This is a genomic window from Bradyrhizobium sp. Pha-3, from assembly GCF_042258325.1.
Classification (GTDB): Bacteria; Pseudomonadota; Alphaproteobacteria; order Rhizobiales; family Xanthobacteraceae; genus Bradyrhizobium; species Bradyrhizobium elkanii.
The window spans coordinates 8,290,001-8,404,919 of sequence record NZ_CP170151.1; the positions used below are offsets into that span (position 1 = coordinate 8,290,001).

A 114,919-nucleotide genomic window follows, 5' to 3' on the forward strand; every position below is an offset into this window, starting at 1 on the left:
TAACCACAAGTCATCGGAGTCTTTTTCAACAGACACCCGTTCGGTCCTCCAGTGAGTGTTACCTCACCTTCAACCTGCTCATGGCTAGATCACTAGGTTTCGGGTCTAATACAACGAACTTGACGCCCTATTCAGACTCGCTTTCGCTACGCCTTCGCCTATCGGCTTAAGCTTGCTCGTTAAATTAAGTCGCTGGCCCATAATACAAAAGGTACGACGTCACCCAGAACGTATCTTGGGCTCCGTCTGTTTGTAGGTGTCCGGTTTCAGGTCTATTTCACTCCCCTCGTCGGGGTGCTTTTCACCTTTCCCTCACGGTACTGGTTCACTATCGGTCGCTGAGGAGTACTTAGGCTTGGAGGGTGGTCCCCCCGTGTTCAGACAGGATTACACGTGTCCCGCCTTACTCGTGGATACATCATCGCATTACTCGTACGGGGCTATCACCCTCTGAGGCCCTGCTTTCCTGACAGGTTCCGATTGTCTTTGATGTATCACTGGCCTGGTCCGCGTTCGCTCGCCACTACTAACGGAGTCTCGATTGATGTCCTTTCCTCCAGGTACTTAGATGTTTCAGTTCCCTGGGTTTGCTTAAAACCTCCTATTTTATTCGGAGGTCTCATACCTTCTCTTGATAACCGGAAATCCAAAACCTCGCGGTTTGATTTCTCGCATTTCTGGTCGAACCCCAACACACAAGGTCTTGGAGTTCCGGCTATCGAAGGTGGGTTTCCCCATTCGGAAATCCGCGGATCAAAGCTTCTTCGCAGCTCCCCACGGCTTATCGCAGCGTAGCACGTCCTTCATCGCCTCTCAGCGCCAAGGCATCCACCGAACACCCTTAAGGCACTTGATTGCTCTCATTATCAATGTCCACACACTCGGCAGAATGTTGTCTGCACAACTGCCCGAAGACCGAAGTCCCAGGCGCGCATCCTCGATGAATGCGATTGCGCAGCCGGACATTGACTAGAAAGACCAGCTTGCTTCGTAAGATCGGCCCGATAGCGAGGCGGTCAAGCTTCGCTAAAAGAGATCATTTACAACTCGCATCCAATCTCACGATTGAAAGCGAGCGCCGAAATGATCCCGGAGATAATGAATGGCTCAGGCGAATTGCTTCGCTTGATCCAAACTCGGATCGATCTCCTCTTTACGATGTCAGAAAACACGCACGTCACCGTCCATCCGGACCAATGAGTGCGAAGTGATGTTTCGCGGACGATTGAACGAGGCATTATCGAGCTTCAATTCCATCTGGTGGAGCCAGACGGGATCGAACCGACGACCTCATGCTTGCAAAGCACGCGCTCTCCCAGCTGAGCTATGGCCCCGTACCAGAAGACGAATGCTCCGCACTCGATCAAAATGGTGGGCCTGGGAAGACTTGAACTTCCGACCTCACGCTTATCAAGCGCGCGCTCTAACCAACTGAGCTACAAGCCCCTAACACGAGAGACATGCCGGCGCGCACTCGACCTGAAGTCGGTGCACCGCACAGCGCTCAGCCCCTGGCGCGTGTTCGTCCGCGAAGAAAGAGAAACGAAGACGGCGAAATCCCGCCAATGGAGCTCAACAATCCTGAAACTGTTGGCCCCTGAATGTTTCTAAAACGATCCGATAGATAGCGTGAGCTGATCTGAAGGATCATCCTTAGAAAGGAGGTGATCCAGCCGCAGGTTCCCCTACGGCTACCTTGTTACGACTTCACCCCAGTCGCTGACCCTACCGTGGCCGGCTGCCCCCTTTCGGTTAGCGCACCGTCTTCAGGTAAAACCAACTCCCATGGTGTGACGGGCGGTGTGTACAAGGCCCGGGAACGTATTCACCGTGGCGTGCTGATCCACGATTACTAGCGATTCCAACTTCATGGGCTCGAGTTGCAGAGCCCAATCCGAACTGAGACGGCTTTTTGAGATTTGCGAAGGGTCGCCCCTTAGCATCCCATTGTCACCGCCATTGTAGCACGTGTGTAGCCCAGCCCGTAAGGGCCATGAGGACTTGACGTCATCCCCACCTTCCTCGCGGCTTATCACCGGCAGTCTCCTTAGAGTGCTCAACTAAATGGTAGCAACTAAGGACGGGGGTTGCGCTCGTTGCGGGACTTAACCCAACATCTCACGACACGAGCTGACGACAGCCATGCAGCACCTGTCTCCGGTCCAGCCGAACTGAAGAACTCCGTCTCTGGAGTCCGCGACCGGGATGTCAAGGGCTGGTAAGGTTCTGCGCGTTGCGTCGAATTAAACCACATGCTCCACCGCTTGTGCGGGCCCCCGTCAATTCCTTTGAGTTTTAATCTTGCGACCGTACTCCCCAGGCGGAATGCTTAAAGCGTTAGCTGCGCCACTAGTGAGTAAACCCACTAACGGCTGGCATTCATCGTTTACGGCGTGGACTACCAGGGTATCTAATCCTGTTTGCTCCCCACGCTTTCGTGCCTCAGCGTCAGTATCGGGCCAGTGAGCCGCCTTCGCCACTGGTGTTCTTGCGAATATCTACGAATTTCACCTCTACACTCGCAGTTCCACTCACCTCTCCCGAACTCAAGATCTTCAGTATCAAAGGCAGTTCTGGAGTTGAGCTCCAGGATTTCACCCCTGACTTAAAGACCCGCCTACGCACCCTTTACGCCCAGTGATTCCGAGCAACGCTAGCCCCCTTCGTATTACCGCGGCTGCTGGCACGAAGTTAGCCGGGGCTTATTCTTGCGGTACCGTCATTATCTTCCCGCACAAAAGAGCTTTACAACCCTAGGGCCTTCATCACTCACGCGGCATGGCTGGATCAGGCTTGCGCCCATTGTCCAATATTCCCCACTGCTGCCTCCCGTAGGAGTTTGGGCCGTGTCTCAGTCCCAATGTGGCTGATCATCCTCTCAGACCAGCTACTGATCGTCGCCTTGGTGAGCCATTACCTCACCAACTAGCTAATCAGACGCGGGCCGATCTTTCGGCGATAAATCTTTCCCCGTAAGGGCTTATCCGGTATTAGCTGAAGTTTCCCTCAGTTGTTCCGAACCAAAAGGTACGTTCCCACGCGTTACTCACCCGTCTGCCGCTGACATATTGCTATGCCCGCTCGACTTGCATGTGTTAAGCCTGCCGCCAGCGTTCGCTCTGAGCCAGGATCAAACTCTCAAGTTGGACTTGAAACCTTGAACCGGCTGATCACAACGTTTGACGAGGTCCCACCATTCTTCACCGGCCGAAACCGGCAAGCTGCTGACGATTCACATCGTGTGCAGCGATGGTGTAACCTTTAAAACGTGTACCGCCGAAGTCTTTCGTCCACTCTCAGAAGTCAAAAGCCGAAGCTTTCAAGTATTCCGAGAGACGCAAGGACTCCGCCGTCCACGTTTCTCTTTCTTCATCTTTACTTGTCAAACAGCCCGGGATCTGGCGACCCCACACCCTTAGAGGGTGGTTCTACCCTTCACCGGCCGACGATGAACTTCAACCGATTGATGTCGGTTGTTGTGTCACTCATCGAAGTGAGGAGCATCAGTGGCGCGTTCGCTCGCCTTGGTCAGTGACCCGGCGGCGCCGCGCTCAGTGGTTGGTTTATAGTCCGCCCCCCTCGGGATTGTCAACGGCCATTGTCAACAAATCGTCGCACGCCCAAATCGCTTGTGCAGTGCGAAGAAATTCTCGTGCTTTCCGTGGCTTAGGTCGGAGGTAAAAATTCGTCATCCAACCCTCGCGGCAAAAAACTTCAAAAAAAGTTTGTCACCGGGGAGCCCGCGAGGCCCTCCAAAATGGGTTCCAACCGCCCCCGGGCCGGGCGGCGGGCATCGACCTGCTTTCAGGCAGCTTTTCCACCTCAAATGCCGCACTTGAGCCACAATCCTGCGACGTTCTGGCTATAACGAATGCATTGAACCGCTCGTAACCTGTGGGGGCACGGGTGGTTTTTCTGGGGGACCAGGCGATTTTCTCCAAGAACCCGTCGCCTCTTCTCCTTCGCGGTCGAGCAACATCGAGAGATCTGCACACCATTGACGTTCGAGATCGCGGCTAGCTAATGGCCATCGGCTTCTCGAATTCGATGCGTGTGGCTCGCCACACTGCCGAGATCCCTCGTCACGGGATCAAGGTGGGGACAAGGACGAGCTGAGGTCGATCGCAGTTGCTGGAATTTGGGGGGATATCGGGTTGAGCCAACGGGCGTCACGCGGAAGCGGCATTGGGCGCGAGACCGGGATGATCGATCTCGGTCACGAACCGCCGCTTTCGGTCGACGGCACCGAGGCCGCGGTGATTGACCGCCGCCGCGTCTCCGTTCAATGGTTCAGCGGCACCATTCTGACTGGTCTATGTGGCGCGGCCCTGATCGGCGGCGCCGTTTTTGCGTCGCTCGACGGCGAGATGACCTTCGCCAAGGTGCCGGAGCGCGTCGAAGGCGCGCTGCGCGGCGCGTTCACCGGCAATGATCGCGTCGTCAGCCTGCACAAGGGCGACCGCCTGCCGCCGCCCAGCGAATCCTCCGCCTCCCGCAGCCTGGTGCGCGTGTCGACCGTGACCCGCGTCGGCAATCGCGACGTGATGCGGGTGCGGCCCTTCATCCGCATTTCCGGCAATCTCTCGATGACCACGAGCGATCTGTCGGCAAAAATCCCTGCGTTCAACGCGCAGCGTCTGCTGACCGATGTCGGCTCCGACACGCCGGCGGCGGCCGAGGATCCGAATGCCGCGGCCGAGCCCGACGCCGAGGTCTCGTTCGTCACCAAGGATCTCGGCTCCGTGCTGCCGAAGGCCAAGCTCGCCGCCGTCGTCGCGCTCGACGACGTGCTGATGCGGGTCCGCGACGCCGCCAACTGGCGCGGCTCCGGCGGCTCGGTGCGCTACGCTTCCCTCGCCAATGCCGCAGCTGACGCGGGTGGCGCCGGCCCCGACATGAGGATGGCCTACGCCACCGAGGGCAACACCTCCGATCCCTATGCCGGCTTCGAGACCCGCGTGGTGCCGGAGAACGTCACCCTGCTGCCGAAGACCAAAGAGCAGGTCACCGGTGGCAATCCGGTCGGTGAACGGGTTCACCTCGTCAAGAAGGGCGACAGCATCACCTCGATCCTGCGCGATCAGGGCGCAACGCCCGACGAGGCGAAGGCGATCGCCGCAACGCTCGGTCCGCGCGGCCGCGAGGGCGGCCTGAAGGAAGGCCAGAAGGTACGAATCCTGATGGCGCCGGCCGCTCCCGGACCGAATGTCAGGCTGCAGCCCTATCGCGTGATCGTCGCCAACGAATCCGTCATCGAGGCCGTCGCCGCGCTGTCCGATCTCGGCAAATACGTTGCCGTCGACGTGCAGAGCATGAACACCGTCACCGAGACCGCCGACAATTCCAGCGACGAAGACGAGGATGATGGCAGCGGCGTGCGGCTCTATCAGAGCATTTACGAGACCGCGCTGCGCAACAAGGTGCCGCCGACCGTCATCGAAGACATGGTCAAGATTTACTCCTACGACGTCGATTTCCAGCGCAAGGTACAGCCCGGCGACTCGTTCGACGTGTTCTTTGCCGGCGAGGACGAGGGCGTCACCAGCACCGAAAAGACCGAAGTGCTCTACGCCGCGCTGACCGTGGGCGGCGAAACCAAGAAATACTACCGATTCCAGAGCTCGGACGATGGCCTCGTCGACTACTATGACGAGACCGGCAAGAGCGCGAAGAAGTTCCTGGTGCGCAAGCCGGTCAACAACGCGATCATGCGTTCGGGCTTCGGCGGCCGCCGCCATCCGATCCTCGGCTATGTGAAGATGCACACCGGCGTCGACTGGGCCACCGCCTACGGCACGCCGATCTTCGCTTCCGGCAACGGCGTGCTCGAGAAGGTCGGATACGAGGGCGGTTACGGCAAATATATCCGCATGAAGCATGCCAACGGCTACGAGACGGCCTACGGCCACATGTCGGCCTTCGCCAAGGGCATGGAGATCGGCAAAAAGGTGCGGCAAGGCCAGGTGATCGGATTCGTCGGCTCGACCGGCCAGTCGACCGGCCCGCACGTCCACTACGAAATCCTGGTCAACGGCCGATTCGTCGACCCGATGCGCGTGAAGCTGCCGCGCGGCCGTTCGCTCGAAGGCCCGATGCTGGCGAACTTCGAGAAGGAGCGCGACCGGATCGAGGCCCAGATGTCCAGCCGCGGCAGCTCGCGAATCGTCTCGGACGCCACCAGTTCCACGTCGCAGACCCGCTCCATCACCAACCGCTGATGATGCGATAGGGCGCCAGTTCCATCAGATTTCGCCCGTGAGATGGGAACCGGAACGGCGACCATCCAGTTGATTCGTCTGTGAAACCTCCAATGGAGGGTGTCATGGAGAACTGGATGAACGCAAAACTGTGCGATGTCGCTAACCTGATCCTCGGCGCGATTCTCTTCCTATCGCCGTGGCTGTTCAAGTTCGACGCCGGAACGGTTTCCACCAACGCCTACATCGTCGGCCTCGCGATGGCGGTCCTTGCGATCGCCGCGCTCGCGGCATTCGCGGTCTGGGAGGAGTGGCTGAACCTCATCGTCGGGCTTTGGGCGCTGGTCTCGCCCTGGGTCCTGGGTTTCCAGGGAATGACCACCGCGACGACCGTGCACGTGGTGATCGGCATCGCCGTCGCGGTCCTTGCGGCGATCGAGCTCTGGGCGATGTCCCACCATCCGCCTCGGCTCACGACGCACAGCTGAGGCCTTGAACTGATCCATCCCTACCCGCTGGCGCGGATCGCCGGCGGGGAGGGTTTGGTTGCGCTCAACGAAGATATGCACAAGGATTTGCACCATGACCCAGCTCACCCGCGACGATGTGCTGAAGGCCGTCGGCCACACCGACGACGTCACGATTGCCAGGATCATTGCGTCGGGAGCAACCATCACCGAGCTTGCCGAGGCGCAGGCCTGGCTCGCCAACGACGAACCGCTGATCAATGCCGGCAGGCCGCTGGCCACCGGCCGTGCCCGCGAACTGGTCGATATCCTTTCCGAGCTCGAGTCCGCCGAGGACGACGAGCCCGCCAGCCCTTCGCCGCCGATCGTCCCGCAGGAGTGATTCGCAAATGAATATCCTCCCCGCGACCTGCGGGGAGGATTCTGGTGTTGCGCCGTCAGTTCAGCTTGCGCCTCGAGACCGGGGCCTCGAACTGCACGATCTCGGCCGTCTTGGGCACCTGACCGTTGAAGGTCAGCACGTTGCCCTTCTCCGAGATCACCACGTGATCGCCGTCCTTGACCTCGCCGCCGAGGATCATCTCGGCCAGCGGATCCTGCACGCTGCGCTGGATCACCCGCTTCAGCGGGCGGGCGCCGTAAGCCGGATCCCAACCCTTCTCGGCGAGCCAGTCCCGCGCCTTGGCGTCCAGCGTGAGCTCGATCTTGCGATCCTCGAGCAGCTTGGTCAGCCGCGCGAACTGGATCTCGACGATACGGCCCATCTCGCTCTTCTGCAGGCGGTGGAACAGGATGATCTCGTCGATGCGGTTCAGGAATTCCGGCCTGAAATGCGCCCGCACGACGCCCATCACCTGATCGCGGACCGCCGCAGTGTCCTCGCCTTCCGGCTGATTCACCAGGAATTCCGAACCGAGGTTCGAGGTCATGATGATCAGCGTGTTGCGGAAGTCGACGGTGCGGCCCTGACCATCGGTCAGGCGGCCGTCATCGAGCACCTGCAACAGCACGTTGAAGACGTCGGGATGCGCCTTCTCGATCTCGTCGAACAGCACGACCTGGTAGGGCCGGCGCCGCACGGCTTCGGTCAGTGCACCACCCTCGTCGTAGCCGACATAGCCGGGAGGCGCGCCGATCAGTCGCGAGACCGAGTGCTTCTCCATGAACTCGGACATGTCGAGGCGGACCATCGCGGTCTCGTCGTTGAACAGGTCAGCGGCGAGCGCCTTGGTCAGCTCGGTCTTGCCGACGCCGGTGGGGCCTAAGAACATGAACGAGCCGGTCGGCCGGTTCGGATCCTGCAGGCCCGCGCGGGCACGGCGCACGGCGGTTGCCACCGCACGCACGGCTTCGGCCTGGCCGACGACGCGCCTGGCGAGACTGTCCTCCATTTTCAGGAGCTTGTCCTTTTCGCCCTCGAGCATCTTGTCGACCGGCACGCCGGTCCAGCGCGAGACGACCTGCGCGATGTGGTTGGCGGTGACCGCCTCCTCCATCATCTCGCCGCCGTTCGGCTTGCTGTTCGCTTGCGCCTCGATCTCGACGAGCTTCTTTTCCAGCTCGGGAATCCGGCCATAGGCCAGCTCGCCCGCCTTCTGGAATTCGCCGCGACGCTGCGCATTGGCCAGCTCGACGCGGAGCGCATCGAGTTCGCTCTTCAGCTTCTGGGCATTGGAGAGCTTGTTCTTCTCCGCGCTCCAGCGCGCCGTCAGCGCCGTCGACCGCTCCTCGAGCCCTGCGAGCTCCTTCTCCAGGGTCTGCAAGCGGCTCTTGGAGCCGGCATCGTTCTCCTTCTTCAGCGCCTCCTGCTCGATCTTCAGCCGGATGATGTCGCGATCCAGCGAATCGAGCTCTTCCGGCTTGGAATCGACCTGCATCTTCAGCCGCGCTGCCGCCTCATCCATCAGGTCGATGGCCTTGTCGGGCAGGAAGCGGTCGGTGATGTAGCGGTTCGACAGCGTGGTCGCGGCCACCAGCGCGGAGTCGGTGATGCGCACGCCGTGATGCTGCTCGTATTTGTCCTTCAGGCCGCGCAGGATCGAGATGGTGTCCTCGACCGTCGGCTCGCTGACATAGATCGGCTGGAACCGGCGGGCCAGCGCCGCATCCTTCTCGACATGCTTGCGGTACTCGTCGAGCGTGGTCGCACCGATACAGTGCAGCTCGCCGCGCGCGAGCGCCGGCTTCAACAGGTTGGACGCGTCCATCGCGCCATCGGTCTTGCCGGCGCCGATCAGCGTGTGCATCTCGTCGATGAACAGGATGATGCCGCCCTCGGCGGTCGAGACCTCCTGCAGGACGGACTTCAGCCGCTCCTCGAACTCGCCGCGATATTTCGCGCCGGCGATCAGGGCGCCCATGTCGAGCGACAGCAGCTTCTTGTCCTTCAGGCTCTCCGGCACGTCGCCGTTGAGGATGCGCAGCGCCAGGCCCTCGACGATCGCGGTCTTGCCGACGCCGGGCTCGCCGATCAGGACGGGATTGTTCTTGGTCCGCCGCGACAGCACCTGGATGGTACGGCGGATCTCCTCGTCGCGGCCGATCACCGGGTCGAGCTTGCCGTCGCGCGCAGCCTGGGTCAGATCGCGGGCATATTTCTTCAGCGCGTCGTAGGCGTTCTCGGCAGTCGCACTGTCGGCGGTGCGGCCCTTGCGCAGCGCTTCGATGGCCGCGTTCAGCTTCTGCGCCGTGACGCCGCCCTTGCTCAGGATCGAGGCGGCCTCGCTGCCCTTCTCGAGCGTGAGCCCGAGCAGCAGCCGCTCGACGGTGACGAAACTGTCGCCGGCCTTGTCGGCAGCCTTTTCCGCCGCATCGAAGGCACGCGCCAGCTCCGGCGACAGGTAGACCTGCCCGGCACCATTGCCAGAGACCTTCGGCAGCTTGTTCAGCGCCTCTTCGGTCGCTTTCAGGATTGCTCTGGAATTGCCGCCAGCGCGGTCGATCAGACCGCCGGCGAGCCCCTCATTGTCGTCCAGCAGCACCTTCAACAGATGCAACGGCGAGAACTGCTGGTGACCGTCGCGCATTGCGAGCGATTGGGCAGACTGGATGAATCCGCGCGCGCGCTCGGTGTACTTCTCAATGTTCATTCGTTTTCCCTCGGCCTGCCGTCACCACCCATTCAGGCATGGTTCCGGCATCTTCATTGGGTTTCCGCGGGCCGCGTTGACGTCCTCAACCAGCCTCTGGTCGTCGCCATCATTTTTCAGGCTTGCCGCAGATGTGGGCACTTGGTTCCAAAACGGAAGAGCCGCAGTCTGCGATTTCGCCCGATGAAGCTCAGCGCCGCACGATGGCGACAAGGTAGCGGCAAGGCTGAGCCGTTTCGTTACGGAAGACGATGTCCGACGGCGGACCAAGCTCGACGCGGTCACCCGCAGCGAGCTCGTGGCGTTCCGCCCCTTCCATCAAAGTGAGGCGGCCGCTGATGACCCACACCACCTCGCGGACCAAGTGATAGGCGCTGGCGGGGAAGCCGGCTTCCTGTCTCGCGGGCAGCTCGATCTCCACCAGCTCCAGCGGATTGGCCGGATGCAGGAACACCTGCCGCCGCAGATAGGCCGCCTTCGGATCGCGCCATACCGGCTGATCCTTGGCCCGCTGCAGGCGGGAATTGTGTGAGGCAATCTCGAACAGCGCGGCCATGGTCAGGCCATAGGCGGTGGCGATCCGCGACAGCGTCGCCGCCGTCGGGCTTGCCTCCGCCCGCTCGATCTTGCTCAGCATGGCCTTGGACACGCCGGCCCGCCCGGCGAGGTCCGCCAGCGACCAGCCGCGGCCCTCCCGTTCGGCGCGAACCCGCCGCCCGAGAGCCTCATCGGCCTTGTCCTCTATAATTGACATATCGTCTTATATAGTAGACGATATGGTCCATTCAAGAGGCCCGTCAAGGAACCACCGATGATTATCCGCCCCGCCACCGAGCAGGACATCCCTGCGATTACCGCGATCTTCAATGAGGCGGTCGCCAATTCGAACGCGATCTGGACGGAGAAGCAGGATTCCGACGCCGAGCGGCTGGCCTGGATGAAGGCCCGGCTGGCGCTCGGCTATCCGGTGCTGGTGGCCGTCGAGGGGACGACGGTGCTCGGCTACGGCACATTCGGCGACTTCCGGGCCTTCCCAGGCTACCGCTACAGCGTCGAGCACAGCGTCTATGTCCATGCCGATCATCGCGGCCGCGGCCTCGGCCGGATCATCGTCGACGAACTGATCGCCGCGGCCACCGCGCTCGGCAAGCACGTCATGATCGCCGGCATCGACGGCGGCAATCCCGCATCGCTCCGGCTGCACGCGCAGGCCGGCTTCGTCGAGGTCGCCCGGATGCCGGAGGTCGGACGCAAGTTCGGCCGCTGGCTCGATCTCGTGTTCATGCAGCGCCTGCTGGACGCTCCTGGAGCGGCGCGCGCCGACTAGTACCTTCCCGCGGCCGGCAGTTCTCCTCGCCCGCCAAACAGGCTAGAGCGAGCGGATGGACAACGCACAGCCCTCCTCCGCCAGGATCACCGGCATCTACCGCTATCCCGTCAAGGGCCTCACGCCCGAGCCGCTGCCGCACGCAGAGCTCAAGGCCGGCGAGACGCTCCGCTCCGATCGCCGCTATGCGATCGAGAACGGCCCGAGCGGCTTCGATCCCTCGGCGCCGAAGTGGCTGCCGAAGCCGCATTTCCTGATGCTGCAGCGGGACGAGTGGCTGGCGCCGCTGCGCGCCCAGTTCGACGATGACAGCCACGTGCTGACGCTGCGCCGGGATGGCGCGATGGTGGCCCAGGGCGACCTGGAGACCGCGGAAGGCCGCGCGGCAATCGAGCGTTATTTCGCGGACCGTCATACCGGCCAGATCAAGGGACCGCCCAAGGTGCTGGTCAGCCCGGGCCACAGTTTCTCCGACGTGCCGCGCAAGGTGGTCTCGATCATCAATCTGGCCAGCCTGCGGGCGATCGAGGAGATGGTGCAGGCGCGGGTCCATCCGCTGCGCTTCCGCGCCAATCTCTATGTCGAGGGCTGGCCGGCCTGGCATGAAGCCAGCCTGCTCGACCAGACCATTGCGATCGGCAGCGCGCGGGCCAGGGTGGTGAAGCGCATCACCCGCTGCGCCGCGGTCAATGTCGATCCCGATACCGGCGCGCGCGACCTCTCGGTGCCGAACATGCTGATGCAGCGCTTCGGCAACAATGAATGCGGCATCTATGCCGAGATCATCAGCGATGGCGGCGCCGCCGTCGGCGACACGATTGCCGCCGAAGGACCCGTCGCGTCGTAGGCGGGGCAAGGCGCGTGCGCGCCCTGCCCCGCTTTCGACCGGTCAGTTCGTCGGCATCACATAAGCGTAGATCCGGCCGCGCGAGACCGGCGCCTCGCGGACGCGGTGGCCGCTGTTGCCGGAGATCATGATCGGATTGCCCTTGGCATCGACGCCGGTGATGATGCCGACATGCCCCCCGCCGCGGCGGCTCATCACGGCGATGGCGCCGACCTGCGGTCCCGAAACGCGCGTGCCGTATTTGGCGAACGAGCTCGCCATGTCGGAGCCGGTGCCGCGATGGCCGGTGTGCTGCAGCACCATGTTCATGAAGCGTGCGCACCACAGGCTGGAGCGGTCGGTCGGATTGCCGCCGAGATAGCGGCGCGCCTCGGCGACGATGCCGGACGAGCCGAAGCCGCCTGCCGCGCTGACGCCGCCGGTGTTGGGCACGGGGTCAGCGCTGCCGGGCAACGGCGCTGCGTTGGTTTCGACGATCCCGCCCGGCTGCGCGAGTGCGCGGCGCTCGGCGCGCGACAGCCGCGCTGTGTGCCGATAGTGATGGCGGGCGTAGTGACGCGCGTGATGGCCGGCATGGGCCGAATGCGCGTGACGTAAATGATGCGGACGGGCGGATGCCGGAGCGGCGGAGATCACGGCGAGAGTGAGCGAACACAGAGCCAGCGCCAAAACACGAAGCGACCGGCGACACGCAAGCAACTGAACCATACTTCACTAGATCCTCTGTAACGCCCCCCAATTCCCCGTCGCGTTCCTAGGGGAACACGGCGGTGGTTTTGAAAATCGGGATGGCGCGAGGAAGATTTCATGCGGCGTTGCGGGAACGATTTCTGGGTCATTCCGCGATGATTCGATGACGAGAAAGGAACCGGAACTGCCGCATTGCAGCCTCGAAAATTAACTGCAAATCTGGAGGCGGCCAACGAGAGGAGAATTTCAATGCCCTACGCCACGACGAAAGATCATGTCCGCCTCCATTTCGAAGAGGCCGGCAGCGGCAGCCCGATCATCTTCCTGCACGAGTTCGCCGCTGATCACACCAATTGGGAGCCGCAGATGCGCTACTTCGCGCGCGGCCACCGCTGCATCGCCTATTCGGCGCGCGGCTACACGCCGTCCGACGTGCCGCCGAGCGCCGACGTCTACACCTACCAGCACTTCTATACCGACGCGCTCGCGGTGCTCGACCATCTCGACATCGCCAAAGCGCATTTCGTCGGGCTCTCGATGGGCTCCTATTCGTCGCTGCAGGTCGCCCTCAACGCGCCGGAGCGCGCGCTGTCGATGACGCTGGCCGCCGTCGGCTCCGGCTCCAGCCTCGAGCATCTCGATGCCTTCCGCGCGCAGTGCCGCGCCAATGCCGAGCAATATGAGAGCATCGGCTCGGTCGAGGTCGCCAAGGTGACGCGCGAGGCGCCGAGCCGGATCCCGTTCCTGGTCAAGGACCCGCGCGGCCACGCCGACTTCTACGCCGCGCTCGCCCGCCACGACGCCAGGGGCTCGGCCAACACGATGCGCAGCTTTCAGGGCGGCCGGCCCTCGATCTACACCATGACCGACGCGATCAAGCGCGCCGCGACGCCGGCGCTGATCCTGTGCGGCGACGAGGACGACAATTGCATCGCGCCCAGCATGTTCCTGAAGCAGCATCTGCCGGCCGCCGGGCTTTCCTTCTTCCCGAAGTCGGGTCACGTGCTCAACCTCGAGGAGCCGACGCTGTTCAACGCGATGGTGGAGCGCTTCATCGCGCTGGTCGAGGCCGGCCGCTGGCCGGTACGCGATCCGCGGTCGCTGGTGGCGGCGCCGGTTTGACGCCACCCACCGATTACTTGCCCCCACCGCGGCTGAGCAGGAACACGCCCTGCTCGCCGAACATGTTCCACACCCACCACGGCAGGTTGAGCGGCACCGGACGGCCGTAGAGATCGAGCGCCACCGCGCGCTCCATCTTGACGTTGATCTCCTCGCAGAGCTGCACGAAGTCCTTGATGGTGCAGAAATGGATGTTGGAGGTGTCGTACCAGCTCGCCGGCAGATTCTCGGTCCGCGGCATGTGGCCGCCGATCAGAAGCTGCAGCCGCATCTTCCAGAACCCGAAATTCGGGAACGAGACGATGGCGCGCTGGCCGATCCGCAGCAGATTTTCCAGCACCACCTTGGGCTGCCGCGTCGCCTGCAAGGTCTGCGACAGGATCACGTAGTCGAACGCATCGTCGGGATAGTTGACGAGGTCGGTGTCGGCATCGCCCTGCACCACGGCGAGCCCCTTGGCGACGCAGCCATTGACGCCCTCGCGCGACAGCTCGATGCCGCGGCCGTCGATGCCGCGGCTCTCCAACAGCTGCAGCAATTCGCCATCGCCGCAGCCGACGTCGAGCACGCGCGAGCCCGGCCGCACCATGTCGGCGACCAGCAGATGATCGGTGCGATAGCCGCCGGTCCGCTCCGGCGCGATGCCCGGCAAGGGCAATGTCTGCTGCATGCTCATGACTGGCCGCCGTCCTTCAGTCCGCGCGCCTTGCCTGCGGCCAGCAGGAAGGCGCGGGAGATCTCGAGGAATTCCGGCACGTCGAGCAGGAAGGCGTCGTGCCCCCTGTCGGTCTCGATCTCGGCGAACGACACCCGCGCGCTCGACGCGTTCAGCGCATGCACCAGCGCGCGCGATTCCGAGGTCGGAAACAGCCAGTCGCTGGTGAACGACACCACGCAGAACCGCGTCTGGATGCCGGTGAACGCCTTCGCCAGCACGCCGTTGTGGTCGGCGGCGATGTCGAAATAGTCCATCGCGCGGGTCAGATAGAGATAGGAGTTGGCATCGAAGCGCTCGACAAAGGACGAGCCCTGGTAGCGCAGATAGCTCTCGACCTGGAAATCCGCATCGAACGAGAAGGTCGGCAGCTCGCGGTCCTGCATCCGCCGTCCGAACTTGCGATGCAGCGCGGCGTCCGAGAGATAGGTGATGTGCGCGGCCATCCGCGCCACGGCCAATCCGCGGTGCGGATGGGTGTCCTCGTCGACATAGCGGCCGCCGCGCCAGTCCGGATCGGCCATCACGGCCTGGCGGCCGAGCTCGTGGAACGCGATGTTCTGCGCCGAGTGGCGCGTCGAGCAGGCGATCGCGAGCGTCGAGAACACGCGCTCCGGATAGGCCGCGGTCCATTGCAGCACCTGCATGCCGCCCATCGAGCCGCCGACCACGCAGAACAGCGTCGTGATGCCGAGACGATCGATCAGCATCGCCTGCGCGCGCACCATGTCGGGGATGGTGATGATCGGGAAATCGAGTCCCCACACCTTGGCGGTCGCTGGGTTCAGCGACGCAGGGCCGGTCGAGCCCATGCAGCCGCCGATCACATTGGAGCAGATGATGAAGTATTTATCGGGATCGATCGGCCGGCCGATGCCGACCATGGTCTCCCACCAGCCGGGCTTGCCGGTGACGGGATGGATGTTGTTGACGTGCTGATCGCCGGTCAGCGCGTGGCAGACCAGGATCGCGTTGGAGCGGTCGGCATTGAGCTCGCCATAGGTCTGATAGGCGATCTGGAACGGTGCGAGATCAACGCCGCAATCGAGCTTGAGCGGCTGGTCCATCCCGAATTTCGCCACCAGTGATGACGGATGGTCGGCCTCATGGGCGCGATCATCGCTCGGGGTTTGTGGGCTCGGTATCGGACGCACGTTGCTCATCTAGGCGACCCTGCCTCCGCGCGGGAGGGCTCGACGGACCTCAGGCCAATAAAAAACCCGGCCTGAACAAAGGTTCGGCCGGGAGCTGATAAGGTCCCCGGCCTGTTTAGCGAGTTGTTTAACGTGGCTGCAAGCCGGCCGGCTCAAATGACCACGGGACGCAGGGAACGTAGTCCCCACGCCCCCCGGCGTCAAGACAGCCCTGCCCACGGCCAATTGGTTAACCGAATGCGCAAGGCACGCCTGCGACGTTTCTCTTTGCTTTCGCTGCCCGTCTTTCCTAATCAGGGACCCTGTCCGACGCGGCAACGGGCCGCCCCGACGACAAGGTTTGAGAGCATGTCCAACCCACCCCCGTCGCCGCCTTCGCTGCAGGATCTGCGCAAGGAGATCGATGCGATCGACGAGCAGGTTCACCGCCTGCTGATGGCGCGCGGCGACATCATCGACCGCCTGATCCAGGTCAAGAAGACCCAGGAGGTCGGCTCCGCATTCCGCCCGGCGCGCGAGGCCAGCATGATGCGCGAACTGGTGCGGCGTCATCGCGGCATCCTGCCGCTCGACACCATCGAGAGCATCTGGCGCGTCATCATCTCGACCTTCACCTACGTGCAAGCGCCATTCGCGGTGCATGCCGATGTTTCCGTCGGCGAGTCGGCCATGCGCGACTCGGCGCGGTTTCACTTCGGCTTCGTGGTGCCCTACGTCTCGCATTTCAGCGCGCAGGCCGCGGTCGAGGCGGTGGCGAAGTCGAAGGGCGACCTCGCGCTGGTCTCCGCGATCGCGAGCCGTACGCCGTGGTGGAATGCGCTCGAGGCCAGTGGCGCGCCGAAGATCATCGCGCGGTTGCCGTTCCTCGAACGCGCCGACCATCCGGCCGCGCTGCCGGTGTTCGTGATCTCGCGGGTCGCCGACGACGCCATGGTCACCGAGGTGCAGACCTGGAGCGTGCGGGTCTCCGGCTGGAACGCCGATGTCGCCCGCGCGCTGGCGCCGCTCGCCGAGATCGTCGCGGTCCCCGACACCGCCTTCGACGGCGCGGCGCTCCTGGTCTCGGTCACCGGCCACGATTTCGAGGCCATCAAGCTCGCCCTGATCAAGGCCGGCGCCTCGGTGCGCTCGTCGGCCCTCGTCGGCAGCCACGCAACGCGCTATACGGTGCCCTCTAACGGATCGGCCAGGACCTGAAGTAAGAGCCAGCCGCCCGTCCAGGTTTTTGTTTTGACGCGTTTTCTTCACGCGAACCGGTATCCACTTCGCTCGAAAACGCTCTGTTCGGAGTTGATGATGTCCCGCCCCGTGCCGAACCCCGGCATCCTCGATATTGCGCCCTACACGCCCGGCAAGAGCCCGGTGCCGGAACCGGGCCGCAAGGTGTTCAAGCTGTCCGCCAACGAGACGCCATTCGGTCCGTCTCCGAAGGCGATCGCGGCTTACAAGGCCGCGGCTGACCATCTCGAGGACTATCCGGAGGGCACCTCGCGCGTGCTGCGCGAGGCGATCGGCCGCGCCTACGGGCTAGATCCCGACCGCATCATCTGCGGCGCCGGCTCCGACGAGATCCTCAATCTGCTGGCGCACACCTATCTCGCGCCCGGCGACGAGGCGATCTCGACCACCCACGGTTTCCTGGTCTACCCGATCGCCACCATGGCGAACGGCGCCAGGAACGTGATCGCGGCCGAGAGCAATTTCACCGCCGACGTCGACGCCATTCTCAAGGTGGTGACGCCGCGCACGAAACTGGTCTGGCTCGCCAACCCGAACAATCCGACCGGCACCTACATCCCGTTCGACGAGGTCAAGCGGCTGCGCGCCGCGCTGCCGTCGCATGTGCTGCTGGTGCTCGATGCCGCCTATGCCGACTACGTCTCGCGCAACGACTACGAGCTCGGCATCGAGTTGGTCGCGACCACGGACAACACGGTGGTGACGCACACCTTCTCGAAGATCCACGGCCTTGCCGCGCTGCGGATCGGCTGGATGTTCGGGCCGGCGCATATCGTCGATGCCTGCAACCGCATCCGCGGTCCGTTCAACGTCACGACGCCGGCGATGCTGGCGGCGGTGGCGGCGATCGAGGACACGGCGCATGTGCAGATGTCGCGGACCCACACCGAACAATGGCGCAACTGGCTGACCGAGGAGATCGGCAAGCTCGGGCTGAAGGTGACGCCGAGCGTCGCCAATTTCGTGCTGATCCATTTCCCGACCGACAAGGGCAAGACCGCGGCGGAAGCCGACGCCTATCTCACACGGCGCGGCCTCGTGCTGCGCGCACTCAACAATTACAAGCTGCCGCATGCGCTGCGCATGACCATTGGCACCGAGGAGGCCAACCGCCTCGTGGTCGAGGGGCTGCGCGACTTCCTGGCCGGAAAGTGACATCGTGACCACCGCCCCGCTCTTCAAACGCATCGCGCTGATCGGCTTCGGCCTGATCGGCGGCTCGATCGCGCGCGGCGCGCGCGCGCAAGGGCTGGTCGGCGAGATCGTGACCACCGCGCGCTCGGAGCAGACGCGTGCGCGCGTCGCCGAGCTCGGCATCGTCGATCGCGTCGTCGAGACCAATATCGAGGCGGTGAAGGATGCCGACCTCGTCATCCTCTGCATCCCGGTCGGCGCCTGCGGCCCGGTCGCCGCCGAGATCGCCGGACATCTCAAGCCCGGCGCCATCATCTCCGACGTCGGCTCGGTGAAGGGCGCCGTCGTCAAGGACATGGCGCCGCATCTGCCTGACGGCGTCCACTTCGTCCCGGCGCATCCCGTGGCCGGCACCGAGCATTCGGGGCCGGATTCCGGCTTCGCCGAGCTGTTCATCAACCGCTGGTGCATCCTCACCCCGCCCGAAGGCACCGATCCCGCGGCGACCGACCGGCTGCGCGCGTTCTGGGCCGCGCTCGGCGCCAAGGTCGAGGTCATGACGCCGGATCATCATGACCTCGTGCTCGCGATCACCAGCCATCTGCCGCATCTGATCGCCTACACCATCGTCGGCACCGCCGACGAGCTGGCGCAGGTGACGGAATCCGAGGTCATCAAATTCTCCGCCGGCGGCTTCCGCGACTTCACCCGCATCGCGGCCTCGGACCCGACGATGTGGCGCGACGTATTCCTCGCCAACAAGGACGCTGTGCTCGAGATGCTCGGCACCTTCAACGAGGATCTGTCGAAGCTGACCCGCGCGATCCGGCGCGGCGACGGCGAAGCGCTGTTCGACCACTTCACGCGCACCCGCGCCATCCGCCGCGGCATCGTCGAGACCGGCCAGGACTCCGCCGCGCCCGACTTCGGCCGCCCGCATGCGAATTTGAAGACGTAGGCGGGGCTCGGTCCGCCTACCGGCGGACGGAGCGAGCTGGTACGTCGCTGATGACAGGGAGCGATGAGATGATACTCAGTCCGGATCATGTGACGATCGCAGTGGCAGATGCCGGCCCGGCGATCGCGTTCTTCGCACTGCTTGGCTTCAAGAAGACCCACGTCGCGACCATCGACGGCGGCGTTCCCGCCCGGTACATGGGCATGCCGGCCATGAAAGCGCAGCACATCACGCTCGCGCTCGAAGGAGCGGATTTTGAGATCCAGCTGCTTCAGTTCGACCCGCCCCCAGGGACCGATCCGGGGGTGCATCCGACCAATCTGCGAAAGCTGGGCTTCAATCACCTCGCCTTCCGCGTCGACGACATCGAGGCGGCCACCGCGCATCTGTTGGCCAACGGTGTCACCATGCTGAGCGACGAGATGGACTACATCAGCCGGAAGCTCCGGCTGTTCGAGGGTCCCGAGGGCATCACCTTCGAGTTGGTGGAGCGGGACGCCTCAGACCCTGCTGGCTAGGGCCTTTTGCATTGCCCCAGGGACAACTCCCAAGGCTGCCCCGGCTTGTGGTCGAAAGCGCACATCCCGGCGGCGCGGAATGATGTCGGCTGTTGACCCGAGCGGACCTGACCTCCGGCTAGCCCGGGCCGGTACCTCGCCCCATTATCACGAGACCTCAGGCGCGCTATCATCCGGCCATTCTTTGGACAAGACTGAAGCGAGTGCTGGGGGCTGATCGCCCCTGACGGATAGCCGAGTCGGTACTCTTGGGTGACATTGGACGGAAAGGGATACGTCAATGAACTCCACACCCACTCCGAATCCAGCTGGATCGAACGATAGCCTGAGCGCGCGGGCCGACGAAAGACTCGCAGAAGCCCAAAAGCAGATTGCGCGCGCCGATGAAGAACTCACGCGCTTGAGTGAACAGCTCGCAAGAATGGAGCGCGATGCCGCGTCCCGCCCTTCGGTGCAGCCAAACCCGCCCTCGGTCGAACCTAGCCCTGCTTCTTCCGGGCCCAGCCCTGCTGCTTCTTCCGGGCCAAGCCCTGCTTCTTCCGGACTTACCTCGCAATCGCCGCGCGGAAGACCGATATTCCGAGCCCTCACCGCCTTGTCGGTGGCAGCATGTATCGTTGTCGCTGCCCTGGCTTTGCAGTCGTCATATGGTGGGGAAGCCAAGCTGCTTGTCGCCCGTTGGGCGCCGCAGCTCGTCTCAACTCCAGCATTGCCGCCGGATGATCCGCAGCCCGCTCTACCTACCGTTCAGGTTGCCGCTGCAGACGCGGCTCCGCCCCAAGCGCCGCCAGTGGCTCAGACCGCACCACCGCAGGACGCCGCGCCGACGGCCAACCCAGCCCTTTCCGATCAGACGCAGCTGCTGCAAACGATCGCACGCGACCTCGCAAATGTTGAGCGAAATATCGAACAACTAAAGGCGAACCAGCAACAGATGGCCCGCGAGAACTCCAAAGCCATTGAGGAACTCAAGGCGAGCCAGGAAGAAATGAAACGGGCGCTCGCGAAGGTTTCCGAGCCGAAGGCCTCACCGCCTCCGACGCAGCCGGCTCCGGCCGTGCGCAAGCCCGAGCGGACGTCTATCCCGCCATACGCAAGAGCGCGGCCTCGAATCCCAAGGGAGTGGTTCTACGACGAATGGTGACCGTCGATGCAGCCATCCTTCAGTTCCGGATCGCTTTAAGCCGGCGGCAGGCCGAGTGACTGCGCGGCCTCCATCCAGACCGGCAATTCGCGCTGATACAGCGCATTGCTGTCCTTGAAGCCGATCGCGGGCTCCAGCACGAAGGTCGCGAGCACCTCCTTCACCTTCGGATCGCTATTGGCGGCGACGCAAATCTCCGACAGCCGGTCGACGATCGGCTGCGGCGTCGCCTTCGGCAGCGCCCAGCCCGAGAAGCCGCTCACGGTGAAGAACTTCGACGTCGCGCCCTGCTCGGGCAGCGTCCTGATCTCGGGGATCGCGTCGACCTTCTTCGAGTGAACTCCGAAGACGACGCCCCGGTTGCTCTGCAGCACGGTTTGCGCGGCGGTGTAGCTGCCCATCGCGACGTCGAGCGTGCCTTCCGCAAGCCCGGTCCACATCGGCGCCTCGCCGCGATAATGGATCGGCTCGATAGTGAGGCCATACTGCTTGTTGAGCTCGTTGATCGTCATGTGCGGCGCGGAGCCCGCGCTGTAGGTGCCGAAATTCACCTTGCCGCTGCTGCGCGCATAGGCGACGAATTCCGCCAGTGTCTTGACGCCCAATTTCGGGCTCGCGACCAGCAGCAGCCCGGCGCCCGGGATCACGCTGACCAGCGTCAGATCCTTGTCCATGTCGTAGCCGGGGTTCTTCATCATCGCGCGGTTCATCACGTAAGTGGTCGAGATCGAGCACAGGATGGTGTGACCGTCAGGTGCGGCGCGCGCCACCTCGGCGGCGCCGATCGAGCCCGAGGCGCCCGCCTTGTTTTCGATGACGACGGTTTGCCCGACTTGCCTTGCGATGAATTCGCCGAAGGCCCGCGCCAGGAGATCAGTCTGCCCGCCGGCGGGGTAGCTGCAGATCATGCGGATTTGCCGCGAGGGCCACGCGGCTTGCGCCGAGGCTCCGCGTGACAGGAAGGGCGTCGCGGCGGCCGCTGATCCGGCAGCGATGACGTGACGGCGGGTGAATTTCGCTGGCATTGAAGTCCCTCCCCGATTTTTTGGTGAGGGTATCGCATCGGCCGGTCGCAGCTACGGGACAGATTGGCGCAGCAGGGTCGCAGGTCTGCGACCGTGCTCACCGCCGCAACCGTTGATCCCGGATCGGCCCCGCCGATATCGCGGCGGCCTTCTGCGCCGGCCGCTGACGGCCGACGAGGCCGGCGGTCGCCAGCATGATGCCGCCACCGAACCACCAGGAGCCGATCACGAACTCCCAGGCACGCGGCGGAATCTCGTCGAACACGATGCCGTAGACCGACACCAGCGCAGCCAGCGCGGCAAGGAAGATGCCACCCGCGCTCATAAGCTCGACGGCATCAATGCGCCCCGTGCCGCGCATCGCGGGCTTGGGAATATCGATGCCGAGATAGAAGCCGGCGGCGCCGATCACGATCGTCGTCGCGATGAAGATCAGCGTGCCGAAGACAGCGACATGGCCCTTGGCGAGCTGGGCGGCGACGAAGGTGCCGGCCATGGCACCGGCCATCGCTAGGCCGGTTCGCTGCAGCACATGCGCGGCGCGGCTGACCATCATCAATTCGCGCGCGATCACGGCCCTCTGCTTCGGTCTGGTCACGATCCTCATCTGTAGCCTCCCTTTCCAGAAGCGGCATCGGTTCCGGCCGCATCGGATTCAATGTCCACCGCGCGCGAAGCCATCCTGGTCACTACCGACTTCCCCTCATCCTGAGCAGCCCGCGCTTGCGGGCGTCTCCAAGGATGCAGGCCATGGACCGGGCCTCATGGTTCGAGACGCGCTTCGCGCTCCTCACCATGAGGGTCTTGCGACACGGAGGACTAGAACGGGTAGTAGCGGATCTGGGTCATGACGATGTGGTCGTCGGTCTTCGGCGCGCCGCCGACACCCTGGAAGGCGAAGCGCTGGGTGTAGGAATATTGCGCGCCGGCCTTGATGGTGCCGTAGGAGCCCTTGAAGATCGTGTCGTAGAAGCCCGCGGTGTACTGCCTCACCTCCGAAGTGTTGCCGTTACAGGTCGCGGCCGGCGAGTTCTCGATGTTGCAGCCGAGGTTGTTGTAGAGCGGATTGCCGTAGCCGAACGGCACCGTGCCGACATTGGAGAAGGTCGCCTTGGTCTTTTCGAGCCCGGCATAGGCGTAGAGATCGAGCGACGGCGTCGTGTGCCAGACCGAGCCGACCAGGAAGGCCGTGATCGGCAGCGGCTGGATCGAGCCGTCTTGGCGCACGGTCGCATCCGGGAATGGCGTCGCCGTGAAGCGGCCGAGCGCACCGTAAGAGGCGGAGGCCTGCACCTCGAGCAGCTTCGGCACGATCTCGGCCGAGAGATGGCCGCCGAAGCTCACCGTGTTGACGTCGTGGTTGGCGAAGTTGAAGCGATCATAGAAGTCGCGGTAGAGCGCCCACGCCTCGACATGCAGCTTGTAGGGCCCGAGCCGCGGATCCCAGGCGCCCTTCACGGTGAAATCCGGAACGTGGTTGAGGCTGACATTGTTCAGGCTGTTGAAGAAGCTGCCGCCCGGACCGATGAGGTTGACCAGGAGGTTCGGATTGAGCACGCCCTGCGGGCCAACCGCCGGCGTGCCGACCAGCGGGTTGTTGCCGCCGAAAAAGGATGTCTGGGGGTTCTCCGCCGAGACCGCGAGCTTGAACTCGGGCCCGATATCCTGCCAGACCCGGACGCCCGGTTGACGCGCGCCGAGGAAGCCCGGCACCAGTTCGAAATCGATCACGCCCGGCGTATCGGCGCCTCGCGGATCGATGCCCGCCTTGCTCGGCGTGTTCAGCGACCATGATTGGCCGGCGAGCACGTGCAGGCCGAGATCGCTGCGGTCGATCTCGATGCTGGCCTGCCGCAGCCGCGGATTGAACGAGTTGGTCGCGACCGAATTGGCGGTCTGCGCCGCGCCCTCGAAATCGAGCTCGCCATAGCCGGCGACGCGGATGTTCTCCGTGGCGTTGGCTTCCGCGAGCACCGAGAAGCGGGTCTGACGCGCGGTGAAGCGCGACTCGCCGGTGTTGTAGTTCTTGCTCTGCGGGAACGGGATGAAATTGTAGACCGAGCCCGAATCGGAGGCGAGGTTGCGGCTGCGATAGATGCCGGTGAGATCGACCCAGCCGCCGAAGGTGAAGGTGACGCCCTTGTAGCAGAGCTTGCCCGAAGCGCAGGGATCGAACGGCACCGGCGCCTTCGCCGTCATCTGCGCGTTCTGTATTGCGCTCTGTCTTGCGGCCAGCGCCTCCTCCTTGCGCGCCTGCGTCTCCATTTTCTGCTCGAGCTGCTTGAGCCGTGCCTTCAACGCACGCAGCTCGGACGCATCGTCCTCCGCCAATACCGGACCTGCCGACAGCAGCACGCTGCCGAGCAGAATTCCCCCGAGAATTCGCATCGCTTCCTCCACACGAGGTTGTTTCCTCAGGCGAGAGAGAGCGGTATTCGGGGAGTGATATTCGCGCCGGGGCGCATTATTCCGGTCACGTTTTTCTCATCGCGGCGGCGGGAATAGATCGCGGTGATCGACGATAGCGCGCGAGGAACGCTCGGATTGGAAGCGTAACAACACCGGTCGCGATTTCGAATTGTGTTGGGGCGATTGTTTTCAACCTGCCACGGACCTTGGATCGACGGAGGACTGCAGCATGATCGGTGAAGTCATTGTCGTTGGTGACTTGAAGTTACGGAAGAACGTCCCGCTCGACGAATACAACCGGCTGGGCGAGCGCATGTACGACATTGTCAGCCGCCTTCCGGGATTCCTTTCGGTCAAATCGTTCAAGGCGGCGGACGGCGAGGAGCTCACCTTGTTTCGCTTTGCTTCCGAGGAGGCGCTCGAAGCCTGGCGCAATCACCCCGACCATGTCGAAACCATGAGGCGAGGACATGCCGAGTTCTACGCCAGCGGCTTCCTGCAGATCTGCAAGGTGATCCGCGAGGTCGGCCCGTTTGAGCACGCCTGACAGGGGCGTGGGCGAGTTCGCGTCAGCGCAATCCGCCGCGGTTCAGAACAGCGGCGGGATCTGCGCGACCTTCAGCGGCCCCAGGAACACCGCGCCGTCGGCGAAGCGCAGCGGGAAGCTGCGCGCCTTCTTGCCTTCGAGCGTGGCCTCGGTGCCGAGCGAATTGATGCCGGCGGAAATGCCGGCATTGGCGTTCTGCTTGATCACCTTGCCGAGGCCGGGAATGGCGCGATCCAGCGCGCCGAAGAGATTGCTGAGGTCCTGGCTCTTCACGCCCGGTGCGACGCGATCGAGCGTCGACTGCGGCACCCCTTCCTCCAGCATCTTGTCGATGCCGAGCGCGGGGATGACGCGCTCGAGGCCGGCGACCGTCATCTGCAATTCGCCCTCGATGCGACCCTGCGCGTTGAGGCGGAGCGTGCCGGCCGCGACCGACAGCACATCGCCCTGCTCGATCCGCGACTGCTGGATCTCGACGCTGCCGCCGGCGGCCTGGATCTCGCGGAAGCGATCCGGCCACGGCTTCGGCGAGAAATCCTTCAGACCGTTGAGCCGCGCATGGATGTCGGCGTTGAACGGCTGGGCCAGCAGCGGATGCACGACCTGCAAGGTGCCGCCGGCAATCTGCAGCACGGTCTCGATCGCGGGACTGTCCGGCGCCGAGCCGTCGACCTGCCTGCCGTGCAGCTCGATGTGATTGACCCGCGCCAGCGGCGCCGGCGCGGCACCGCCGGTGCGGTCGATGGCGAGATCGTCGAACACCAGCGAGGCGCGCTGCGGCACCGCCGGCAGCCCGACGACGCTGCTGCGTCCCTTGCTCCAGCTCACCGACAGCGTCGGCTGCGCGCCGCGTTCGGCGATCGTGGCCGGACCCTTGAATTCGGCGATCACGAGCTTGGGATCGTAGACCTGCGCCACGACCAGGATCTCGGCGAGCCGCGCCACGAACGCCATCTGCGGCGAGGCGGTCTGCGAGACCAGCATCACGCTCGGATCGGTGCAGCGGACCTCGAACCGGAACGGGTAACCCGCCACCGAACGGTCGCCGCAATCGTAGACCCGGCCGGCCTTCGCCTCCTGTGCACGCCAGGCATCGGCCTGCACGCCGACCTGCGAGGCGGCGAAGAACCAGAAGGCACTCCATAGCACCGCGGCGATCAGGACCGCGACGGGGACGGCATAGAGGCCGAAGCGCGAGCGGCGGCGGGGGGCGGAGGTCTGATCCGACATGCAGGTCCTTTGGCGGGCGAATTTGTCAAAATCTAAGCGGCCGCGAGCCTTGAACAAGCCCCGAGCAACCCTTGAGCGAGCCTCCAGCAAGCCTTGGAAACATCACGGAATCTGCTTCGCTTCAGCGGCCCGTTCTGCTAGCCCATCAGCGCGATGTCAGCAAATCCTCCCCATTCCGAAACCGACGGCGACCTCTGGGTGTTCGGCTATGGCTCGCTGATGTGGAAGCCGGGCTTCGAGTTCCTGGAACAGGTGCCGGCGCGGCTGATCGGCGAGCATCGCGCGCTCTGCGTCTATTCGTTCGACCACCGCGGCACGCCGGAGAAGCCGGGCCTGGTGCTCGGGCTCGACCGCGGCGGCGCCTGCCGCGGCATCGCATTCCGCGTCGCCGCCCGCCTGCGCCACGACACCATCGGCTATTTGCGCGGACGCGAGCAGACCACCAACGTCTATCGCGAGGTGATGCGCTCGGTGTGGCTGGAGAATGCGGCGCGCGAGCGCGTCAGCGCGCTGGCCTATGTGGTCGATCGCGGCCATGTGCAATATGCCGGGCGGCTGTCGCTCGCCGAGCAGCAGCGCTTGGTGCTGCAGGGCCATGGCCGCTCCGGCAACAACCGCGATTATGTGCTCTCGACGGTGGCCTCGATCGAGAAGCAGGGCTTTCGCGACACGCAGCTGCACCAGCTGGCGACGATGCTGCACGATGCGGGCACGCTGCATCGCGATGCGCGCGCGACTGACAGGCTCGATCCGGGCTGAGGCGCGGAACCTCGCTCGCGCATTTTTTCGCCACGGCGCGAACAACATTCTGGTCTCAATTTCCGGTCGTTGGAATGGAATGACCGGAATGCGCCTCTCATTGCCCAAGCTCGCCGCAATCGGCCTGCTGTTGCTGCTGAATTCCCCATCTTATGCTGGTCTCAGAGAAGATGGCACGGCGTGCGACGCCAGGGATCCGCACCCCGAGCTCGCGATCCCCGCCTGCACCCGCCTGATCGCAGCCAATCCCAGGGAACGCGACCTTTCGATCACCTATTACAACCGGGCGCTCGCCTGGCATAACAAGGGCGATCTGGAGAAAGCCAAGGCGGACTACGATCAGTCGATCGCGATCAATCCGTCGTTCGCGCCCTCCTATGGCCAGCGGGCCAAGGTCTTCCTGCAGAACCAGGACTATGACCGCGCGCTGAGCGACTTCGATCAGGCGATCCGGCTGAAGCCTGCCGGCCCGTTCAGCGCCGGCTGGTTCAACAATCGCGCCGAGCTGTTCGTCGCCACCGGGGACTACGATCGCGCGCTCGCCGACTACGGCAGATCCATCGAACTCGATCCGAGCTCGTGGTACGCCTATGTCAATCGCGCCTTGGTCTACGATTTTCGCGGCAAGGACCGGCTCGCGGCGCTGCATTGCCAGGATGCGATCAAGGTCGCGCCGCGCGCCGGCGGCCCCTATTATTGCCGGGCGGTGGTCGAGATCAGCGCCGGCGACATCGACAATGCGTCGCGGGATATCGAACGCGCGATCGCCATCCAGGACGGGCAATCCGAGTTCTACTCGCTGCGCGGCCTGACGCTGGCCAGCAAAGGCGAGCTCGATCAGGCCATGCGCGACTACGACCGCGCCACGCAACTCAATGCGCAGGGCGCGCTGAATTACGCACGCCGAGGCCTCGCCGACGAGAAGAAAGGCGATATCGAGGGTGCGCGCGACGACTTCCGCCACGCGCTCGAGGTCATAGGCCTCGATCAGCTCGACCGGACGCAGGGCCAGCGCGTCGCCAGGGAAGGCCTGCAACGGCTGGACAAAGTCGCCACTACGGACAAGAGCGTCATTGCGGATCACGATGCGGCGAAGCCAACCCCCGCGGTCGCCGCGGCTGTGCCGATCGCGCCGGTCGGCGCGGGTCAGAAGGCAGCAAATTCGGAGCGGCGCGTCGCCCTGGTCGTGGGCAATTCCAGATACCGCTCCGTGCCGGTGCTGCCGAACCCCGGCCAGGACGCAGCGGCGATTGCCGATACGCTGCGCGCCGTCGGCTTTCAGGATGTCCGCCTCGTCAACGATGCCACGCGGGACAGCCTGGTCGAGGCGCTTAAGTCATTCGCCAACGCGGCCGATGGCGCGGACTGGGCGGTGATCTACTATGCCGGGCACGGCATGGAGATGACCGGAGAGAACTATCTGGTGCCGGTCGATGCGAAACTCGCCACCGACCGCGACGTGCCGTTCGAGGCGCTTGCCCTGACCCAGGTGCTGGGCGCGACCGAAGGTGCACGCAAGCTGCATCTCGTCATTCTCGATGCCTGTCGCGACAATCCCTTCGCCAACCAGATCAAGCGCACCGTCGCGTCGCGCTCTATCGGCAGGGGACTGGCCCAGGTCGAGCCCGACAGCGGCACGCTGGTCGTCTACGCCGCCAAGCACGGCCAGGTCGCGCTCGACGGCGACGGCGGTCACAGCCCGTTCGTGACCGCCCTGATCAAGCGCATGCAGACGCCGCGGATCGAAATCCGCAAGCTGTTCGATCTCGTGCGCGACGACGTCATGGCGGCGACGGATCGCCGGCAGCAGCCCTTCAGCTATGGTTCGGTGCCGGGAAGCGAGGATTTCTACTTCGTCGGCGCGAGCCAGAATGCGGCGAAATAGCCCGCATGCGGCGCCCGCGGCCCGACGCGCCTATCTGCCCAGCAGCGCAAACGCCTCGTCGACGCAGGCCTCAAGGCTGCGATGCGCCGTGTCGACGATGAGCCGATCGCGATCCCAGGCATCGTAAGCGCGGCGCGCGACGGCATCCCAATCCGGCAGAGCGAGCCCCGCGATGTCGCTCGTTCTCGTCTCGACCCGCCGACGATGCTCGGCCGGATCGCTGCACGCGATCTCCAGCCATTTCACCTCGGCGCCGGCCCGTTGCGCCGCCATCTCCCATCCTTCGCGCGACGCCTGGCAATCGTTGACGCAGTCCGCGAGCACGTCGAAGCCGAGCGCGAGATTGTCGGTGGCGACGGCCTGCGCGGCGCGGTAGGTCCAGTCGGCGAGATCGCGCGGCGCGGAGGGCGATGCCCAGATCGCCTGGTCCATCGAATCGATCCGCAGCCACATCGCGCCGATGCGCGGCGCCAACTGCCGCGCAATGCCGGATTTGCCGGTGCCGGGCAGGCCGGCCAGTGCGATCAGTCGTGCCATTGCAACCTCGCCCCCTTGCGATCATCAGGGCCGAAACCTAGCTCAGTTCCACCCGCGTTCCCACGCGCCGTGACGCGCACCGCACCGGATTCGAGCGCATTGATCGAGCCACACGATCGAGACTACGGCCGCCGTCTGGCGCTGTGTTGCGGTCAGACACATCGCGGCGGCGGTATGGCGCCGCCCTGTGACATTTAGGCTTTTGCATCCCGGCGCGGACGGATAGAAGCTCATCCGCAAACAGCGCTCGCAAATTCGATGAACCTCTCCGCCCCCTTTGTCCGACGGCCGGTCGGCACCACGCTGCTGTCGCTTGGCCTCCTGGTGGCGGGCATCATTGCGTTCTTCAAGCTGCCGGTGTCGCCGCTGCCCGACGTCGACATCCCGACCATCATGGTGCAGGCGACGCTGCCCGGCGCAAGCTCTGCCGACGTCGCCTCCACCGTGGCAAGCCCGCTCGAGCGCCATCTCGGCCAGATCGCCAGCGTCACCGAAATGACCTCGGTGTCTTCGCTCGGCTCCGCCCGCATCACGCTGCAGTTCGACATCGACCGCGACATCAACGGCGCCGCGGGCGACGTGCAGGCGGCGATCAACGCGGCGCGGGCGGACCTGCCGACCAACCTGCGCGCCAACCCCACCTACCGCAAGTTCAACCCGGCCTCCGCGCCGATCCTGATCTACACCTTGACCTCGGACACGCTGACGCCGGCCGAGCTCTATGACGCCGCCTCGACCGTGCTGGCGCAGAAGCTGTCGCAGGTCGAGGGCGTCGGCGAAGTCTCGGTCGGCGGCGGCTCGCTGCCGGCGGTGCGCGTCGAGCTGATCCCGCCGGCGCTGTACAAATACGGCATCGGACTCGAGGACGTCCGCGCCGCGCTCTCGAGCGCCAATGCGCACAGCCCGAAGGGCGGCATCGACGTCGGCAACCAGCGCTACCAGATCTACGCCAACGACCAGGCCCGCAAGGCGGCCGACTACAGGCCGCTGGTCGTCGCCTACCGCAACGGCGCGGCGGTGCGCCTGACCGACGTCGGCGACGTGATCGATTCCGTCGAGAATGTGCGCACGCTCGGCCTCTCCAACGGCAAGCCGGCCGTCGTGATGATCGTGTACCGCCAGCCGGGCGCCAACATCATCAAGATGGTCGACAGCGTCAAAGGGCTGATGCCGCAGCTGAAGGCCTCGGTCGCGCCCGCGGTCGACATCACGCTGGCGATGGACCGCTCGAAGACGATCCGGGCCTCGCTGCACGACGTCGAGATCACGCTGTTGATCGCGGTGGCGCTGGTGATCCTGGTGGTGTTCGCCTTTCTGCGCAATGCGCGGGCGACGCTGGTCCCAGTGGTGGCGGTCGGCGTGTCGCTGATCGCGACCTTCGCCGTGATGTATCTGCTCGGCTACACGCTCGACATCTTCTCGCTGATGGCGCTGACGGTGGCGACCGGCTTCGTGGTCGACGACGCCATCGTGGTGCTGGAGAACATCACCCGCCACATGGATGCCGGGCTGTCGCGGCTCGAGGCCACGCTGGTCGGCACCCGCGAGGTCGGCTTCACGGTGCTGTCGATGAGCGTGTCGCTGATCGCGGTGTTCGTGCCGATCCTGCTGATGGGCGGCCTGGTCGGCCGCCTGTTCCGCGAATTCGCCATGACCATCACGATCGCGATTGTGATCTCGCTGGTGGTCTCGCTGACCACGACGCCGATGATGTGCGCGGTGCTGCTGCGCAAGGAGGAGGGCCAGCCGCACGGCCGGATTTACCGGATCAGCGAGCGCATCTTCGAGCTGATGCTGAACGGCTATCGCGCGACGCTCGGCCTCGCGCTGCGCCATCCGCTCCTGGTGATGCTGATCCTCGGCTCGACGCTCTATTTGAACTTCCATCTCTACAAGGTGGTGCCCAAGGGCTTCGTGCCGCAACAGGACACCGGATTGCTGATCGGCTCGATCCAGGCCGACCAGAGCACCTCGTTCCAGCTGATGCAGCAGAAGCTGACCCAGTTCATCGACATCGTGAAGTCGGATCCGGCGGTCGACACCGCGGTCGGCTTCACCGGCGGCGGCGGCGTGGGTCCCGGCGGCACCAACACCGGCACCGTGTTCGCCTCGCTGAAGCCGATGGACGAGCGCCGGCTGCGCGCCGACAAGGTGATCGAGCGGCTGCGCGAACCGTTGGCGAGCGTCGCGGGCGCCACCCTGTTCCTGCAGTCGATCGGCGACCTCGGCGCCGGCGGGCGCTCGGGCAACGCGGCATATCAGTACACGCTGAAGGGTTCGACCTTCGAGGAGCTGAACGAGTGGACGCCAAAGCTCGTCGCGGCATTGCAGAAGGAGCCGACGCTCGCCGACGTCAACAGCGACCAGCAGAACAAGGCGCTGCAGGCCAATCTGATCATCGATCGCGACGCCGCCTCCCGGCTCGGCATCACGGTCAGCCAGCTCGACAACACCCTCTATGACGCGTTCGGGCAGCGCCAGGTCTCGACCATCTTCGTCGCGCGCAACCAGTATCACGTGATCATGGAGGTCGCGCCGCGCTTCTCGCAAGATCCGCAGACCCTGAAGGAGGTCTATATCTCGACCTCGGGCGGCTCGGCGAGCGGCACGCAGAGCACCAATGCGGTGGCCGGCACGGTGGCCTCGTCCTCGCAAAAAAGCTCGGTCAGCGCGGTCGCCGCCAATGTGGTGCGCAACCAGGCCACCAATTCGATCGGCGCCACCGGCAAAGGCGTCGCATCGACCGGAACCGCGGTCTCCACCAGCGCGGAGACCATGATCCCGCTGTCGAGCGTCGCGCGCTTCGAGCACGGCGAGACGCCGCTCTCGGTCAACCACCAGGATCTCCTGGTCTCCAGCACCATCTCGTTCAACCTGCCGCCGGGCGTCTCGCTGAGCACGGCGACCACCACGATCGAGAACGCGATGCACGCGCTCGGCATGCCGGCGGGCATTTCCGGCGGCTTTGCGGGCTCCGCGAAAATCTTCCAGCAGGCGCTGGCGAACGAGCTGTTCCTGATCCTCGCCGCGCTGGCGACGATCTACATCTCGCTCGGCATGCTCTACGAGAGCTACATCCACCCGCTGACCATCCTCTCCACTTTGCCCTCTGCCGGCGTCGGCGCGGTGGCGGCCCTGATGCTGTCGCACACCGATTTCGACATCATCGGCATGATCGGGGTAATCCTCTTGGTCGGCATCGTGAAGAAGAACGCCATCATGATGATCGACTTCGCGCTCGATGCCGAACGCCAGCGCGGACTGTCGTCGCGCGATGCGATCTACGAAGCCTGCCTGATGCGGTTCCGCCCGATCATGATGACGACCCTCGCCGCCTTGTTCGGCGCGGTGCCGCTGATGATCGGCCTCGGCGAAGGCAGCGAGCTGCGTCAGCCGCTTGGCATCGCGATCTTCGGCGGTTTGATCCTGAGCCAGATCCTGACGCTCTACACGACGCCGGTGGTCTATCTCTATCTCGACCGCGCGAGACTCTGGACCCAGCGCCGCCGCGCCGCGCGCCGCGCACGCCGGGCCGCAGCATCAAGCGCCGCCGGTCGTTGCCAGACCCGTGCCGATCTTGCCACCCTGCCGCAAGGTGGCAGACGCAAGGAACCCAGCTGTGACTCTCGCACCTGATATCGCCGCGTCGCGCTGGTTCAACACCAGCGCCCCCCTGACCCTGGCCGCGCTGCGCGGCCGCCCGGTCCTGCTGCACGCGTTCCAGATGCTGTGCCCCGGCTGCGTCGCGCACGGCACGCCGCAGACCCAGCGCGCGTTCGAGCTGTTCAAGCATTCGGACCTGCAGGTGATCGGGCTGCACACCGTATTCGAGCACCATGCGGCGATGACGGAGGTGTCACTGGAAGCCTTCATCCACGAGTACCGGCTGACCTTCCCGATCGGCGTCGACGAGGCCGGCGAAGGCACGCCGATCCCGGTCACCATGCAGCGCTACGGCATGCAGGGAACGCCGACCAGCATCCTGATCGGCCGCGACGGCAACATCGTGCATCATGGCTTCGGACAGCAGAGCGACATGGCACTCGGCGCGATCATCGCGGCCGAGCTTGCCGCGCCGCATGGTCGATAGCGGCCCCGGCTGCAACCCGGCTCACGCGACTGCGTTATGACGGCGTCGCGCAATGCGTGATAGCGTTCCGCCAACCAGAACCATCGCCTTGCGGGAGGATGTCATGAAGACCTATCAGCTCTACATCAACGGCCAGTATGTCGACCCCGCCAATGGCGAATGGTTCGACAGTATCGATCCCTATCGCGGCGAGGCCTGGGCGAAGATTCCGCGCGGCGCGGCCGCCGACGCCGACAAGGCGGTGAAGGCCGCCAATGAGGCGATGTGGCGCGGCCCCTGGGCGAAGATGACGCCTTCCGCACGCGGCAAGGTGATGCGCAAGCTCGGCGACCTCGTCGCGGCCAATGCCGAGCGCCTTGCCGAGATCGAGGTGCGCGACAACGGCAAGCTGATGGCCGAGATGCTCGGCCAGCTGCGCTACCATCCGGAGTGGTGGTGGTATTTCGGCGGGCTCGTCGACAAGCTCGAGGGCGGCCTGGTGCCGATCGACAAGGCGGATACCTTCGCCTACACGACCCATGAGCCGGTCGGCGTGGTCGCGGCGCTGACCGCCTGGAATTCGCCGCTGCTGTTCGTCGCCTGGAAATGCGCCGCCGCGCTCGCCGCCGGTTGCGCCGTGGTCGTCAAGCCGTCGGAATTCACCTCGGCCAGCACGCTGGAATTCGCCGCGCTGACCAAGGAGGCCGGAATTCCCGACGGCATCTTCAACGTGGTGACCGGCTTCGGTCCCGAGGCGGGCTCCGCGCTGATCGCCCATCCCGGCGTCGCCAAGATCACCTTCACCGGATCGGACACGACCGGCGCAAAGGTCTACGAGACCGCGGCCAAGAGCCTAAAGCGCGTCTCGCTCGAGCTCGGCGGCAAGTCGCCCAACATCGTGTTCGAGGACGCCGACCTCACCGCCGCCGCGGCCGGCACGATCTCCGGCATCTTCGCTGCCACGGGACAGACCTGCATCGCGGGATCCCGCCTTCTGGTGCAGAGCTCGATCAAGGAGGAATTCGTCGCGCGGGTGCTGGAGCTGGCAAAGTCCGCCAAGATCGGCGATCCCATGCAGTCAGACACCAATGTCGGCCCGATCACGACGCCGGCGCAATACAAGAAAGTGCTCGACTATATCGACATCGCGAAAGCCGAGGGCGCGCGCTGCCTGCTCGGCGGCAAGCCAGCCACTGGCGACGGCATCAAGGGCGGCCAGTTCGTCGAGCCGACCATCTTCACCGACGTCGACAACACCATGCGGATCGCGCGCGAGGAAGTGTTCGGCCCGGTGCTGTCGATCATCTCCTTCGACACCGAGGAAGACGCCATCCGGATCGCCAACGACACGATCTACGGCCTTGCCGCCGGCATCTGGACCAAGGATCTCGCCCGCGCCATCCGCGTGCCGAAGCAACTGCGCGCCGGCACCGTGTGGGTGAACACCTACCGGGCCATCAGCTACATGATGCCGTTCGGCGGCATGAAGCACTCCGGCGTCGGCCGCGAAAGCGGCATCGACGCGGTCCGCGAATATCAGGAGACCAAGAGCGTCTGGATCTCGACCGCGACGGACGTACCGGCCAATCCGTTCGTGATGCGCTGAGCTTTCCGCACTGACATCGCTTGCTTCCTCTTTCGGACGGACAGAGGTACGACGGCACCCGCGCGCCAAGTGGCCGCACTTGACGTGCAGCGCGGAGCAGCGATCATGAGTGCCTGCGGCACACACCGAAGAGTGTGGCCGATATTTGGGGAGATTCGCCATGACGCTTCGTTACTCAGGCGCATTGTTCTGCGCGCTCACACTTGCTGCCGCCCAACCGGCGTTCGCCGACAAGAAATACGGCCCCGGCGTCACCGACACTGAAGTGAAGATCGGCCAGACCATGCCCTACAGCGGTCCAGCGTCCGCTTATGGCACCCAGGGGCGCATGGAAGAGGCCTACTACGCGATGATCAACGCGAAGGGCGGCGTCAATGGCCGAAAGATCAAGCTGATTTCACTGGACGACGCCTATTCGCCGCCGAAGACCGTGGAGCAGACGCGACGTCTCGTGGAACAGGACGAGGTCCTGGCAATCATCGGCACCATCGGCACGCCGACCAATTCAGCGATCCAGAAGTATCTCAACCAGAAGAAGGTCCCGCAGATCTTCATTTCGACCGGCGCGGCCAAATGGGACGACCCGAAGAACTTCCCGTGGACCACCCAGCTTTATCCGCCCTACCAGATGGAGGGCATGATCTTTGCCAAATACCTGTTGAAGAACAAGCCCGACGCGAGGCTCGGCGTGTTCTCCCAGAACGATGATGCCGGAAAGGATTACGTCAAGGGGCTGAAGGATGGCCTCGGCGACAAGGCGAAGACGATGATCGTCAAGGAGGTGACCTACGAGGTCTCCGATCCCACGGTCGACTCGCAGATCGTCTCCCTGAAAGCATCCGGCGCCGACACGCTGTTCACGATGGCGACGCCCAAGTTCGGCGCGCAGGCGATCCGCAAGGTCTACGAGCTCGGATGGAAACCGCTGAACTACGTGGTCAGCGTCTCCTCATCGATCAAGGGCGTTATGGAGCCGGCCGGCATCGAAGCCTCGAAGGGATTATTGACCGCGCTGGCGTTCAAGACGCCCACTGATCCGAGCTGGGAGAACGCGGCCGATGTGAAGGAGTTCAAGGATTTCCTGGCGAAGTGGTATCCGCAAGGCGACATCGCCGACGGCAGCAACGTCACCGGCTACATCTCGGCCTACATGACGGTGAAAATCATCGAGATGTGCGGCGACGATCTGACGCGTGAGAACCTGCTGAAGCAGGCGACTAACCTCAACAAGGTCGTCGCGCCACTGCTCCTGCCCGGCATCGCCATCTCAACGCGGCCGGACCGCTATGCGCCGTTCACGCAGATGCAGATCGCGACGTTCGACGGGAAGAGCTGGGTGCCGCAAGGCGAGACCTTCAACACCGACGCGGCGGCCGGTCAGTGATGGCGACGCCATTCGCGATACGGTAACTCACCGCATCGCGGCCTACTCTTTCGCTGCGTTCGGCACACCGCCGAACAATTTCGCCTGCTCGGCGCGGCCGGCCTCGACGATGCGGGTGGTGGCGGTTTCGATCTGGTCGCGCAGGCGGGTCATGAACTCATCGCGCGACAATCCCGGCGGCAGCGGATCGAGGAATTCGACCACCAGCGTGCCGGGATAGCGCATGAAGGTGCGGCGCGGCCAGAACAGCCCGGAATTGAGCGCGATCGGCAGGCACGGCACGCCGCTCTCGGCATAGATCTGCGCGACGCCGGCCTTGTAGTTCGGCGCCGCACCGGGCGCGGTGCGGGTGCCCTCGGGGAAGATCACAAGCTGGCGGCCGAGCTTCACCTCGGCCGCCGCGCGCTTCAGCGTCTTAATCAGCGAGCGCGGACCACCGCCGCGCTCGACCGAGATCATGCCGACTTTCTTGAGGTACCAGCCGAACACCGGGATCATCATCAGCTCGCGCTTCAGGATGAACAGCGGATGCTCGAAGAAACGCACCAGCGCGAACGTCTCCCAGAACGACTGGTGCTTCGAGGCGACCACCAGCGGCCCGCTCGGAATCTTCTCGACGCCGCGGAACTCGACCCTGATGTTGCAGATCACGCGCATCAGGAACAGGCTGGCGTTGGCCCACGCGGCCTCGATCGCCATCAGCGCGCCGCGCGGCAGCAGCAGCGCCGGCAGCGCGATGATGCAGAGCGCCACCAGCACCAGATAGAACACCACGTTGAAGATCAGCGAACGCAGGAAGATCATCTAAGTCCCAGTACTAATTCGCCAGCGCCGTAGCCGGGCGGGGTGGCGGCGTTGCCGGCTGCTCGGCGAGATCGGAGGTCAGGTCGAGGCCGAGATCGGCCAGCCGCACCCGCATCTCCGCGGCGACATATTTGGCGTACTCCGATAGCAAGAGACGGAACGTTCCGCCACTCGTCCACCACGGCTCGTCGCGCCATTTGTCGCCGACCACCGCGAACGGGATCAGTGTGACATCGGGCATCGCATGTGACAGTTCCACGAGCGCCCGCGGCATATGGTAGTTCGAGGTCACCACGATCAGCGACTTGAAGCCGCGCTCGCGCGCCCAGCGCCGCGTCTCCGCCGCATTGCTGCGGGTGTTCACCGCCGAGCGGTCGAGATCGACGCAGCAGCGCATCAGCCCCTGACTGTCCGGAACCGAGCGGGAAATGTCGTGGGCGTCGTTGGTCGGATGCACGCCCGAGATCAACAGGCGCTTGCCGTAGCCGGCGGCGAGCAGCTCCATCGCGTCGGACACCCGCGACGAGCCGCCGGTCAGCACCACGATGCCGTCGGCATTGTGCGGCGGATCGGTCTCGACGCCGCGCAATTGCGAGAGGAAGCCGACAAAACCGACCGCCGCGGCGACGAAGGCAAGCGCCAGCGGCGCGACGATGGCGGCGCGCAGCCAGCCGCGCGGGCGCGCGGCAAGGCCATTCGGCGACGTATCGTCGGACTGCAAACTCATGTGATGCGGTTATCCTTCCCCCGGGGGATTTTAGAGCATGATCCGGAAAAGTGGAAATCGGTTTTCCCCTCCGCCAGGGCCGCGTGCATGCGCGCGAAATCACACCTGGGCGACGAAATGCGGGCGACGAAATGCGATCACGAGGCGGCGCCATGCTTTCGAGTTTTCGCGGCGCCGTCAGTCGATGTCGTCAAGCGTGGCGAACAGGGTGCGCCGCGATGCCCACGCGGTGATCGCCGCGATCAGCACCGCCTGCATCGCCAGCACCAGATAGCCCGACGGACGCAGCGAGAACGTGCCGAGCAGGGCCGCGAACTGGTCGCCCACCGGCGTGCCGGAGAACCAGTTGGCGATCGATTCGGAGAAGCCGAACGCCAGCATCGCCGCACCGCCGCCGATCAGCCCGCCTTGGAGGCCGAGCCGAAGGAAATGCCGCAGGAAGCGGTTGGCGATGAAGCTGTCGCCGGCGCCGACGAAATGCAGCACCTCGACGATCGGGCGGTTGGCGGCCATCGCGCCGCGGGTCGCGAACGACACCGAGATGATGGTGGCGATGATCACGAGGATGAGGATGCCGACGCCGGCGAACATCGTGGCGCCGGTCATCGAGCGCATGCGCTCGATCCAGGCACGGTGATCGTCGACGCTTGCGGTCGGCGCCGCCTGCGTCACCCGCGCGCGCAAGCCGGCGAGATCGAGCGTGGTGCCGGGCTGCACCCGCGCCACGATGACGCGCGGCACCGGCAGTTCTTCGATCGAGAGCCCGCTGCCGAGCCACGGCTCCAGCAGCTTGGCGGATTCCTCCTTGCTGAACGGACGGACCTCGAGAATGCCGGGCTGCGCCCGCATCGCCTCCACCGCCGCCTGCGCGTCGCGATCGAGGTCGCGGCCCGGCGAGGGGCGCACCTGGATGGTGATCTCGCTCGACACTTCCGACTGCCATTCGGCGGCCGACGCGCTGACCAGCAGCACGGTGCCTGTCGTCAGCGAGGCGAGAAAGGTCATGATCGCGACGACCGCGACCAGCGCGCGGCCCGAGATCGAGGCGCGCGGCACGATCGGCGACATGTTGCGCGCGGTGGCCGGGACCTGCGGGCGTTCGCGCCCGAGATCGACCAACGACACTTTCTCGTCGCCGCTCCTATTCATAGATGTGCAGCCGTCCCTGATGCAGCACCAGCCGCCGCGCCTCGTATTGATCCATCAGCGTGATGTCGTGGGTCGCGATGATGACCGCGGTGCCGGATTTGTTGAGCTCGATGAACAGCCGCAGCAGGCGGCGCCCGAGCGTCGGATCGACGCTGCCGGTCGGCTCGTCCGCCAACAGCAGTTGCGGCCGCGAGATCACCGCGCGCGCGATCGCGGCGCGCTGCTTCTCGCCGCCCGACAGGATCGGCGGCAGCGCATCCATGCGCTCGCCGAGGCCGACCCATTTCAAAAGATCGATCACCTCTCGGCGATAGCTCGATTCCTCGCGGCCCATCACGCGGAACGGCAGCGCGACGTTCTCATAGGTGGTCATGTGATCGAGCAGGCGAAAATCCTGCAGCACGATGCCGATCCGCTTGCGCAGGTCGGCGACCTGGTCCTTGCTCAGCAGCGAGACATCCTTGCCGAACAGATTGACCAGCCCGCGGGTCGGCCGCAACGACAGGAACAGGAGTCGCAGCAGCGAGGTCTTGCCCGCGCCCGACGGCCCGGTGAGGAACTGGAACGAGTGCGCCGGGATCATGAACGAGAGGTCGCGCAAAATCTCCGGGCCGAGCCCGTAGCGCAGACCGACATTTTCGAACCGAACCAATGCGCTAGCTCCGTTCGACAGGGCCGATGGCCCAATACCCCACACCGACGGCGAAGACGGCCCGAACTTCGGCCGAGCGTCCGCGAACCGCACAGAAAGCTTGTGCTTCGGTTATGGTTTCCGATTCGTTAACGGTCGCTAAGTAGCATCCGGGCATCCACACGGTGGAGATTCGGCCTCCATGCATATTGTTTGCCCGCATTGTACAACATCCTACGCCATCAATCCGGCCACCTTGGGCGAGGCCGGACGTACCGTCCGTTGTTCCCGCTGCCGGGAGGTCTGGCTGGCCCGGCCGGAGGACGCCATCGGGGCGACCGCGCCCACCCTGGCCTATCAGTCCGCCGGTTCCGATCTCGCCGCCGAATGGGAGGCCATGGGCCGGGAGGAGGCTGACGCGACCCCGGTGGTCGAGAGCCCCTCGATTTCGGCCGATTTGCCCACCGAGGGCAGCGACGCAGCCTTGGAATGGCCGGCGCTGGCCGAGGCGGATGCCGCAGCCCATGCCGACGCCGGGGACGCCGGAACCAGGGGGCGCTTCCGCCTGCCCCGGCTCCCCCGCCTGTTCCGCCTGCCCGCCCTGCCCCGAATTCCGTTCATGCCCGTGATCGGCACCCTGCCGACCACCTGCGGCGCCATGGCCGCGCTGGTCATCGCGCTGTTCGTCTGGCGCAACGATGTGGTGCGGCTGCTGCCGCAGACCGCGCTGTTCTACAAGATGGCCGGGCTCGACGTGAATTTGCGCGGGCTCGCCTTCAAGGATCTCAAGATCACCAACGAGACCGTGGACGGCAAGCCGGTGCTGGTGATCGAGGGCATGATCGTCGGCCAGACCAGGAAGCCGGTCGAATTGCCGCGGCTGCGCTTCTCGGTCCGCGACGCGCAGGGCGCCGAAATCTACGCCTGGAACGCCGTGCTGGAGCAGCCGGTGCTCAATCCCGGCGAGCGGGCCTTCTTCAAGTCGCGCCTCGCCTCGCCGCCGCCCGAAGGCCGCAATATCGACGTACGCTTCTTCAACAAGCGTGATCTCACCGGCAGCCGCGCGTGAGCCGCCGGCCAACTCCATCGGGAACCGACCAATCCCCATGACGCGTGTTCTGATCGCCGACGACGAAGACTCGATGCGCTCGCTGGTGGCGCGCGCCATCGCCATGGACGGCCACGAAACCGTGACCGCGCAGGACGGCGCCGAGGCGCTGGAGGTGCTGACGCGCGACGAAGGCGCGTTCGACCTTCTGCTCACCGACATCCAGATGCCCGTGATGGACGGCATCGCGCTGGCGCTGACCGCGGCGCGCGACTTCCCTGCGTTGAAGATCCTGTTGATGACCGGCTTCGCCCATCAGCGCGAGCGCGCCTCCGGCCTCGAGGCGATCGTGCATGACGTGGTGACGAAACCGTTCTCGGTGGCCGATATCCGCACCGCAGTCGCGGACGCGCTGGCGGCGCGGAAGGCCAGCTAGGGTTACGAGCTCAACTCGGAAAGCATGCCCGGGCGGTCAGCGTCACCGGGGACAGATTGAGAAATTGTGCAAATTGAAATGCATAACTCGCGCTGACCACGTTGCCGCAGGCTGACGTGGAATAGGTGAATGTCTGCGCCGGCAGTGTAAGGCCGAACGCCTGCTGCGCGGCGTAATTCGTGATGGCGCTGCCGCTTGGACAGAGCGTGCTGTTGACGGTCGCGCAACGCGCCGCCATTTCGGTGCCGTGCTGCAGCCCGAGCTGGGTCCAGAACAGCAGTCCGAATTCGATGATGCCAAATATGAACAGGAAGAACACGGGAGCGGTCAGGGCGAATTCCAACGCGGAGGCCCCGCGATTGTCCCGCCATAACGTTGTGAGTTTCACTGCAGCCTCGCAGTGGACTGGGCGCTATAGGTGTATGAGGCCGCCACGATCTGATAATTGATCAGCGTGTAATACGTCCCCTGCGCCGAAACCATGGCATATGTTCCGGCCTGCGCGCCGCTGGGGCAGACCGCGCCGCAACTGACGGTGCTGACCCCCGCGCTCGTCGGGCATCCGCAAAACTGGTACGGCTTGGGCGAAGCGCTGATGGCTGTGGAATTCGTGGCGGCTGTCACGGCGCCGGTAACGCCAGTCTCGTCAAAGCCGCGCACGATGGCGTATTGCGCTCCCGCCTGCGCCGCATTCTCGACCTGCATCTTGCGATAGAGCGCGAGCCCGATGTCGGTCACCGAGACGACCATCAGGGACAGCAACGGGATCATGACGCCGAATTCGATCGCCGCGACGCCGCGTCTGTCGTGAACGGCGGCGCTCACGCGCCGTGTCAGAGAGCAAAGCAACCCGCCGTGGCTCGTGGGTGAGGATTTCTGGATTTGCATCGGGGCCAACCTCATTCGATGAGTTGCGCGGTCTGCGAGCCGATCGTCGCGGTGCCGAGTGCCGAACAATTGACCTGAACGTTCGACGTGCCCGTGAACGTCAATGTATCCGCGATGATCTTGGTGCAGGATGTGCTGGTGCCGTTACCACCACTGAAGCTGAGGTTGACCTTCGGCAGGTAGATGGCGCCGCCGAAGTTCTGGGTGCCGCCACCCGTGAGATTAAAGGCAGTCCCGGCCGGCATGTTGCGGTCGCCATACATGACGATGCCCTTCGTGGAGCCCGAGGTCGGCGCCGTCAGATCGATGATCGCGTTGCTGCCGATCGAAGCCGTGCCCCACTTGCTTCCCGAGCCGGTGAAGACCAGGGTGACGCCGCTGCCCGTGATCGTGGCGTTCCCGGAGACGCTCAGATTGGCGCCGTCCAGATAATAGATGCCCGGATCGAGGTTCAGCGTTGCGCCGGCATTCACCGTAATGCTGCCCGAGTAGCAGCCGGGACTGAGCGAGTTCGTCTTTCCGTTGGAATTGACCGTGATCTTGGCGTTCGAACAGCTCGGCTTCGATGGCGGAGAGACGTTCGCATACGGGTCGGCCATCGGCTGCATGTGCGTTTTGACACCGTTGGTGGCGGTGATGTTGCTCGTGCCGGAGACGTCGCCGACGACGCCGACCTGATTCGCGGAGACGGTCGCGCTGCCGGCGACGTTGAGCGATGGGCTTGCACCCGAGTTGCTGTAAAGGTTGCACTTGATCAGGTTGAGCTGGTTGCCGCCGCTCACGTTGACCGCAGGACTGGCGCTGGCGTTGAGCGCAAGCACGCAGCCCGTCCCGGAATTCGGCAGGGCGACCGCGCGCGCGGTGACCGGCACGGGGGCCGAGCCGAAGAGGGCCGACAACAACCGCTGTTGCGGTTGGCTCACGATGACTTCGATCGCCTGCAGGTTCGACGTATGAGTGCCGGTTTTCGGCGGTTGATTGACCGTGACCGTGACGTTGTTCGCCCCGTTCGCGTAACCGTAGTTTGCCGTGACCGCATTGGCTTCGGACAAGAGGTCGGCGCCTGCACTTGCGGCCGTTGCGGCGCTTACCGCGCCGGAGTCGGCGGCACTCTGCATGTTCTTATGTTTGTAGTACCACCATCCCACTTCGGTACCGAGCCCTGCCGTGCCGACCAGGACCGGCATGAGCAGCGCTGAAATAATGACATAGCTGCCCGACTGGTCTCGAACAAAGTGTCGAAACAGGCTGGTCTTCCGTTGGTGCCGGCGAGTAATACCCAATGGCCGACTTGACGATGCAATGAATAAACGGCTGTGCCTCATGTGCTCTCCTGAGACGCTTGCCAATTTTCCGGAGTACGGTGACGCAAGCGACTTAAATGCGCGCCAACGGGAACCCTGCAATTTTAATGAAATTGTGCGAAACCGGCGGACGGCCCGCGGACCCCATCGCACCGATTGGAACGCGAGGTGCGTCGCCCGCGGAAGCTGACGTCTGCCGGCTTACAGCCGTCGTGCAGATCTCGCGTCATGCCCGCGAAAGCGCGGCATCCAGGTTGCAACGGCCGTTCGATTCAAGCGCTGATGTCTCTTGAATGCCGTTACCCGCTTTCGCGGCTGACGACAGTCGAGGTCGAGGCGCAGGCCTCAATAGTCCTTGAGCAGGCGCTCGATGTAGTCGAGCTCGATCTGCGGCCGCGACGGATCGGCGAGGCGGCGGCGCAGCTCTTCGAGGATGCGGCGGACGCGCTGCACGTCGATCTCGCCGGGGATCTTCACCGTGTAGTCGTCGCCGAATTCGCGGCCATGCAACGGACGGCCGAGCGGGTCGGTCTGGTTGCCGCCGCTCTGCTGGCGGCCGGCGCGGTTGCCGGGGCTGTCGCCCGGCTGGTCGCCATCGCCCTGCTGCATCGCGTCGGCGAGGCTCTGGGCGCCCTTGCGCAGCGCATCCAGCGCACGGCCCTGCGAATCCACCGCGCCGTCGGCATTGCCCTCGCCGAGCCGCCCGGACGCATCGCCCATTGCGGAATCGGCCTGGTCGAGCCCATCATCGCCGTCATCGCCCTGGTCGCCGCCTTGATCGCCCTGCTGCGCCTGGTCGCCCTTCTGACCCTGACCTTTCTGGCCCTTCTGGCCGCGCTGGTCCGGTCCCATGCCGCGCTTGGCGAGCTCTTCCTGCAGCTTCTTCAGGCGGTCGCGCAGCGCCTGCTGGTCCTGCTGCAGGTCGCCCATCGACTGCTCGCCCTGCTTGCCGCGCATGCGGTCGCGGCGGGAATCCTGGCCCTGCTTGAAGGTCTTGTCGCGCAATTGCTGCTGCTTGCGGATCATGTCGCCGAGTTCGTTGAGCGACTGCTGCATGTCGTCGTCGCCCTGATTGGGCTGCGCCATCTGCAGGTTTTCCAGCATCTGCTGCATCTGCTCGAGCAGCTGCCGCGCCGCATCCTTGTCGCCGGAGCGCGACAGCCGCTCCATGCGATCGAGCATGTTCTTGAGATCCTGCTGGCTCAGCACCTTGGCATTGGGATCGAGCGGCCGGGCGAGCTGCTGCGGATTGTTGCGGAACTGCTCGACCATCTGGCGCAGGAAATTGTCCAGTGCCGCGCGCAGATTGTCGGTGAGCTTCTTGATCTCCTCGTCGGTCGCGCCGCGCTCCAGCGCCTGCTTGAGCGCGTCCTGCGCCGCGCGCAGCGCTTTGTCGACGTCGGAGATGTTGCCGTCCTCGATGGTGACGGCGAGCGACCACAGGCTGGCGACGACCTCGCGCAATTGGTCGTCGGTGCGCGCCGCCTCGAGCTGCCGGCTCACGGTGTGAAGGCCGAGATAGTGGCCTGTCTCCGGCATGAACATTTCGGGCGCGATCATCAGCGCCTCGAGCGCGGCGAACACCTGGCCGTTCTGGTTGGCGTCGAGCGCCAGGATACGACGCTGCTCGATCAGCGCGCGCGCCAGCGGCTTGGTGAACAGGCGCTCCGGCAGCCGCATGTTGAACGGCTCGCTCTTGCCTTCATTGCCGGCCTCGTCCTTGGCCGTCAGCGTCAAGGTCACGTCGGCGCCGGCATAGGGATCCTCACTGAGGTCCTTCACGGTCTGGCCGACGCCGTTGCGGGTACGCGCGTTCGGCAGCACCAGCGCGAATTGCGGCGGCTCGAACAGCGGCCGCGGCTGCGCCGCCTTGCCGTCGGCATCCTTCTTGCCGTCAGCCTCCTTCGGCGCATCGGTCGGCCGCGCCGCGAACTGCGCGCGCGCTTCGCTGACGCCGTAATCGTCCTCGAGCCGGTAGGACATCTGCAGCGCGCCGCGTGCCTGCCGCTCCGGATCCTTGGCGAGCGCAATCGACGGCGGGCGGTCCGGCGTCGCGGTGAATTTCCACTGCGGCTGGCCGGCCGGCGCACGGACATGCGCGGTGCCGTCGCCGGTGATCTTGAAATGCCGCTCGTTGGTACCCTTGGGCGCCTGCCCGTCCGGCGCGACCTCGGTGACGCCGCCACCGACGACGACGTCGATGCTGCCGCCGCTGGAGCGCACCAGGAGCGTGCTGCCGGCCGGAACCGCGAGCGGGGTGGTGTCGGCCGCGTTGGCGTCCTTGTTGGCGTTCGACAGGATGATCGGCGGCTTGCCAGTGTAGCTGGGCGGCGTCACCCAGGCATCGACCCGGACATTGGCCGGCGCCATGATGCCGTTCCAGTCGAATGCGGAAGCGACCCGCAGGCCGCGCTCGTCGCCGGCGGCGACATAGCTCGCGACCAGCATCACGATGACCAGCGCGCGCAGCGCCCAGGGGTCGTGCAGCGAGACGCGCGGCCGCGGCAACCCGGCGCGGATGCGCTTGATCGAGGCCAGCGTGCGCTCGCGCTGCGCCTGCCACAGCGCAAGCGCAAAGGGGTCCTTGTTGGTGAGCGTGTCGGAGAGCGTGGTCGCCGGGCGATGGCGGATGCCGGCGCCGCGGTCGAGCCGGCTCAGGCCCTCCTCGCGGCTCGGCCAGCGGAAGCGCACCAGCGGCGACAGCGCCGCGAGCGCGGCAATCGCGAACAGGCCGGCGCCGGCCACGCGTGCGACAAACGGCAGCACCAGCCACAGGCCGGCCCAGGACGCGACCAGGAACAATCCTGCGACCGTCAGGAACCGCGCCAGATGCGGCCAGGCCCGTTCCCACGCAATCGCGAACCTTGCCCGCTGCAGAGCCTCTGTCAGTTTCAGCCGCGCGACCGCATCGCTGTCGCGGACGGCGCGTGACGGGTCAGAGGGATCGATGTTGGCTCCGCTCAATAAAATCTCCGGGGTAGCCGGCAGGTCAGCCTAGCACGGCGGCGGCTTTGAGGCACCCGTTCCAAGGCGTAACCCACACCGGGAAATACGCATAACACGAAGGCGTGACTGCGGCGGTGCGACCCCGTAACGTCCCGGCCGAACCATCGCATTAACGCATGAGGAACGCGATATGGACCAAAAAACGCACGACAAGGGGCTCGAAATCCGCAAGGCGGTGCTGGGCGAAGCCTATGTCAACAATGCGCTGAAGAATTCGGACAGCTTCAACAAGCCATTCCAGGAACTCGTCACCGAATATTGCTGGGGCGCGGTCTGGGGCCGCGAGGAATTGCCGCGCAAGACCCGCAGCATGCTCAACCTCGCGATGATCTCGATCCTGAACCGGCCGCACGAATTGAAGGCCCACATCAAGGGCGCGCTGACCAACGGCGTGTCCCGCGACGAGATCCGCGAGATCTTCATGCAGGTCTCGATCTATGCCGGCATCCCGGCCGGGGTCGACAGCTTCCGCATCGCGCGCGAGGTGTTCGCCGAACTCGACAAGGCGTGAGGCGCTGTGGCCTCCGCATCGTCGTCCCGGCGAAAGCCGGGACGACATTGAATGAGGGGCGCGCACTCCGCACATAACGACCTAGAGGAAACGACTCATGGAAATCGGATTCATCGGCCTCGGGAAGATGGGCTTCCCGATGGCGCGCCGGCTGATCGAGGCCGGCCACAAGCTCACCGTGTTCGACACCAGCAAGGACGCGCTCGGCAAACTGGTTGCGCTCGGCGCGGTGGCCGCAACCTCGCCCAAGGACATCGCCGACCGCGTCGAGACCGTGATGGCGAGCCTGCCTTCGCTGCAGGCTTCGCTCGAGGTCGCGACCGGCGCGGGCGGCGTGATCGAGGGCACGCGCGTCAAACGCTTCATCGACCTCTCCACCGTCGGCTCGCAGATGGCGGTGAAGATCAACGATCTGCTGGCCAAGAAGAACATCGTGCAGATCGACAGCCCGGTCTCCGGCGGCGTCTCCGGCGCCGAGAAGGGCACGCTCGCGGTGATGGTGTCGGGCCCGCGGGCCGACTTCGAACTGGTGAAGGGCGCGCTCGACGTCATCGGCAAGGTGTTCTTCATCGGCACCAAGCCGGGCTCCGGCCAGACCATGAAGCTCGCCAACAACTTCCTGTCGGCGACCGCGATGGTGGCGACCTCGGAGGCGGTTGTGATGGGCGTGAAGTCCGGGCTCGATCCGGCCGTGATGATCGACGTCATCAATGCCGGCTCCGGGCTGAACACTGCAAGCCGCGACAAGTTTCCGCGCTCGGTGTTGCCGCGCAGCTTCGACTTCGGCTTCGCTACCGGGCTGATGGTGAAGGACGTGCGGCTTGCGGTCGAGGAAATGCGTTCGCTCGGGCTTTCGATGGAAGTCGCCGAAGCGGTCGGCCGGCTCTGGGAAGTCATCATCCGCGACGAGGGACCGGATTCGGACTTCACCGCCGCGATCAAGCCGATCGAGAAGGCGGCGGGCGTGATCGTCGGCGGCGGCAAGGGCGGCGCGCACGCTGCGAAGTAAAGGTTCTCGACAAAGTGAACGCCGTCGTCCCGGGCAAGCGAAGCGCGACCCGGGACCCATAACCACAGGACTTCGTGGTTAGCTGAGCTGGGGCCCCAGCTCAGTACAACAATCAAGCGCGGTGGTTGATGGTGTGGACGGCCCCCTACGGCATCAGTGTGCCAGAATGAGGTTGTCTAGATCTCATACATGGGAGCCGTCCGTGAACCAGATTATCCGCATTGGGATTGATACGTCGAAATATATTTTTGTGCTGCATGGGGTTGATGCGGCGGAGCAGGTGGTGCTGCGCAAGAAGCTGTCGCGCAAACAGGTGCTGGAGTTCTTCGCCAAATTGCCGCCGACCGTGATCGGGATGGAGGCCTGCGGGGCTTCGCAACATTGGGCGCGGGAGCTTTCCAAGCTCGGTCACGAAGTGAAGCTGATGGCACCGCAATTGGTTAAACCCTACGTGATGCGGAACAAGAATGACGGGCGGGATGCAGAAGGTCTGTGTGAGGCGATGAGCCGGCGGAGCATGCGCTTCGTGCCGGTGAAGACGGCCGAGCAGCAGGCTGCGCTGATGCTGATGGGTGTCCGCGACGGATTGATCGTCCGGCGCACCCAGCTGACCAATACGATCCGCGGCCATGCGGCGGAGTATGGCCTGATCGCACCCAAAGGACTGGACGCGATCGAGCCACTGCTGGCGCGGATTGCGCAGGACGAGACGCTTCCCACCCTGGCGCGCGAGCTGTTTGTGGTGCTGGGCCGGGAGCGCGCCAGGCTCGAGGGTGAGTTGAAGGCGGTTGAGGCCAAGCTGATGGCTTGGCACCGCGGCGATGCCACGGGCCGGCGCCTGGCTGAGATCCCCTCGGTCGGTCCGATCGTTGCAACCGCGCTGGTGATGAAGACACCTGATCCGCACGCGTTCCGTTCTGGTCGTCATTTTGCGGCCTGGCTGGGATTGACACCCAAGGACCACTCTACCGCCGGCAGGACCAGGCTTGGCAAGATCACGCGGGCGGGCGATGAGGACCTGCGCCGTCTGCTGGTCATCGGGGCCACAGCGGTGATCCAGCAGGCCAGGCGGGGACGCGGTCATCACTCGCGCTGGCTGCTGGCCCTGATCCAGCGCAAGCCGCCGAAGCTTGCGGCCGTGGCGCTTGCCAACAAAGTAGCCCGTATCGCCTGGAAGTTGATGGCGACGGGCGAGAGTTACGAGGCGGCACGGATCAAGCCCATGACAGCCGCCGCCTAATCGATTGGCCGGCCGGCGGGCTCGCTCGTCAGCCGACCCGGAGCTGCAAGAGCAGATGGAGCGATCGATCGAGCAACGATGCGAGACAGTCCGCAGGACCCATCGGCCGTCAAAAGGCCGCGTGGTTGTTTGGAACTCGCATCGCGCAAACCATCTTGGCCAGCGATCCATTCGATCGCACCCAACAGGCCGGACATATGGATGCCAGCGATCCGATCTCACCAAACAGCTCTTGTGCCACGGGGGCCGTCCACATATGGGTCCTGGCCTTCGCCAGGAAGACACCATTGATGCGGCACGCCAGTGCCTCACAGCCACGGCGCGGGCTTGTCCATCGCGATCAGGGCGTCGACGTCGATGCGCGGGCGGACCACGGCGTACTGGTCGTCCTTGACCAGCACTTCGGGCACCAGAGGCCGCGTGTTGTAGGTGCCGGACTGCACCGCGCCGTAGGCGCCGGCAGTCATGATCGCCAGCAGATCGCCGGCCTTCGGCTGCGGCAGCGAGCGGTCGAGCGCGAGGTAATCGCCGGTCTCGCAGACCGGGCCGACCACGTCGGCGATCATGGTCGGGGTGCCGGGCGCAGGCTGGCGCACCGGCAGAATATCGTGATGCGCCTCATACAGCGTCGGCCGGATCAGGTCGTTCATCGCGGCATCGATGATGACGAAGTTCTTGGCATCGCCCGGCTTCACATGGATCACGCGGGTGACGAGGATGCCGGCATTGCCGACGATCATGCGGCCCGGCTCGAACATCAGCGTGCAGCCGAGATTGTGCGTGACGCGCTTGACCATCGCGGCATAGGCGTCCGGCGCCGGCGGCGCGGCGCGATCCATGTAATAGGGAATGCCGAGGCCGCCGCCGAAATCGATATGCGAGATGTCGTGGCCGTCGGCGCGCAGCGTCTGCACGAATTCGGCGAGCAGGCGGAAAGCGACCTCCAGCGGCCCGAGATCGGTGATCTGACTGCCGATATGCACATCGGTGCCGGTGACCTTGATGCCCGGCAGCTTTGCCGCGCGGGCATAGACCTCGCGGGCGCGGGCGATCGGAATGCCGAACTTGTTCTCGGACTTGCCGGTCGAAATCTTGGCATGGGTGCCGGCATCGACATCGGGATTGACCCGCACCGAGATGTGGGCCGTCTTCTTCATCTCGACCGCGAGACGCGACAGCATCTCGAGCTCCGGCTCGGACTCGATATTGATGCAGAGGATGTCGGTGGCAAGCGCGGCGCGCAGCTCGCCCTCGGTCTTGCCGACGCCGGAGAACACGATCTTCGAGGGCGGAATCCCGGCCGCCAGCGCCCGCTTCAGTTCGCCACCCGACACCACGTCGGCGCCAGCGCCGAGCTTGGCCAGGGTGCGGAGCACCGACTGATTGGAGTTCGCCTTCATGGCGTAGCAGACCAGCGCCTTCTCGCCGGCGAAGGCTTCGGTGAAGACGCGGTAGTGGCGCTCCAGCGTCGCGGTCGAATAGCAATAGAACGGCGTGCCGACGGCCTGCGCCAGCTCAATGAGATTGACCGCCTCGGCATGCAGCACGCCGTCGCGATAGTCGAAATGGTTCATGACACGCTAGATTGTTTGAGCATGATCTCCGCGCAAACGCCTTCCGCGTTTGTCGCGAGGAAAAACCGGTTTCCACTTTTCCGGATCATGCTCCAGATACTAATTGCCGAGCAGCGGATCGAGGATGAAGGGCCGTTTATTGCCTCGCGGCGCGGCCGGCGCGGCATCCGAGCCATAGGTCGGATTGAACACGCTGGGCTGTGCCGCCCGCTCGCTCTCGGTGTCGCTCGGTGCCGCGCCCGGCGCGACGTTCGCGGTCGGCGGCAGGTCGAGCGGTCCCTTGCGGCCGCAGCCGCCGAGCGCCAGTGCTGATACGCCCAGCACAATGATGGCCCATCCCGAGGGGGGCAGGCGGTTCTTGCTAATCACGACGAATTCCCCAATTCGGGCGGCACCATACAAACATTGGCGTGCTCTGGCGAGAGGCGGAGCGCCATGAAATCACGGCCAAATTTTCCCGTTCAGCCCAATTTTCGCTCTTTTTCCAGCCGCTTGGCCCAGGCCTTGGCCTGCGCCATCACATTCTTTGGCGCCGTGCCGCCGAACGAGGTCCGGCTCTGCACCGAGGATTCGACGCTGAGCACCTTCAGCGCATCGGCCGTGATCTTCGGCTCCACCTCCTGCATGGCCTTGAGCGGCAGCTCGTGCAGCGCCACGCCCTGCTTCGAGGCCAGGCCGACGATGCGCCCGGTGACGTGGTGGGCGTCGCGGAACGGCATTTTCAGGGTGCGCACCAGCCAGTCGGCAAGATCGGTCGCGGTGGCGTAGCCCTCGCCGGCGGCGGCCTTCATCTTCGCCTCGTCCGGCACCAGGTCCTCGACCATGCCGGTCATGGCTCGGATCGCGAGCGAGAGCGCCTCGAAGGCCTCCATCGCGCCCTGCTTGTCCTCCTGCATGTCCTTTTGATAGGCGAGCGGCAGGCCCTTCATCACGATCAGGAGCGCCGTCAGCGCGCCGATCACGCGGCCGGTCTTGGCACGCACCAGTTCGGCAGCGTCCGGATTGCGCTTCTGCGGCATGATCGACGAGCCGGTGGTGAACTTGTCGCTGAGCTTGACGAGGCCGACCAAGGGCGAGGTCCAGATCACGATTTCCTCGGCAAAGCGCGACATGTGCACGGCGCAGATCGCGGCCGCCGACAGCGTCTCCAGCACGAAATCGCGGTCGGACACCGCGTCGAGCGAATTGGCCATCGGACGGTCGAAGCCGAGCGCCTTGGCGGTCGCGGCGCGGTCGATCGGAAACGAGGTGCCGGCGAGCGCGGCCGCTCCGAGCGGCGATTCGTTCAGCCGCTTGCGCGCGTCGGCAAAGCGGCCGCGGTCGCGGCCGGCCATCTCGACATAGGCCAGGAGATGATGACCGAAGGTCACGGGCTGCGCGGTCTGCAGATGGGTGAAGCCCGGCATCACCGTGCCGGCATGCTCCAGCGCGCGGGCGACCAGCGCCTGCTGGAACGCGGCCAGCGCCGCATTGGTCTCATCAATGGTGTCGCGGACATAGAGCCGGAAATCGGTCGCGACCTGGTCGTTGCGCGAGCGCGCGGTGTGCAGCCGGCCCGCCGCGGGCCCGATCAATTCGGACAACCGCGACTCGACATTCATATGAATGTCCTCGAGCGCGCGCTTGAAATCGAAATCGCCCTTACCGATCTCTGACAAAATCGTGTCTAGACCTTTGCCGATATTTTTCGCATCAGCTGACGTGATGATGCCCTGCGCGGCGAGCATCGCGGCGTGGGCCTTGGACGCGGCAATGTCCTGGGCATAAAGGTGACGGTCGACGTCGATGGAGACGTTGATTTCCTCCATGATCGCGTCGGGACGTTCCGAGAACCGGCCGCCCCACATCTTGTTGCTCATGACATCTCGCTCACGAATTCGTATTTCAGCCTTGCGGTTTCATGGCCGGAGGCGGCGAAACAGCACCGCAGTTCCGGTCGTATTCCCGGCACTGCTTAGCCACATCTGACCCAGGATGACAAACGATATGCCCGAGACGACCCCACCCAACCCGACCGCCAGGCCGACCGCCAAGTGGCGTATCCCGCTGGTGATTGGCGCCGTGCTGGCCGGGGCCGTGATCGGCTATGTCGGGGTCTCCGGCCTCAAGCATCCCGCGGGCGGCGATATCGCCTGCAACAGCGCGGTGGCTCTGGCGAAGAAGATCGCTCCGCTCGCCCATGGCGAGGTCGCGGCGCTGACCATGGCAACCACTCCCTTGAGGCTGCCCGACCTGACCTTCGAGGACGCCAACGGCCAGCCGAAGAAGCTCTCGGACTGGCGCGGCAAGACCGTGCTGGTCAATTTGTGGGCGACCTGGTGCGTGCCCTGCCGCAAGGAAATGCCGGCGCTCGACAGCCTGCAGACCAAGCTCGGCGGCAAGGATTTCGAGGTGGTCGCGATCAACATCGACACCCGCGACCCGGACAAGCCGAAAAACTTCCTGAAAGAGGCCAATCTGACCAATCTCGGCTATTTTTCGGATCAGAAAGCCAAGGTTTTTCAGGATCTTAAGAACATAGGCAAGGCGCTGGGCATGCCGACCTCGGTGTTGGTCGACGGCAACGGCTGCGAAATCGCCAATATCGCCGGTCCCGCCGAATGGGCGAGCGACGACGCGATCAAGCTGGTGAAGGCCGCGCTACAGCCGGCCGCAGCCGGGTTCTGATCAGGCGACGCCGTTGAGGTTGTCGCCGATGCCGGGCGACAAATTCGCGGTGGAAGGCGTGCCGAGCAGGGTCTGAACCGCGAACTTCTCGGCGTCGAGGTTCTGCTTGGTCACGCGGGTTGCGATCTCACCCTGCAGATTGCCCTGCTGCATCGACAGGATGCTGGTGACCATGCTCATCATGTCCATACGCGGCACTCCCAAAACTGGGGTTTGAGGTAACGCGCGAAAGTTAATGCTTGGGTAATCGATGGCCGCGTCAGGCTGACGCATCGGCCTCGACGCTCCCGCCAGCTCGATGATCCGCGTCTCAGGCCGCGTTCGCCGCGAAGGCCGCGCCGAGGGTGCGCAGCGCCTGCCGTGTCCGCGCGTCAGACAGCCTTGAGTGCAGCACCACGTCGCGGGACGGCAGCGGCGGCAGGCCAAGCCGCGGCCCGAGGTCGACGGTATCGGCCGGCGCCACGCGCCGCGCCAGCGCCGCGACCGCAAGGCCTGCGGAGAGCGCGGCTCCGATCGTCGACAGCCCGCCGCCGACGAACGCCTCCGTCCAGGCGATGCCGGCGGCGTCGAGAACCTCGACCGCCATGGCCCGCACGCTGCACGGCTCGGCTTGCGTGGCGAGGCGCAACGGCTCGCCCGGCCGATGGTGAAAATCAGGCGCGGCCATCCAGCCGAACGATTCCTCGAACAGCACGTCGCCATCGCGACGCTTGGCGTCGTGGCGAAGCACGATCGCAGCATCGAGCTTGCCGTCGTCGAATGCGCTGAGCACCGAACGCGACGTATCGACGTGCAGCTGAATCACCAGCCCGGGATCGGTGGTGTTCATCCGCTTCAACAGCGAGGCGAGCTCCGATCCGACGATGTGGTGGCTGATGCCGACGACCAATCGCCGATGCTCGACGGCAAACGAGCCGATCGCCGATTGATGCGCGGCCACCAGATTGCGCGCGGCGCCGAGGAAGGCGGCACCTTCAGCTGACAGCCGAACCAGCCGCGGCGTTCGCTCCAGCAGCCGCCGGCCGAGGCCGTCTTCCAGACGCCTGATCTTCAGGCTGACCGCGGACTGCGTGGTCTCCATCGCCTGCGCGGCACGCGTGAAGCTGCTGAGATCGGCGACCAGCACAAAGGCCTGCACTGCCTCGATATCGAGTGCTTTCATGGCCATACATTTAAAATAACAATCATTGAAATAATATTCCATATGATTTTTCAATGATCAAGAAGCTCCTAGGTTGGGTCCAACCCGACAGGAGAACCGCCATGGCGCCCGCTTCAGCCATCCTATCCGTCTCGCCATCCGTCCTGCCATCCCTCTCGCCGCGGATGAGGGGCATCAAGGCATCGCCCGCGTCGGTGCTGCGGCGCCGTGCCCGCGAACTGCGCGCGGCCGGGCGCGACATCATCGAACTGTCGTCGGGCAATCTGGATTTCCCGACGCCGGATCACGTGATCGCGGCGGCGCATCAAGCGGCATTGCGCGGCGAAACCCGCTACACCGATGTCGACGGCACGCCGGAGCTGAAGCGGGCGGTGCGGGCCGCGCTGCTGCGCGACCATCATCTCGACTACGGGCTGGACGAGATCGTCATTACCAACGGCTCAACCCAGGCGCTGTTCAACGCACTTCTGGCGACGCTGGCGCCTGACGACGAGGTGATCATCCCCGCACCCTATTGGGCGCCCTATCTCGATCAGGTGCGGCTTGCCGGCGCGGCGCCGGTGGTGGTGCCGTGCGCACAGAACAACGGCTTCAAACTGCGCGCAGAGGATTTGCAGGCGGCGATTTCAGCGCGAACCCGCTGGATCATCGTCAACAATCCGGTCAACCCGTCCGGCGCGCTGTATTCGCGTGAGGATCTGTCCGAGATCGCCGCGGTCCTGCTGCGGCATCCGGACATCTGGGTGCTGGCCGACGGGCTCTACGAGCACATCGTGTTCAACGGCGCGCCCGCGCCGACGCTTGCGGAAATCGAGCCGCGCCTCAAGCCGCGGACGCTGACCGTCAGCGGCCTCGCCAAGACTTATGCCATGATGGGGTGGCGCATCGGCTATGCCGCCGGACCCGCGACGCTGATCCGCGAGATGATCACCATCCAGTCGCAGACCACGTCCGGCGCGTCGACGATCAGCCAGGCGGCGGCGGTTGCCGCGCTCGACGGCGCGCAGGATGTGCTGCTTGAGCGCGCCGCCATCCTTCGCGCCAAGCGTGACCGCTTTGCCGATCTGCTGAACGAATGCGCCGGGCTGACCTGCACGCCGCCGGAAGGCACGTTCTATCTGCTGGTCGCCTGCGCCGGCGTGATCGGCAAGTGCGCGCCCGACGGCAGAGTGATCCGGACCGACCGCGATTTCTCGGCCTATCTGCTCGAGGCGGCCGATGTGGCGGTGTTTCCCGGCGAGGATCTCGGGCTGTCGCCCTATATCCGCCTCAGCTTCGCCAACCCGTCATCGACCATCGAGGAGGCCGCAAGGCGGCTGAAGCGCGCCTGCGCGGCGCTGCAATGACGCCTCACGCACAGAGCCAGCGCCTCGCACTGGCGGCGCATCTGTTCGGACTTGGAACGGGTGTGACGATGATTATCGGTCTGGTGCCCGCGGCGCTTGCGCTGCTGCGGGCACTGACCTGAAGGCGCGATGGATTACCGCGTCGGGATCGGCTTGTCGCCGCGATAGTCGTAGAAGCCGCGCTGGCTCTTGCGTCCGAGCCAACCGGCCTCGACATACTTCACCAGCAGCGGGCACGGCCGGTACTTGGAGTCGGCCAGCCCCTCGTGCAGCACCTGCATGATCGACAGGCAGGTGTCGAGGCCGATGAAATCGGCGAGCTCGAGCGGGCCCATCGGATGGTGCGCGCCGAGCTTCATCGCGGCATCGATCGCCTCGACGTTGCCGACGCCTTCATACAGCGTGTAGATCGCCTCGTTGATCATCGGCAACAGAATGCGGTTGACGATGAAGGCGGGGAAATCCTCCGACACCGCGACCTGCTTGCCGAGCTTGGCGACGAACGCCTTGGCGGTGTCGAAGGTCATGTCGTCGGTGGCGATGCCGCGGATCAGCTCGACCAGTTCCATCGCCGGCACCGGATTCATGAAATGAATGCCGATGAATTTCTCCGGGCGGTCGGTCGAGGCGGCGAGCCTTGTGATCGAGATCGACGACGAGTTGGTCGCGACGATCGCCTCGGCCTTCAGCACCGCGCAGACCTCGTGGAAGATCTTGCGCTTGGTCTCTTCCTTCTCGATCGCGGTCTCGATCACGAGATCGCAATCGGCGAGCGCGTCGAGCGACTCGGCGGAGGTGATGCGGTCGAGCGCCTGCTTGCGCTCGGTCTCGCTGATCGCCTTCTTGGCGACCTGGCGGGTCAGATTGCCGTTGATGGTCGCCAGCGCCGACTTCAGCCGGTCGCCGGACACGTCGTTGAGCACCACGTCGAAGCCGGCCAGCGCCGCCACATGGGCAATGCCATTGCCCATCTGACCCGAACCGATCACGCCGACCTTTTTGATTGCCACCGTCATCTTGTCATCCACCGGAACGGCGCGCACATCGCGCCTGCCCAATTCCAACGATACCCGAAGCGAAGCCTTCCGGGTTGCCCAATCCGCCGGAAAACGTTTCCCGGGACCATGATGTGATTACAGGTAATCGCACCCGGATCCCATTTCCCCCTGTCGAGCATGATCCTTTCGGAAAAACGTTTCCGGATCATTGCCTCGAAAATAATAACACCGGCCGGAGCTTACCCATCCGGCCGGTGTCTTGTCGCTTACTTTCCGAGCTTGCCGAGCGCTTCGGTCAGCTCCGGAACCGCCTGGTAGAGGTCGGCGACCAGGCCGTAATCGGCGACCTGGAAGATCGGCGCGTCCTCATCCTTGTTGATGGCGACGATCACCTTGGAGTCCTTCATGCCGGCCAGATGCTGGATCGCGCCGGAGATGCCGACCGCGACATAAAGTTCCGGAGCCACCACCTTGCCGGTCTGGCCGACCTGCCAGTCGTTCGGCGCATAGCCGGCATCGACCGCGGCGCGCGAGGCGCCGACGCCGGCGCCGAGCTTGTCGGCGAGCGGCTCGATGTACTTGGCGAAATTCTCGCGGCTCTGCATGGCACGGCCGCCCGAGACGATGATCTTGGCCGAGGTCAGCTCCGGACGGTCGCTCTTGGCGACTTCCTCGCCGACGAACGTCGACAGGCCGGGATCGGCGGCCGATGCAGCGTTCTCGATCGCTGCGCTGCCGCCTTCGCCGGCGGCGGCGAAGGTCGAGGTGCGCACCGTGATCACCTTCTTGGCATCCTTCGACTTCACGGTCTGGATCGCGTTGCCGGCATAGATCGGCCGCTCATAGGTGTCGGGCGCGACGACCTTGATGATCTCGGAGACCTGCATGACGTCGAGCAAGGCTGCGACGCGCGGCATCACATTCTTGAAGCGCGAGGTCGCGGGCGCGACGAACGCGTCATAGCCGGGAGCCAGCGCGACGATCAGCGCAGCCAGCGGCTCGGCAAGGTCGTGCTCATAGGCGGGACCTTCGGCCACCAGCACCTTGGTGACGCCGGCAAGCTTGGCGGCTGCTTCCGCCGCCGCCTTGGTGCCCTGGCCGCCACCGGCAACCAGCACATGGACATCGCCGCCGAGCTGGCTCGCCGCGGTCAGCGCCTTGTTGGTCGCGTCCTTCAGCGTCTCGTGGTCGTGTTCAGCAATCAACAGCGTCGTCATCAGAGAACCCCGGCTTCGGTCTTGAGCTTGTTCACGAGTTCGGCGACGTCCTTGACCTTGACGCCCGCCTTGCGGCCTGCCGGTTCCGCGGTCTTCAGCACTTCCAGACGCGGCGTCACATCGACGCCGTAGTCAGCGACACTCTTGTCGTCGATCGGCTTCTTCTTCGCCTTCATGATGTTGGGCAGCGACGCATAGCGCGGCTCGTTGAGGCGCAGGTCGGTGGTGACGATCGCCGGGCCCTTGAGCTTGATGGTCTGCAGGCCGCCGTCGACTTCGCGGGTGACCTTGAAGTCGGATCCTTCGACCTCGAGCTTGGAGGCGAAGGTCGCCTGCGACCAGCCGAGCAGCGCCGCCAGCATCTGGCCGGTCTGGTTCGAGTCGTCGTCGATCGCCTGCTTGCCGAGAATGACGAGGCCGGGCTGCTCCGCCTCGACCACCGCCTTCAATATCTTGGCAACCGCGAGCGGTTCGACATTGCCTTCAGCCTTGACCAGGATGCCGCGGTCGGCGCCCATCGCAAGTCCGGTGCGAATGGTCTCGGAAGCTTGCGCGGGTCCGATCGACACCACCACCACTTCGGTCGCTTTGCCGGCTTCCTTCAGCCGCAGCGCTTCCTCGACGGCGATTTCGTCGAACGGGTTCATCGACATCTTGACGTTGGCGAGCTCCACGCCCGTCCCGTCACTCTTGACGCGGACCTTGACGTTGTAGTCGACGACCCGCTTTACCGGCACAAGAACCTTCATCGATCCTCTTTCGCTTTGATTTTATGGGTTTCGGTTGGCTGGCGCGGAACCTAAAGGTCCCGTTTCTCCCGGTCAACGCGCCAAAGCCAAAAAACCGTCCCCCGGTTTTGAACCAGTTTAGCGGTTCTGGCCCGGCACCCACAACACGTCTCCCGCTCCCTTATTATTCTGGAAGCGGCTGGCAACGAACAGGAAATCCGATAGGCGGTTCATATACTGGATGCCAGCCTGATTGACCGGCTCATCGGGTTGGGCGGCGAGTTCCACCATCATCCGTTCCGCGCGGCGACATATCGTCCGGGCGAGATGCAGATAGGCAGAGGCGGGCGTGCCACCGGGCAGCACGAACGAGGTCAGCGGCGCGAGCTGGTCGTTCAGGCTGTCGATATCGCGCTCGAGCCGCTCGACCTGGCTTGCCAGCATCCGCAGACGTTCGGCCTTGCCCTCGCGCTCGGGCACCGCGAGGTCGGCGCCGAGATCGAACAGATCGTTCTGGATCCGGCCGAGCATCGCATCGACCTCGGGGCTGCCGGCAAGATGCAGCCGCACCACGCCGATCGCGGCATTGGTCTCATCGACCGTGCCATAGGCGGCAATGCGCAGATCGTATTTCGGCCGCCGCTCGCCGGAGCCGAGCGCGGTGGTGCCGTCATCGCCGGTGCGCGTGTAGATCCGATTGAGAACGACCATGGCAAGCTCCGGTGTTCGATGTTCGAGTCCACTCCTCCGATCGGGAGAGGTGGAGAATAGCCCGACAAATCTACCTCATCTAACGCCCCATCGCCCAGACCGCGAGCATTGCGATGACGATGGCGACGAACTGCAGCAGCACGCGCAGCCGCATCAGCTTCTGCGACGTGTTCGGCGAGCCGCCCTTCATCATGTTGATGAGGCCGAGCAGGAGCACCAGCGCGACGGCGCCGACGGCGATGGGAAGAATGATCGTGCTGAGGAGAGATGTCATTTGCGGTACATAACACCGCAGGACGCGGACTTCCACACAGCCCGGCCATGCAACCAACTGGCTTTTCAGCGCGTAATATCAGATGCTGGGTCCGTTCTCGGGCCGAGCGGTTTTCGACAATGCCGGGTGGAATGTGAAGCAGCTTCGTTACGTCACCGACGTCGTGATGGATGCCTTTTACACGTTCCTCGCCGACGACGGCTGGGCGATCGCGAGCCACATCGCGCTGTCGACGCTGATGGCGCTGTTTCCGTTCCTGATCGTGCTGACCTCGGTGGCCGGCTTCTTCGGCTCCAAGCAGCTCGCCGACCAGGCGGTCGGGCTGATGCTGCAGGTCTGGCCGCAGCAGGTCGCCGAGGCGCTGTCCGGCCAGATCCACGACGTGCTGACCAACACCCGCGGCGACATCCTGACCATCGGCGCGGTGCTCGCGGTCTACTTCGCCTCCAACGGCGTTGAGGCGTTGCGGGTAGCGCTGAACCGCGCCTATGCCGTGATCGAGCCGCGGCGCTGGTACTGGCTGCGGCTGGAGTCGATCGGCTACACGCTGGTCGCGGCGTTCACCTCGCTCGCGATGGCTTTCCTGATCGTGCTCGGACCGCTGATCATCGAGGCGGCGCGGCGCTATATCCCGTTCTTCGTCGAATCGAACGAGAGCCTGCTCAACACCGCCCGCTACGGCGTCACGATCCTGGCGCTGGTCGTCGCGCTCTTCATCCTGCATGCCTGGCTGCCGGCGGGCCGTCGCAGCTTCACGCAGATCCTGCCCGGCATCATCTTCACCATGGTGGCCTCGCTGCTGTCGGGCATCGGCTTCGGCATGTACCTGGCACGCTTCGCCAACAACTACGTCACGATGTATGCGGGGCTGGCCTCGGTGGTGATCGCACTGGTGTTCCTGTATTTCATCGCCGCGATCTTTGTGCTCGGCGGCGAGTTGAACGCGGCGATCATCAAGTCGCGGCTGCCGCACGGCGTGTCGCTTCATGCAGCGCAGTCGCGAGCGCCCGCGGAGACACAGGCTTGACCAGGAAGCCGTCGGCGCCGGCAGCGCGCGCCGCGGCTTCGTCCTCGACCCGGCCGGAAATCCCGACAATCACGATACGGCCGTGCGGCGGCGGCAGCGCGCGGATGCGCTTGATCGCCTCGATGCCGTCGATGCCGGGCAGCACCATGTCCATCAGCACGGCGTCGAAGGCGCCCTGCACGAGCCTGTCGGGCGCGGCCTCGCCCTGACCGACGAATTCGGCGTGGTGACCGAGTTCGGTCAGGATCGTATTGAGCACGACGCGGCCGAACGGATTGTCCTCGACACTGAGCAGCCGCAGCCCTTGCGACATCAGCGCCGCCGCGCGCTCGCCGGAGGCGGCGCCGTCCGGCCCTTCGGCAGGCGCCAGCTCCACCTTGAGCGTGAAGGTGGTGCCCCCGCCGGCGCGCCGGTCCGCGACGATGTCGCCGCCCATGGCGCGCGCCAGCTGCCTGACGGAGGACAGGCCGAGCCCGGCGCCGCCGAACCGCGCGGCGATCGAGACGTTGGCCTGCGAGAACGGCCGGAACAGGCGCTTGACCTCCGATAGCGTCAGGCCGATGCCGCTGTCGGAGATCGCGAACGCGACGCCGATCTTGTCGCCCGACCCTGCCTTGGCCGCGCCCACCGGCGCGATACGCAGCTCGATGCCGCCCTGCTCGGTGAACTTCACCGCGTTGTCGATCAGATTTTCCAGCGCCGCGCGCAGACGGACGGGATCGCCGACCGCGAAGGCAGGCAGCTCGTCGGAGACCTCGACGGAAACCTGCAGCCCCTTGGCTGCCGCGCGGCCGGCCAGCGAATCCGCGGCGTGGCGCGCCAGCGTGCGCAGATCGAAGAAATCCTGCCGGATCTCGAGCCCCGGCCCCTCGCTTCGGGCGGCGTCGACGAACAGGGTCGCAAGGCTCGCCAGATGCTCGGCGCCGGCCTTGATGGTATCGACCCAGCGCCGCTCGCGCTCGCCGAGATCGGATGTCGCGAGCAGATTGCTGATCGCAAGGATTCCGGTCAGCGGCGTCCGCACCTCATGGGCAAAGGCAGCAAGTGCGGTATCGACCATGCCGGGACCGGCCTTCGGGGCCGGCTTTGGCAAGGGCCGCTTGCGGCGCGGCCTGGCCGCCACCTTGGTGGCGCTGGCCTTGGCCGTACGCGTCTTGGCGGCACCTGTCTTGGCAGTTCGTGTCTTGGCAGCACGCGTTTTGGCGGCGCGCGTCTTCGGCGGCGTCCCTTTGGATGGCCGCTTGCTGCGCCGTGCGCGCGATTTTGACGCCATGGTCTCCGTGATCCCCGCCCCGGCCAACAACATGGCATGCCAAGCGTGCCGGAGTCACGGCGCCGTTTACGGCGCGCCCGCGCAAAGCACCATGATGCGATCAAATAGCCAAAATCTACGGCAAACCGACCAGGCGGCGGATATCGGCCGGGCTCGCCCCAGCCGCCCGCAACTCGCGCAGTCCGGTCGCCCGGGTCGATTTCGACAGCTTTTGGCCGGCCGCATCTCGGATCAGCCGGTGGTGCCGGTAGTTCGGCACGGGCAGCCCGAGCAGTTCCTGCAACAGCCGATGCACGCTGGTCGACCAGAACAGGTCAACGCCCCTGACCACGTCGGTAACGCCCTGCAGGGCGTCATCGATCACGACCGAGAGATGGTAGCTGGTCGGAGTCTCCTTGCGCGCCAGGATCACGTCCCCCCAGGCCTCAGGCCGGGCCACGACGTCTCCGCTCTCGCCAGCCGGCCCCTCACCCGCGTCCTGCCAGCGCAGCTCACCGGCGCGCGCGCGGGCTGACGCCATGTCGAGCCGCAACGCGAACGGCACGCCCTGCCCGATCAGCCGGTCGCGCGCCTCGGCCGACAGCGATTTGGCCAGCCCCGGATAAAGCGGCGCGCCGTCCGGATCGCGTGGCCACGCGCCCCCGGCCTCGCGCTCCGCGACCAGCCGCGCGATCTCGGTCCGGCTTTCGAAGCTCGGGTAGACCAGCCGCTGGGCCGACAGGCGGTCGATCGCCGCGCCATAGGCGGCAAAATGCTCAGACTGCCGCCGCACCGGGGTCTCCCAGGCGATGCCGAGCCAGGCCAGATCCTCATAAATCGCCTGCTCGAATTCCGGCCGGCAGCGCGTCGCGTCGATATCCTCGATCCGCAGCAGCAAGCATCCGCCGGCCTGCCGCGCGAGGTCGTGGTTGAGCAGCGCCGAATAGGCGTGGCCGAGATGCAGGTAGCCGTTCGGACTCGGCGCGAAGCGGAAAACGGGTGGCATGGTCATCGGTCACGCGTCATTGCCGGGCTTGCCCGGCGACTCTGGTTCATGCGCCCAGACAAGACTCTGTTACGATAGGAGATCGATGCGCGGGTCAAGCCCGCGCCTGACAAGCCGATGCAGACCCCGCAAATGCTGATTCATCTCGAAACCCAGGCCGACCTCGACGACGCGATCCACAAACTGGTCGACCAGGACCGCCGCCTGCGCCCGATCCTGGAACTGACCGGCATGCCGGCGATCCGGCAGCGCGAGCCTGGATTTGCCGGGCTTGCCGCGATCATCTGCGGCCAGCAGCTCTCGACCGCGAGTGCGGCGGCGATCTGGGGGCGCGTCAGCACGGCGTTCGACCCGTTCCATCATGACGCGATCCGCAAGGCGCGGGCCGGCCGGCTCGGCCGGCTCGGGCTGTCGGCGGCCAAGATTAAGACGCTGAAGCACATCGCGCGCGAACTCGCCGAGGAGCGGCTGAACCTCGACGTCCTTGCCAATGAGGAGGCCGATGCGGCGCACAACACACTGACCGCGCTGCCCGGGATCGGCCCGTGGACCGCCGATGTCTATCTGCTTTTCTGCCTCGGCCATGGCGATGCCTGGCCCGCGGGCGACCTCGCCGTGCAGGAAGCGGTCAAGGTCGGGCTCGGCTTGAAGGAGCGGCCGACGCCGAAGCAGATGGCGCCGCTTGCGGAGCCGTGGCGTCCGCTGCGCGGCGCCGCAGCGCATCTGTGGTGGGCGTATTATCGCGTGCTCAGAAATCGCGAGGGCGTGATCGCCGGCGCAAAGTAGTCGTCGAGAAAAACACACCAACTGCGTGATCGCGTGATATAGAATCAGTAGACAGATACTTTTTCAATTTGCCGGCCTCGCCCATTTAGCACGCGCAGCACGTCCTTATTGCAAGGAGACGGACCTGATTTCTCTCCGTATCCCGCTGACGCTTCTTTCGGTATCCTTGGGCGCGATCGCCGCGGTGTGGTGGTGGCTCGGCATCCCGGTCAACCTGCCGCGCGCGCCGATCGATCCGAACGACAAGGTGCAGTGCATCTCGTACGCGCCGTTCCGTAACAATCAGACATCACTTTCGCCGGCGACACAGGTCTCGCCGGAACAGATCGCGGAAGACCTCGCCCAACTCGCGAAGATTTCCGACTGTATCCGCACCTACGCGACCGATCTTGGTCTCGATCAGATTCCCGCACTCGCGGCCAAGGCGGGGCTGAAGGTCATTCAGGGCATTTTCCTCGATCGGGACCGCAAGAAGAATGCAACGCAGGTCGCAACCGCGATCCGCCTCGCCAAGGAATATCCGGATACGATCATTGCACTCGTGGTCGGCAACGAGGTCTTGCTACGCAAGGAAATGTCGGCGTCCGACCTCGCCGCCACCATCCGCTCGATCAAGGCGCAGGTCTCCGTCCCCGTCACCTATGCCGACGTCTGGGAATTCTGGCTGAGCAATCGCGAACTTTCCGACGCGGTCGACTTCGTCACTGTTCATATCCTGCCGTACTGGGAGAATGTTCCAATCCGGGCGGAAGATGCCGCCGCTCACGCCAACGAGATGCGCCGGCAGATCGCGGCGGCGTTTCCAGGCAAGGAAATCTTTATCGGAGAGATCGGTTGGCCGAGCGAGGGGCGCATGCGCGAGTCCGCGCTGCCGTCCCGCGTCAATCAGGCGCGAGTGGTTTCGGAGGTCCTCGACCTTGCCCGGCGCGAGCATTTCCGCGTCAACCTGTTCGAGGCCTATGATGAAGGATGGAAGCGGGAGATCGAGGGCACGGTCGGCGGCTCCTGGGGCCTGTTCGATTCCGAGCAGCGCATGCCGAAATATCCGCCGGGCCAGCCGGTCAGCAATTTTCCGCTCTGGAAGCTGCAAATGGTCAGCGGAATGGGCCTGGCGATCCTCGTCTTCGGCGCGGCTTGGCTGACCTTGCGCCGCAAGCCGAGAAAGCCCGCATTCGTGTCATGGCTTGCGGTCGCGCTATCGGCGACCACGGCTGGCATCCTGTTTGGCGTCGCCGAGCAAAGATTGGTCTATGAAAGCTACGGAACGGGAGGCTGGCTTGTGTGGGGCTCGCTGCTGGTGGCGGCCACGGCTTCGCCGCTGTTGAGCGCCAACGCCCTGATGTCGGGTCGCGCACCGCCCAGTTTTTTCGAAGTGTTGGGTCCGAAGGGTCACCACACTGAATCGGTGCTGGTGACCATGCACGGACTGGCCTTGATGATCACCGTCGTGATCGGCACGGCGACCGCGATCGGCCTCGTGTTCGACCCGCGCTTCATTGACTTTCCCTTTGCGCCCCTCACCATGGCGGCGGTGCCCTTTGCCGCCGTGACGCTGCTCAATCCTCCCACCAAGGGAATCCGCCCCCTGGCGGAGTCGATCTTTGCCGGCATTTTCGTTGCAACGGCGATCTACACAGGATTCAACGAAGGGCCGGAGAACTGGCAGTCGCTGTGGACCTGCGCGGCCTTTGTCTTGCTCGCGGTGACGCTGTTGCGGGCGCGTGCCTGACAACGCGCTCTAGCCGCGCAGCCTGACGCGGTCCTCGCGCGCGCAGTCGGTGACGAAGCCGATGACGGCGCGCACCGCGGGAAGCTCGACCAGATCGGGATGGGCGAGCAGCCAGAGATCGGAGAGGCTCGAGAGCTTTTGCGGCGCGACCCGCACCAGATCGGGGTAGTCGGCCCCGACCAGGCAGGACAGCGCGCAAATCCCGAGCCCGGCCCGCGCCGCCGCAAGCATGTCGCCCTGCGAGGAACAGCGCATCACCAGCGTGCCCTGCCGCGTGATGACGTCGCTCCAGCGCGCCAGATGCGCGTTCGAGGCCTGGTCGGCAAAACCGATCACATGGTGGCCCCGCCACTGTCCCGCCGCTCCGGCAGCTTGCGCCCTGCCGCATAGTCGCGGGAAGCGTAGAAGCCGGTGCCGAGCCGCCCGATCTTGCGCCCGATCAGGTTCTCCTCGCCCGCATCGACCGGCCTTAGCACCACGTCCGCCTCGCGGCGGCGCACGCTGGCCGGGAACGGATGGGTGATGATCTCGAGCTGGATGTTGGCGTGATCGCGCAGGAACGGGCCGAGGCGCGGCATCAGCCAGTGCGCGGCCAGCGTCGCGCCGATCGACAACTTCACGACGCCGCGCGCCTGCTCGCCGGTGGCGGACGCGGCCGCCTCCGCGCGGAGCGCCGCCGCGGCCATCGCTTCGGCGTGCTCGCGGAATTTGCGGCCATGCGACGTCAGCGACAGGCCGTCATTGGAACGCGCGAACAGGCGGGTCCCGAGTTGCCGCTCGAGCGCCGCGACGTTGCGACCGACGGTGGGGTGGCTGATGCGCAGCCGCCGCGCCGCCCCGGCAAGGCTGCGCGTCTCCGCCACCGCGACGAATGTCTTGCAAAGTTCCCAGTCCATGCCGCTTCCCTTCCTGCGACATCGTTCATTTCTGGTCGATCCAATGTTCAATATTGAACGCCATGACGCAGCCGTCCAGCCTTATATTGCCGCGCCAAGAGAGCCGCCGCTCCAGCCATCATAACAAATCGCGATCCGTCCCGGCCGCCGGCCGGGCGGCGCATGGAGGATCCGAAAATGACGCTACCCGCTTCGCTCGCCAACAAGCTTGAACTGCCGGTCGTCGGCTCCCCGCTGTTCATCGTCTCGGGGCCCGAGCTCGTGATCGCGCAGTGCAAGGCCGGCATCGTCGGCTCGTTCCCGGCGCTGAACGCCCGGCCGGTCGAGAAGCTCGACGAATGGCTGACCCAGATCGAGAACGAGCTCGGCGAGTACCAGGCGCTGCATCCGGAGAAGAAGGTCGCGCCCTACGCCGTCAACCAGATCTGCCATGCGTCCAACGACCGCCTGATGCGCGACATGGAAATCTGCGTAAAGCACAAGGTGCCCGTGATCATCACCTCGCTGCGCCCGCCGTCCGAGATCGTCGAGGCCGCGCACTCCTACGGCGGCGTGGTGTTCCACGACGTCATCAACGTGAAGCACGCGCGCAAGGCCGCCGAGCAGGGCGTCGACGGCCTGATCCTGGTCTGTGCCGGCGCCGGCGGACACGCCGGCACGCTGTCGCCGTTCGCGCTGGTGCGCGAGGTCAAGCAGTGGTTCAACGGCACGATCCTGCTGTCGGGCGCGATCTCCGACGGCTGGAGCATCGCATCCGCGCTCGCGCTCGGCGCCGACCTCGCCTATATCGGCACCCGCTTCATCGCCACCGAAGAAGCCAACGCCGATATCAGGTACAAGCAGGCGCTGACCGAATACGCCGCGCACGACATCGTCTATTCGAACCTGTTCACCGGCGTGCACGGCAACTATCTCGGACCGTCGATCGCGGCGGCAGGGCTCGATCCGGGCAATCTGCCGGTCGCCGACAAATCCAGGATGAACTTCGGCTCCGGCGGCAACATGAAGGCCAAGGCCTGGCGCGACATCTGGGGCTCGGGCCAGGGCATCGGCCAGATCTCCGATGCCCCGCCGGTCGCCGAACTGGTGGCGCGGCTAAAGTCCGAGTTCGCCGCGGCGCGCGGCGACTTCCTGCGCGCCAGCGCCTGACGCTGTTTCACAAAGTCCGGGAGTGAACCATGAAACGAGCGGAACACGCGCTGGCAGCCGCGCTTGCGGTCTGCGCGATCGTCAGCACGGCCGCAGCCGACAACGGCAACGAGGCGATCCGGATCGGCCAGACGCTGCCCTATAGCGGACCGGTCTCCGGCTTCGGGACCATCGGCCGGGCCCAGGAAGCGTTTTTCGCGAAGGTCAATGCAGAGGGCGGCATCAACGGCCGGCCGGTGAAGTTCATCACGCTGGACGACGCCTATTCGCCGCCGAAGACCGTCGAGCAGACCCGCAAGCTGGTGGAGCAGGAGGAGGTGCTGATGATGTTCGGCTCGCTCGGAACCGCCACCAACAACGCCGTGCACCGCTATCTAAACACCAAGAAGATCCCGCAATTGTTCGTGCTGAGCGGCGCGACCAAATGGGCCGACCCGAAGACCTATCCGTGGACCATGCCAGGCATGGCCTCCTACGAATCCGAGGGCGTGGTCTATGCTAAATATGTGCTGCAGGCCAAGCCCGACGCGAAGATCGCGATACTTGCGCAGAACGACGATTTCGGCCGCGACTATATCGCCGGCTTCAAGCGCGCGCTCGGCGGCAAGGCCGCGAGCATGATCGTCGCGGAAGCGAGCTACGAGACTTCGGCGCCCACCATCAGCTCGCAGCTCGCGACCCTGAAGGCGTCCGGTGCCGATGTGCTGTTCGGCGTCGTGCTCGGCAAGTTCACGCCGCAGATGATCAAGGGCGTGGCCGAGATCGGCTGGAAGCCGGATCTGTTCTTCGTGCCGACCTCAGCGTCGTCGATCTCGTTCCTGGAGCCCGCCGGGCTCGAGAACGCGGTCGGCCTGATCTCGTCCAGCAACCAGAAGGACACGATGGACGCGCAATGGGCCGACGATCCCGCCGTGAAGGACTATCTTGCCTTCATGAAGCAGTACCTGCCCAATGCGGACCTCAGCAACTCGAACTACTCGGCGGGCTATCATTATGCGACGCTGCTGATGGCCGTGCTGAAAGCGTGCAACAACGATTTCAGCCGCGAGAACATCATGCGCCAGGCGGCGTCATTGCGCGACGTTCCGCTGCCGCTATTGTTGCCGGGCATGACGGTATCGACCGGGCCGGACGACTATCTGCCGTTCCAGCAGTTGCGGCTGCGCCGGTTCAACGGCAAGAGCTGGATCAGCTTCGGCGAGATCCTGGACGATCGCTAGAAGACGAGGCGCGACATGATCATCAGCGGCGACAGACAGGTCAGCTACGGCGACATTCACGCCCGCATCACGCGGGCGGCCAGCGGCTTCCGGGCACTCGGCGTGCAGTGCGGCAAGCCGGTCGGCATGATGCTGCGCAACGATTTCGCGCTGTTCGAGGTGGTCGCGGCCTCGGCCGCGCTCGGCAGCCCGGTGGTGCCGATCAACTGGCATCTGAAGGCCGACGAGGTCGCCTACATCCTGTCCGACAGCGGCGCCGACACGCTGGTCTGCCACGCCGATCTGTTGCCGCAGATCCGCGACGGCCTGCCGCCGGCAACCAAGCTGCTGGTGGTGACGACGCCGCCAGAGATCGCCGCGGCCTACGGAGTGGCGCCGGCGCTCACGCGCGTACCCGCCGGCATGACCGACTGGGACGTCTGGCGCGAGACGCACCCACCGCTGACCGACGCACCGATCGGCGCGGCGCCGATGTTCTACACCTCGGGCACAACAGGACTGCCGAAGGGCGTGCGGCGCAAGCCGATGCCATCAGAGCAGCAGGCGGCGGCCGCCCGCGTCGGCGCCATCACCTACGGCGTCAAGCCGAACGAGGATCAGGTGATCCTGATGAACGGCCCGATGTACCATTCGGCGCCGCACTCCTACGGGATGCTCGCGTTCCGCAACGGCTGCGTGATCGTGCTCGAGCCGCGCTTCGATCCGGAGGATCTGCTGCAACTGATCGAACGCCACCGTGTCACCCACATGCATATGGTGCCGACGATGTTCGTGCGGCTGCTGCGCCTGCCCGAGGAGACGCGGCGCCGCTACGACATGTCGTCGCTGCGCTTCATCGTCCACGGCGCGGCGCCCTGCCCCGTCGACGTCAAGCGCGCGATGATCGAGTGGTGGGGGCCGGTCATCAACGAATATCTCGGCTCGACCGAGACCGGCATCCCGGTCTGGCATTCGTCAGCCGAAGCGCTGGCCAAGCCCGGCACCGTCGGCCGCGCGATCGAAGGCGGCATCGTCAAGACCTTCCGGCCCGACGGGACGCAATGCGACGTCGGCGAGCCCGGCGAGATCTTCATGCGTCAGACGTTGATCTCGGACTTCGACTATCACGGCAATGCCAAGGCACGCGCCGAGGCCGATCACGACGGCCTGATCAGCGTCGGCGATGTCGGCTATCTCGACGCTGACGGCTATCTGTTCCTGTGCGACCGCAAGCGCGACATGGTGATCTCGGGCGGCGTCAACATCTATCCCGCCGAGATCGAGAATGCCCTGATCGGCATGGCAGGCGTCCGCGACTGCGCGGTGTTCGGCGTCCCCGACGACGAGTACGGCGAGCGGCTGTTCGCCTGCGTCGAGCCGGAAGCAGGCAGCACGCTTTCGGTTGCGGCGATCCAGGATTTCCTCCGCGACAAGCTCGCCAATTTCAAGGTGCCGAAGGATATCCGCTTCATGGACGCGTTGCCGCGCGAGGCCACCGGCAAGATCTTCAAGCGCAAGCTGCGCGACCTCTACCGCGAAGGACAGCTCGGCTGAGCGATGTGACGGCGAAGCGAACGGCGTTTGAAACTTAGTTGCTGTTGCAAAAGGCCGGCGACCGACGCAACGATGCCGGTGCACCAAAGGCCCGGATCATCCGCCATGAACTCGACCGACTTCATCGTCATCCGCAACGATCTGCAGCAATGCAAGGTGATCGAGACGCAGTTGCCCGACGCCGCGGCGCTGCGGGCCGATGCGCTGCTGGTGAAGGTGACCCGCTTCGCCTTCACCGCCAACAACATCACCTATGCCGTAATCGGCGAGCAGTTGAAATACTGGCACCTGTTCTCGGCGCCCGAGGGCTACGGCATCATCCCGGTGTGGGGCTTTGGCGAGGTGCTGGCATCGAAACATCCCATGATCGCAGCCGGCGAGACGCTGTTCGGCTATTTCCCGATGGCGACCCATCTCGTGATCGAGGCGGCCGACGTCAGCAAGCGCGGCCTGCGCGACGGCGCCGCGCACCGGCAGGAGGTCTCGCCGGTCTACAACGCCTATGCCCGCGTCTCCGGCGATCCGACCTATGCCGGCCGGCAGGGCGATTTCCGCGCGCTGTTGCTGCCGCTGTTCATGCTGTCCTTCCTGGTCGACGACTTCCTGGCCGAGAATGCGTTCTACGGCGCACGCCGCGTCATCCTGTCGTCGGCCTCGAGCAAGACCGCGTTCGGGCTCGCCCATCTCGTGCACAAACGGGGTATCCCGGTGATCGGGCTGACCTCCAGGGGCAATGTCGATTTCGTCAGCTCGCTCGGCTGCTACGACGAGGTCGTCACCTACGATCAGGTCACCGCGATCCCGTCGGCCGAACCTACAGCCTACGTCGACATGGCCGGCAACAGTGCGCTCCGCGAGGCCCTGCACCGGCACTTCGGCGCGCAGATGGTCTATTCCGGCCGGGTCGGGCTGACGCATCGCGCCAGCGAGGCGGAGGAGCCCACGCTGCCCGGCGCCAAGCCGGTGTGGTTCTTCGCGCCGGACCAGATCCGCAAGCGCGCCAAGGAATGGGGTCCCGGCGGCATCGACCAGCGTTTTGGCGCCGCTTGGGCCGAGCTCGTGCCGCATCTGCCGAAATGGCTTGATGTGGTCGAGCGGCGCGGCCCGGCCGCGGTGCGCGAGGCCTATCTCGATACCCTGCAGGGCCGCGTTCCGCCGGATCAAGGCCTGATCCTGTCGCTGGCCGAATAGGCGCTATCTCGTCGCGCCCTTTCTGCGTGCCTTCGAATAGGTATAGGCTTTGCGGAAAGGGAACGCCGCCAAGAAAACGTCAGCAAGGCGGCCGATGACGAGAAACGCTCAATGCTCGACAAGACGGACGATATTTCGGTCGCCGCCGACAATTGGCTCGTGCAGTTCGAAGATGCGCTGGCCAGCCCCGACGATGTGCTGCTGAAGCCGCTGTTCCATCCCGACAGCTACTGGCGCGACGTGCTGGCGCTGAGCTGGAACATCCAGACCGTCAACCGGGCCTTCGCGATCATCGAGGAGCTGCCGGCGCATGCGCGTCACAGCGCGCCGCATGACTTCCGCATCGATGCCGATCGCGCCCCGCCCCGACGGGTGACGCGCGCTGGTACCCATGCGATCGAGGCGATCTTCAAATTCGAGACGGCGGTTGGCCGCGGCCACGGCATCGTGCGGCTGATCCCTGATGCCGCCGACGACGATCGCCTGAAGGCCTGGACCTTGCTGACCGCGCTCGAGGAGCTGAAGGGTTTTGAGGAACAGCAGGGCCACACCAGGCCGCGCGGACAGGCCTATTCGCGCGACTTCCGCGGTCCCAACTGGCTCGACCTGCGCAAGGCATCCGCCGAATATGCCGACCGCGATCCCGATGTGCTGGTGGTCGGCGGCGGACAGGCCGGGCTTGCGATCGCCGCGCGGCTGCAACAGCTCAAGATCGACGCGCTGATCGTGGACCGCGAGGCGCGCGTCGGCGACAATTGGCGCAAGCGCTATCACGCGCTGACCCTGCACAACCAGGTGCAGGTCAATCACCTGCCCTACATGCCATTCCCGCCGAACTGGCCGACCTACATCCCGAAGGACAAGCTCGCCAACTGGTTCGAATCCTATGTCGATGCCATGGAGCTGAACTTCTGGACCGGCGCGGAATTTGTCGGCGGCAGCTATGACGACGCAACGGGGCGTTGGACCGTCGAGCTGCGCCGCGCCGACGGCACGACACGCAAGATACAGCCGCGCCATGTCGTGATGGCGACCGGCGTCAGCGGCATCCCCAATCTGCCCGATATTCCCGGTTTGAAGAATTTTTCCGGCAAGGTCATGCATTCCAGCCGCTACGAGGACGGCGAGAGCTGGACCGGCAAGCGGGCGCTCGTGATCGGCACCGGCAACAGCGGCCACGACATCGCGCAGGACCTGCACTCCTCGGGCGCCGACGTCACGCTGGTGCAGCGCTCCTCGACGCTGATCACCAATATCGAGCCGTCGGCGCAGCTCGCCTATGCTGCACACAATGAAGGTACGCTCGAGGACAATGATCTGATCGCGACCTCGATGCCGCTCGTGCTCGCCAAGCGCAGCCATGTGCTGATGACCGAGCAGTCGAAGCAACTCGACAAGCCGCTGCTCGACGGCCTCGCGCGCAAGGGCTTCAAGCTTGATTTCGGCGATGGCGGTACCGGCTGGCAGTTCAAGTACCTGACCCGCGGCGGCGGCTATTACTTCAACGTCGGCTGCTCCGATCTCGTCGCGAGCGGTGCGGTCGACCTGCAGCAATTCGCCGACATCGAGACCTTCGTAAGCGAGGGCGCGCGGCTGAAAAACGGCGAGATCGTTGCCGCCGACCTGATCGTGCTTGCGACCGGCTACCGGCCGCAGGAAGAGCTGGTGAAAAGACTGTTCGGCGAGGCGATGGCCGCGCGCGTCGGCCCAATCTGGGGCTTTGGCGACGGCCAGGAGCTGCGCAATATGTACACCCGCACGCCACAGCCCGGCCTGTGGTTCATCGCCGGCAGCCTCGCACAATGCCGCATCAACTCGCGCTATCTCGCATTGCAGATCAAGGCGATCGAGGAAGGCCTGTTGCCGCGCGACGTCGGGCCACAGGCGGATCTTTCGTAGCTCCCACCACCGTCATTCCGGGGCGCGCGCAGCGCGAGCCCGGAATCCATCGAAACCACAACCTCTGCGGACCAATGGATTCCGGGCCTGTGCTGCGCGCATCCCGGAATGACGAAAACAAGGAGATAAGCCAATGCCAACCACCCTCGGCACCGGCGAACACCGCTACCGCGTCGTTGACAATTTCGCAAAGCTGCCCGACGGCTGGAGCCTGACCGATGTCGCCTCCGTCGCGGTCGACAGCAAGGACCGCGTCTATGTCTTCAACCGCGGGGACCATCCGATGGTGGTGCTCGACCGCGAGGGGAATTTCATCAACAGCTGGGGCGAAGGCGTGTTCTCGCGCGCGCACGGCCTGCATATCGAGGCCGACGACAATCTCTATTGCACCGATGACGGCGACCACACCGTGCGCAAATGCTCGACCGACGGCAAGGTGCTGCTGACGATCGGGATCCCGAACAAGCCGGCGCCGTTCATGAGCGGCGAGCCGTTCCATCGCTGCACCCACACCGCGCTGTCGCCGAAGGGTGAGATCTATGTCTCCGATGGCTACGGCAATGCCTGCGTCCACAAATACACGCCGGATGGCAAGCTGATCAAAACCTGGGGCGAGCCCGGCACCGATCCCGGCCAGTTCAACATCGTGCACAACATCGCGACCGACGCCGACGGCTGGGTCTACGTCGCCGACCGCGAGAATCACCGCGTCCAGGTGTTCGACGGCAACGGCAAATACGAGACGCAGTGGAACAACCTGCACCGGCCCTGCGCGCTGTGCTGCTGCGGCGGCGGCAAGCAGCCGAACTTCGTGATCGGCGAGCTCGGCCCCGGCATGGCCGTCAATCGCAAGGTGCCCAATCTCGGCCCGAGGCTGTCGATCGTGGATCACACCGGAAAGCGCATCGCGCGGCTCGGCGGCGAGCAAGGCCCCGGCGTCGAGACCGGAAAATTCCTGGCGCCGCACGGCATCGCGCTGGATTCACGCGGCGACATCTATGTCGGCGAGGTCGGCGTCACCGACTGGAAGACCAGCTTTCCGGACACCGAGATGCCGGCCGCAGTGCGTGTGACGCGATGCCTGCAGAAGCTGGAGAAGGTGACGGGGTAGCCGCGCTGTATTGAAGCAGAGCGCCTACTATATCACCGTCACCTTGAGGAGGCGCATCGCGCGCGTCTCGAAGGGTCGACGGCCACCAGCGGGGCCGTGCATCCTTCGAGACGCCGCTTCGCGGCTCCTCAGGATGACGGGTCGAAAAGCGCTCCCGCGCAATCAAATCTCGCCGATCACCTCGCGGCGGCGCAGCTCGGATTCTTCCGCATAGCGCCGCATGGCGTGCGCTTCGGTGAGCAGGCCGATCGGCCGCCGGTCGCCCTCGACCACGGCGAGGGATTCCGCTTCCGCGGCGTCGAACACCGCGATCGCCTCCTGGACGTTCATGCCGGGATGCAGCACCACGTCGGCGTAGCGCAGAATGGCGGCAAGCCCCTTGTCGGCCTCGAGATCCGGCGCGTGCGCTTCGGCGACCAGCGCGAGCCCGGCGTATTGCCCCTCGCCGTCGACCGCGACGACCTGGGTCTTCGAGCCCGGCGGGAATTCCTCGCGGAACGCCTCGATCGGCATCGCGGCATTCACCGTCGTCATGTCCTGCCGCATCATCTTGCCGACCGTGAGATCGCGGATCCAGCCGATATCGGCGGCGCTGCGGATGGTCTCTCCGCGCAGATGCAAACGCCAGGTCGCGAACGAATAGCCGAACAGCTCGCGCGTGATCGTGGTCGAGATGATGACCGCGACCAGCACCGCGGTCGTGAGCCAGAGGTTGCCGGTGGACTCCAGCGCGATGAACGACATCGTGAGCGGGCCGCCGATCACCGAGGCCGACAGCGCGCTCATGCCGATCACCGCATAGGCATTGGGGTCGAGGTTCAGCCCCGGCCACACGATATCGACGCCGGCGGCGAACAGCCGGCCGCCGAGCGCGCCCATGAACAGCGTGGCGAAGAACAAGCCGCCACGGAAGCCCGAGCCGAGCGAAACGATCGAGGCCACCGCCTTCAGCGCGAACACGCCGGCGATGAAGGCAAGCGGCATCGCCACGATGCCCGCGAAGCGCAGCGCGCCGTGGCCCGACGACATCACCTGCGGCGTCAAGAGCGCCATCGCGCCGACCGCAACCCCGCCGAGCGCCGGCCGCAACGGCGGCCACAGCCGGCTCTTGGTCAGCAGCGCCTCGCAAAGCGTGACCCCGCGCATGATCGCGATCCCGGTCAGCGCCGCGACCATGCCGAGCAGCGCGGCGATCGCAAGATCCCGCCCGAGCACATCGCCGACGGTTCCGACGCCGACGCCGAGCGGCAGCGGCTCGAAGGCATGGGCGACGAAGTAGCCGGTCACCGCCGCCACGCCGACCGGGGTCAGACTGGCCGGCGTATAGCCACCGATCACAAGTTCGAAAGCGTAGAAGGCGCCCGCAAGCGGCGCGCTGAAGGCGCCGGCGATCGCCGCTGCCGCGCCGCAGCCCACCATGATTCGCTGGTCGTTGCGGCGGAGGTGAAAGCCGCGGCCGAGCGAGGCGGCGAGGCCGCTGGAGAGCTGGGTATAGCCGGCCTCGAGCCCGACCGAGCCGCCGACGCCGCTCGACCAGATCGTCTGCAGCGCCACGATCACGCTGCCGCGGAACGACATCCGCCCGCCATAAAGCGCGTTGGCCTCGATCGGGTCGATTTCGCGGGCCGGCCGGACCCGGAGCAACAGAAGGAACGCAAATCCCAGCAGCAGGCCGCCGATCGTGGGAACCACAAGCGCGCGCACGGGATCGATGCTGGGCTGGCTCGACAACCGGTCGCCGAGCGGCAGATTGAACAGCACCGAATGCAGCACCGTGACGAGGCCGCTCATGACCGCCACCACGAGGCCGCCAATAGCGCCGATCAGCACCGCCAGCACCACAAGGCTCGTCTCGTGCGCGCGCACGAACGCGCGCAACCGGCGCGGCGCCTCGAGATAGCTCGACGTCGTGGTCATCGGCAGGGTCCGTCACTGGCCGACAGGGCCTTGCGGCTCCCTTTACGGGCCTCGCGGGCGGGAGGCAATCGGGGCAGGAACATGGCAGGGCGCGGCGGATAAGCCGCTCATTGCTCTTCACAATCCCGTCACGCTGCCTGTAGTATGTGAGTGCATGCTGCTTCGCAGTTAATGGGAGTCAGGAGCGTTATTTGAACGCACATGTCTCGCAAGGCGGTTGGCCGGTACTGGTCTTGAATGCGGACTTCCGGCCGCTGAGTTATTACCCGCTGTCGCTCTGGTCCTGGCAGGACGCGATCAAGGCGGTGTTCCTCGATCGTGTCAACATCGTCGAATATTACGACCGGGCGGTACGAAGTCCTTCCTTCGAAATCCAGCTGCCGAGCGTCGTATCCCTCAAGTCTTTCGTCAAGCCGACCACCCACCCCGCCTTCACCCGGTTCAACGTTTTCCTACGCGACCGATTCAGCTGCCAGTATTGCCTGTCGGGCGACGACCTCACCTTCGATCACATCATTCCGCGCAGCAAGGGTGGCCAGACCACTTGGGAGAACGTCGTCGCCGCCTGCTCGCCCTGCAATTTGCGCAAGGGCAATCTCACGCCGCAGCAGGCCAAGATGTTTCCGAAGCAGACGCCCTACGCCCCGACCGTGCATCAGTTGCATCGCAACGGCCGGCTGTTTCCGCCGAACTATCTGCACGAGAGCTGGCTCGATTATCTCTACTGGGATACTGAGCTCGATCCGTAGAGCGCGCTGGTCCGCGTCGTCCTCACACCGAATGCAAGCCGTACTGCTGTGGTTTCAGGCGGGCCGCTTGGTGAGGGCTGCCTCGCCCTCCTCGCGTCCGGGAACGCTGACGTGAACCTCATGCCCCATCCTGATCGCCAGAGCCGCGGCGGCCGCCGCCGATTCGAATGCAGCTTCCTTGGTGGCGTATCCGCCGTTGAGATTGCCGTCGTGCAGGACGCCCCATTCCTCGCCGGCCGCAATCACCGCATATTGAGCCAATCCCATCGTCTCCTCCTTGCGCCAGCGGCGCTGCGTCAGGTCTCATTCCGCTTGTATCTCTCGCGGACGACCTCCTCGCCGGCCTGCACCGCGCGCCTGCTGCGAAAATGGTGCTGAAGCACGCCGAAGATCAAAGCGGTCAGAAGCACGAGCGCTCCGATGCCGTAGATGATTTCAAGGCCCATATCCATTCGGTCTCTCCAAGCCTTGCTCTCGAAGCCTTGTTCTCGAAGCCTTGCTCTCTTGCCCGCCGGGCGGCGTCGTTCATCCGCTCTTCTCGGCGCTGTCGATGCTTTCGCGGTGAATTTCGCGGGCGTCGCTGCCGATCACCGAGATGAAGTAGCCGCGTCCCAGATATTCCTGTCGGGTTTCGGCAAGGTCGATCGCGAGCCGCTTGGCGACGGCAATGGCTTCATCGCGGTCGGCAACCGGCTGGCCGGTTGCATCGATCACACGCTCATCATTCACGATCGCGAAGTGAAAGGCGGACATTCGCTATCTCCGCGCATCACTGCGTGTTCGATTCGTGCCACTTTTCCAGGTCCGGCTTCTCGTCTCCGGAGCCGTTCGCGTCTCCTGAGCGCTTCGCGTCTCCTGAGCGCTTCGCGTCTCCTGAGCGCTTCGCGTCTCCTGAGCGCTTCGCGTCTCCTGAGCGCTTCGCGTCTCCGGAGCGCTGCTCCTTCTCCGGGTTTCCCTTCCATGGCTTGTCGGTTTGCGCGTGGGAACCCCAGTCGCTCGGGCGTCCGGAATCCGGCGTGACAGGCTTTCTGTTCATGACAATCTCCTCAAAAACAGAAGCTTCTTTATCCCGATGCGTTCCTAACCGGCCGCGCTCAAGGTCCGCCCGCAACCGACCATAACCAGCGCATCGAGGTCGATCGTGCAGCAGTATTGACGCTCCCTCACGCAGGATCGCATTTGCGTGATATCCGCGATGTTCGGAGCTATATTATTGCATCCTAATAGTTCGTATCCTATCTAATTCGCGTGCCGCCTTCGCAATCCCATATCCACGCCGAGATCGGTCGCCTGGTGACCAGGCTCGCCCGGATCTGGCGCCGCGAGTCGGATCAGGCCTTATCCGACCACGGCCTGTCCTACGCGACGGCGATTCCGCTGCTGGTGTTGTCGCGCCAGGGGGAAACCGTCCGGCAGGGCGTACTGGCCGATGAACTGGGAATCGAGGGGCCCTCACTGGTGCGGCTGATCGATCTGCTCCAGTCCGAAGGCTTCGTCGAGCGTCGCGAGGACCCGACCGACCGGCGCGCCAAGACGCTGCATCTCACCACGACCGGCGAAGCCAAGGTCGAGGAGATCAACCGGGTACTGCGCCGCGTGCGGGTCAGCCTGCTGAAGGATATCGGCAGCGCGGAACTTGCGGTAACCTTCGAGACGCTGCAGCTCATCGAGCAGCGGGCGAGCCGTCTGCAGGACGCCAGGACTGCACCAGCCAAGACTGCTCCAGAGGCGAAATAGTCATGCGCGCGGAAGAGCCGTTCCTGGTCCGCCACGCGGACCTCGTCTTCGCGTTGAAGACGTTCGCGGCGTCGATGCTGGCGCTCGTCATCGCCTTGGCGATCGATCTGCCGCGCCCCTATTGGGCGATGGCGACGGTCTACATCACCTCCCAGCCGCTGGCCGGCGCGACCAGCTCGAAGGCGTTCTTCCGCGTGATCGGCACGCTGGTCGGCGCGAGCGTCACGGTCGCCCTGGTGCCGAACCTGGTCAATGCGCCGGAACTGCTGTGCCTCGCGATCGCGCTCTGGGTCGGGCTCTGCCTTTATCTGTCGCTGCTTGACGGTACGCCGCGCAGCTATGTCTTCATGCTGGGCGGATATACCGTCGCACTGATCGGCTTTCCGTCGGTGGCTGACCCTGGCAGCATCTTCGATGTCGCGCTGGCACGGGTCGAGGAGATCTCGCTCGGCATCATCTGCGCGAGCCTGGTGTCGACGGTGGTGTTTCCGCGCAGTGTCGCGCCGGCGGTCGGCGGCCGCGTCAGGAACTGGCTAGCGGATGCGCGCCGCCTGTCGCGCGACGTGCTGCTTGACCGAGGGACCAGCGAGACGCGCCGGGCCCAACGCCTTCGTCTTGCGACCGACATCGTCGAGATCGATACGCTGGCGACCCATGTCTCCTATGACCGGCTGGCCGACGTCGGCACCGTGCGTGGCCTCGGTGAGGTCCGGCTGCGCATGCTGATGCTGTTGCCGATCATCACGTCGATCGAAGACCGGCTTGCCGCACTCGGCGAGGCGGCGCTGCAAAGGCAACCGGAGCTACGGCGCCTGATCGACGATCTCGCCGCATGGATCGTGGACGAGGATCGCCAGCGGCAATCCGGCGAGCAGATCCGCGCCGCAATCGCCGAGCGGCAATCCGCGCTCGACGGCGTCGCGTCGCGGGAGCGCATCATCACGATCAGCCTGCTGCTCCGGCTCCGCGAGCTTGTCGACATCTCGGCCGACTGCCGCGCAATAGGTGACGCGATTGCCGCGGGCCGGGACATCTCCACCATCCCGCTGGCGTTCCACCCGGAGTCGGGGGCCGCGCCGGTCCGGCATCGCGACCACGGCATGGCGCTATGGTCCGCCGCGGGGGCGGCGGTGGCCATCCTGATCTGCTGCGGTCTGTGGATCGCGACCGGCTGGGCCGACGGCGCCTCGGCGCCGATGATGGCGGCGGTCGCCTGCTCCTTCTTCGCTGCGCAGGACGAGCCGGCGCGCAGCATCCGGGCCTTCGGGCTGTTTTCGCTGGTCGCGATCGTCGTCGTCGCGATCTATCAGTTCGCACTGGTGCCGGGCATCTCCCATGTCGAGGTCCTGATCGCAGCGCTGGCGCCGACCTTCCTCCTGTACGGTTTTTTGATCGCACGGCCCAAAACCGCGCCGATCGGCATGGCGCTCGCCGCCAACACCGCGACGCTGCTCGCGCTGCAATCGACCTACAGCGCGGATTTCGCCAGTTTCGCCAACACGTCGGTCGCCTTCTTCCTCGGTGTTGTCATCGCGGAGATCGTGACGCGGATCGCGCGCGGCGTCGGCGCCGAATGGATCGCCAAGCGGCTGATGATGTCGAGCTGGCAGACGCTCGCGGTCGCGGCCGAGCGGCGCGGCCACGGCGATCGCGCGCAGTTTGCCGGCCTGATGCTGCATCGGCTCGGCCTATTGGTCCAGCGGATCGCCTTCATCTCCGAGAGCGACCGCCGCGATGCCGACAGCCTGGTCCAGTTGCGCATCGGGCTCAACATCATCGACCTCCGGCGGGCCCGTTACGGCCTCGCCGCGTTGACCGTGCGTGCCATCGACGACATGCTGGACGACCTCGCGGCGGCGTTTCGCGCCCATACGGACGAGGCAATGTCGGCCGAATTGCTGACGTCCATCGATGCAGCGCTGTCCGCGGTCGTCAAGGATCCCAATGAGCGCGCGCGGGACGATGCGTTGCTCGACCTCGTCGGCATCCGCCGCGGCCTGTTTCCGGATGCGCCCGCCTATCGATCGCAGCCCGAGGAGAGTTTTGCCGCATGAGATATGAGCTCGACATTTACGGCGTGCTCGTTCCGGCGCTGCTGCTGTGGCTGATCGTTGCCTATGCACTGAGCGCGGTGGTGAGCCGGATCATGCAGCGCTTCGGGTTCTACCGGCTAGTCTGGCATCGCGCGCTGTTCAATTTCGCCCTGTATGTATGCCTGCTCGGCGTCGTGGTTTATCTTTCAGAGTTTCTGCCATGAAAGGGAATTTCGCCTGGCTCGGCCGGGTTGCGCTGACCGCGGTCGCCGTCATCGCCGCACTCGCTGTCGCTCGCGCGCTCTGGGTCTACTATATGGAATCGCCATGGACCCGCGACGGCAGGGTCCGCGCCGACGTGATCCAGGTGGCTCCCGACGTCTCCGGATTCGTCACCGACGTGCTGGTCAAGGACAATCAGCCGGTGCGTCGCGGCGACATCCTGTTCCGGATCGATCGCGCACGCTTTGCCCTGGCGTTGCAGCAGGCCGACGCGGCGGTCGCCGGCCATCGCGCGACGCTGGATCAGGCCGACGCCGACCTCAAACGCTACAGCTCGCTGACCACCGATGCGGTGTCGCAGCAGAAGCAGGAGCAGGTTCTGGCGACGCAGCTGCAGGCCAAGGCGGCCTATGACCAGGCGGTCGCCGACCGCGCCGTCGCGCAGCTCAATCTGGATCGCAGCGAGGTGCATGCTTCGGTGAACGGCACCATCACCAATATGGACCTGCGGCCGGGCGCCTATGTCACCGCGGGCAAGGGCGTGATGGCGCTGGTCGACACCGATACGCTGCACGTGGAAGGCTATTTCGAGGAGACCAAGCTCGCGCGCATTCGCGTCGGCGACAAGGCGCAGATCCGGCTGATGGGCGAGCCGGTGCGGCTCACCGGACATGTCGAGAGCATTGCGGCCGGCATCGAGGATCGAGACCGCGCGGCGGGCGCGAGCCTGCTCGCAAACGTCAATCCGACCTTCAGCTGGGTTCGGCTCGCGCAGCGCATTCCCGTGCGCATCGCGCTGGACCATCTGCCGGATCGCATCGCGCTGGTCGCCGGCCGTTCGGCGACGGTCGAGATCATGGACTAGCCGGCCGGGCCGCACTCGCCTATTGCACGCCGTAGCGCGTGAAATCGTCGCCGATGCTGCCCTGGATCGCCTTGGCCGCCGCCATGTCGATGTCGCCGCCGGCCTTGTCGCCCCGCTTCAACTTCGCCAGCCCGCGTCCATAGAGTGCGCTTGCGAGCTTGGGATCGATGCGGAGTGCGGAGCTGTAGTCGGCGATCGCCGCGCCAAGCTCGCCGGTCTTCAGATAGATCAGGCCACGCGAGTCATACGTCGCGGCGTTGGCGGGCCCCGATTGAAGGGCCTTGTTGCAATCCTCCAGCGCCGCCTGCAATTCGCCTAGGATGGCCCGGCTCCAGCAGCGTCCGCTCCACACCCCGTCCAGGTTCGGCTTGAGGCGAATGGCCTCATCGTAGTCCTGCACCGCGCGCGCATAATCGTTCTTCTTCAAATAGGCGCCGGCGCGGTTGGCGAAGGCCTCGCCGTAATTCGGGTTGAGCCTGATCGCCTGATCGAAGGCGTCGGTTGCGCGATCATATTCGCGCTTCCTGAGATAGGCCACGCCGCGGTTGTTGAACGGCTTGGTGTAGGTCGGATTGAGCTCGATCGATCGATCAAAATCCCGGATGGCGCCGTCGTAGTCTCCCTTGGCAGCGTAGGCGTTGCCACGGTTGTTGTAGGCGATCGCGAGGCCGGCAGGGGTCATGTCCTGACCCGCATCGATCAGCGCCGTGCAGGCAGCAACGCGCGCGTCGGCCGGTGTGCGATCAAGGCCGCTGCACAATCCGATAGTGCGGAGATAGTTGTCCTTCTTCGGGTCCTGCGCGATCGCAGGCAATGCGGGGAGCGTCGCAACGAGAAGCGATGTCAGGCTGACAATTGCGCCGGCGCTTGCACGAAGTTTCATATCGGGCCTTGCTTGCACGAAACGGGCTGCGCCTGGCCTAGCACCCTCGACAGATGTTCGGATTGAACTTGTGGAGGGTGTTTTGCTCAGGTTGCTGCGGCGTTCGTGTCCCGACCTTCCTGACCTTGCTCTTGCCCTCTTCAACGAGCGTGGCGAACTTCACCGTTCCATCGTCCGATATCTCGATGCGTGGCGTGGTGCCTCGAATGCCCATCGTTGCCACGGGAGTGTCGATCTTCATGTCGCCGGTCTTCGCAATGTTGCCGGCAACGAAGGTGAAGGTCCCGTTGGTCAGTTTGAGCAAGGTCGAGTTTGATTTGCCGTTCGGATCGTACACAAACTCGGTCATCGCCATCTTGGCGTTGCTCGACAGATTGAACGAAGTGCCGTCGGTGAAATTGATCCCGACGCGTCCGTCAGCTCCAGTTTGCACCACGTCGCCCAGATAAATGGGGTCGCCAACCTGCGCCTGAGGCAATTTGCCAGGCAGCCCCGCCTGAACGACGACCGCACTCGGATGCTCGATCGTGACCGAACCCGTGGCGGCTACGACCCTTCCGATGAATTTCAATTGAATATTGTCGACCGCGGGCTGGGCCGGTTCGGTTTGCGCCTGCACCTGGCCGGGCGTGAGCGTTGCGAGCGCCAGGACGAAGCTTGCAAGCAATTGAACAATCAAATGGATGCGCACGATCCCCTCCTCGAGAAGGTCTTGACGTGTCGTGGCTCGATGGGTGGTCGGGACCGCCGGGCCGAGACTGCAGGACCTTGAGTGCCAGACGAGTTGTCGCGGACAGGCCTAAATGCCTGACGCAGTTCGACTAAAAATTAATAAGTGGACAATTTGCATGGTAATCATACTATTAATTTTGCGGGGCTGCACGCGCGATAAAGGACAGCTGTGCTGTCATTTTCGTATTGCTCCCCGCCGTATTGGAATTCGATTTTTACTGCCGAATTTTGGTTTCAATCAGGACGTTTCAGCGGACAAGCCTATGGCTGACGGCGCGGGGTTTTTCGCCGCGCGGCCGAACCAAGCCAAAATAAAAAGACTGCGGCACCACCTCCCGCTCGAACTGCCCAACAGGCAAAAAGCCAATGTCAGTTGCGTCCGGCGTAGAGTTCGGGGACGCGTGCATGGCCGTTTTGGGCCAGCCGCCCCGCGTGGTTGGCACTGTTTGGACGACGATCGGCTGCAGCACGATCGCGCGTGCCCGCGGCATACCGATTCAGATCGTAGCTGGCGATCCCGTTCGCCAGGGTGACGTCATCGAGGTCGGAGCCGGCGGGCGGATCGAAATCCGCCTGGTCGATGGCAGGGTGCTCAATTTGCCGGCCGGCACCCGGCTGGAGTTGGGCCACATCGCGCAGGATCCCGGCGGGGACTTGCGGCCGGGCCCGTTCGCAAAAGCCAGAAGCCTCTTCCGCCTCATCGGCAGCCGGCTGGCAGGGTCTGGCGTCCTGACCGCGGACACGCCGGTCGGCACCATTCGGGCCAGCGGCCTCGGCATGCTGTCATTGGCCGCCCTGACCTTCTCACTGCTGGAGGACGCCCGGGCCGCGGAGCCGAACGTCACCTTCCTGGACGACGACAACATCAAATACAAGGACCTCCACCACGGCGTGTTCGAACTCGTGACCAAGGAGGCGATCCCCCGTCACATCATCGTCGAGGATCCCGAAGAGACGATCATTCTGAGCAGAAGAGGGTCCTCCGTCGGCGTGAACCATGCCACGAATTCCCCTGCGCACATGGAGGAATTACGGGAGGCCCAACAGGAGACGCTTGCCTATTTCGAGAAGGGACCGGCATCGAAAGGGTCCGGCATGCCCGCTCTCGAAGGCGGCCAGCTGCTGCTGCCGATCAATTTTATTCAGCAGTCCCCGCTGTCGCCGGTGCAAGATACGCTCGGGCCGCTGCCGGTGGCGATCTTCGCGAAAAATGATCTCTTCAAGCTGCCGCCGGCTCCGCCGAAGCTGAATCTCGGAGCGGGGCCGACTGAAATCGATACGGTGATATTTGACGACTTCAATGCGGCGAGCGGGACCTTTTCCGCCACCAGCATCAAGGGCGGCGCACTGAAATTCGGCATCAGCGGAGGCGCCACAGGCAATACGGTGCTGGGACAGGCGACATACGACGTGTCGAGCGTCGGTACATTTGGCACGCTCTATCTCAACAGCGCCACCGGAAACTACACCTTCGTTCCGAACAATGCCGCAATCAACGCGCTGAAGGCCAACACGACCCAGAGTTTCGTGATCACGGTCTCGGACGGCTCGCTCTCGGCCAGCGAGAGCTTCGACATCAGCATCCTGGGCGCCGATGACGCCTCCATCATTTCCGGCACCAAGGCCGCCTCGGTGGTGGGTGCGGTCGGCGTCAGTCATGCCTCGCCCGGCCTGCTCATCGCAAAGGGCACGCTCACCGACACCGATGTCGACGATCCCGCCAATACCTTCACCGCCGTGAACGCGCCGACGACAAGCGTTGGTGGCTACGGCTCATTCACGCTGACAACGGCCGGCGCGTGGACCTATACGCTCGACAACGCCAACAGCTCCGTGCAAGCCCTCCATGTCGGCGACACGCTGACCGACAGCTTCACGGTGACCACGATAGGCGGCACCCCGCAGACGGTGACACTCGTCATCCACGGCCCGTTGATCGGGGTCGGAACGGCGCCATCGCTGACGTTGAGCGAGACTCATCTGACAGCGACGACGCTGGACGACAACATCGCCGGCTCGGCACCGGACGCCGCGTTGACGACGACCTCAGGCGAGTTCTCGGCGGCATTCGTCACCGCACCGGGTCTGACAGTCAGCTACGCACTGATGATCACCGGCGGCAACGGCACGGCGTCAGGGCTGATCGACTCGCATACCGGTCTCGCTGACCTGCTGGTTCTGAACGGCAACACCATCGAAGGCCATGTCGGCACAGCAAGCGGAGCGCTCGCGTTCACCATTACGGTTGACCCGGCCACGGGCCGCGTGACCTTCGTCGAGCACCGCGCGGTCGAACAATCGTCGGGTACCAGCCCTGACAGCGGCGAAGGGATCGCGCTGGGGACCGGCCTCGTCAACCTGATCGCGACGGTCACGGAGAGCGACGGCCAATACCAGGATCTAAGCATCGATCTCGGCAAGCAGCTGACAATCACGGACGATGGCCCGCGCATCGAGGCGGCGGGCACGGCTCCATCGCTGACGCTGAGTGAGACGCATCTGACGGCAACGACGCTGGACGACCACATCGCGGGCTCGGCACCGGACGCGGCGTTGACGACGACTTCCGCCGATTTCTCGACGGCGTTCACTTCGGTGCAAGGCGCCGATGGCGCGACCATCCGCTACGCGCTAACGATCACCGGCGGCAACGGCACGGCGTCGGGGCTCATCGACTCGCATACCGGCCTCGCTGACCTGCTGGTTCTGAACGGCAACACGATCGAAGGGCGCGTCGGCGCGACCAACGGTACGCCGGCATTCACCATCACGCTTGATCCAGCCACGGGACGCGTGACCTTCACCGACTACCGGCCGGTGGAGCAGCCGCTCGGCACCAGCCCGGACAGCGGCGAAGCCGTATCGCTGGCCGCGGGCGTCGTGAGCTTGAACGCCACGATCACGGACAAGGACGGCGACTTCCAGAGCGCCAGCCTCGACCTCGGCACCAAGCTAAGCATCAGCGACGATGGCCCCTGCATCCGGGCCAATTGCACCGCTCCGTCGTTGACGCTGAGCGAGACGCACCTGACGGCAACGGCGCTGGACGACCACATCGCGGGCTCGGCGCCGGACGCCGCGCTGACGAAAATTTCCGCCGATTTCTCGACGGCGTTCACCTCGCTCCAGGGCGCCGACGGCGCGACGACTCACTACGCACTGACGATCAACGGAGGTGACTGCACCCCATCCGGTCTGATCGATTCGCATACCGGCTGCTCCGACGTGCTGGTTCTGAACGGCAACACCATCGAAGGCCATGTCGGCACAGCGAACGGGGCGCTGGCATTCACCATCGCGGTTGATCCGGTCACGGGATGCGTCACCTTCACCGAATATCGCGCGGTGACGCATCCGTCCTGCGACAACCCTGACAGTGGCGAAGCCGTGTCGCTGACCGCCGGCGTCGTAAGCCTGGTTGCCACCATCACGGACAAGGACGGCGACTTCCAGAGCGCGTGCATCGACCTCGGCAAACAACTGACGATCGCGGACGATCACCCGAGCATTTGCGGCTTCCCGGAGACCTTCGTTGCCGCTCAGGACCATCAGACTGCGACAGGCACCTACGATATCAATTTCGGCGCGGATGGCGATGCCGCGATGTTCGTTGCCGTCCACAACGGTCCAGTCGGCTGCACGGGATATGATCTGGCCACGTCATGCCTGGGCAACGGCATTACCGCGGTGCACGTCACCGGACATGGCGATGATTACAACTTCTACTATACGACCCATGAGGTGGGTGGCGGCGTCGAACTCGACGCGTATCTTACCGATTGCGGCGGCAGGCTGAACGATCCTTATTTCAAGTTGCTGATCGATCCGGATGGAACCTTCTGCTTTGATCTCGAGCACGCCGGGCCGTCGAAGGACGTCACCGTCAGCGGCTCCGATTTTGATGCCCCGATCTGCGGCACGCCGTCATTGACTGCTCCGGACGGACAACTGGTGATTACCGGGTCCGACTGCGCCGGCCATCCGCTCGATGTCAAGGCATCGGACTGCGGTATTGCGGTCGGCGACAGCGGACTGCAAATGGACCCGGCCGAGCAGTTGAATCTTGCGTTCACCGAGAAACAATCGCAGGTCAGCTTCAATCTCACGCAATGGCAGGGCTACGGCACCGCCGGTGTGATCTTCAAGGTTCTCGATGGCAGCGCCGACGTTCACGACTTCTGCATCGATGTTCCCAGGCCGCTCTGCGGCAGCACGAGCTTCGTGGTCCAGGAGACATCGGATGCTTCGCTGATCGATACCTACTCCTTTGATGCCACGACGACGGCATACACGCTTTACGTTGACAGGTCCTTCAGCCAAGTCCAGGTCGATTACGATCGGCTCGAAGCCGGGTGTCCCACCTTCGCGGTCAACAACATCAGCTATACCGAAAAGACGAGCATCAATGCGGATCTCCTGTTCGATGTGACGGCGGTCGATGCGGACGGCGATTCGGCTACGACCAACCTTCAGGTCGATATTCAGTGTCACACGGCGGGGATGGACGCCTTCATATTCGCCGCCAGCCCGGACAGCCCCGCGCCGCCGGTCGGCGCCAGCGCTCCAGCGCCCGATGTTAGTCCGATATCAACGAGTGGCCACGAGGACGCGGCGTTATCTCAGGCCATGTTGCCCTTCGTAGACAGCGGAACGACCGGGCAGTCCTTTCATTTCGCGGAGGAGCTTCCAAGTCTTGGACAGCAGGGAGCTGCGTCTCCTCCACAATTCGATCAAAGCCCCACGTGGTTCGGTCACGACGATTCCGCCGGATTTCAGCTGGCACAGGGAGTTGCAGCTGGTGGAACGCCGGCAATGGGGCCGGCTATCCCGGCGCAAACAGATTTCTTCCCGGACCATACGCCGGACACCGTCGTGACCCATCCGCTACACGATCTGATCATGTAGCGATCCCTTCGTGTAGCAATCCCTTGGGCGCGTGGCCGGCACGCCGGCCCGCGTCGGACGTTGACGCGGGCCAGAACCGGTTCTCGTTTAATGCCAGCCCTCGCCGGCCTTCAGCGCCGCCGAGAGGCTACGCACCGGGCGGGTCACCAGTGGGTCGAGGTCGAAGCGCTTTTCGAGCATCTTGAGGATCGACGTGGTGTCGAAGTCCTCATGCGCGACACCCGACTTGTTGAAGCGCTTGGCGATCAGGAGCGCCGGAATGCGGGTGCCCGGGCCCCACTGGTCCGCAGCCTTGGCTTCGGCACCATGGCGGTTGAACGGCGGCGGGGGAACGTGATCCCACTGTCCGCCGAACTCGTCATAGGTGATGACGATCAGCGTGTCCTTGCCATCCGGCCCCTCCACGATCGCCTTGACGAGATCTACGAGATGCTGGCTGCCTTCGGACTCGCTGGTGTAGCCCGGATGCTCGTTCTCCTCACCGATCGGCTTGATGAAGCTGACCTGCTTCAGCCGGCCGGTCTTGGCCGCCTGGATGAACTCAGCCTCGTCCTTCAGGTGATCCTTGCGGGCCTGCGTTCCCGGCGCGTAGTTGGCAAAGTAGTTGAACGCCTGATGGTGATACTGGAAATCCACGTCCGGGCAGTTCGGGAACACCGCCGTGGAGACATGGTTCGGGTCGGTGCAGGTCGTGCCGTTGCCGTTGGTCCAGCCCGAAGCGCCGACGTCGCCGTTGGCGTTCGACCAGCCGCCCGAATACCAGGCCCAATCGACGCGCTTTGCCGACAGCCGATCGCCGATGTTCGGCGTGTGCAGCGGCGGCAGGCGCTTGATGTCGGCGGTGCCCGGGGAATAGGGCTGATAGAACGGCTGCGTGGTGTTGACCGCGTAGTCGCCGCAGGCGAGGCCCGCCGGCAGGCCGGCCTGATTGCACTTCGCCGTCAGCTGCGCATCCTTCACGGTCGAGAGCGGCGTATAGAGCGGCGTGCTGGTCGGCATGCCATTGGCATCGACGATCGAGTGGAAGTCGTTGGCGCTGCCGTCATTCAGGGCACCGACGAACTGCGGCGCCGCGGCAGCGACAAAGAACTGATGGTTGAGGAACGAGCCGCCGAAGGCGCCCTGGAAGAAGCTGTCGGCGATGATGTAGTTCGGCGCGCCGCGGCCGTGGAGATAGGTGTAGATGGGCAGTTTCTTGGTGTCGTAATAGCCCATCACCAGACCCGACGCGTCGCTGCCGGTCACGTAGCGGTTCTGCCGGCCGCCGTTGAGCTGGTACTGTTCGCTGTAGAAGCGATGCACGATGTCCGCGGTGCAGCCGCCGGGGGCGCCGGTGCCATTGAGGAAGCCATGGGCCGCGAAAGCGCCGAGCGGCTTCGGGCAGGTGGTGGCTGAGGTCGGAATGAATTCGTTGATCTCGAACGGCTTGTTCTTGAACGCGCTCAGGATCGCGACCGTGCCCGTATTGTCGGTGCAGCTTGTCGGCTGCGGCGACGGAGAGGTCAGGTTGACGTCGTTCTGCAGCAGGCAAGAATAGACGGTCTGGTTATCCTGCCGGACCTGCAGGGTGTACGCCGAATCGGCATCGGATGTGCCGTTGATCCGGTCGCGGCCGACATCGCCCCAGTGGCCGTAGAGGTTATCGAAGCTGTGGTTCTCCTGATAGATGACGACGATGTGCTTGTACTGGCGCACGCCTTCATGACCGCGATCACGCAGATCACGCAGCTCGTCCCTGATCTCGTGCTTGAACTCATCAACGATCTTTTCGACCAAATTCTCTGCGTTTGCTACCGGCGAGATGGCAACGGCGCCAGCAACAACCGCGAGCGCCGGAATGGCTCCCCAAAGCCGCATAGTGCTCTCCTGATTTAGAAAGAAATAGAAATGGAGCTACACGCTATGCAAAACACATTTCGCTGGGATGACTGTTTTTCGACGCGCGCGCAAACGCGCGGAAAGATGCTCGCGCACCAACAGACTTTCATGCTGTCATGCTGCAAAACGCTGACTGCGCTGCGGTGCGCTGATCGAGCGTCATCAAACCGCAATCAAAATTCGTCTATCCAGTCAGATGGTCATTGATCCTGCCGACAGGAAACTGTCACCTCCGTGACATCTTCCGACGCACGGCAGCGCATATGCATTTGTGACAGGGGCGTTTTCGCGCAATGGCCTGGGATATTCTGGCGTCCGGCTCCGGACAACATCGTGCGACAGATGCCGATCGCGGCGTCAGACCGGCACGGGTCGCGTGGCTGGCGCTCGTCGTTGCGCTGCTGCCGTTGCGCGCGACGGCGTTCCCGCTCGGCGGCGACCAGACCGTGCTGCCGGCCGGCACCGAATTTTCCGAGGAGGCGCTGGCGCGGCCGCGCGAACTCTTTCATTCCGAAGCCGTCGGCGGGCGAAAGTCCTATTTGGTCAATCTCGGCGATCTCGCGTTCAACTCGCCTTCCATCCTGGGCGGCAAGGCGCGTCAGGCCGAGATGAGCTGCGGCACCTGCCACGTCAACGGCGCATCGAACCCGAAACTGTTCGTTCCGGGCGCATCCTCCCGCCCCGGCACCTTCGATACGACCAGCCTCGTCTTCAACGCGAAGACGTTCAACAGCATCCTCGATCCGGTCAGGATTCCGAGCCTGCGCGGCGCCCGCTTCCTCGCCCCCTACGGACATGACGGGCGCATCACCTCGCTGCGCGACTTCGTCTATAATGTCATCGTCAATGAATTTTCCGGTCCAAAGCCGCGCGACGAGGTTCTCGACGGCCTCGTCGCCTATATCAACGATATCGATTTCCTCCCCAATCCGAAGATTGCGCCCGCCGGCAGGCTTGCCGCGCAGGCGAGCCTGGCCGAGCGCCGCGGCGAGGCGCTGTTCTTCAAGCCGTTCCCGAAGCAGGCCGAGCTGAGCTGCGCCGGTTGTCACGTTCCGGCTGGAACCTTCAACGACCAGATGCGCCACGACGTCGGATCCGGTGGACTGGTCAAGACCCCGACTTTGCTGAACGCCAACTTCAACGCCCCGTATTTCCACGACGGCCGCTACGACAGCTATGAACAGGTGGTCGATCATTTCGATCGTGTGTTCGACCTCGAACTGTCGACGCAGGACGCCCAGGACCTTGTGGCCTATCTGAATGCGGTCGGCGATGGCGAACGCCCGTTCGACAAGGACGGCGTTATGCTCCGGATGAAAGAGGTGCTCGAGCTCTCGAGCGTCCTCGAGGTCGCGATCCCGGCTGCCGATACCGCGGTGGTGTCACTGGCCGTGACCGGGGTCGGGGCCGAACTGCGCGAACTGACCGAGCACATCCCGGACATCAGGAACACCGCAATCGGTGGCAAGGACGAGCGGCTGGCGGCGCGCGCGATCCTGAAGCACCTCGTTCTCACCCTGCGCCGCATCGATCTCGACGTCGCCGCCGGCCGTATCGACGATGCGATGGCTGAGTATCGCAACTTTGCGCAGCTGGTGCACTTCGACGTACCCGTCGCCCTGAAAAAGGCCGAGCCCTGGTCGCTGTTCAACAGCAACGTGCATCAGTCGCACTACACCGCGCTCGGCCGGATCCTGCCGCTAACAAGCCAGCAGTCGCGGTAACGGACGGCGGGCTCACTCCGACGCCGGCGGCTCAACCCATACGTCGCTCTGCTGGATCCGACGGATCAGCGCTTGCGGGTCGAACTTGCGTAAGCCTGCGGGAATTTCAAACATTTGCGCTGCCTGCTGCTCGTCGCGGATGTGATCGGCAGCGATCACCGTCCCATCCGCGGTCTTGATCCGTACCGGAAATCTGCGCGCGCGGTCGATCCAGCCGACAAAGCTCAAACCGGACGGCGCGGCGATTCGAAAGACGTCGGTATTCTGCCCCGCGACGGTTTCCTCTCCGTCGCGCTGGCAGTGCCACGTCGCGAGGTCGATCGGCGCGGACAGCTGCGCCATCGCCAGCCATTGCCGGCAGGGATCATCCGGATCGACCGGAATGAACATTTGGGTGAGCGGGCTCGATTGCCGCGCGTCCATGTAAACGCGTGCCGCCGGACGGACGAAATAGGCCGCGGGCTTGCCCGTATCGATCAGGAAGAAGCCGTCGGGCAGCGCGCTTGTCTCGATCCGTGCTTTTCCGCCGGAGACCCGCAAGGCTCCCATGGCGGCTGACGTATCGTCCTTGTTCGCGACGAGGTCGGCGGAAAACTGCTGTGCCATGGCCGGGATCGCCGCGCTGGCCAGGATGGTGACGGCAAGCAGGCCGGCCGCGACGCTCCTGCTGATCGAGCACGTCTTCTCGTTGCGTTTCATCGCATGTCTCCGGTCGATCAAATGGTGGGGACAGAACATGACGGCGCCGACCGAACCATTGGTTAGATCGGCGCCGGCCTTGGATGGAGTCAGGACCTCGCTGTGTGCGAGAGCTTGATCACTCGGTGTAGGACAACGTGACCGGCTTGCTGAAGTCGAACGCGTCGAACATGTCAGACAATGCCGGGCTGTTGGTCGGAACGTACTCGTTGTTCTTCGAATAGCTCGGGTTCGGCAGGTTGTCGCGGCTGCGGTTCGTGAGCGGCTGGAGAGCCCAGTTGCGTTCGATGAACTTCAGCAGCGAAACGTGGTCGGCGTAGTTGTGGTTGACCTTGCCGCCCGTCGAATAGGGCGAAAGGATCAGGGTCGGAATGCGCGGTCCGTCGCCGAAGAAGTCGATGGACTGCTGGTAGCCGGAGTCCCAATAGCCGCCGGCCTCGTCCCAGGTGATGAAGACCGCGGTTTCAGCCTTCAGCTCCGGGTTGTTGTCCAGCGAGTTGAGCACGTTCAGGACATAGGCCTCGAACAGATCAACCTTCGAGCTCTGCGGATGACCGTCGAGCAGGCCGTCCGGCTTGCCGAACGACACCGCAGGCAGCGTGTTGTTCTGGATCGCCGTGATCAGATCGGCAGTGTCCTTCATGTGAGCCTGACGCACGGCCGGGTTGGCCATGATCGAGGTCGCATACTGGAACGGATTGCAGATCTGGCAGTAGGCAACGCCGAGCGCGTGCGCCGGATCGGCGACCGCAGCGGCGCTGAGGTTCGGGTTCGACGGATTGGCGGCGACCGCGGCGTTGGAAAGCGCCACGGCGTCGTTAAACGCGCCGCCATAAAACGCCCAGGAGATGTTCTTCTCCATGAGCGCATCGCCGATCGTGCGAACCGACGACGGCGGCACGTTGTTGCCACCCGACAGCGCGCCGTTCGGCAGATAGCCCGGGTTGACGTTGTTGAGCATGTAGTAGTGGTTGGGCTTGCAGTTCGGCTCCGCCGCGTATGGCAGATTGTTGAGGTAGGTGACGATCGGCTTGACGCCGGGCTGGAACACGTCTGAGCAATTGCTCCAATTGCCGTCGACGGTGTAGCGGTTGACCGAACCCGCGACCGGATTCGGGTTGGCGATCAGGTTGGCCGGCGGCGTCACCGGATTGCCCTTGCCGTCGCTCCAGAAGGCCGCGTCGCCGGTACCGAGCATGAAGTGGTTCGCGCCGGTGCCGCCGTGGAACGACTGGTGGAAGTTGTCGCTCAGGGTGAAGCGATCGGCGAGCATCTTCAGGACCGGAGCCTGCCCCTGCTGGGCGTTGTAGTAGCCCATCGAGTTGGCCATGCTCTTGTTGGACGCCGAATAGGTCGCCATCACGAACGGGAACAAATCGTTCAGGCAGCCCGAATTGTTCTTCTTGGTGGCGTTGGCGGCGCTGCAGTCTTCCTGCTGCCAATCCTGATAGAAGCGATGCGTCGAGTCGCCGGTGTAGTCGTCGTCGCTGATCTGCTCACCCTGCAACTGGAACGGTCCGTTCAGACCGCCGGCGCCGGGAATGCGGGTATCCAGCACATTGGTCGGCAGGCCGCTGAAGCCGGTGGTGAGGATATCGAGATCGGCCGGGTCCATGTCCTTCTCGACGCTGGCCTCAGTGATCGTCTTGAACGGAGCGCCGGTGTCGCTCTGCGCGGTCGGCGTGCCGGCCGTGTTCGGCTGCGGCATCGGGTTGGTCGCGTTGTAGGGCGACTTCGCGATCGTCGGTGCGCCGATATAGTACAAGGGCTGGCCCGCGACCGAGGACTGCTGCGCCTGCGCAAAGTTCGGTCCCGGCGTTCCATCCTCGTTGACGATGCCCTTCGACAACAGGTTGGAGATGGTCTGCCCCTTGCCCTTCGGCTTGTAGATACCGAAGGTGTGATCGAGGCCGCGGTTTTCACCGATCAGAATGATGACGTGCTTGATCGGCGACGCGGTCTTCACGCCGTGATCGCCATCACCATGATGGCCATGGTTCTCGTGCTTCGCACGATCGCCCTCTTCGTGCGCCTGGTGATTGTGATGCGGACGCTTGTCCCAATCACTGCGGCCGCCCGGATAGTGAGCGGCATATGCGGCTGTTGCGACGAGCACCGTTGACGCGATGCAGAGCGCGGTGCTGGTTCGCCAGTGCTTTTTGTAATTCAAACTCATTGTCGACCTCAGGGTGTTTGCGGTTAGCAACACACACTGCTTAGTGCGACAATATGACGCATGCTTTTCGCTTACGTGAAAACGCGCGAGAAATTTCGAAACGTTCAAATATTTTCTGTGGAGACATCTGCCGCTGCGCTGCAGCTCCACGATTCAACGATGCAATCAGGGATAGAAAATTGATCGAGCATCCGCGCCACGCCGCAGACCGCAAAATCATCACGCTACAATGCAATCGGCGCGAAAGGTGCCTGGAGCGCATCACCTGGCGAAGCGCAGCATAATGCTGGTCATGCACGTCTTGATTGAATAGCGACCATGGCTCGGCGCTGGCCAACAGCGCAGGCACTGCAGCAGCCATCAGATTGCGATAATTCCTGAACTCGGTGGCGGCATCCGCGTTGCGCCCTGCCGCAACCGCCATCTCGATTCGCCGCAGCGTGAGCACGAGCTCCTTGAGGCCGTTGCGCGCAAGCACGCGCTGCTGCTCGCCGCCCGACACGCTGGTGTTCTTGCGATCGGGATATTGCTCGGTCAACTCGCGAAGTTCGCGGCCGATCGTATCGACCGCCAACGCGACGATGTCCTTGTCACCGGCAGGAATCGCGGTCGCGAGCACCATCGAGAAATCGTTGATCTCATTCAGCGTTGCACCGGCACCGTCGCGCTCATAGGGCTGTGCGCCATCGCCGACCGCCGTGAGATAGGCAACGAGGTCGCCCTTGTCCTGCGCCGAGAGGTCGAGCTGAAAAGTCCGGTCGAAATAGTCGACAACCTGGTTGTAGTTGTCGAAGCGGCCGTCGTGAAAGTACGGCGCGTTGAAGTCGGCGTTGCGCAGCGTCGGCGTCTTGAACAGGCCGCCCGAACCGATGTCGTGCTGCTGGTGATCGAGGAAGCCGGACGACGGAACGTGGCATCCCGCGCAGCTCAATGATGGATCGTGCGGGAACGGCTTCGCGAACAGCGCTTCGCCGCGGCGCTCCGCGTCGCTGATCTTGCCGGCCAGCCGTCCGGCGGGACCAAGGCTCGGATTGGGCAGGAAGTCGATGTCGTGAATATACGCCACGATCGCATCGAGCGTTGCCGGCGACGGCTCGGGACCTGCGAACTCGTTGGTGATGACGTTGTGGACGAAGTCGCGCAGCGAGGCGAAGCGGCCGTCGGCGCCGTAGGGCGCAAGATAACGGGCGCCGCGCAGGCTCGGGATCCGCACGGGATCGAACGCCAGATTGTTGGCCTTCGGATTGAACAGCGGACCGGTGGTGTCGAATGTGCCGGGCCGGCTCGACATCTTCGGCATGAAGAATTTGGCGTTGTTCGCGCCATTGACGTGGCAGGTGCCGCAGCTCACGCCGGCCTGCCGCGCCACGTCACCCAGCAGCCCCGGCGAATTGAACGCGAGATCGCCGAGATTCACCAGATAGGACTTGGCTCCGGTCCGCTCGGACTGGAACACCTCGCGCGGCTTGTCGAGCGCATCCTCGTTCAGCTCGGTCGCAACAGGCAGCACGGTCTTGTCACCGTCGACCGGAAACGCCACCGCACGCCCAAGCAGTGCCAGGCCGATGACACCGGAGAGCAGCGCAGCCAGACGCAGGTGAAGCGATCTCATCGCGCCTGGGCCTCCAGGGTCGGCCGCTGCAGCCCGAGCTTTGCCGAGGCGCTCTGCAGCGCAACGACCAGTTCCTCGCTGGTCTGGCGCAGATCGGCAATGTTGACATGCGGCAGGTCGGGCGTGGCGACGATCGCTTCGAGCTGCTCGATCCGGTTGGTCACCATCTCGTCGAGCTTGCCGTCGACCGTGTTGAGCGCGGCCGAGAAGATCGTGTGGTAGGCGAAGTCGATGCCGGCGATGTTGTTGCGCATGTCGTCCAGCGAGGTGCCGCTGATGCGCGACTCGCCGCCATCGGCCTTGCTCTCTCCGACTTCGTAGGCGAGCCGCACGGTGCCATCCAGCAGGCCCTGCGGCGTCAGCTTGATATCCTTGAGCTTGCCGTGGAGATCGTTCAGATGCTCGACAAGGCCGGTCGCATCGGTGGCAACGTCGGTGCTGGCAGCTCCGAACAGTTTCGCCTCGATGGCGTGGAACCCGCTGTCGGCATTCGGCCAGGCGTCGATCTGCGCATCGAGCTCGGGCACGAAGCCTGCGGTGAACACCTCCGAGCGCTCCCAGCCGGCGCGCGCCGACAGCCAGGCCTTCTTCGCTCCAGGCAAATCCGCCGCCGCGGCGCGCTCGCGCAACGCACGCGCGCCTGTCAACGCACTGGCGACGCCCTCGATCAAATATGGCCGGTAGCGCTCGGCGCCCTCCTCGAGAGCGCCGGCATTCGCGGCGTGCACGCCTGCGAACGCTGCCAGCAAAGCAAGGCACGCCGCCACTTGCATCTTGTGCATAGTCAACCCACTCGTCTGCCACGAAAGGCTCGCGGCATGTAGCGGGGCGAACTATTGTCGGTATCCTATGCGGATTTGTGACAGCGCGGACTTTTTGTCGCATCTTTTCTGCTTCGCCAGCGTCGGTGACGATCACAATCTCGCAAACTCGTTCGCGCTGCTGTAGACCGATTGAAATTGAACTGTTCAACGCGCGTGAGTTGTTGCAGCACAGCGCCCGCACCTGTCACTTGTCCGTCGTCATGCAGATTGATCGCGAAGCTCTTTATCTTATCGGATCGTACGGCGCGCTTTGCATACTCTGCTGCGCCGTCGCGCTGATCGATCTTCGCCACGGCATCATTCCCAATTGGCTGAACCTTGCGATCGCGGCGCTCGGTCTCGCAAACGTCGTCGTCACCGAAGGCACGATGGCCGCCTTCACCGCCATGGGAATCGCGGTCCTGGTCGGCGTCCTGTTCCTGCTATTGCAGCGTGTTTACTTCGCCTTGCGGCAAGTCGACGGATTGGGACTTGGCGACGTCAAGTTTCTTGCCGCCGCGGCGATCTGGGTCGGCGCGACCGGCATTCCGACCTTGCTGCTGATCGCGGCACTCGCGGCGCTCGTTGTTGCCGGCGGTCTGCAACTCGCCGGTCACGAAATGAAGCGCCAGACCTCGATCCCGTTCGGCCCGTTTCTGGCGCTCGGGCTTCTCCTGACGCCGGCGCTTCAGAGCTGGCTCGCGTTGAACTAGCATCTCGGTCCGACGCGCAATCACATCTGGCGCCGCGCGGCCAAGGGCTTCCTCTCCGTGCTGACCGGAACGAGGCGGACATCGCCGCTCTCGTCAGCGCCGGGCTGGGGCAATGTGAGCACTGCCCCCTGATCGTCCTTCTGCATCGTGACTTCGCGTCCGTTGATGGTCCGCAGCTTCCAGCCCTGGAAGTCATCGCCGATCTTCAGCCGCAGCGCCGTCTTGGTCGATTGATCGAGAAATATCCCGAAGCTTTCGTCATCTCCCGCGATCGTGCCGACCAGCGACAGCGGCGGTGGCTCGATCGCGACCTTGCGCGGCGGCGCCGGCGCTGGCTTGCTGACCTCCGGTTCCGCAACGACGGCAGGCGGCGGCCGCCGCGACGGCGAGAACACCGGCCGGTCGCGCGTGTTGGACAGCGTCTTGAGCGGGATGCCCCACAACGGATTGGCGCTGAGCGGCCGCGGCGTCGGTACCGGCGACGGGGCCACCCGGACCGACGTCGCCGGTTCGGACGGTGGCGGTGAACTCAGCACCGGTCCGCCGAGACGGGTATCGTCGAGCATCCCGGCGTCCAATGCATCGCCGGATGGGGCAGGCACCGCAGCCGGCGCCGAATAGGCCGACACCGCCAACAGCACGATGGTCGCTGCGAAGCGTCGCATCATTTGGCTCCTCGCCATTGTCCGGAGACGCCGAGCAGCACGCGCAGCTTGCCGGGATCGGCGCCCTTGGCGGCCTCGTCGGCGACGGGTTGCACGACCAGCTGGTCGATGAACAGGAACGGCATGCCGGCTTCCAGATCGTAGAGCACCTGCTGCAATTGCGCCTGCTCGATCTCGCTGCTCGCGACCATGCTGATGAAGCCGGCCTTGGCCGGTGCGTTCGGAACATCGAGCTGCGTCGACAGCACATTGCCGCCGGCCTTGATCACCGCCCCCGACACCCGTTGCAGCAAGGTCGCGCCGGCCACCGTGACGGTCGCACCCTCGAGATAGGCAGAGCCGGTCGGCATTGCGGGTTGACCGGGCGCGGTATTCGCCCTGGATCGCCCCTCCAGTTGCTCCAGCATTCCGGCCGCTGCCGCAACATCGCTGCGTAGGCCGATGATGTCCGAGAGCGATGAGATGACGACAAAGAGCAGCAGCACGAAGAGGCCGAGATAGCTCGCGGTCGCGACCATTGGCGAGGTGCTGACAGTCGTCAGCGATCGGGATGCTGCGCTCATGAGCCGGACCCAAAATAGGCTGAGATGTTGGCCTCGACGTGGAACCGCTCCGCCGATTCATTCGCCGCGCGCGTCGTCGGCGCGAAGAACGTCGCGCGGGTGAATTGCGGTGACTGCTCCAGCAGGCGGATCAGGGACGGCGCATCCTGGGTCAGTCCCACCACCTGCACCTTGTTGCCCTCGATGCGGAGCTCCGTCACATAGGTCGTGTCGGGCAGCACGCGCGAGACCGCTTCCAGAACCATGACGCTCGACGGCGTCGTCTGCTTGCGCTTGGCCAGCAGGCCGAGCCCGGACGAGTCGCCATTGGCATCGAGACGCAGCGCAGCGCGGCGCTGGGCGATCCGGTGTTGCAGGTCTTCCTGCTCGGACTGCAGCCAACCGCCGAGATAGATGTTCAGCAGCAGCGAGACTGCGGCCGCGGCCGCCGCCGAGACCAGGCCGACGCGCAAGAGGCGCGGAACCGAAGGCCCGGCAAGGCCGCGCAGCGGCTTGTCGAGCAGCGTCACCTGCTGCGCGGCGGCGTCGCCGCCAACCGCCGGTGCCAAGACCGCGATGGAGGCGGCGCCGAGCATCCTCGCCATCCGGATCAACGGATCGACCTTCGTCGCCGCGGTCGCGCCGAACGCGACTTCAATGCGGTCATTGGCGATCGGCTGCGGCGAACTCCAGCCAAAGACGGCATCGCCGGCGCTCCATGGTGTCAGCCGGTCGACCTGCGCGCGGATCATGCCGTTGAGGAAGTCGCTTGCCTGGCTCGGGAAATCGAGCACGCGGCTGACGATCTGATCCGATCGCAAACGCACCTCGATGCGGCTGCCGTCGAACGCGGTCTTCCAGTCGGCCGGCAGCGGAGGCTGCGGCGCGTCGTGATCGAGCCGGAACGAAACCGGCATCGAAGGCGAGCCGTCCTTCGAGACCGCGAGGCGGGCGGTGAACGTGCCGTCGCCATTCTCGTCGAGCTCGATGCTGCGCCGGCGCATGAACTTGCCGGCGACGCCGTCGACGGCGGTCGCGACCGCGCCGATCCATTGCTCGAACCATTGCCGTGCCTCGGCAAGCATTGCCATCATCCTCTCTTGCGCAGCAGAACCGGGTTTCGCGGCTCGACATCGTTTTGCCAGGACAACACTCGATAAGGCTCGACCTTGTCGCCGAGTGCGATCACCGCCTCGGATGTGGTGCGGTGACCGTTGCGGAAGCGGATCGAGATTGCGATCCGGTAGCACAGGCTCTGCGCCGTCGATGCCGCGCTTTGCTGGTTTGGGGCCTGCGTCCCGGCAGCGATTCCATTCGGCGAAGCCGGGCGCGCGCCGAAGCCGTCCTGGTCCTTTCCCGATGCCTTATCGACGGCGAGAGCGACTTCCGGCGCGGCGATGGTCGGATCAACATCCGGACCGCCGTTGAACACCGTCACGAACGGCAACACGCGATCGACAAACGCTTCGGGAATGCCGGCGACCAGCGCCAGCTCGTTGACATGGCTGAACAGCCCCTGCCGCGGCGAATAGCCAAGCGCGTTGTAGCGCGCCGCCTCCACATTCTCGCTGCCCGGCGCGGGCCGGGTTCGCCAGCCGACGATCCGGTCGGCGTATTCGCTGGCGGCGTCCTTCCTGGCGCCGAGCACGACGAACAGGCCGATCAGCATCTCCTTCGACGCGTAGTTCAGATCCAGGCGGCCGGCCTCCGACGTGAAGGTGACGCCGACGCTGGCATCGTCCAGCCCGAACTGAAACGCCCCGTACTGCGGCCTCGTCTTCTCGTCCGTCAGCGTCAGCTGATAGGCGGTGAGCTCGAGCCCGGCCGACACCAGCGCCTCGGTCTGCAGCGACAGGTCGCTGGCCGCCAGCGCGCGCGCCGACGCGGCCAGATAGGCCGAGAAGATGATCGCCAACGACGACAGCGCCAGCAGGATCCAGAGCACGGCAACGATGACGAAGCCGCGATTGGCCGGCGATCGGCCGATATTGCCGGACGCGCGCATCACGTCTTCCCCTGATCGGTGGCACTGCCGGAACTCTGCTTGTCGCCGCAATTGCCGTCCGGCTTGGTGCAGTCGCTCGGAATCTGGACATGGACCGGCGCGATGGTCGAAACCGACAGGACGCGCTGGCTCGCCGCATCGCGCACGGTCAGCCGGATCATCGTCGGCAGCCGGTCGGCGTCCTTCCACGCGCTCTTCCATGCCCGGTCAGCGCCGGCATAGGCGAAGGACAGCCGATAGGGCGCGCGCAGCAGCACCACCGGGCTGCCGAGATGGACCTGCTCCGACAGCGACACCCCGTCGGCCAGCGGCGTGAAGCGCGTCTGCGTGCGAACCGTGACGAACTCGCGGCGATCGCGCGTCTCGCCAAGACGCACCACGTCGAGCCCCGGCCCTGCATTCGGTCCCACCGACGTGCGCACGAACATCACGGACAATTCCGATCCGTCGAACAGCGGCTTGTGGCTGTCGCGGTTGGCGGCAACGAATTCCGCGGCGGCAAGATCGGCGCCGATCCGTTCCAGCGCGATCCCGATCAATTCGCTGCGCTGGATCCGGTCGAGGCCCCTGTTCCAGCTCGGCAGCCATTGCGCCGTGATGCTGGCGAGCGCCGACAGCAACAGCCCCATCAGCGCCAGCGCGACAATGGTCTCGATCAGCGTGAAGCCGCGCTCGCCCGTTCGCTGGTGTGCCCATGCCCGCGTCATTCCGACGACCTCGGCATCAGGCGCACGGTGCGAATGTCGGACAGCGCGCCGCCCGGAGATTTGACACGAATCCGCACCAGCTCCGGGGCCCAGGGCACGTTGCCCTCGGGCACCTTCCAGTCGCCGCCGAGCGGAGCGACGTCGATGGTCCAGCGGTAGCCCTCCGCCTGCCCCGTCGAGGTGCCCGACTGCAATTCCGCGCGGGGCGGAATGCCGACCGTCATCAAGGTGCGCACCGCCTGCATCAGCGCCACGTGCTGCTCCAGCGCTCGCACGCCGCGCGTCTTGACGCCCATGACGGCGCCGATCGCAACGATCGAGACAGCCACCAGCGCCAGCGCCACCAGCACCTCGATGATGGTGAACCCCGCATCAGCGCGGTCAGTTGGCGGCGACGTCGCGAGCAACGATTTCTACCCTTCCGGTAAGCCAGTTGACGCGGACCTCATATCCCGCATCGAGCCGCGTCAGCGCGATGGAACCGCCGCAGGAACCGCCATTGGCGAAGAAACGGATGGTCGACAGTGCGGCGCGGCGCTGACAGCTCTGCGGCAGCACGGCATCGAACCGCACGTCTTCGGGGATCCGCACTGTCATGCGCGACGCGCCCGAGTGGATCACCCGGCTCGGCGCATCGACCAGCGTCGCAACGCTGGTGCTGCGCTCGATCGCCGCATTCCGATCGGCCTTCAGCAGCGTCGCGGTCTGCAGCGCATAGGCCTGCAGGCGCGATCGCGAGGTCTGGTGCGGAATGAACGGAAGCAACACGGCCGCCAGCAGCGCGATGATGGCGAGCACGCACACCATCTCGAGCAGGGTGAAACCGCGCTGCGTCGCGTCATTCATGCTTGCCATGCATCCTTACTGGTCGTTGTTGGCCGCGGTGGTCTTCTCGAGCGAGATGTCGGCGGAGGTGCCGCTGCCGCCCTCCTGACCATCGGAGCCGTAGGAGACGATGTCGTACGGCCCGTGTTCACCGGGCGAGCGATAGAGATAAGGGTGGTTCCAGGGATCGTTCGGGACGTTGCCTCCCTTCAGATACGGGCCGTTCCAGGCCGCGACCCCCGGCGTGCGCCGGACCAGCGCGGCAAGCCCCTCAGCCGTCGACGGGAAGCGTCCGGCGTCGAGATAGAACAGGTCGAGCGCGCTGGAGAAGCTCTGCAGCTGAATGCGCGCGGTCTTGACCTTGGATTCGCTGAGATAGTTGAGCACGCGCGGGCCGATCAGCCCCATGATCAGGCCGATGATCGCGATCACGACCAGCATCTCGACCAGCGTGAAGCCCTCCTGCCCCGAACGCCTCTGGCTTTGCGACGGTGTACGGGCGCGCTCCGCTCGCGTGGCGAATGCCTTTATGATGGTGTTGCGCGATATCATGGCCGATGACCCCTGCTCTAACCGACTAGCTGCGTGACCGAGAGCAGCGCCGTCATGACCGACACGATCAACCCACCCACGACGGTGCTGATCGTGATGATCGCCAGCGGACCGACGATGCCGACGACGCGGTCCAGGCTGCGCTGCAATTTTGCTTCGTAGAATTCCGCGACCCGCCCGGCCAGCACCGGCAGCTGCCCGGTCTCTTCACCGAGCCGCAGCATGCGGACCGCCATCGGCGGCAGACTGTCCGCCACGGCGAGTGCTTCCGATAATTTGCCGCCATGGCGGACGCGGTCGGCGGCGGCGGTCCAGTTCGCCTCGCTTGCGGTCACTGACATGATGTCGACCAGGATGCGCAGCGCGGCGGTGAGGTTGACGCCGCTGCCGAGCAGGACGCCGAGATTGCGGCAGAACAGGCTGGCGCGATAGAACTGGAAGGCGCTGCTGATACCCGGCACGCGCGAGATCGCATTGACCAGGGCGGCGCGCACGCGCGCCTGCCGCAGCAGCCACCACGCGAGCGCAATCGCCGCCGCACTGATCAGGCTTGCCGCCGTTGCATTGGCGCGCAGGAAATCCGACACCGCGATGAAGCTGGCGAGCGCGGTATCCGACTTGCCGCCGAAATCGCCGAGCACGGTCGAGAATTGCGGCAGCACGAACAGCAGGAAGAACAGCATCACGCCGGACGCTGCGACCAGCACGAAGGCCGGATACTGCATGGCGTCGGTCAGTTTTCGCCGCATCTGCTCGGACCGCGCGCGCTCGGTCCCCAGCATCTCCAGCACCGAATCGAGCGTGCCGGAGATTTCTCCGACCCGGACCAGGGCGATGTACATCGGCTGGAACAGGGTCGGATGATCGGCGACCGCGTCGGCAAAGCTCTCGCCGGTGAGGAGGGCGGCGCGGATTTTCGCAACCACCGGACGCATCCGGCCGACATCGGCGTCGCCGGACAGCAGCTCCAGCGCGTCGTCGAGCCGCGCGCCGGCCTTGAGCAGCAGCGCGAGATCGCGCGTGAACGTGGTGACCTCGGCAGCGCTCGGTCCGCCGAACAGGCTGCGGCCGCCGCCGGCGCCGGATGCGCGCTTGTCCTCGGTGGTTTCGATCGGCAGCAGCTTGAGATATTCGATCCGCCGCGCCACCTCGGCCGAGGTCGGGGCGGAGATCGTGCCGTTCACGATCTCGCCGGCCTGGGTCAACGCGCGATAGCGATAATTCGGCACGGCGTCACCGCACCGTTGCGACGCGGAGGATCTCGGCGGGCGAGGTCAATCCGGCGCGGCATTTTGCGACCCCATCGTCGAGCATCGTGGTCATGCCCGAGCGGATCGCCATCGTATCGATCTTCAGCCCGTCGGTTCGCTCCCCGATCAGTTCGCGCAGTTCATTGGACAGTTCGAGCAGTTCGAACACGCCGAGGCGGCCGCGATAGCCGGTCCCGCCGCAGCGCTCGCAGCCGCATGGCTCCTGAACGATCTCGCCGGCCTTGAAGCCGAGCGCGGCGAGCCGGGGATCCTCGGCGAAATCGGCTGTTGCAAGCGGCCGCGCCGTCTTGCAGCGCTCGCAGAGTTGCCGGACCAGACGCTGCGCGATCACGCCGCGCAACACCGAGCGCAGCAGATAGCCTTCAACCCCGAGGTCGAGCAGACGGGGCACTGCGGCAGCCGCCGTCTCGGTGTGCAGCGTAGTCAGCACCAGATGCCCGGTCAGCGCCGCATGCACCGCGACATGCGCGGTCTCGGAGTCGCGGATTTCGCCGACCATGATCACGTCGGGGTCCTGGCGAACGAACGACCGCAGCGCGGTGGCGAAGGTCAGGCCAATCGCGGGCTTGATCTGGGACTGGTTGACGCCGGGAAGCTCGTATTCGACCGGATCCTCGATGGTCAGGATCTTGCGGCTGGGCTCGTTGAGGATCGACAGGATCGTCGCCAGCGTCGTCGTCTTGCCGCTGCCGGTCGGTCCCGTGATCACGACCATGCCGTGCGGCAGCTTCAGGAGCCGCCGCAGCTTGGCTTCGTCAGGCTCGGAGAACCCAAGCTTTTCAACCACCAGCAGGCCGCGATCCTTGGGCAGGATACGGATGACACAGGATTCGCCGTGTTGCGTCGGCATGATCGCGACGCGGATATCGATGTCGGTGCGACCGGCCCGCAGCCGCGCCGCGCCGTCCTGCGGCAGGCGGCGCTCGGCGATATTGAGGTTGGCGATGATCTTGATGCGGGAGACCACCGCCTGTGGCAGCACGCCCGACAGCGCGGCGACCGGCCGGAGCAGGCCGTCGATCCGCAAGCGTACCATCAGGCCGGCGGAAAACGGCTCGATATGGATGTCGCTGGCGCGAAGCTCGACCGCCTTCTCGATGAGGTCGTTGACCGCGCGCACCACCGGCGCGCCGCTGGCGAGATCGCGCAGGCTCTCGATGTCGTCTTCCCGGGGCAGCGCCGCCGCGCTATCGGTCGCCTCCGCCTCCTCGGCGCTGGAAGAGTTGTTCAGCGCGATGGCGACGTCTTCCGACGAAGCCACTTTCACATCGATATCAGCGCCGAGCACGATCTGTGCCGCCCGCAGCGTCGCCTGGTCGGTCGGATCGACAACCGCGAGCACCGTGGTCCCGTCCGCCGCCCGGCACGGATAGACCATGGTCTCGCGCAGGAAACGTGGCGAGAACGACCCGACCAGCGGTTCGGCCGAGGTCATGTCCTGTAGCGTCAGGCGGGGAAGCGCAAAGAAGCGCGCGGCTTCGTCGGCGAATTCGGTCGGGGAGAGGCTGGTGACCTCCCACAGCTTCAATTGCCTGACGTCGGCGCCCTGCCCGGCCCGCTCAGCCGGCCCCTCGATCGGCGCCAGGTGATTGTTCTGACGCAGATAATCCACGAACAGAACGGACAGCTCGTTGGCCATTCTCGATATCCCGCCACACTATCCCGGATCAGTTCGTGCCAAGTGCCGCTGCGTGCCGTCGTGTTCGGCTCCCGGCAATTGTGCGGTTATCGATCCGAAGTGTGACAGCTGTGCGAAGTCACATCATTCGTCCCGCTCAACAAACTTTGAGGGTGGCATCGCGGACACAAGCAGCGCGCCGGCTGCACAATCCAGGTGCGATGCGATGGGCATGTCGCGAACGACAATCATGTAACCAATTTATTTCTGTCATGTTCGATCGCTAAGAGTCCCTCCGGGGTAGGACCGATCGTCGCAAGCAATCGAAATTTCAGTTAGTCAAAGCGAAGGGCCTTCATGCAACGCGTAGGCACAGTGGGCCGCTGCCCGACGATCCGTGGCGGCCTCGCAGCCATTTTTGCCTTGACGTCACTGGGGTTGTTGGCGTCCTGCAATTCCGCGACGGTCGGCGAGAGCGTGGACGCATCCCAACTCGACGTCACCGACAAGGTGCGCTCGCTGGATCTGGCGCAGCGCCAGCCGCAACCGGTGAACGCACAGGCGGCGACGGGCGGCAGCCAGGGCGGCAGCGTCCGCGCGGCGATGTATGACGGAAGCGAAGTGACGGCGGTCGCGGACGCGCGGCCGCAACCGGCGTCGAACGGCAATGGCTTCGATCTGAATTTCGAGAGCACGCCGGTGGCGACCGTCGCCAAGGTCGTGCTCGGCGACATCCTGCATGTCGGCTACACCATCGACCCGCGCGTGCAGGGCACGGTCAGCCTGGTCTCGGTCCGCCCGGTGCCGAAATCCGACATGGTCTTCGTGCTTGAAAACGCACTCCGCCTGAGCGGCGTCGTGCTGCTCAAGGATACGGCAGGCTATCGCCTGACGCCGCTCGGCGACGCCGTCGGCGGCGGCCGCGTCGATGCCGTGGCCGCCAATCCGGAACCCGGATTCGGCATCTCGGTGGTCCCCCTGCAATATGTGTCGGCCCAGACCCTCATGAAGCTGACCGACAGCTTCGCCACCAGGGCGGGCGCGATCCGCGCCGACACGACGCGCAATCTGCTGCTGATCCAGGGCACCGGCGCCGAGCGCCGCACCGCGGTCGATACCGTACTTAGTTTCGACGTCGACTGGATGCGCGGCCAATCCGTCGGCATCTTCCCGATCTCGAGCGGCTCGCCCGCGCCGGTCATTGCCGAGCTGGAGAAGATCGTTGATTCCGGCGAGAACGGCCTCAGCCAGAACGTCATCAAGTTCATGCCGATCGCGCGCCTGAACGCGGTGCTGGTGGTGACCAAGAAGCCCGACATGCTGCACACGGCCGCGACCTGGATCAAGCGCCTCGACCGCAACGACACGGCGCGCACCTCGGTCCATGTCTACCGGGTCAAATACGGCGATGCGCGCCAGATCGCGCGGGTCCTGACCGACATGTTCCTTGGCGGATCGTCCGGCAACCTGCTCGACAGTGCCGACAGCCAGCTCGCGCCCGGCTCCGGCACCTCATCGACCTCAAGCGTCGCCGACCGTCTGTCGCTCAACAACAACAACGGCGCGAATTCAGGCATGAGCGGTTTCGCATCCCGTGGCACGTCGGGGACAGGCGCGACAGGCCAGGGCCTGGGCCAAGGATTTGGCGCCGGCGGGCAAGCGAACAATCCCAACAATCCGGGCCAGGGCAACAATGCCGCGTTGGATGCCGGACGCGGTGCAGGCGGCGGCAACGGGCAGTCCGTCATGCAGGACGTCCGGATCACGCCCGACACCGTCAACAACAATCTCTTGATCTATGCCGACCAGGCCAACTACCGAATCATCGAGGCGACGCTGCTGCAGATCGACGAGCCGCAGCTCCAGGTCGCGATCGACGCGACGATCGCCGAGGTCACGCTCAACAACACCCTGTCCTATGGCGTGCAGACCTATCTCACCAGCCAGAATCTCGGCCTGAAGCCGAACACCGGCTCGATCCTCGGCACCCAGGCCACGTCCGCGCCCGCGACCACCACGGACGCGACCACCGGCGCGGTCTCGGTCGCGGGATCGCTCACCAATACCTTCATCAACCAGAGCTTCCCGGGCTTCAACTTCCTGATCGGAAATGCGACGCAGCCGAGCCTGATCCTGGATGCGCTGCATGCCGTCACCAGCGTCAAGGTGCTGTCCAATCCCTCGCTGGTCGTGATCAACAACCAGGTCGCGACCCTGCAGGTCGGCGACGTCGTCCCGGTCTCGACCGGCAGCGCGACGGTGCTGACCACGAGCAACACGGTGGTCAACACCATCGACTATCGCAACACCGGCATCATCCTGAAGGTCTCGCCCCGCGTCAGCGTGAACGGCACCGTGCGGCTCGACGTCGAGCAGGAGATCAGCAATGTTCCCCAAAGCAGCGGCAGCACGGTCAACCTGACGCCGACGGTTTCGGAACGGCGGGTCAAGAGCCAGATCTCGGTCGCCAACGGTCAGACCGTGCTGCTGGCGGGCCTGATCAGCGAACAGCAGAGCGGCGCCCGCAATGCGCTTCCGGTGCTCGACCAGATTCCGGGCCTCGGTGACGCCTTCGGACATCAGAGCAACGGGACCCAACGTACCGAGTTGATCATCTTCATTCGCCCGCAGATCATCCGCAATGGTTCCGACGCCCAAACCGTGGCCGAGGAGCTTCGATCGAAATTGCGCGGCAGCATCGCCACGACATCGACCAATGCGCCGATCACCACCAGCTATCACTGAGCCGGGCAGCAGGATGCGCCGCGTTCTCGCACAACGGACGCGCCTCTCGGCTTCGCTCGCGATCGTGGTTTGGGCGATGACCGCCTCTGTCGCGAGCGCCGACAGCGTGGCGCGCGGATCGGCCGCCTTCCATCGCGGCGACTATGTCCGGGCGGCTCGGGAGCTCGCGCCGGCCGCCGAGCGCGGCAATGCGCGCGCCCTCGGCATGCTCGGCTTCTTGTATGAGCACGGCTTCGGCGTGCCGCAGGCCTACGCAGCCGCCGCCGACTGCTACTATCGCGGCGCCGTGCAGGGCGACCCATTCGCGCAAGCCCAGCTCGGCCTGATGTACGACAAGGGTCACGGCGTTCCGACAGATTTCGTGCTGGCCTACAAATGGCTCAATCTGGCCGCGGCCCGCTCGAACGGGCGGCAGCGCGACGCCTATCTCCGGTTCCGCGATGCGGTCGCATCCAAGCTCTCGACCTATGAGATCATTGCCGGTCAGCGGTTTGCATTGGAATGGGCCCCCGATCGGCCGGCGCCGGACGTGCACCTGACCGTCAAGTAATCGCGGCTTACCAGGGCGTACGCACGAGGCTCGCCGACACGTGCCTGCCTCGTACCTTCCGCCGCCGCAACCGGCGCCAGCCGATCACGATCCCGCTGATCGAGATAATCGTGCCAGCCGCCGATAGCAGCCACACTACGACGTCGCGCGCCGGCGAGATGCGTAGCAGCAGCGGGAAGTCGAGGCTGTGCAGCGCGTTGAACAGCCAGCGGTAGGACCGGCGGCTGTCGTCGCTGCGGTCGAGGATCTCGCCGGTGACGGGGGAGATGTGCAGCCAGGTGCGGGCGGGATCGTCGAAGCCGATCCGCAATATGGGAAGCTCGCGCGCCTGGTGCAGCGTGTACCAGTAGGCGTCGGGTTCATCGAGCTGCCGCGCTGATGTCATCGTAGCGCCGGGCATTGCGTGTCGGGCGGCAGCGATGACCTCGTCGCGCGAGAGGGTCATCTGCGCACCGGTCACAGGATCGGCGATGCTGCGGCCGCCGTTACCGTCGTCGAGCAACATCAACCCGTGTCCGCCGATCCAGACGAAGCGCGCCTCCACCGCCGGCATCGATGGCGACGACTGGAAGCCGGCGACGATGTCGGGCGTGTCATGGCCACTGTAGCCGATTGTAATCTCGCGGGTGATGCCGCGAGCCGAGAACGCGCCGCCGGGATTGAGCGACAGCCAGCCGCTGAACATCCAGGTCAAGACGCAGATGCCGCCGATCAGGCCGGCGATGTGATGCCAGGCCATCCAGCCACGATAGGGCGAGACGGCGCCGCTCGCGTAGCGGCGCGTCAGCCGCAGGCGCAAAATGCCGATCCAGAAGCCGGTGACCGCGACGACAAGACAGACCCCCGAGATCCACAGCACCACATCCCGCCACAGCGGGCCGTTCTTGCGCAACACGGTCGGATAGATCCAGTGCGGGATCGAACCAAGCCAGTTCCAGATGCGCTCGCGACGCGTGGTGTCGAGCGCGATCTCGCCGGTGCGCGCGGAGACGTAGAGCTCGGTGCCATCAGGGTCGCCGAGGCCGATCAGATAGAGCGGCCGCAACGGATCGAAGCGCGCCGTGACCGACCATTGGTCGCGCGTCACGGTGCCGAGCAGTTGGGGTTGCACCGTGTGCGGATGATGACGTGCGATGGCCAGCGCCTGGTCCGGCGTGATGCGGTCGATCACGTTGCCATCGGTCGCCGAAATGGTGATCGTCCCTCCCTTCCAGCCGGTCACCCGATAGACGGGCGTGTCGTCCATCATCGCGAGCCGCAGGTCACGCGGATAACGCTCTACGCCCGCGATCGCCATCGCGCAATCGGGTGCGAGCTGCACCTCATTCCAGGGAATGACAGGGAGCGCGGCGACGCGCTCGCTGTCGGTGAGGCGCGGAAAGGCCACGTACATCATGACGAGGCCGGAGATGAACCACATCGCGAACAGGAGACACGTCGCAATGCCGATCCAGCGATGGACGACATAGAGCCATCGCCGCCAGCGCCGGATCAGAGCGTTGCGCATGGTCAAAACTTCACGTTGACGGACAATTCGGCGGTACGCGGCATGCCGAGCAGCCACTGCCCGGTGCCGTTCGAGGTCACAGCGTAGACCTTGTCGAAGAGATTGTAGAGGCGGAACGCGACCGTGGTGCGGTCATCCGGCTTCCATCTGATGCCGCCATTGACCACGTTGTAGCCCGGCCGCAGCTGGGTGTTGGCGAGATCGGAGTACATTGCGCCGACGATCTGCACGCCGCCATAGACCGACCAGTTGGGCGCGAAATCCCACGTCAGCCAGACGTTCGAGACCTGCTGCGGCACGTTGACCGGGACATTGCCGTTGAAGCTGACGATCTTGCCGCCGACAACCTGGCTGTTGTTGTCGTATCTGGCGCGCAGCAGCGCAAGATTGGCGTCGACGCGCCAGCGGTCGCTCAGCGCGAGCCCGATCGAACCTTCGACCCCGCGGGATGATTGCTGGCCGATTTGCAATGCCAGGCCGCCGGTGGGATTGCCGGGATCGGGAATCGTGAGCCCGGTCTTGACGATCTCGTAGGCAGCTAGCGTCCACTCGCCGCGGCCGCCCCAGAACGACTGCTTGACCCCGATCTCGGTCTGCTTGCCGGTCGCAAGCTGGAAGGTTTTTTGCGTCGTCGACAGCGAGATCAGATTGCTGACCGGATCGACGCCGACCGCATACTGACCGTAGAACGCGAGGTTCTTGATCGGCTCGTAGACGAGGCCAGCGCGCCAGCTGGTGCCCGATAGCGTCGTCTCAAAACTGTTTGCCGGCGTCTTGTAGTCGGTGCGGTCGACCTCGGGGCGATCATACCTGACCCCGGTGACCAGCGACAATCGATCGGTCAGCGAGAGCCGATCCTCGGCGAACAGCGCGTATTGATTGACGATCGCGTTGAAGCCCGGCGTGGTCGCCGTCGTCGTCGCGAAGAACGATCCCGGATCGAACACGTAAGGATTGACCGACGACGCGCCGCCATAGGGCGAGTTGTTGGTATGGGTGAAGTCGATCCGGTTGACGTCGAACCCGGCGACGACCTGGTTCGCAAGTCCAAACACGTGGCCGCTGACGGTCGTATCCATCCGGTTGCCGAGCTGCCTCTGGTCGTGGAAGATTTCGATATAGCTCGTGCGATCGATCAGTTGGGTCTTCGGATTCCAGGTGTAGTTCTCGATGTCGCGCCAGTGCCGCTCGCTGGTCAGGTAATACAGCGTGTTGTTGACCTTGATGCCGTCGGCGACGTCCCACTCGGTCTTGAACCGGGTCCAGCTGTCCTGATAGCGGATCGCGCTGTCCGCCGCGTTGTAGTTCTTGAAGCGCAGCGCGTCCTGGATCGAGCCGTTGATCAGCGGCGTGCCGAAATAGCGTGACGGGCTGCGGTCGCCGTAGTCCTCCGACAGCGTGAAGGCGAGATTGTCCGACGCCTGCACCCGCACGGCAGCGGAGACCACCGCGTTCGAGGTCTTGTCGCGATCGACCCAGCCGTCCGACATGTTGCCGGTGGCGTTGACGCGGTACGACACATTGGGATTGATCGGACCGGTGCTGTCCACCGAGAGCCGCCGGGTCATGTTGCTGTCGAGCGAGACCTCGGCCTCATTATAGGGCGTGTTCTGCGGCTTCTTCGGAATCACGTTGATGACGCCGCCGATCGCGCCCTCGCCGTACAGCACCGAGGCCGGGCCGCGCAGCACCTCGATGCGTTGCGTCGACCAGGTGTCGTAGGGGAACGTCAGCGTGCCGGAGCCGATATAGAAACGCGTGCCGTCATACAGCGTCATCACCGAGTTGCTGCCGGCAAAGCCGCGGGTGCTAAACGACAGGCCGCCATTGCCGGGCGCCGGCGTTGCGATGAAGCCGGCCGCGTCCTGGGTGACGGCATCGAGCACATTATGCTGGCCGCGTTCGGCGATGGTCTGCGCCGTGATGATCTCGACGCTGGCGGGCGTCTGCAGCGGCGTCAGATTGAGACGACTGCCGGTGCCGCCCTGCGTGGTGGCATTGAGCGTCGGCGATGCCGCCCCCGATGCGCCTGACGTCGCGGCGCGCGGCGTGTTGCCGGCTGGTGCGGCCGTGGCGGGTCTCGGCCGTGGCCGCGCCGCGGCGGCCATGTCACGGCTGCGCACCGCAGGCTTCGACCTTGCCGCAGCGGAAGGCGCGACCTCGATCGGATCGAGCCTGGTTGGTGGAGGAGTTTGTGCCAAGCCTTCGGCCGGCAGCAGCAGCGATGACAGGGAGCAGACGAGACCGAGGCGCCATTTGCGCGCAACGGGAAAGGACGGAGACATGGAGGGACTCGCGGTAACGTGGCACGTCACCGCGAACGCGGACTGGCGCATTGCCCAAAAGGCAGTGCTCCGATCCCACCAGGACGCCCCCGCCCGATGTGCTCGCGTGTGACCACGACTGACGGCAGGTCTCCTGGCTCACGGGTCATCGCCTGTCGACGCCTTCCCGGGCCTGATAGCCCAGTGGCAAATTGACGAAAGGCTCGCCGTTTACAGTTGCGGGGACAGCTGCGGCATTGGGGTTACCCTCGCACCGCATTCCCTTTTGATCCCCGAAGGGAACCGTCGGCAAAAACGATAGGTGGTGCCGGCAAGGCTGTCAATTCGATGCGATCGTCGCACACATGCTTTGCGAGATGCTGCTGCGGCGATGACACAGCGACATCTGCGGCTGACGCGAGGACCCTTTGTCATTCCGTCATCCTGAGGTGCGAGCGGAGCGAGCCTCGAAGGATGCACGGCCACCAGCCGGGCCGTCGCCCCTTCGAGTCGCCGCTTCGCGGCTCCTCAGGATGACGGAGAATCTTCGCATCACTTGGCTTCGACGCATCCCTGCATCACCTCATCAATCTCCGCCCGCGAGAGCGCACCCATCTCGGCGATGAACACGATGCGCGTGCGCGGCACGCCGGGCGACGGCACGCCGCCCGCAGCCAAGGTCGCGCGGCCGCCGGCGAGTTGAAACACCGTCAGCCGCCCGGGCTGCTCCACCGTCTCGAACAATCCCTTCGCCCGCGCCAGCTTCGGCGCCAGCCTGCCGATCGCCTGCTGCAAGCGCGGCAGCACGACGGGCTGCTCCGAGATCCAGCTCAGCGTCTCGAAGCGATCGGACGCCGGCCGTCGCGGCGCGGTCTCGCGCGGCGCCGGCAGATGATCGAGATCCGCCGGAAACAGCAGCGCGGCCGGCACCTCGCCATGCAACGCATCGACCACCACGACTGCCGGACGCGCCGCGCGCACGGCGTCGCGGATCGCGGCGCACGCGGCGGCATCGGCCAGATCGACCTTGCTCAGCGCCACCACGTCCGCCGCCCGCAGCTGCGAGCGCAGCAGCGCATCGTTCAGCATCCCCGCAGGTTGCGTCGCATCGACCACGCACAGCACGGTCTCGAGCGGCGCCTCCTTCCAGATCACGGGATCCATCAGGTTGCGCACGATGTCGGCGGGATCGGCGATCCCGCTGGTCTCGATCACGATGAATTCGGGACGCGGATCACGCCGCAGCAGCGTGGCGAGCGTGCGCAGCAGGTCGCCCTCCAGCGTGCAGCAGATGCAGCCATTACTCAGGCTGACCACGCCGTCGCCGGCGCCCGCGATCAGCTCCGCGTCGATATTGATCGCACCGAAATCGTTGACCACGGCGGCGATGCGCCGCCCTTGCGCATGCGCCAGCAGATGGTTGACGACCGTGGTCTTGCCCGCCCCGAGGAAGCCCGCGACCAGCAGGATCGGGACCGGCACCTCAGCCTCCGGTGACGGGCCGGCGCACCGGCCGGCCGGGACGCGCCGCGACATCGAGCACCCCATCGCTGATCAGCGGCTGGCCGCTGACCACGAGATGCCGCACGCCCTCCGCCGGACGATTCATCGCGGAGAAGGTCGCGCGATCGCTCAGCGCCTCGAAGTCGAACACCACGACATCGGCGTCGGCGCCGACCTGCAGCCTGCCCTTGGCCCGCATCGCCGGCGTGCTCGCCGACAGGATCTCGGCCGGGATC

General features: G+C 64.9%; 101 protein-coding genes, 2 tRNA genes, 2 rRNA genes, 1 pseudogene and 2 riboswitches (2 of these 108 cut by a window edge). Of the genes and pseudogenes, 45 read left to right on the plus strand and 61 right to left on the minus strand.

Translation table 11 applies throughout. The features are described from left to right. The 4 genes from ACE10X_RS39640 to ACE10X_RS39655 form a co-directional block, all read right to left on the minus strand. Positions 1–856, minus strand: a 23S ribosomal RNA gene (locus tag ACE10X_RS39640); it reaches 1,990 nt to the left of the window's first position. A 402-nt stretch (positions 857–1,258) separates the two neighbouring features. After that, positions 1,259–1,334, minus strand: a tRNA-Ala gene (locus tag ACE10X_RS39645). 35 nt (positions 1,335–1,369) lie between these two features. Continuing rightward, positions 1,370–1,446 (minus strand) — tRNA-Ile (locus ACE10X_RS39650). Between the two features lie 211 nt (positions 1,447–1,657). Beyond that, positions 1,658–3,146: ribosomal RNA gene (locus tag ACE10X_RS39655) — 16S ribosomal RNA — on the minus strand. Together the 16S and 23S rRNA genes with 2 tRNA genes alongside form the textbook arrangement of a ribosomal RNA operon. Positions 3,147–4,154: 1,008 nt before the next feature. Here ACE10X_RS39655 and ACE10X_RS39660 point away from each other — a divergent pair. From ACE10X_RS39660 to ACE10X_RS39670, 3 genes are all read left to right on the plus strand, one after another. Then, complete coding sequence (locus ACE10X_RS39660) at positions 4,155–6,218, plus strand: M23 family metallopeptidase (RefSeq protein WP_038385288.1); 2,064 nt, start codon at positions 4,155–4,157, stop codon at positions 6,216–6,218. Positions 6,219–6,322: 104 nt separating this feature from the next. Continuing rightward, positions 6,323–6,685, plus strand: coding sequence for an SPW repeat protein (locus ACE10X_RS39665; protein ID WP_038385305.1), 363 nt, complete (start codon positions 6,323–6,325; stop codon positions 6,683–6,685). A gap of 94 nt (positions 6,686–6,779) precedes the next feature. Beyond that, positions 6,780–7,046, plus strand: coding sequence for a hypothetical protein (locus tag ACE10X_RS39670; RefSeq protein WP_038385289.1), 267 nt, complete (start codon positions 6,780–6,782; stop codon positions 7,044–7,046). 55 nt (positions 7,047–7,101) lie between these two features. On the opposite strand, the gene clpB is transcribed toward ACE10X_RS39670, so the two are convergent. Further along, positions 7,102–9,753 carry an ATP-dependent chaperone ClpB gene (gene clpB / locus ACE10X_RS39675; protein WP_038385290.1) on the minus strand — a complete coding sequence of 884 codons (2,652 nt, stop codon included), beginning with the start codon at positions 9,751–9,753 and terminating at the stop codon, positions 7,102–7,104. Between the two features lie 190 nt (positions 9,754–9,943). Continuing rightward, positions 9,944–10,507 (minus strand): XRE family transcriptional regulator, encoded by a 564-nt coding sequence (locus tag ACE10X_RS39680; RefSeq protein ID WP_038385291.1) that lies wholly within the window; start codon positions 10,505–10,507, stop codon positions 9,944–9,946. A gap of 57 nt (positions 10,508–10,564) precedes the next feature. Here ACE10X_RS39680 and ACE10X_RS39685 point away from each other — a divergent pair, with 57 nt between their 5' ends. Further along, positions 10,565–11,080 (plus strand): GNAT family N-acetyltransferase, encoded by a 516-nt coding sequence (locus ACE10X_RS39685; RefSeq protein ID WP_038385292.1) that lies wholly within the window; start codon positions 10,565–10,567, stop codon positions 11,078–11,080. A gap of 55 nt (positions 11,081–11,135) precedes the next feature. Beyond that, complete coding sequence (locus tag ACE10X_RS39690) at positions 11,136–11,927, plus strand: MOSC domain-containing protein (RefSeq protein WP_038385293.1); 792 nt, start codon at positions 11,136–11,138, stop codon at positions 11,925–11,927. Between the two features lie 42 nt (positions 11,928–11,969). Here ACE10X_RS39690 and ACE10X_RS39695 read toward each other — a convergent pair whose 3' ends face one another. Then, entirely contained in the window at positions 11,970–12,635 is a 666-nt protein-coding gene (locus ACE10X_RS39695) for a TIGR02594 family protein (protein WP_038385294.1), read from the minus strand. Positions 12,636–12,866: 231 nt separating this feature from the next. Here ACE10X_RS39695 and ACE10X_RS39700 point away from each other — a divergent pair, with 231 nt between their 5' ends. Next, entirely contained in the window at positions 12,867–13,739 is an 873-nt protein-coding gene (locus ACE10X_RS39700) for an alpha/beta fold hydrolase (RefSeq protein WP_038385295.1), read from the plus strand. 13 nt (positions 13,740–13,752) lie between these two features. Here the strand turns inward: ACE10X_RS39700 and metW are convergent, their stop codons facing one another. Together metW and ACE10X_RS39710 are read right to left on the minus strand one after the other, a co-directional pair. Next, positions 13,753–14,415 (minus strand): methionine biosynthesis protein MetW, encoded by a 663-nt coding sequence (metW, locus tag ACE10X_RS39705; RefSeq protein WP_038385296.1) that lies wholly within the window; start codon positions 14,413–14,415, stop codon positions 13,753–13,755. Next, positions 14,412–15,617: a homoserine O-acetyltransferase gene (locus ACE10X_RS39710; protein WP_038385297.1), complete on the minus strand. Its 1,206-nt coding sequence runs from the start codon at positions 15,615–15,617 to the stop codon at positions 14,412–14,414. Before ACE10X_RS39710 ends, metW begins: the two co-directional genes overlap by 4 nt. Positions 15,618–15,702: 85 nt before the next feature. Then, positions 15,703–15,782: riboswitch (SAM riboswitch) on the minus strand. Between the two features lie 174 nt (positions 15,783–15,956). Here ACE10X_RS39710 and ACE10X_RS39715 point away from each other — a divergent pair. The 5 genes from ACE10X_RS39715 (at position 15,957) to ACE10X_RS39735 (ending at position 20,601) form a co-directional block, all read left to right on the plus strand. Then, entirely contained in the window at positions 15,957–16,805 is an 849-nt protein-coding gene (locus tag ACE10X_RS39715; RefSeq protein WP_038385298.1) for a chorismate mutase, read from the plus strand. Positions 16,806–16,904: 99 nt separating this feature from the next. Beyond that, the gene (hisC, locus tag ACE10X_RS39720; RefSeq protein ID WP_038385306.1) at positions 16,905–18,002 is read left to right on the plus strand and encodes a histidinol-phosphate transaminase; all 1,098 of its coding nucleotides are present in this window, start codon (positions 16,905–16,907) and stop codon (positions 18,000–18,002) included. Between the two features lie 4 nt (positions 18,003–18,006). After that, positions 18,007–18,939, plus strand: a complete 933-nt coding sequence (locus ACE10X_RS39725) for a prephenate/arogenate dehydrogenase family protein (protein ID WP_038385299.1) — start codon at positions 18,007–18,009, stop codon at positions 18,937–18,939. A 101-nt stretch (positions 18,940–19,040) separates the two neighbouring features. Next, complete coding sequence (locus ACE10X_RS39730; protein ID WP_375763679.1) at positions 19,041–19,457, plus strand: VOC family protein; 417 nt, start codon at positions 19,041–19,043, stop codon at positions 19,455–19,457. 790 nt (positions 19,458–20,247) lie between these two features. Then, positions 20,248–20,601, plus strand: a complete 354-nt coding sequence (locus tag ACE10X_RS39735; protein ID WP_051003030.1) for a hypothetical protein — start codon at positions 20,248–20,250, stop codon at positions 20,599–20,601. 35 nt (positions 20,602–20,636) lie between these two features. Here ACE10X_RS39735 and ACE10X_RS39740 read toward each other — a convergent pair whose 3' ends face one another. From ACE10X_RS39740 to ACE10X_RS39750, 3 genes are all read right to left on the minus strand, one after another. Next, on the minus strand, positions 20,637–21,626 hold the full coding sequence (locus ACE10X_RS39740) for a tripartite tricarboxylate transporter substrate binding protein (RefSeq protein ID WP_304557213.1): 990 nt from the start codon (positions 21,624–21,626) through the stop codon (positions 20,637–20,639). Between the two features lie 97 nt (positions 21,627–21,723). After that, positions 21,724–22,233, minus strand: a complete 510-nt coding sequence (locus ACE10X_RS39745; protein ID WP_304557215.1) for a hypothetical protein — start codon at positions 22,231–22,233, stop codon at positions 21,724–21,726. 212 nt (positions 22,234–22,445) lie between these two features. Beyond that, entirely contained in the window at positions 22,446–24,014 is a 1,569-nt protein-coding gene (locus tag ACE10X_RS39750; protein WP_244435822.1) for a hypothetical protein, read from the minus strand. Between the two features lie 250 nt (positions 24,015–24,264). On the opposite strand from ACE10X_RS39750, the gene ACE10X_RS39755 reads away from it, so the two are divergent. After that, positions 24,265–24,582: an antibiotic biosynthesis monooxygenase gene (locus tag ACE10X_RS39755; RefSeq protein WP_038385309.1), complete on the plus strand. Its 318-nt coding sequence runs from the start codon at positions 24,265–24,267 to the stop codon at positions 24,580–24,582. A gap of 42 nt (positions 24,583–24,624) precedes the next feature. On the opposite strand, the gene ACE10X_RS39760 is transcribed toward ACE10X_RS39755, so the two are convergent. After that, on the minus strand, positions 24,625–25,812 hold the full coding sequence (locus ACE10X_RS39760; protein ID WP_375763680.1) for a DUF2125 domain-containing protein: 1,188 nt from the start codon (positions 25,810–25,812) through the stop codon (positions 24,625–24,627). Positions 25,813–25,965: 153 nt separating this feature from the next. On the opposite strand from ACE10X_RS39760, the gene ACE10X_RS39765 reads away from it, so the two are divergent. Beyond that, positions 25,966–26,571, plus strand: a complete 606-nt coding sequence (locus ACE10X_RS39765; RefSeq protein WP_038385311.1) for a gamma-glutamylcyclotransferase — start codon at positions 25,966–25,968, stop codon at positions 26,569–26,571. An 88-nt stretch (positions 26,572–26,659) separates the two neighbouring features. Then, a complete protein-coding gene (locus ACE10X_RS39770) occupies positions 26,660–28,456 on the plus strand; it encodes a caspase family protein (RefSeq protein WP_162136666.1) in 1,797 nt (598 codons plus the stop codon). A gap of 30 nt (positions 28,457–28,486) precedes the next feature. Here the strand turns inward: ACE10X_RS39770 and ACE10X_RS39775 are convergent, their stop codons facing one another. Then, entirely contained in the window at positions 28,487–28,993 is a 507-nt protein-coding gene (locus tag ACE10X_RS39775; protein ID WP_038385312.1) for an AAA family ATPase, read from the minus strand. A 258-nt stretch (positions 28,994–29,251) separates the two neighbouring features. Here ACE10X_RS39775 and ACE10X_RS39780 point away from each other — a divergent pair, with 258 nt between their 5' ends. From ACE10X_RS39780 to ACE10X_RS39795, 4 genes are all read left to right on the plus strand, one after another. Beyond that, entirely contained in the window at positions 29,252–32,629 is a 3,378-nt protein-coding gene (locus tag ACE10X_RS39780; protein WP_375763681.1) for an efflux RND transporter permease subunit, read from the plus strand. Then, the gene (locus ACE10X_RS39785) at positions 32,613–33,083 is read left to right on the plus strand and encodes a peroxiredoxin (protein ID WP_038385314.1); all 471 of its coding nucleotides are present in this window, start codon (positions 32,613–32,615) and stop codon (positions 33,081–33,083) included. The genes ACE10X_RS39780 and ACE10X_RS39785 overlap by 17 nt, the downstream gene beginning before the upstream one ends. A gap of 103 nt (positions 33,084–33,186) precedes the next feature. Then, complete coding sequence (locus tag ACE10X_RS39790; RefSeq protein ID WP_375763682.1) at positions 33,187–34,668, plus strand: aldehyde dehydrogenase; 1,482 nt, start codon at positions 33,187–33,189, stop codon at positions 34,666–34,668. Positions 34,669–34,828: 160 nt separating this feature from the next. Beyond that, positions 34,829–36,052: an ABC transporter substrate-binding protein gene (locus tag ACE10X_RS39795; RefSeq protein ID WP_038385316.1), complete on the plus strand. Its 1,224-nt coding sequence runs from the start codon at positions 34,829–34,831 to the stop codon at positions 36,050–36,052. 42 nt (positions 36,053–36,094) lie between these two features. Here the strand turns inward: ACE10X_RS39795 and ACE10X_RS39800 are convergent, their stop codons facing one another. From ACE10X_RS39800 to ftsE, 4 genes are all read right to left on the minus strand, one after another. Further along, entirely contained in the window at positions 36,095–36,856 is a 762-nt protein-coding gene (locus ACE10X_RS39800; RefSeq protein ID WP_038385317.1) for a 1-acyl-sn-glycerol-3-phosphate acyltransferase, read from the minus strand. Between the two features lie 13 nt (positions 36,857–36,869). After that, positions 36,870–37,583 (minus strand): YdcF family protein, encoded by a 714-nt coding sequence (locus tag ACE10X_RS39805; protein ID WP_028340386.1) that lies wholly within the window; start codon positions 37,581–37,583, stop codon positions 36,870–36,872. A gap of 177 nt (positions 37,584–37,760) precedes the next feature. After that, on the minus strand, positions 37,761–38,732 hold the full coding sequence (locus tag ACE10X_RS39810; protein WP_038385318.1) for an ABC transporter permease: 972 nt from the start codon (positions 38,730–38,732) through the stop codon (positions 37,761–37,763). Next, positions 38,725–39,384 (minus strand): cell division ATP-binding protein FtsE, encoded by a 660-nt coding sequence (ftsE, locus tag ACE10X_RS39815; RefSeq protein WP_016845305.1) that lies wholly within the window; start codon positions 39,382–39,384, stop codon positions 38,725–38,727. The genes ACE10X_RS39810 and ftsE overlap by 8 nt, the downstream gene beginning before the upstream one ends. Positions 39,385–39,565: 181 nt before the next feature. On the opposite strand from ftsE, the gene ACE10X_RS39820 reads away from it, so the two are divergent. Together ACE10X_RS39820 and ACE10X_RS39825 are read left to right on the plus strand one after the other, a co-directional pair. Next, positions 39,566–40,432 carry an MJ0042-type zinc finger domain-containing protein gene (locus tag ACE10X_RS39820; RefSeq protein WP_038385319.1) on the plus strand — a complete coding sequence of 289 codons (867 nt, stop codon included), beginning with the start codon at positions 39,566–39,568 and terminating at the stop codon, positions 40,430–40,432. A gap of 37 nt (positions 40,433–40,469) precedes the next feature. Continuing rightward, on the plus strand, positions 40,470–40,847 hold the full coding sequence (locus ACE10X_RS39825; RefSeq protein ID WP_028340383.1) for a response regulator: 378 nt from the start codon (positions 40,470–40,472) through the stop codon (positions 40,845–40,847). 10 nt (positions 40,848–40,857) lie between these two features. Here ACE10X_RS39825 and ACE10X_RS39830 read toward each other — a convergent pair whose 3' ends face one another. From ACE10X_RS39830 to ACE10X_RS39845, 4 genes are all read right to left on the minus strand, one after another. Next, a complete protein-coding gene (locus tag ACE10X_RS39830) occupies positions 40,858–41,166 on the minus strand; it encodes a TadE/TadG family type IV pilus assembly protein (RefSeq protein WP_016845301.1) in 309 nt (102 codons plus the stop codon). A 65-nt stretch (positions 41,167–41,231) separates the two neighbouring features. Then, entirely contained in the window at positions 41,232–41,672 is a 441-nt protein-coding gene (locus ACE10X_RS39835) for a TadE/TadG family type IV pilus assembly protein (RefSeq protein WP_038385320.1), read from the minus strand. A gap of 74 nt (positions 41,673–41,746) precedes the next feature. After that, positions 41,747–43,060, minus strand: coding sequence for a TadE/TadG family type IV pilus assembly protein (locus ACE10X_RS39840; RefSeq protein WP_244435824.1), 1,314 nt, complete (start codon positions 43,058–43,060; stop codon positions 41,747–41,749). A gap of 324 nt (positions 43,061–43,384) precedes the next feature. Continuing rightward, on the minus strand, positions 43,385–46,003 hold the full coding sequence (locus ACE10X_RS39845; RefSeq protein WP_038385322.1) for a TIGR02302 family protein: 2,619 nt from the start codon (positions 46,001–46,003) through the stop codon (positions 43,385–43,387). A gap of 172 nt (positions 46,004–46,175) precedes the next feature. Between ACE10X_RS39845 and ACE10X_RS39850 the strand changes: the two genes are divergently transcribed. From ACE10X_RS39850 to ACE10X_RS39860, 3 genes are all read left to right on the plus strand, one after another. Beyond that, positions 46,176–46,556: a carboxymuconolactone decarboxylase family protein gene (locus ACE10X_RS39850; RefSeq protein WP_050629459.1), complete on the plus strand. Its 381-nt coding sequence runs from the start codon at positions 46,176–46,178 to the stop codon at positions 46,554–46,556. Positions 46,557–46,653: 97 nt separating this feature from the next. Next, complete coding sequence (locus tag ACE10X_RS39855; RefSeq protein WP_038385324.1) at positions 46,654–47,565, plus strand: NAD(P)-dependent oxidoreductase; 912 nt, start codon at positions 46,654–46,656, stop codon at positions 47,563–47,565. A 202-nt stretch (positions 47,566–47,767) separates the two neighbouring features. Beyond that, positions 47,768–48,805 (plus strand): IS110 family transposase, encoded by a 1,038-nt coding sequence (locus ACE10X_RS39860; RefSeq protein ID WP_038388997.1) that lies wholly within the window; start codon positions 47,768–47,770, stop codon positions 48,803–48,805. Positions 48,806–49,113: 308 nt separating this feature from the next. Here the strand turns inward: ACE10X_RS39860 and lysA are convergent, their stop codons facing one another. From lysA to argH, 3 genes are all read right to left on the minus strand, one after another. After that, positions 49,114–50,379: a diaminopimelate decarboxylase gene (gene lysA, locus ACE10X_RS39865; protein ID WP_038386688.1), complete on the minus strand. Its 1,266-nt coding sequence runs from the start codon at positions 50,377–50,379 to the stop codon at positions 49,114–49,116. Positions 50,380–50,478: 99 nt separating this feature from the next. Beyond that, the gene (locus ACE10X_RS39870; protein WP_038386687.1) at positions 50,479–50,748 is read right to left on the minus strand and encodes a lipoprotein; all 270 of its coding nucleotides are present in this window, start codon (positions 50,746–50,748) and stop codon (positions 50,479–50,481) included. A 92-nt stretch (positions 50,749–50,840) separates the two neighbouring features. Then, positions 50,841–52,238: an argininosuccinate lyase gene (gene argH, locus ACE10X_RS39875; RefSeq protein WP_038386686.1), complete on the minus strand. Its 1,398-nt coding sequence runs from the start codon at positions 52,236–52,238 to the stop codon at positions 50,841–50,843. 115 nt (positions 52,239–52,353) lie between these two features. Here argH and ACE10X_RS39880 point away from each other — a divergent pair, with 115 nt between their 5' ends. Beyond that, positions 52,354–53,046, plus strand: coding sequence for a TlpA disulfide reductase family protein (locus ACE10X_RS39880; protein WP_051003144.1), 693 nt, complete (start codon positions 52,354–52,356; stop codon positions 53,044–53,046). Here ACE10X_RS39880 and ACE10X_RS39885 read toward each other — a convergent pair whose 3' ends face one another. Both ACE10X_RS39885 and ACE10X_RS39890 read right to left on the minus strand, forming a co-directional pair. Next, positions 53,047–53,235: a putative motility protein gene (locus tag ACE10X_RS39885; RefSeq protein ID WP_038386685.1), complete on the minus strand. Its 189-nt coding sequence runs from the start codon at positions 53,233–53,235 to the stop codon at positions 53,047–53,049. 121 nt (positions 53,236–53,356) lie between these two features. After that, complete coding sequence (locus ACE10X_RS39890) at positions 53,357–54,214, minus strand: LysR substrate-binding domain-containing protein (RefSeq protein ID WP_080583463.1); 858 nt, start codon at positions 54,212–54,214, stop codon at positions 53,357–53,359. 158 nt (positions 54,215–54,372) lie between these two features. On the opposite strand from ACE10X_RS39890, the gene ACE10X_RS39895 reads away from it, so the two are divergent. Together ACE10X_RS39895 and ACE10X_RS39900 are read left to right on the plus strand one after the other, a co-directional pair. Next, complete coding sequence (locus ACE10X_RS39895; RefSeq protein ID WP_038386684.1) at positions 54,373–55,554, plus strand: pyridoxal phosphate-dependent aminotransferase; 1,182 nt, start codon at positions 54,373–54,375, stop codon at positions 55,552–55,554. Next, entirely contained in the window at positions 55,551–55,676 is a 126-nt protein-coding gene (locus ACE10X_RS39900; RefSeq protein WP_259245020.1) for a hypothetical protein, read from the plus strand. Before ACE10X_RS39895 ends, ACE10X_RS39900 begins: the two co-directional genes overlap by 4 nt. 12 nt (positions 55,677–55,688) lie before the next feature. On the opposite strand, the gene ACE10X_RS39905 is transcribed toward ACE10X_RS39900, so the two are convergent. The 5 genes from ACE10X_RS39905 to ACE10X_RS39925 all read right to left on the minus strand — a co-directional run bounded on the left by ACE10X_RS39905 (position 55,689) and on the right by ACE10X_RS39925 (position 59,482). Beyond that, positions 55,689–56,570, minus strand: coding sequence for a 3-hydroxybutyryl-CoA dehydrogenase (locus ACE10X_RS39905; protein ID WP_038386693.1), 882 nt, complete (start codon positions 56,568–56,570; stop codon positions 55,689–55,691). Positions 56,571–56,818: 248 nt separating this feature from the next. Then, a complete protein-coding gene (locus ACE10X_RS39910; RefSeq protein WP_028340368.1) occupies positions 56,819–57,769 on the minus strand; it encodes an electron transfer flavoprotein subunit alpha/FixB family protein in 951 nt (316 codons plus the stop codon). Continuing rightward, complete coding sequence (locus tag ACE10X_RS39915) at positions 57,769–58,518, minus strand: electron transfer flavoprotein subunit beta/FixA family protein (protein ID WP_016845285.1); 750 nt, start codon at positions 58,516–58,518, stop codon at positions 57,769–57,771. Before ACE10X_RS39915 ends, ACE10X_RS39910 begins: the two co-directional genes overlap by 1 nt. A 117-nt stretch (positions 58,519–58,635) precedes the next feature. Then, positions 58,636–59,208 (minus strand): cob(I)yrinic acid a,c-diamide adenosyltransferase, encoded by a 573-nt coding sequence (locus ACE10X_RS39920; RefSeq protein WP_069280212.1) that lies wholly within the window; start codon positions 59,206–59,208, stop codon positions 58,636–58,638. 79 nt (positions 59,209–59,287) lie between these two features. Beyond that, entirely contained in the window at positions 59,288–59,482 is a 195-nt protein-coding gene (locus ACE10X_RS39925) for a twin transmembrane helix small protein (protein ID WP_028340366.1), read from the minus strand. A gap of 166 nt (positions 59,483–59,648) precedes the next feature. On the opposite strand from ACE10X_RS39925, the gene ACE10X_RS39930 reads away from it, so the two are divergent. Beyond that, positions 59,649–60,509, plus strand: coding sequence for a YihY/virulence factor BrkB family protein (locus ACE10X_RS39930; RefSeq protein WP_375764646.1), 861 nt, complete (start codon positions 59,649–59,651; stop codon positions 60,507–60,509). On the opposite strand, the gene ACE10X_RS39935 is transcribed toward ACE10X_RS39930, so the two are convergent. Then, positions 60,436–61,782 carry an ATP-binding protein gene (locus tag ACE10X_RS39935; RefSeq protein ID WP_038386682.1) on the minus strand — a complete coding sequence of 449 codons (1,347 nt, stop codon included), beginning with the start codon at positions 61,780–61,782 and terminating at the stop codon, positions 60,436–60,438. The two genes, ACE10X_RS39930 and ACE10X_RS39935, sit on opposite strands and share 74 nt — an antisense overlap. Before the next feature lie 115 nt (positions 61,783–61,897). After that, on the minus strand, positions 61,898–62,767 hold the full coding sequence (gluQRS, locus tag ACE10X_RS39940) for a tRNA glutamyl-Q(34) synthetase GluQRS (RefSeq protein WP_375764647.1): 870 nt from the start codon (positions 62,765–62,767) through the stop codon (positions 61,898–61,900). A gap of 132 nt (positions 62,768–62,899) precedes the next feature. Between gluQRS and ACE10X_RS39945 the strand changes: the two genes are divergently transcribed. Together ACE10X_RS39945 and ACE10X_RS39950 are read left to right on the plus strand one after the other, a co-directional pair. Then, complete coding sequence (locus tag ACE10X_RS39945; protein ID WP_038386690.1) at positions 62,900–63,553, plus strand: DNA-3-methyladenine glycosylase; 654 nt, start codon at positions 62,900–62,902, stop codon at positions 63,551–63,553. 166 nt (positions 63,554–63,719) lie between these two features. Further along, entirely contained in the window at positions 63,720–65,282 is a 1,563-nt protein-coding gene (locus ACE10X_RS39950) for a glycosyl hydrolase family 17 protein (RefSeq protein WP_038386681.1), read from the plus strand. Between the two features lie 9 nt (positions 65,283–65,291). Here ACE10X_RS39950 and ACE10X_RS39955 read toward each other — a convergent pair. Further along, a pseudogene (locus ACE10X_RS39955) lies at positions 65,292–66,178 on the minus strand (LysR family transcriptional regulator). Positions 66,179–66,355: 177 nt separating this feature from the next. Between ACE10X_RS39955 and ACE10X_RS39960 the strand changes: the two are divergent. The 6 genes from ACE10X_RS39960 (at position 66,356) to ACE10X_RS39985 (ending at position 74,281) form a co-directional block, all read left to right on the plus strand. Next, the gene (locus ACE10X_RS39960) at positions 66,356–67,327 is read left to right on the plus strand and encodes a nitronate monooxygenase family protein (RefSeq protein WP_038386689.1); all 972 of its coding nucleotides are present in this window, start codon (positions 66,356–66,358) and stop codon (positions 67,325–67,327) included. A 29-nt stretch (positions 67,328–67,356) separates the two neighbouring features. Then, positions 67,357–68,547, plus strand: coding sequence for an ABC transporter substrate-binding protein (locus ACE10X_RS39965; RefSeq protein ID WP_038386679.1), 1,191 nt, complete (start codon positions 67,357–67,359; stop codon positions 68,545–68,547). A 15-nt stretch (positions 68,548–68,562) separates the two neighbouring features. Then, positions 68,563–70,080, plus strand: a complete 1,518-nt coding sequence (locus tag ACE10X_RS39970; protein WP_038386678.1) for an acyl-CoA synthetase — start codon at positions 68,563–68,565, stop codon at positions 70,078–70,080. Positions 70,081–70,185: 105 nt separating this feature from the next. Then, on the plus strand, positions 70,186–71,271 hold the full coding sequence (locus ACE10X_RS39975) for a DUF2855 family protein (protein ID WP_375763683.1): 1,086 nt from the start codon (positions 70,186–70,188) through the stop codon (positions 71,269–71,271). A gap of 111 nt (positions 71,272–71,382) precedes the next feature. Continuing rightward, a complete protein-coding gene (locus ACE10X_RS39980) occupies positions 71,383–73,170 on the plus strand; it encodes a flavin-containing monooxygenase (RefSeq protein WP_375763684.1) in 1,788 nt (595 codons plus the stop codon). Positions 73,171–73,303: 133 nt separating this feature from the next. Then, the gene (locus ACE10X_RS39985) at positions 73,304–74,281 is read left to right on the plus strand and encodes a peptidyl-alpha-hydroxyglycine alpha-amidating lyase family protein (RefSeq protein WP_038386675.1); all 978 of its coding nucleotides are present in this window, start codon (positions 73,304–73,306) and stop codon (positions 74,279–74,281) included. Positions 74,282–74,443: 162 nt separating this feature from the next. On the opposite strand, the gene ACE10X_RS39990 is transcribed toward ACE10X_RS39985, so the two are convergent. After that, on the minus strand, positions 74,444–76,198 hold the full coding sequence (locus ACE10X_RS39990) for a chloride channel protein (protein ID WP_304557244.1): 1,755 nt from the start codon (positions 76,196–76,198) through the stop codon (positions 74,444–74,446). A 191-nt stretch (positions 76,199–76,389) separates the two neighbouring features. Here ACE10X_RS39990 and ACE10X_RS39995 point away from each other — a divergent pair, with 191 nt between their 5' ends. After that, the gene (locus ACE10X_RS39995) at positions 76,390–76,947 is read left to right on the plus strand and encodes an HNH endonuclease (protein ID WP_016845270.1); all 558 of its coding nucleotides are present in this window, start codon (positions 76,390–76,392) and stop codon (positions 76,945–76,947) included. Between the two features lie 54 nt (positions 76,948–77,001). On the opposite strand, the gene ACE10X_RS40000 is transcribed toward ACE10X_RS39995, so the two are convergent. The 4 genes from ACE10X_RS40000 to ACE10X_RS40015 form a co-directional block, all read right to left on the minus strand. Further along, positions 77,002–77,214, minus strand: coding sequence for a hypothetical protein (locus ACE10X_RS40000; RefSeq protein ID WP_028333636.1), 213 nt, complete (start codon positions 77,212–77,214; stop codon positions 77,002–77,004). 29 nt (positions 77,215–77,243) lie between these two features. Then, the gene (locus ACE10X_RS40005; protein ID WP_157788058.1) at positions 77,244–77,399 is read right to left on the minus strand and encodes a hypothetical protein; all 156 of its coding nucleotides are present in this window, start codon (positions 77,397–77,399) and stop codon (positions 77,244–77,246) included. A 73-nt stretch (positions 77,400–77,472) separates the two neighbouring features. Beyond that, on the minus strand, positions 77,473–77,700 hold the full coding sequence (locus ACE10X_RS40010; protein WP_038386668.1) for a DUF6894 family protein: 228 nt from the start codon (positions 77,698–77,700) through the stop codon (positions 77,473–77,475). 16 nt (positions 77,701–77,716) lie between these two features. Further along, a complete protein-coding gene (locus tag ACE10X_RS40015) occupies positions 77,717–77,983 on the minus strand; it encodes a hypothetical protein (RefSeq protein ID WP_375763685.1) in 267 nt (88 codons plus the stop codon). 212 nt (positions 77,984–78,195) lie between these two features. On the opposite strand from ACE10X_RS40015, the gene ACE10X_RS40020 reads away from it, so the two are divergent. From ACE10X_RS40020 to ACE10X_RS40035, 4 genes are read left to right on the plus strand one after another with little or no spacing between them, the layout of a single operon-like run. Further along, positions 78,196–78,684, plus strand: a complete 489-nt coding sequence (locus ACE10X_RS40020; protein ID WP_038386666.1) for a MarR family winged helix-turn-helix transcriptional regulator — start codon at positions 78,196–78,198, stop codon at positions 78,682–78,684. A 2-nt stretch (positions 78,685–78,686) separates the two neighbouring features. Continuing rightward, positions 78,687–80,738 carry an FUSC family protein gene (locus tag ACE10X_RS40025; protein WP_038386665.1) on the plus strand — a complete coding sequence of 684 codons (2,052 nt, stop codon included), beginning with the start codon at positions 78,687–78,689 and terminating at the stop codon, positions 80,736–80,738. After that, positions 80,735–80,941: a DUF1656 domain-containing protein gene (locus tag ACE10X_RS40030; RefSeq protein WP_028333641.1), complete on the plus strand. Its 207-nt coding sequence runs from the start codon at positions 80,735–80,737 to the stop codon at positions 80,939–80,941. Before ACE10X_RS40025 ends, ACE10X_RS40030 begins: the two co-directional genes overlap by 4 nt. Then, on the plus strand, positions 80,938–81,804 hold the full coding sequence (locus tag ACE10X_RS40035) for an HlyD family secretion protein (protein WP_038386664.1): 867 nt from the start codon (positions 80,938–80,940) through the stop codon (positions 81,802–81,804). The genes ACE10X_RS40030 and ACE10X_RS40035 overlap by 4 nt, the downstream gene beginning before the upstream one ends. 19 nt (positions 81,805–81,823) lie before the next feature. On the opposite strand, the gene ACE10X_RS40040 is transcribed toward ACE10X_RS40035, so the two are convergent. Together ACE10X_RS40040 and ACE10X_RS40045 are read right to left on the minus strand one after the other, a co-directional pair. Then, entirely contained in the window at positions 81,824–82,687 is an 864-nt protein-coding gene (locus tag ACE10X_RS40040) for a tetratricopeptide repeat protein (protein WP_051003143.1), read from the minus strand. Between the two features lie 37 nt (positions 82,688–82,724). Then, positions 82,725–83,378: a FecR domain-containing protein gene (locus tag ACE10X_RS40045; RefSeq protein ID WP_193375437.1), complete on the minus strand. Its 654-nt coding sequence runs from the start codon at positions 83,376–83,378 to the stop codon at positions 82,725–82,727. Between the two features lie 446 nt (positions 83,379–83,824). Here ACE10X_RS40045 and ACE10X_RS40050 point away from each other — a divergent pair, with 446 nt between their 5' ends. Beyond that, on the plus strand, positions 83,825–88,324 hold the full coding sequence (locus ACE10X_RS40050; RefSeq protein WP_375763686.1) for a DUF5801 repeats-in-toxin domain-containing protein: 4,500 nt from the start codon (positions 83,825–83,827) through the stop codon (positions 88,322–88,324). 87 nt (positions 88,325–88,411) lie between these two features. On the opposite strand, the gene ACE10X_RS40055 is transcribed toward ACE10X_RS40050, so the two are convergent. Further along, on the minus strand, positions 88,412–90,181 hold the full coding sequence (locus ACE10X_RS40055) for an alkaline phosphatase family protein (protein WP_375763687.1): 1,770 nt from the start codon (positions 90,179–90,181) through the stop codon (positions 88,412–88,414). 314 nt (positions 90,182–90,495) lie between these two features. Here ACE10X_RS40055 and ACE10X_RS40060 point away from each other — a divergent pair, with 314 nt between their 5' ends. Then, positions 90,496–91,926, plus strand: a complete 1,431-nt coding sequence (locus tag ACE10X_RS40060; protein ID WP_375763688.1) for a cytochrome c peroxidase — start codon at positions 90,496–90,498, stop codon at positions 91,924–91,926. A 12-nt stretch (positions 91,927–91,938) separates the two neighbouring features. Here ACE10X_RS40060 and ACE10X_RS40065 read toward each other — a convergent pair whose 3' ends face one another. From ACE10X_RS40065 to ACE10X_RS40080, 4 genes are all read right to left on the minus strand, one after another. Next, entirely contained in the window at positions 91,939–92,625 is a 687-nt protein-coding gene (locus tag ACE10X_RS40065; RefSeq protein WP_244435906.1) for a hypothetical protein, read from the minus strand. 118 nt (positions 92,626–92,743) lie between these two features. Then, positions 92,744–94,795, minus strand: a complete 2,052-nt coding sequence (locus ACE10X_RS40070) for an alkaline phosphatase family protein (RefSeq protein ID WP_038386660.1) — start codon at positions 94,793–94,795, stop codon at positions 92,744–92,746. Between the two features lie 46 nt (positions 94,796–94,841). Next, the gene (locus tag ACE10X_RS40075) at positions 94,842–96,413 is read right to left on the minus strand and encodes a cytochrome c peroxidase (protein WP_375763689.1); all 1,572 of its coding nucleotides are present in this window, start codon (positions 96,411–96,413) and stop codon (positions 94,842–94,844) included. Further along, positions 96,410–97,195 carry an EfeM/EfeO family lipoprotein gene (locus ACE10X_RS40080; protein WP_038386658.1) on the minus strand — a complete coding sequence of 262 codons (786 nt, stop codon included), beginning with the start codon at positions 97,193–97,195 and terminating at the stop codon, positions 96,410–96,412. The genes ACE10X_RS40075 and ACE10X_RS40080 overlap by 4 nt, the downstream gene beginning before the upstream one ends. Positions 97,196–97,320: 125 nt before the next feature. On the opposite strand from ACE10X_RS40080, the gene ACE10X_RS40085 reads away from it, so the two are divergent. Then, on the plus strand, positions 97,321–97,929 hold the full coding sequence (locus tag ACE10X_RS40085; RefSeq protein ID WP_304557260.1) for an A24 family peptidase: 609 nt from the start codon (positions 97,321–97,323) through the stop codon (positions 97,927–97,929). A 20-nt stretch (positions 97,930–97,949) separates the two neighbouring features. On the opposite strand, the gene ACE10X_RS40090 is transcribed toward ACE10X_RS40085, so the two are convergent. From ACE10X_RS40090 to ACE10X_RS40135, 10 genes are read right to left on the minus strand one after another with little or no spacing between them, the layout of a single operon-like run. Continuing rightward, on the minus strand, positions 97,950–98,597 hold the full coding sequence (locus tag ACE10X_RS40090; protein WP_375763690.1) for a hypothetical protein: 648 nt from the start codon (positions 98,595–98,597) through the stop codon (positions 97,950–97,952). Continuing rightward, positions 98,594–99,157, minus strand: coding sequence for a type II secretion system protein GspM (gspM, locus tag ACE10X_RS40095; protein ID WP_375763691.1), 564 nt, complete (start codon positions 99,155–99,157; stop codon positions 98,594–98,596). The genes ACE10X_RS40090 and gspM overlap by 4 nt, the downstream gene beginning before the upstream one ends. Next, a complete protein-coding gene (locus tag ACE10X_RS40100; protein WP_375763692.1) occupies positions 99,154–100,221 on the minus strand; it encodes a PilN domain-containing protein in 1,068 nt (355 codons plus the stop codon). The genes gspM and ACE10X_RS40100 overlap by 4 nt, the downstream gene beginning before the upstream one ends. 5 nt (positions 100,222–100,226) lie before the next feature. Beyond that, positions 100,227–101,141 (minus strand): general secretion pathway protein GspK, encoded by a 915-nt coding sequence (locus tag ACE10X_RS40105; protein ID WP_038386652.1) that lies wholly within the window; start codon positions 101,139–101,141, stop codon positions 100,227–100,229. Continuing rightward, positions 101,141–101,848, minus strand: a complete 708-nt coding sequence (locus ACE10X_RS40110; RefSeq protein ID WP_038386651.1) for a type II secretion system protein J — start codon at positions 101,846–101,848, stop codon at positions 101,141–101,143. The genes ACE10X_RS40105 and ACE10X_RS40110 overlap by 1 nt, the downstream gene beginning before the upstream one ends. Then, positions 101,845–102,255 carry a prepilin-type N-terminal cleavage/methylation domain-containing protein gene (locus ACE10X_RS40115; RefSeq protein ID WP_157788057.1) on the minus strand — a complete coding sequence of 137 codons (411 nt, stop codon included), beginning with the start codon at positions 102,253–102,255 and terminating at the stop codon, positions 101,845–101,847. The genes ACE10X_RS40110 and ACE10X_RS40115 overlap by 4 nt, the downstream gene beginning before the upstream one ends. After that, the gene (locus tag ACE10X_RS40120; RefSeq protein WP_038386656.1) at positions 102,230–102,694 is read right to left on the minus strand and encodes a type II secretion system protein; all 465 of its coding nucleotides are present in this window, start codon (positions 102,692–102,694) and stop codon (positions 102,230–102,232) included. Before ACE10X_RS40120 ends, ACE10X_RS40115 begins: the two co-directional genes overlap by 26 nt. Before the next feature lie 15 nt (positions 102,695–102,709). Continuing rightward, positions 102,710–103,225: a type II secretion system major pseudopilin GspG gene (gene gspG, locus ACE10X_RS40125; RefSeq protein WP_038386650.1), complete on the minus strand. Its 516-nt coding sequence runs from the start codon at positions 103,223–103,225 to the stop codon at positions 102,710–102,712. Between the two features lie 17 nt (positions 103,226–103,242). After that, on the minus strand, positions 103,243–104,454 hold the full coding sequence (locus ACE10X_RS40130; protein WP_304557268.1) for a type II secretion system F family protein: 1,212 nt from the start codon (positions 104,452–104,454) through the stop codon (positions 103,243–103,245). Between the two features lie 4 nt (positions 104,455–104,458). Beyond that, the gene (locus tag ACE10X_RS40135; RefSeq protein WP_375763693.1) at positions 104,459–106,135 is read right to left on the minus strand and encodes a GspE/PulE family protein; all 1,677 of its coding nucleotides are present in this window, start codon (positions 106,133–106,135) and stop codon (positions 104,459–104,461) included. A gap of 336 nt (positions 106,136–106,471) precedes the next feature. On the opposite strand from ACE10X_RS40135, the gene gspD reads away from it, so the two are divergent. Together gspD and ACE10X_RS40145 are read left to right on the plus strand one after the other, a co-directional pair. Beyond that, entirely contained in the window at positions 106,472–108,859 is a 2,388-nt protein-coding gene (gene gspD, locus ACE10X_RS40140) for a type II secretion system secretin GspD (RefSeq protein ID WP_375763694.1), read from the plus strand. A gap of 76 nt (positions 108,860–108,935) precedes the next feature. Then, on the plus strand, positions 108,936–109,409 hold the full coding sequence (locus ACE10X_RS40145) for a tetratricopeptide repeat protein (protein ID WP_028340292.1): 474 nt from the start codon (positions 108,936–108,938) through the stop codon (positions 109,407–109,409). 7 nt (positions 109,410–109,416) lie between these two features. Here ACE10X_RS40145 and ACE10X_RS40150 read toward each other — a convergent pair whose 3' ends face one another. The 4 genes from ACE10X_RS40150 to ACE10X_RS40165 all read right to left on the minus strand — a co-directional run. Beyond that, on the minus strand, positions 109,417–110,916 hold the full coding sequence (locus ACE10X_RS40150) for a PepSY domain-containing protein (RefSeq protein ID WP_375763695.1): 1,500 nt from the start codon (positions 110,914–110,916) through the stop codon (positions 109,417–109,419). Between the two features lie 2 nt (positions 110,917–110,918). Continuing rightward, on the minus strand, positions 110,919–113,201 hold the full coding sequence (locus ACE10X_RS40155; protein ID WP_038386643.1) for a TonB-dependent siderophore receptor: 2,283 nt from the start codon (positions 113,199–113,201) through the stop codon (positions 110,919–110,921). Positions 113,202–113,306: 105 nt separating this feature from the next. Next, positions 113,307–113,503, minus strand: a riboswitch (cobalamin riboswitch). Between the two features lie 229 nt (positions 113,504–113,732). Next, positions 113,733–114,662 (minus strand): GTP-binding protein, encoded by a 930-nt coding sequence (locus tag ACE10X_RS40160; protein WP_085970736.1) that lies wholly within the window; start codon positions 114,660–114,662, stop codon positions 113,733–113,735. Between the two features lies 1 nt (position 114,663). Beyond that, a protein-coding gene (locus ACE10X_RS40165; RefSeq protein ID WP_038386641.1) for an amidohydrolase family protein crosses the window boundary here: on the minus strand, positions 114,664–114,919 show its 3' end. It continues 1,235 nt past the right edge of the window; the window shows 256 of its 1,491 coding nt (coding positions 1,236–1,491); the start codon falls outside the window, past its right edge — the gene reads right to left on this strand; it ends in the stop codon at positions 114,664–114,666.

Bases quoted from the DNA above. Each gene is read 5' to 3' on its own strand.
- ACE10X_RS39665 (WP_038385305.1), top strand. From the start codon at position 6,323: ATGGAGAACTGGATGAACGCAAAACTGTGCGATGTCGCTAACCTGATC.
- ACE10X_RS39670 (WP_038385289.1), top strand. From the start codon at position 6,780: ATGACCCAGCTCACCCGCGACGATGTGCTGAAGGCCGTCGGCCACACC.
- clpB (WP_038385290.1), bottom strand. From the start codon at position 9,753: ATGAACATTGAGAAGTACACCGAGCGCGCGCGCGGATTCATCCAGTCT.
- ACE10X_RS39680 (WP_038385291.1), bottom strand. From the start codon at position 10,507: ATGTCAATTATAGAGGACAAGGCCGATGAGGCTCTCGGGCGGCGGGTT.
- ACE10X_RS39685 (WP_038385292.1), top strand. From the start codon at position 10,565: ATGATTATCCGCCCCGCCACCGAGCAGGACATCCCTGCGATTACCGCG.
- ACE10X_RS39690 (WP_038385293.1), top strand. From the start codon at position 11,136: ATGGACAACGCACAGCCCTCCTCCGCCAGGATCACCGGCATCTACCGC.
- ACE10X_RS39695 (WP_038385294.1), bottom strand. From the start codon at position 12,635: ATGGTTCAGTTGCTTGCGTGTCGCCGGTCGCTTCGTGTTTTGGCGCTG.
- ACE10X_RS39700 (WP_038385295.1), top strand. From the start codon at position 12,867: ATGCCCTACGCCACGACGAAAGATCATGTCCGCCTCCATTTCGAAGAG.
- metW (WP_038385296.1), bottom strand. From the start codon at position 14,415: ATGAGCATGCAGCAGACATTGCCCTTGCCGGGCATCGCGCCGGAGCGG.
- ACE10X_RS39710 (WP_038385297.1), bottom strand. From the start codon at position 15,617: ATGAGCAACGTGCGTCCGATACCGAGCCCACAAACCCCGAGCGATGAT.
- ACE10X_RS39715 (WP_038385298.1), top strand. From the start codon at position 15,957: ATGTCCAACCCACCCCCGTCGCCGCCTTCGCTGCAGGATCTGCGCAAG.
- hisC (WP_038385306.1), top strand. From the start codon at position 16,905: ATGTCCCGCCCCGTGCCGAACCCCGGCATCCTCGATATTGCGCCCTAC.
- ACE10X_RS39740 (WP_304557213.1), bottom strand. From the start codon at position 21,626: ATGCCAGCGAAATTCACCCGCCGTCACGTCATCGCTGCCGGATCAGCG.
- ACE10X_RS39745 (WP_304557215.1), bottom strand. From the start codon at position 22,233: ATGAGGATCGTGACCAGACCGAAGCAGAGGGCCGTGATCGCGCGCGAA.
- ACE10X_RS39750 (WP_244435822.1), bottom strand. From the start codon at position 24,014: ATGCGAATTCTCGGGGGAATTCTGCTCGGCAGCGTGCTGCTGTCGGCA.
- ACE10X_RS39755 (WP_038385309.1), top strand. From the start codon at position 24,265: ATGATCGGTGAAGTCATTGTCGTTGGTGACTTGAAGTTACGGAAGAAC.
- ACE10X_RS39760 (WP_375763680.1), bottom strand. From the start codon at position 25,812: ATGTCGGATCAGACCTCCGCCCCCCGCCGCCGCTCGCGCTTCGGCCTC.
- ACE10X_RS39765 (WP_038385311.1), top strand. From the start codon at position 25,966: ATGTCAGCAAATCCTCCCCATTCCGAAACCGACGGCGACCTCTGGGTG.
- ACE10X_RS39770 (WP_162136666.1), top strand. From the start codon at position 26,660: ATGCGCCTCTCATTGCCCAAGCTCGCCGCAATCGGCCTGCTGTTGCTG.
- ACE10X_RS39775 (WP_038385312.1), bottom strand. From the start codon at position 28,993: ATGGCACGACTGATCGCACTGGCCGGCCTGCCCGGCACCGGCAAATCC.
- ACE10X_RS39780 (WP_375763681.1), top strand. From the start codon at position 29,252: ATGAACCTCTCCGCCCCCTTTGTCCGACGGCCGGTCGGCACCACGCTG.
- ACE10X_RS39790 (WP_375763682.1), top strand. From the start codon at position 33,187: ATGAAGACCTATCAGCTCTACATCAACGGCCAGTATGTCGACCCCGCC.
- ACE10X_RS39795 (WP_038385316.1), top strand. From the start codon at position 34,829: ATGACGCTTCGTTACTCAGGCGCATTGTTCTGCGCGCTCACACTTGCT.
- ACE10X_RS39800 (WP_038385317.1), bottom strand. From the start codon at position 36,856: ATGATCTTCCTGCGTTCGCTGATCTTCAACGTGGTGTTCTATCTGGTG.
- ACE10X_RS39805 (WP_028340386.1), bottom strand. From the start codon at position 37,583: ATGAGTTTGCAGTCCGACGATACGTCGCCGAATGGCCTTGCCGCGCGC.
- ACE10X_RS39810 (WP_038385318.1), bottom strand. From the start codon at position 38,732: ATGAATAGGAGCGGCGACGAGAAAGTGTCGTTGGTCGATCTCGGGCGC.
- ACE10X_RS39820 (WP_038385319.1), top strand. From the start codon at position 39,566: ATGCATATTGTTTGCCCGCATTGTACAACATCCTACGCCATCAATCCG.
- ACE10X_RS39825 (WP_028340383.1), top strand. From the start codon at position 40,470: ATGACGCGTGTTCTGATCGCCGACGACGAAGACTCGATGCGCTCGCTG.
- ACE10X_RS39840 (WP_244435824.1), bottom strand. From the start codon at position 43,060: ATGAGGCACAGCCGTTTATTCATTGCATCGTCAAGTCGGCCATTGGGT.
- ACE10X_RS39850 (WP_050629459.1), top strand. From the start codon at position 46,176: ATGGACCAAAAAACGCACGACAAGGGGCTCGAAATCCGCAAGGCGGTG.
- ACE10X_RS39855 (WP_038385324.1), top strand. From the start codon at position 46,654: ATGGAAATCGGATTCATCGGCCTCGGGAAGATGGGCTTCCCGATGGCG.
- lysA (WP_038386688.1), bottom strand. From the start codon at position 50,379: ATGAACCATTTCGACTATCGCGACGGCGTGCTGCATGCCGAGGCGGTC.
- argH (WP_038386686.1), bottom strand. From the start codon at position 52,238: ATGAGCAACAAGATGTGGGGCGGCCGGTTCTCGGAACGTCCCGACGCG.
- ACE10X_RS39880 (WP_051003144.1), top strand. From the start codon at position 52,354: ATGACAAACGATATGCCCGAGACGACCCCACCCAACCCGACCGCCAGG.
- ACE10X_RS39885 (WP_038386685.1), bottom strand. From the start codon at position 53,235: ATGGACATGATGAGCATGGTCACCAGCATCCTGTCGATGCAGCAGGGC.
- ACE10X_RS39890 (WP_080583463.1), bottom strand. From the start codon at position 54,214: ATGGCCATGAAAGCACTCGATATCGAGGCAGTGCAGGCCTTTGTGCTG.
- ACE10X_RS39895 (WP_038386684.1), top strand. From the start codon at position 54,373: ATGAGGGGCATCAAGGCATCGCCCGCGTCGGTGCTGCGGCGCCGTGCC.
- ACE10X_RS39900 (WP_259245020.1), top strand. From the start codon at position 55,551: ATGACGCCTCACGCACAGAGCCAGCGCCTCGCACTGGCGGCGCATCTG.
- ACE10X_RS39905 (WP_038386693.1), bottom strand. From the start codon at position 56,570: ATGACGGTGGCAATCAAAAAGGTCGGCGTGATCGGTTCGGGTCAGATG.
- ACE10X_RS39910 (WP_028340368.1), bottom strand. From the start codon at position 57,769: ATGACGACGCTGTTGATTGCTGAACACGACCACGAGACGCTGAAGGAC.
- ACE10X_RS39915 (WP_016845285.1), bottom strand. From the start codon at position 58,518: ATGAAGGTTCTTGTGCCGGTAAAGCGGGTCGTCGACTACAACGTCAAG.
- ACE10X_RS39920 (WP_069280212.1), bottom strand. From the start codon at position 59,208: ATGGTCGTTCTCAATCGGATCTACACGCGCACCGGCGATGACGGCACC.
- ACE10X_RS39925 (WP_028340366.1), bottom strand. From the start codon at position 59,482: ATGACATCTCTCCTCAGCACGATCATTCTTCCCATCGCCGTCGGCGCC.
- ACE10X_RS39930 (WP_375764646.1), top strand. From the start codon at position 59,649: ATGGATGCCTTTTACACGTTCCTCGCCGACGACGGCTGGGCGATCGCG.
- ACE10X_RS39935 (WP_038386682.1), bottom strand. From the start codon at position 61,782: ATGGCGTCAAAATCGCGCGCACGGCGCAGCAAGCGGCCATCCAAAGGG.
- gluQRS (WP_375764647.1), bottom strand. From the start codon at position 62,767: ATGCCACCCGTTTTCCGCTTCGCGCCGAGTCCGAACGGCTACCTGCAT.
- ACE10X_RS39945 (WP_038386690.1), top strand. From the start codon at position 62,900: ATGCTGATTCATCTCGAAACCCAGGCCGACCTCGACGACGCGATCCAC.
- ACE10X_RS39960 (WP_038386689.1), top strand. From the start codon at position 66,356: ATGACGCTACCCGCTTCGCTCGCCAACAAGCTTGAACTGCCGGTCGTC.
- ACE10X_RS39965 (WP_038386679.1), top strand. From the start codon at position 67,357: ATGAAACGAGCGGAACACGCGCTGGCAGCCGCGCTTGCGGTCTGCGCG.
- ACE10X_RS39970 (WP_038386678.1), top strand. From the start codon at position 68,563: ATGATCATCAGCGGCGACAGACAGGTCAGCTACGGCGACATTCACGCC.
- ACE10X_RS39975 (WP_375763683.1), top strand. From the start codon at position 70,186: ATGAACTCGACCGACTTCATCGTCATCCGCAACGATCTGCAGCAATGC.
- ACE10X_RS39980 (WP_375763684.1), top strand. From the start codon at position 71,383: ATGCTCGACAAGACGGACGATATTTCGGTCGCCGCCGACAATTGGCTC.
- ACE10X_RS39985 (WP_038386675.1), top strand. From the start codon at position 73,304: ATGCCAACCACCCTCGGCACCGGCGAACACCGCTACCGCGTCGTTGAC.
- ACE10X_RS39990 (WP_304557244.1), bottom strand. From the start codon at position 76,198: ATGACCACGACGTCGAGCTATCTCGAGGCGCCGCGCCGGTTGCGCGCG.
- ACE10X_RS40000 (WP_028333636.1), bottom strand. From the start codon at position 77,214: ATGGGATTGGCTCAATATGCGGTGATTGCGGCCGGCGAGGAATGGGGC.
- ACE10X_RS40005 (WP_157788058.1), bottom strand. From the start codon at position 77,399: ATGGATATGGGCCTTGAAATCATCTACGGCATCGGAGCGCTCGTGCTT.
- ACE10X_RS40010 (WP_038386668.1), bottom strand. From the start codon at position 77,700: ATGTCCGCCTTTCACTTCGCGATCGTGAATGATGAGCGTGTGATCGAT.
- ACE10X_RS40015 (WP_375763685.1), bottom strand. From the start codon at position 77,983: ATGAACAGAAAGCCTGTCACGCCGGATTCCGGACGCCCGAGCGACTGG.
- ACE10X_RS40025 (WP_038386665.1), top strand. From the start codon at position 78,687: ATGCGCGCGGAAGAGCCGTTCCTGGTCCGCCACGCGGACCTCGTCTTC.
- ACE10X_RS40030 (WP_028333641.1), top strand. From the start codon at position 80,735: ATGAGATATGAGCTCGACATTTACGGCGTGCTCGTTCCGGCGCTGCTG.
- ACE10X_RS40035 (WP_038386664.1), top strand. From the start codon at position 80,938: ATGAAAGGGAATTTCGCCTGGCTCGGCCGGGTTGCGCTGACCGCGGTC.
- ACE10X_RS40040 (WP_051003143.1), bottom strand. From the start codon at position 82,687: ATGAAACTTCGTGCAAGCGCCGGCGCAATTGTCAGCCTGACATCGCTT.
- ACE10X_RS40050 (WP_375763686.1), top strand. From the start codon at position 83,825: ATGGCCGTTTTGGGCCAGCCGCCCCGCGTGGTTGGCACTGTTTGGACG.
- ACE10X_RS40055 (WP_375763687.1), bottom strand. From the start codon at position 90,181: ATGCGGCTTTGGGGAGCCATTCCGGCGCTCGCGGTTGTTGCTGGCGCC.
- ACE10X_RS40060 (WP_375763688.1), top strand. From the start codon at position 90,496: ATGGCCTGGGATATTCTGGCGTCCGGCTCCGGACAACATCGTGCGACA.
- ACE10X_RS40065 (WP_244435906.1), bottom strand. From the start codon at position 92,625: ATGAAACGCAACGAGAAGACGTGCTCGATCAGCAGGAGCGTCGCGGCC.
- ACE10X_RS40075 (WP_375763689.1), bottom strand. From the start codon at position 96,413: ATGAGATCGCTTCACCTGCGTCTGGCTGCGCTGCTCTCCGGTGTCATC.
- ACE10X_RS40080 (WP_038386658.1), bottom strand. From the start codon at position 97,195: ATGCACAAGATGCAAGTGGCGGCGTGCCTTGCTTTGCTGGCAGCGTTC.
- ACE10X_RS40090 (WP_375763690.1), bottom strand. From the start codon at position 98,597: ATGATGCGACGCTTCGCAGCGACCATCGTGCTGTTGGCGGTGTCGGCC.
- gspM (WP_375763691.1), bottom strand. From the start codon at position 99,157: ATGAGCGCAGCATCCCGATCGCTGACGACTGTCAGCACCTCGCCAATG.
- ACE10X_RS40100 (WP_375763692.1), bottom strand. From the start codon at position 100,221: ATGCTTGCCGAGGCACGGCAATGGTTCGAGCAATGGATCGGCGCGGTC.
- ACE10X_RS40105 (WP_038386652.1), bottom strand. From the start codon at position 101,141: ATGCGCGCGTCCGGCAATATCGGCCGATCGCCGGCCAATCGCGGCTTC.
- ACE10X_RS40110 (WP_038386651.1), bottom strand. From the start codon at position 101,848: ATGACGCGGGCATGGGCACACCAGCGAACGGGCGAGCGCGGCTTCACG.
- ACE10X_RS40120 (WP_038386656.1), bottom strand. From the start codon at position 102,694: ATGAATGACGCGACGCAGCGCGGTTTCACCCTGCTCGAGATGGTGTGC.
- gspG (WP_038386650.1), bottom strand. From the start codon at position 103,225: ATGATATCGCGCAACACCATCATAAAGGCATTCGCCACGCGAGCGGAG.
- ACE10X_RS40135 (WP_375763693.1), bottom strand. From the start codon at position 106,135: ATGGCCAACGAGCTGTCCGTTCTGTTCGTGGATTATCTGCGTCAGAAC.
- gspD (WP_375763694.1), top strand. From the start codon at position 106,472: ATGCAACGCGTAGGCACAGTGGGCCGCTGCCCGACGATCCGTGGCGGC.
- ACE10X_RS40145 (WP_028340292.1), top strand. From the start codon at position 108,936: ATGACCGCCTCTGTCGCGAGCGCCGACAGCGTGGCGCGCGGATCGGCC.
- ACE10X_RS40150 (WP_375763695.1), bottom strand. From the start codon at position 110,916: ATGCGCAACGCTCTGATCCGGCGCTGGCGGCGATGGCTCTATGTCGTC.
- ACE10X_RS40155 (WP_038386643.1), bottom strand. From the start codon at position 113,201: ATGTCTCCGTCCTTTCCCGTTGCGCGCAAATGGCGCCTCGGTCTCGTC.